At 64.8% G+C, this 115,343-nt stretch carries 96 protein-coding genes, 1 other RNA gene and 1 pseudogene (3 of these 98 cut by a window edge); 62 read left to right on the forward strand and 36 right to left on the reverse strand.

The genetic code is table 11. The features are described 5' to 3' along the window. Positions 1–823: the 3' portion of an archaetidylserine decarboxylase gene (gene asd / locus NLN62_RS29410; protein ID WP_027522375.1), read on the forward strand. The gene continues 41 nt to the left of window position 1, outside the view; 823 of the gene's 864 nt are visible here — the last part of the coding sequence; its start codon lies beyond the left edge, outside the window; the stop codon is at positions 821–823. A 72-nt stretch (positions 824–895) separates the two neighbouring features. Beyond that, the gene (locus NLN62_RS29415) at positions 896–1,459 is read left to right on the forward strand and encodes an NUDIX hydrolase (RefSeq protein WP_027522374.1); all 564 of its coding nucleotides are present in this window, start codon (positions 896–898) and stop codon (positions 1,457–1,459) included. A 45-nt stretch (positions 1,460–1,504) separates the two neighbouring features. On the opposite strand, the gene NLN62_RS29420 is transcribed toward NLN62_RS29415, so the two are convergent. Together NLN62_RS29420 and NLN62_RS29425 are read right to left on the reverse strand one after the other, a co-directional pair. Then, positions 1,505–2,905: a FecR domain-containing protein gene (locus tag NLN62_RS29420; RefSeq protein WP_254111173.1), complete on the reverse strand. Its 1,401-nt coding sequence runs from the start codon at positions 2,903–2,905 to the stop codon at positions 1,505–1,507. Between the two features lie 197 nt (positions 2,906–3,102). After that, positions 3,103–3,891: a DUF2147 domain-containing protein gene (locus NLN62_RS29425; protein ID WP_027522372.1), complete on the reverse strand. Its 789-nt coding sequence runs from the start codon at positions 3,889–3,891 to the stop codon at positions 3,103–3,105. Positions 3,892–4,342: 451 nt separating this feature from the next. Between NLN62_RS29425 and NLN62_RS29430 the strand changes: the two genes are divergently transcribed. Next, positions 4,343–4,678: a hypothetical protein gene (locus tag NLN62_RS29430; protein ID WP_027522371.1), complete on the forward strand. Its 336-nt coding sequence runs from the start codon at positions 4,343–4,345 to the stop codon at positions 4,676–4,678. A gap of 356 nt (positions 4,679–5,034) precedes the next feature. Further along, positions 5,035–6,255, forward strand: a complete 1,221-nt coding sequence (locus NLN62_RS29435) for an extensin family protein (protein WP_027522370.1) — start codon at positions 5,035–5,037, stop codon at positions 6,253–6,255. A 424-nt stretch (positions 6,256–6,679) separates the two neighbouring features. Here the strand turns inward: NLN62_RS29435 and NLN62_RS29440 are convergent, their stop codons facing one another. From NLN62_RS29440 to NLN62_RS29450, 3 genes are all read right to left on the reverse strand, one after another. Further along, positions 6,680–7,873 (reverse strand): LanC-like protein, encoded by a 1,194-nt coding sequence (locus NLN62_RS29440; RefSeq protein WP_027522369.1) that lies wholly within the window; start codon positions 7,871–7,873, stop codon positions 6,680–6,682. After that, a complete protein-coding gene (locus NLN62_RS29445; protein WP_254111174.1) occupies positions 7,870–8,229 on the reverse strand; it encodes a DUF6665 family protein in 360 nt (119 codons plus the stop codon). Before NLN62_RS29445 ends, NLN62_RS29440 begins: the two co-directional genes overlap by 4 nt. 164 nt (positions 8,230–8,393) lie before the next feature. Next, positions 8,394–9,029, reverse strand: a complete 636-nt coding sequence (locus NLN62_RS29450; protein ID WP_027522367.1) for a TetR/AcrR family transcriptional regulator — start codon at positions 9,027–9,029, stop codon at positions 8,394–8,396. A 184-nt stretch (positions 9,030–9,213) separates the two neighbouring features. Here NLN62_RS29450 and NLN62_RS29455 point away from each other — a divergent pair, with 184 nt between their 5' ends. The 5 genes from NLN62_RS29455 (at position 9,214) to NLN62_RS29475 (ending at position 17,074) form a co-directional block, all read left to right on the forward strand. Then, on the forward strand, positions 9,214–10,536 hold the full coding sequence (locus NLN62_RS29455) for an HlyD family secretion protein (protein WP_027522366.1): 1,323 nt from the start codon (positions 9,214–9,216) through the stop codon (positions 10,534–10,536). A gap of 25 nt (positions 10,537–10,561) precedes the next feature. Further along, positions 10,562–12,145, forward strand: coding sequence for a DHA2 family efflux MFS transporter permease subunit (locus tag NLN62_RS29460; protein ID WP_027522365.1), 1,584 nt, complete (start codon positions 10,562–10,564; stop codon positions 12,143–12,145). A gap of 335 nt (positions 12,146–12,480) precedes the next feature. Continuing rightward, positions 12,481–14,280 (forward strand): ABC transporter ATP-binding protein, encoded by a 1,800-nt coding sequence (locus NLN62_RS29465; protein WP_027522364.1) that lies wholly within the window; start codon positions 12,481–12,483, stop codon positions 14,278–14,280. Positions 14,281–14,342: 62 nt separating this feature from the next. Continuing rightward, complete coding sequence (locus tag NLN62_RS29470; RefSeq protein ID WP_027522363.1) at positions 14,343–15,743, forward strand: MATE family efflux transporter; 1,401 nt, start codon at positions 14,343–14,345, stop codon at positions 15,741–15,743. A gap of 71 nt (positions 15,744–15,814) precedes the next feature. Next, a complete protein-coding gene (locus NLN62_RS29475; protein ID WP_254111175.1) occupies positions 15,815–17,074 on the forward strand; it encodes an O-antigen ligase in 1,260 nt (419 codons plus the stop codon). Here the strand turns inward: NLN62_RS29475 and NLN62_RS29480 are convergent. Beyond that, positions 17,071–17,814, reverse strand: a complete 744-nt coding sequence (locus NLN62_RS29480; protein WP_027522361.1) for a sulfite exporter TauE/SafE family protein — start codon at positions 17,812–17,814, stop codon at positions 17,071–17,073. The two genes, NLN62_RS29475 and NLN62_RS29480, sit on opposite strands and share 4 nt — an antisense overlap. 30 nt (positions 17,815–17,844) lie before the next feature. Next, positions 17,845–19,221, reverse strand: a complete 1,377-nt coding sequence (locus NLN62_RS29485; protein ID WP_027522360.1) for a PLP-dependent aminotransferase family protein — start codon at positions 19,219–19,221, stop codon at positions 17,845–17,847. A gap of 78 nt (positions 19,222–19,299) precedes the next feature. On the opposite strand from NLN62_RS29485, the gene NLN62_RS29490 reads away from it, so the two are divergent. Further along, entirely contained in the window at positions 19,300–19,740 is a 441-nt protein-coding gene (locus NLN62_RS29490; protein ID WP_027522359.1) for a DUF983 domain-containing protein, read from the forward strand. A gap of 76 nt (positions 19,741–19,816) precedes the next feature. Beyond that, the gene (locus tag NLN62_RS29495; RefSeq protein ID WP_254111176.1) at positions 19,817–20,533 is read left to right on the forward strand and encodes an alpha/beta fold hydrolase; all 717 of its coding nucleotides are present in this window, start codon (positions 19,817–19,819) and stop codon (positions 20,531–20,533) included. Between the two features lie 102 nt (positions 20,534–20,635). On the opposite strand, the gene rnpB is transcribed toward NLN62_RS29495, so the two are convergent. Then, positions 20,636–21,063: RNase P RNA component class A (gene rnpB, locus NLN62_RS29500), an RNA gene on the reverse strand. A 148-nt stretch (positions 21,064–21,211) separates the two neighbouring features. Here rnpB and NLN62_RS29505 point away from each other — a divergent pair. Genes NLN62_RS29505 through NLN62_RS29515 form a run of 4 tightly spaced genes read left to right on the forward strand, consistent with a single transcriptional unit; the run spans position 21,212 to position 23,273 of the window. Next, on the forward strand, positions 21,212–21,562 hold the full coding sequence (locus tag NLN62_RS29505) for a YciI family protein (protein WP_254111177.1): 351 nt from the start codon (positions 21,212–21,214) through the stop codon (positions 21,560–21,562). Continuing rightward, positions 21,559–21,684 carry a hypothetical protein gene (locus NLN62_RS53030; RefSeq protein WP_256375274.1) on the forward strand — a complete coding sequence of 42 codons (126 nt, stop codon included), beginning with the start codon at positions 21,559–21,561 and terminating at the stop codon, positions 21,682–21,684. Before NLN62_RS29505 ends, NLN62_RS53030 begins: the two co-directional genes overlap by 4 nt. Positions 21,685–21,687: 3 nt before the next feature. After that, on the forward strand, positions 21,688–22,038 hold the full coding sequence (locus NLN62_RS29510; protein WP_027522356.1) for a YciI family protein: 351 nt from the start codon (positions 21,688–21,690) through the stop codon (positions 22,036–22,038). Beyond that, positions 22,035–23,273: an RNA polymerase sigma factor gene (locus tag NLN62_RS29515; protein WP_254111178.1), complete on the forward strand. Its 1,239-nt coding sequence runs from the start codon at positions 22,035–22,037 to the stop codon at positions 23,271–23,273. The genes NLN62_RS29510 and NLN62_RS29515 overlap by 4 nt, the downstream gene beginning before the upstream one ends. A 113-nt stretch (positions 23,274–23,386) precedes the next feature. Here the strand turns inward: NLN62_RS29515 and NLN62_RS29520 are convergent, their stop codons facing one another. Next, positions 23,387–24,169, reverse strand: a complete 783-nt coding sequence (locus tag NLN62_RS29520; RefSeq protein WP_035662020.1) for an N-acetylmuramoyl-L-alanine amidase — start codon at positions 24,167–24,169, stop codon at positions 23,387–23,389. A gap of 516 nt (positions 24,170–24,685) precedes the next feature. On the opposite strand from NLN62_RS29520, the gene rsmH reads away from it, so the two are divergent. The 19 genes from rsmH to ligA all read left to right on the forward strand — a co-directional run bounded on the left by rsmH (position 24,686) and on the right by ligA (position 50,826). Beyond that, positions 24,686–25,675 carry a 16S rRNA (cytosine(1402)-N(4))-methyltransferase RsmH gene (rsmH, locus tag NLN62_RS29525; protein ID WP_027522353.1) on the forward strand — a complete coding sequence of 330 codons (990 nt, stop codon included), beginning with the start codon at positions 24,686–24,688 and terminating at the stop codon, positions 25,673–25,675. 3 nt (positions 25,676–25,678) lie between these two features. Beyond that, complete coding sequence (locus tag NLN62_RS29530) at positions 25,679–26,071, forward strand: hypothetical protein (RefSeq protein ID WP_254111179.1); 393 nt, start codon at positions 25,679–25,681, stop codon at positions 26,069–26,071. After that, positions 26,068–27,831 (forward strand): penicillin-binding protein 2, encoded by a 1,764-nt coding sequence (locus NLN62_RS29535; RefSeq protein WP_254111180.1) that lies wholly within the window; start codon positions 26,068–26,070, stop codon positions 27,829–27,831. Before NLN62_RS29530 ends, NLN62_RS29535 begins: the two co-directional genes overlap by 4 nt. A 68-nt stretch (positions 27,832–27,899) precedes the next feature. After that, positions 27,900–29,372: a UDP-N-acetylmuramoyl-L-alanyl-D-glutamate--2,6-diaminopimelate ligase gene (locus tag NLN62_RS29540; RefSeq protein ID WP_254111181.1), complete on the forward strand. Its 1,473-nt coding sequence runs from the start codon at positions 27,900–27,902 to the stop codon at positions 29,370–29,372. Beyond that, the gene (gene murF, locus NLN62_RS29545; RefSeq protein WP_027522349.1) at positions 29,369–30,748 is read left to right on the forward strand and encodes a UDP-N-acetylmuramoyl-tripeptide--D-alanyl-D-alanine ligase; all 1,380 of its coding nucleotides are present in this window, start codon (positions 29,369–29,371) and stop codon (positions 30,746–30,748) included. Before NLN62_RS29540 ends, murF begins: the two co-directional genes overlap by 4 nt. A gap of 144 nt (positions 30,749–30,892) precedes the next feature. Then, entirely contained in the window at positions 30,893–31,996 is a 1,104-nt protein-coding gene (gene mraY / locus NLN62_RS29550; RefSeq protein WP_027522348.1) for a phospho-N-acetylmuramoyl-pentapeptide-transferase, read from the forward strand. Between the two features lie 7 nt (positions 31,997–32,003). Next, complete coding sequence (gene murD / locus NLN62_RS29555; protein ID WP_027522347.1) at positions 32,004–33,404, forward strand: UDP-N-acetylmuramoyl-L-alanine--D-glutamate ligase; 1,401 nt, start codon at positions 32,004–32,006, stop codon at positions 33,402–33,404. Between the two features lie 196 nt (positions 33,405–33,600). Beyond that, positions 33,601–34,752 (forward strand): putative lipid II flippase FtsW, encoded by a 1,152-nt coding sequence (gene ftsW / locus NLN62_RS29560; RefSeq protein WP_027522346.1) that lies wholly within the window; start codon positions 33,601–33,603, stop codon positions 34,750–34,752. Between the two features lie 183 nt (positions 34,753–34,935). Next, the gene (gene murG / locus NLN62_RS29565; protein WP_027522345.1) at positions 34,936–36,036 is read left to right on the forward strand and encodes an undecaprenyldiphospho-muramoylpentapeptide beta-N-acetylglucosaminyltransferase; all 1,101 of its coding nucleotides are present in this window, start codon (positions 34,936–34,938) and stop codon (positions 36,034–36,036) included. 120 nt (positions 36,037–36,156) lie between these two features. Beyond that, the gene (gene murC / locus NLN62_RS29570; RefSeq protein ID WP_254111182.1) at positions 36,157–37,560 is read left to right on the forward strand and encodes a UDP-N-acetylmuramate--L-alanine ligase; all 1,404 of its coding nucleotides are present in this window, start codon (positions 36,157–36,159) and stop codon (positions 37,558–37,560) included. 193 nt (positions 37,561–37,753) lie between these two features. Beyond that, positions 37,754–38,671, forward strand: a complete 918-nt coding sequence (gene murB, locus NLN62_RS29575; RefSeq protein WP_254111183.1) for a UDP-N-acetylmuramate dehydrogenase — start codon at positions 37,754–37,756, stop codon at positions 38,669–38,671. Between the two features lie 130 nt (positions 38,672–38,801). After that, positions 38,802–39,788, forward strand: a complete 987-nt coding sequence (locus tag NLN62_RS29580) for a D-alanine--D-alanine ligase (RefSeq protein ID WP_027522342.1) — start codon at positions 38,802–38,804, stop codon at positions 39,786–39,788. Positions 39,789–40,134: 346 nt separating this feature from the next. Beyond that, positions 40,135–41,160 carry a cell division protein FtsQ/DivIB gene (locus tag NLN62_RS29585; protein WP_254111184.1) on the forward strand — a complete coding sequence of 342 codons (1,026 nt, stop codon included), beginning with the start codon at positions 40,135–40,137 and terminating at the stop codon, positions 41,158–41,160. Then, on the forward strand, positions 41,157–42,476 hold the full coding sequence (gene ftsA, locus NLN62_RS29590) for a cell division protein FtsA (RefSeq protein ID WP_254111185.1): 1,320 nt from the start codon (positions 41,157–41,159) through the stop codon (positions 42,474–42,476). Before NLN62_RS29585 ends, ftsA begins: the two co-directional genes overlap by 4 nt. A gap of 87 nt (positions 42,477–42,563) precedes the next feature. Then, the gene (gene ftsZ / locus NLN62_RS29595) at positions 42,564–44,351 is read left to right on the forward strand and encodes a cell division protein FtsZ (protein WP_027522339.1); all 1,788 of its coding nucleotides are present in this window, start codon (positions 42,564–42,566) and stop codon (positions 44,349–44,351) included. Positions 44,352–44,710: 359 nt separating this feature from the next. Next, the gene (gene lpxC / locus NLN62_RS29600) at positions 44,711–45,673 is read left to right on the forward strand and encodes a UDP-3-O-acyl-N-acetylglucosamine deacetylase (RefSeq protein WP_027522338.1); all 963 of its coding nucleotides are present in this window, start codon (positions 44,711–44,713) and stop codon (positions 45,671–45,673) included. Between the two features lie 254 nt (positions 45,674–45,927). Beyond that, complete coding sequence (locus tag NLN62_RS29605) at positions 45,928–46,827, forward strand: outer membrane protein assembly factor BamD (RefSeq protein ID WP_027522337.1); 900 nt, start codon at positions 45,928–45,930, stop codon at positions 46,825–46,827. 16 nt (positions 46,828–46,843) lie between these two features. Then, positions 46,844–48,517, forward strand: coding sequence for a DNA repair protein RecN (recN, locus tag NLN62_RS29610; protein WP_027522336.1), 1,674 nt, complete (start codon positions 46,844–46,846; stop codon positions 48,515–48,517). A 161-nt stretch (positions 48,518–48,678) separates the two neighbouring features. Beyond that, the gene (ligA, locus tag NLN62_RS29615) at positions 48,679–50,826 is read left to right on the forward strand and encodes an NAD-dependent DNA ligase LigA (RefSeq protein ID WP_027522335.1); all 2,148 of its coding nucleotides are present in this window, start codon (positions 48,679–48,681) and stop codon (positions 50,824–50,826) included. A 164-nt stretch (positions 50,827–50,990) separates the two neighbouring features. Here the strand turns inward: ligA and NLN62_RS29620 are convergent, their stop codons facing one another. Together NLN62_RS29620 and NLN62_RS29625 are read right to left on the reverse strand one after the other, a co-directional pair. Further along, positions 50,991–52,268 carry a multidrug effflux MFS transporter gene (locus NLN62_RS29620; protein ID WP_027522334.1) on the reverse strand — a complete coding sequence of 426 codons (1,278 nt, stop codon included), beginning with the start codon at positions 52,266–52,268 and terminating at the stop codon, positions 50,991–50,993. A gap of 274 nt (positions 52,269–52,542) precedes the next feature. Next, a complete protein-coding gene (locus NLN62_RS29625) occupies positions 52,543–54,369 on the reverse strand; it encodes an aminopeptidase P family protein (RefSeq protein WP_027522333.1) in 1,827 nt (608 codons plus the stop codon). Positions 54,370–54,555: 186 nt separating this feature from the next. On the opposite strand from NLN62_RS29625, the gene NLN62_RS29630 reads away from it, so the two are divergent. Then, entirely contained in the window at positions 54,556–54,738 is a 183-nt protein-coding gene (locus tag NLN62_RS29630; protein ID WP_254111186.1) for a hypothetical protein, read from the forward strand. Positions 54,739–54,900: 162 nt separating this feature from the next. On the opposite strand, the gene NLN62_RS29635 is transcribed toward NLN62_RS29630, so the two are convergent. Further along, a complete protein-coding gene (locus NLN62_RS29635) occupies positions 54,901–55,788 on the reverse strand; it encodes a 50S ribosomal protein L11 methyltransferase (RefSeq protein ID WP_254111187.1) in 888 nt (295 codons plus the stop codon). 170 nt (positions 55,789–55,958) lie between these two features. Here NLN62_RS29635 and NLN62_RS29640 point away from each other — a divergent pair, with 170 nt between their 5' ends. Together NLN62_RS29640 and NLN62_RS29645 are read left to right on the forward strand one after the other, a co-directional pair. Then, on the forward strand, positions 55,959–56,114 hold the full coding sequence (locus NLN62_RS29640) for a Flp family type IVb pilin (protein ID WP_156944231.1): 156 nt from the start codon (positions 55,959–55,961) through the stop codon (positions 56,112–56,114). 187 nt (positions 56,115–56,301) lie between these two features. After that, the gene (locus NLN62_RS29645; RefSeq protein ID WP_027522329.1) at positions 56,302–56,547 is read left to right on the forward strand and encodes a hypothetical protein; all 246 of its coding nucleotides are present in this window, start codon (positions 56,302–56,304) and stop codon (positions 56,545–56,547) included. A gap of 181 nt (positions 56,548–56,728) precedes the next feature. Here NLN62_RS29645 and NLN62_RS29650 read toward each other — a convergent pair whose 3' ends face one another. After that, complete coding sequence (locus NLN62_RS29650) at positions 56,729–58,339, reverse strand: NAD(P)/FAD-dependent oxidoreductase (protein ID WP_254111188.1); 1,611 nt, start codon at positions 58,337–58,339, stop codon at positions 56,729–56,731. A gap of 164 nt (positions 58,340–58,503) precedes the next feature. Between NLN62_RS29650 and NLN62_RS29655 the strand changes: the two genes are divergently transcribed. Further along, positions 58,504–60,795 carry a spermidine synthase gene (locus tag NLN62_RS29655; protein ID WP_254111189.1) on the forward strand — a complete coding sequence of 764 codons (2,292 nt, stop codon included), beginning with the start codon at positions 58,504–58,506 and terminating at the stop codon, positions 60,793–60,795. Between the two features lie 146 nt (positions 60,796–60,941). Here the strand turns inward: NLN62_RS29655 and NLN62_RS29660 are convergent, their stop codons facing one another. The 4 genes from NLN62_RS29660 to NLN62_RS29675 form a co-directional block, all read right to left on the reverse strand. Continuing rightward, positions 60,942–61,865, reverse strand: a complete 924-nt coding sequence (locus tag NLN62_RS29660) for a glycerophosphodiester phosphodiesterase (protein WP_254111190.1) — start codon at positions 61,863–61,865, stop codon at positions 60,942–60,944. Positions 61,866–61,995: 130 nt separating this feature from the next. Next, on the reverse strand, positions 61,996–63,108 hold the full coding sequence (locus NLN62_RS29665; protein WP_254107580.1) for an IS630 family transposase: 1,113 nt from the start codon (positions 63,106–63,108) through the stop codon (positions 61,996–61,998). 158 nt (positions 63,109–63,266) lie between these two features. Further along, positions 63,267–63,869 (reverse strand): hypothetical protein, encoded by a 603-nt coding sequence (locus tag NLN62_RS29670; RefSeq protein WP_254111191.1) that lies wholly within the window; start codon positions 63,867–63,869, stop codon positions 63,267–63,269. A gap of 185 nt (positions 63,870–64,054) precedes the next feature. Then, the gene (locus NLN62_RS29675; RefSeq protein ID WP_027522324.1) at positions 64,055–64,852 is read right to left on the reverse strand and encodes a L,D-transpeptidase; all 798 of its coding nucleotides are present in this window, start codon (positions 64,850–64,852) and stop codon (positions 64,055–64,057) included. A gap of 292 nt (positions 64,853–65,144) precedes the next feature. Here NLN62_RS29675 and NLN62_RS29680 point away from each other — a divergent pair, with 292 nt between their 5' ends. Continuing rightward, entirely contained in the window at positions 65,145–65,468 is a 324-nt protein-coding gene (locus NLN62_RS29680) for a hypothetical protein (RefSeq protein ID WP_027522323.1), read from the forward strand. A 101-nt stretch (positions 65,469–65,569) separates the two neighbouring features. On the opposite strand, the gene NLN62_RS29685 is transcribed toward NLN62_RS29680, so the two are convergent. Both NLN62_RS29685 and NLN62_RS29690 read right to left on the reverse strand, forming a co-directional pair. Next, positions 65,570–66,331 (reverse strand): ABC transporter permease, encoded by a 762-nt coding sequence (locus NLN62_RS29685; RefSeq protein ID WP_027522322.1) that lies wholly within the window; start codon positions 66,329–66,331, stop codon positions 65,570–65,572. Continuing rightward, complete coding sequence (locus tag NLN62_RS29690; protein WP_254111192.1) at positions 66,328–67,251, reverse strand: ABC transporter ATP-binding protein; 924 nt, start codon at positions 67,249–67,251, stop codon at positions 66,328–66,330. Before NLN62_RS29690 ends, NLN62_RS29685 begins: the two co-directional genes overlap by 4 nt. A gap of 276 nt (positions 67,252–67,527) precedes the next feature. Between NLN62_RS29690 and NLN62_RS29695 the strand changes: the two genes are divergently transcribed. Beyond that, positions 67,528–68,247 (forward strand): hypothetical protein, encoded by a 720-nt coding sequence (locus NLN62_RS29695; RefSeq protein WP_027522320.1) that lies wholly within the window; start codon positions 67,528–67,530, stop codon positions 68,245–68,247. A gap of 38 nt (positions 68,248–68,285) precedes the next feature. Here the strand turns inward: NLN62_RS29695 and NLN62_RS29700 are convergent, their stop codons facing one another. Beyond that, positions 68,286–69,413, reverse strand: coding sequence for a threonine synthase (locus NLN62_RS29700; RefSeq protein ID WP_027522319.1), 1,128 nt, complete (start codon positions 69,411–69,413; stop codon positions 68,286–68,288). Positions 69,414–69,710: 297 nt separating this feature from the next. On the opposite strand from NLN62_RS29700, the gene NLN62_RS29705 reads away from it, so the two are divergent. Further along, entirely contained in the window at positions 69,711–70,661 is a 951-nt protein-coding gene (locus NLN62_RS29705; RefSeq protein ID WP_254111193.1) for a LysM domain-containing protein, read from the forward strand. A gap of 13 nt (positions 70,662–70,674) precedes the next feature. Here the strand turns inward: NLN62_RS29705 and NLN62_RS29710 are convergent, their stop codons facing one another. The 6 genes from NLN62_RS29710 to NLN62_RS29735 form a co-directional block, all read right to left on the reverse strand. Continuing rightward, positions 70,675–71,301 (reverse strand): isoprenylcysteine carboxylmethyltransferase family protein, encoded by a 627-nt coding sequence (locus NLN62_RS29710; RefSeq protein WP_254111194.1) that lies wholly within the window; start codon positions 71,299–71,301, stop codon positions 70,675–70,677. A 30-nt stretch (positions 71,302–71,331) separates the two neighbouring features. Beyond that, positions 71,332–72,363, reverse strand: coding sequence for an NAD-dependent epimerase/dehydratase family protein (locus NLN62_RS29715; RefSeq protein ID WP_027522316.1), 1,032 nt, complete (start codon positions 72,361–72,363; stop codon positions 71,332–71,334). Positions 72,364–72,395: 32 nt separating this feature from the next. Then, complete coding sequence (locus NLN62_RS29720; RefSeq protein WP_027522315.1) at positions 72,396–72,914, reverse strand: Mpo1-like protein; 519 nt, start codon at positions 72,912–72,914, stop codon at positions 72,396–72,398. Between the two features lie 169 nt (positions 72,915–73,083). Continuing rightward, entirely contained in the window at positions 73,084–73,770 is a 687-nt protein-coding gene (locus NLN62_RS29725) for an OmpA family protein (RefSeq protein WP_027522314.1), read from the reverse strand. After that, the gene (locus NLN62_RS29730) at positions 73,770–74,186 is read right to left on the reverse strand and encodes a hypothetical protein (RefSeq protein WP_027522313.1); all 417 of its coding nucleotides are present in this window, start codon (positions 74,184–74,186) and stop codon (positions 73,770–73,772) included. Before NLN62_RS29730 ends, NLN62_RS29725 begins: the two co-directional genes overlap by 1 nt. Positions 74,187–74,277: 91 nt before the next feature. Continuing rightward, positions 74,278–76,851 (reverse strand): ATP-dependent helicase, encoded by a 2,574-nt coding sequence (locus NLN62_RS29735; RefSeq protein ID WP_254111195.1) that lies wholly within the window; start codon positions 76,849–76,851, stop codon positions 74,278–74,280. Positions 76,852–77,105: 254 nt separating this feature from the next. Between NLN62_RS29735 and NLN62_RS29740 the strand changes: the two genes are divergently transcribed. Continuing rightward, complete coding sequence (locus NLN62_RS29740) at positions 77,106–77,279, forward strand: DUF1328 domain-containing protein (RefSeq protein WP_254111196.1); 174 nt, start codon at positions 77,106–77,108, stop codon at positions 77,277–77,279. Positions 77,280–77,408: 129 nt separating this feature from the next. Here NLN62_RS29740 and NLN62_RS29745 read toward each other — a convergent pair whose 3' ends face one another. Continuing rightward, on the reverse strand, positions 77,409–77,924 hold the full coding sequence (locus tag NLN62_RS29745) for a thioesterase family protein (protein WP_027522310.1): 516 nt from the start codon (positions 77,922–77,924) through the stop codon (positions 77,409–77,411). A gap of 97 nt (positions 77,925–78,021) precedes the next feature. Here NLN62_RS29745 and NLN62_RS29750 point away from each other — a divergent pair, with 97 nt between their 5' ends. Next, positions 78,022–79,440 carry an FAD-binding oxidoreductase gene (locus tag NLN62_RS29750; protein WP_027522309.1) on the forward strand — a complete coding sequence of 473 codons (1,419 nt, stop codon included), beginning with the start codon at positions 78,022–78,024 and terminating at the stop codon, positions 79,438–79,440. Positions 79,441–79,509: 69 nt separating this feature from the next. Here the strand turns inward: NLN62_RS29750 and NLN62_RS29755 are convergent, their stop codons facing one another. After that, the gene (locus NLN62_RS29755; RefSeq protein ID WP_254111197.1) at positions 79,510–79,776 is read right to left on the reverse strand and encodes a hypothetical protein; all 267 of its coding nucleotides are present in this window, start codon (positions 79,774–79,776) and stop codon (positions 79,510–79,512) included. A 6-nt stretch (positions 79,777–79,782) separates the two neighbouring features. Here NLN62_RS29755 and NLN62_RS29760 point away from each other — a divergent pair, with 6 nt between their 5' ends. Continuing rightward, positions 79,783–80,892 (forward strand): Spy/CpxP family protein refolding chaperone, encoded by a 1,110-nt coding sequence (locus NLN62_RS29760; protein WP_254111198.1) that lies wholly within the window; start codon positions 79,783–79,785, stop codon positions 80,890–80,892. A 122-nt stretch (positions 80,893–81,014) separates the two neighbouring features. Then, positions 81,015–81,410, forward strand: coding sequence for a hypothetical protein (locus NLN62_RS29765; protein ID WP_027522307.1), 396 nt, complete (start codon positions 81,015–81,017; stop codon positions 81,408–81,410). 5 nt (positions 81,411–81,415) lie between these two features. Here NLN62_RS29765 and NLN62_RS29770 read toward each other — a convergent pair whose 3' ends face one another. The 3 genes from NLN62_RS29770 to NLN62_RS29780 all read right to left on the reverse strand — a co-directional run bounded on the left by NLN62_RS29770 (position 81,416) and on the right by NLN62_RS29780 (position 85,846). Then, complete coding sequence (locus NLN62_RS29770) at positions 81,416–83,083, reverse strand: SulP family inorganic anion transporter (protein ID WP_254111199.1); 1,668 nt, start codon at positions 83,081–83,083, stop codon at positions 81,416–81,418. Positions 83,084–83,338: 255 nt separating this feature from the next. After that, the gene (locus tag NLN62_RS29775) at positions 83,339–84,820 is read right to left on the reverse strand and encodes a caspase family protein (protein ID WP_254111200.1); all 1,482 of its coding nucleotides are present in this window, start codon (positions 84,818–84,820) and stop codon (positions 83,339–83,341) included. Between the two features lie 105 nt (positions 84,821–84,925). Next, on the reverse strand, positions 84,926–85,846 hold the full coding sequence (locus NLN62_RS29780; protein ID WP_027522304.1) for a LysR family transcriptional regulator: 921 nt from the start codon (positions 85,844–85,846) through the stop codon (positions 84,926–84,928). 96 nt (positions 85,847–85,942) lie between these two features. Here NLN62_RS29780 and NLN62_RS29785 point away from each other — a divergent pair, with 96 nt between their 5' ends. From NLN62_RS29785 to NLN62_RS29820, 8 genes are all read left to right on the forward strand, one after another. After that, positions 85,943–86,383: a DoxX family protein gene (locus tag NLN62_RS29785; RefSeq protein ID WP_027522303.1), complete on the forward strand. Its 441-nt coding sequence runs from the start codon at positions 85,943–85,945 to the stop codon at positions 86,381–86,383. 376 nt (positions 86,384–86,759) lie between these two features. Next, positions 86,760–87,791, forward strand: coding sequence for a TRAP transporter substrate-binding protein (locus tag NLN62_RS29790; protein ID WP_027522302.1), 1,032 nt, complete (start codon positions 86,760–86,762; stop codon positions 87,789–87,791). A 7-nt stretch (positions 87,792–87,798) separates the two neighbouring features. Further along, positions 87,799–89,652, forward strand: a complete 1,854-nt coding sequence (locus NLN62_RS29795; protein WP_027522301.1) for a TRAP transporter large permease subunit — start codon at positions 87,799–87,801, stop codon at positions 89,650–89,652. 14 nt (positions 89,653–89,666) lie between these two features. Continuing rightward, positions 89,667–90,644: a hydroxyacid dehydrogenase gene (locus NLN62_RS29800; RefSeq protein ID WP_027522300.1), complete on the forward strand. Its 978-nt coding sequence runs from the start codon at positions 89,667–89,669 to the stop codon at positions 90,642–90,644. Between the two features lie 272 nt (positions 90,645–90,916). Next, positions 90,917–91,204, forward strand: a complete 288-nt coding sequence (locus NLN62_RS29805) for a hypothetical protein (protein ID WP_254111201.1) — start codon at positions 90,917–90,919, stop codon at positions 91,202–91,204. 45 nt (positions 91,205–91,249) lie between these two features. Next, positions 91,250–91,567: a hypothetical protein gene (locus NLN62_RS29810; protein WP_254111202.1), complete on the forward strand. Its 318-nt coding sequence runs from the start codon at positions 91,250–91,252 to the stop codon at positions 91,565–91,567. Between the two features lie 198 nt (positions 91,568–91,765). Next, positions 91,766–92,440 carry a helix-turn-helix domain-containing protein gene (locus tag NLN62_RS29815; RefSeq protein WP_027522298.1) on the forward strand — a complete coding sequence of 225 codons (675 nt, stop codon included), beginning with the start codon at positions 91,766–91,768 and terminating at the stop codon, positions 92,438–92,440. Positions 92,441–92,665: 225 nt separating this feature from the next. Continuing rightward, complete coding sequence (locus NLN62_RS29820; protein ID WP_027522297.1) at positions 92,666–94,102, forward strand: arylsulfatase; 1,437 nt, start codon at positions 92,666–92,668, stop codon at positions 94,100–94,102. Between the two features lie 552 nt (positions 94,103–94,654). Here NLN62_RS29820 and NLN62_RS29825 read toward each other — a convergent pair. After that, complete coding sequence (locus NLN62_RS29825) at positions 94,655–95,815, reverse strand: ABC transporter substrate-binding protein (protein ID WP_027522295.1); 1,161 nt, start codon at positions 95,813–95,815, stop codon at positions 94,655–94,657. 314 nt (positions 95,816–96,129) lie between these two features. On the opposite strand from NLN62_RS29825, the gene NLN62_RS29830 reads away from it, so the two are divergent. The 3 genes from NLN62_RS29830 (at position 96,130) to NLN62_RS29840 (ending at position 102,683) form a co-directional block, all read left to right on the forward strand. Further along, positions 96,130–98,526, forward strand: coding sequence for an EAL domain-containing protein (locus NLN62_RS29830; protein WP_035662016.1), 2,397 nt, complete (start codon positions 96,130–96,132; stop codon positions 98,524–98,526). Positions 98,527–98,644: 118 nt separating this feature from the next. Then, the gene (locus tag NLN62_RS29835) at positions 98,645–99,946 is read left to right on the forward strand and encodes an MFS transporter (protein ID WP_027522293.1); all 1,302 of its coding nucleotides are present in this window, start codon (positions 98,645–98,647) and stop codon (positions 99,944–99,946) included. Between the two features lie 160 nt (positions 99,947–100,106). Then, positions 100,107–102,683 (forward strand): EAL domain-containing protein, encoded by a 2,577-nt coding sequence (locus tag NLN62_RS29840; RefSeq protein ID WP_254111203.1) that lies wholly within the window; start codon positions 100,107–100,109, stop codon positions 102,681–102,683. A 23-nt stretch (positions 102,684–102,706) separates the two neighbouring features. Here the strand turns inward: NLN62_RS29840 and NLN62_RS29845 are convergent, their stop codons facing one another. After that, positions 102,707–104,503 (reverse strand): NAD(P)/FAD-dependent oxidoreductase, encoded by a 1,797-nt coding sequence (locus NLN62_RS29845; RefSeq protein WP_254111204.1) that lies wholly within the window; start codon positions 104,501–104,503, stop codon positions 102,707–102,709. Between the two features lie 301 nt (positions 104,504–104,804). On the opposite strand from NLN62_RS29845, the gene NLN62_RS29850 reads away from it, so the two are divergent. Further along, positions 104,805–105,308 carry a DUF3302 domain-containing protein gene (locus NLN62_RS29850; protein ID WP_371933035.1) on the forward strand — a complete coding sequence of 168 codons (504 nt, stop codon included), beginning with the start codon at positions 104,805–104,807 and terminating at the stop codon, positions 105,306–105,308. Beyond that, entirely contained in the window at positions 105,308–106,453 is a 1,146-nt protein-coding gene (locus tag NLN62_RS29855) for an HlyD family secretion protein (RefSeq protein WP_254111205.1), read from the forward strand. Before NLN62_RS29850 ends, NLN62_RS29855 begins: the two co-directional genes overlap by 1 nt. A 143-nt stretch (positions 106,454–106,596) precedes the next feature. Here NLN62_RS29855 and NLN62_RS29860 read toward each other — a convergent pair whose 3' ends face one another. Next, positions 106,597–107,205, reverse strand: a complete 609-nt coding sequence (locus NLN62_RS29860; protein ID WP_027522286.1) for a TetR/AcrR family transcriptional regulator — start codon at positions 107,203–107,205, stop codon at positions 106,597–106,599. Positions 107,206–107,322: 117 nt separating this feature from the next. Here NLN62_RS29860 and NLN62_RS29865 point away from each other — a divergent pair, with 117 nt between their 5' ends. Together NLN62_RS29865 and NLN62_RS29870 are read left to right on the forward strand one after the other, a co-directional pair. After that, positions 107,323–108,555, forward strand: coding sequence for a cytochrome P450 (locus NLN62_RS29865; protein ID WP_254111206.1), 1,233 nt, complete (start codon positions 107,323–107,325; stop codon positions 108,553–108,555). A 145-nt stretch (positions 108,556–108,700) separates the two neighbouring features. Beyond that, positions 108,701–112,384 carry an AsmA-like C-terminal region-containing protein gene (locus tag NLN62_RS29870; protein ID WP_254111207.1) on the forward strand — a complete coding sequence of 1,228 codons (3,684 nt, stop codon included), beginning with the start codon at positions 108,701–108,703 and terminating at the stop codon, positions 112,382–112,384. 351 nt (positions 112,385–112,735) lie between these two features. On the opposite strand, the gene NLN62_RS29875 is transcribed toward NLN62_RS29870, so the two are convergent. Beyond that, positions 112,736–113,710, reverse strand: coding sequence for an AraC family transcriptional regulator (locus NLN62_RS29875; protein WP_254111208.1), 975 nt, complete (start codon positions 113,708–113,710; stop codon positions 112,736–112,738). A 735-nt stretch (positions 113,711–114,445) separates the two neighbouring features. Continuing rightward, positions 114,446–114,901 (reverse strand): hypothetical protein, encoded by a 456-nt coding sequence (locus NLN62_RS29880; protein ID WP_254111209.1) that lies wholly within the window; start codon positions 114,899–114,901, stop codon positions 114,446–114,448. Positions 114,902–115,014: 113 nt separating this feature from the next. On the opposite strand from NLN62_RS29880, the pseudogene NLN62_RS29885 reads away from it, so the two are divergent. Then, positions 115,015–115,343 (forward strand): annotated as a pseudogene (locus tag NLN62_RS29885) (hypothetical protein); it runs 78 nt beyond the window's last position. Further along, on the forward strand, positions 115,307–115,343 hold the 5' portion of the coding sequence (locus tag NLN62_RS29890) for a DUF4760 domain-containing protein (RefSeq protein WP_254111210.1). It continues 767 nt past the right edge of the window; the window shows 37 of its 804 coding nt (coding positions 1–37); the start codon lies at positions 115,307–115,309; its stop codon lies off the right edge, out of view. Before NLN62_RS29885 ends, NLN62_RS29890 begins: the two are co-directional and overlap by 115 nt.

A 115,343-nucleotide genomic window follows, 5' to 3' on the forward strand; every position in this document is an offset into this window, starting at 1 on the left:
AGACCTCAATTTCCTGCTGACCAACCGCATTCCGCGCGCCGCGCTGACCCGTTTCATGGGCTGGTTCTCCAAGATCGAGAATCCCCTGGTGCGGGACGGCTCGATCGCGCTGTGGAAGCTGTTCTCCGACCTCGATCTGTCGGAAGCGCGCAAGACCCAATTCAAGAGTCTGCACGACTGCTTCACGCGGGAGCTGAAGCCGGGGCTGCGGCCTTACGAACCGGACCCCGCGATCGTCGCCAGTCCCTCCGACGGTATCGTCGGCGCCCACGGCAGGATTGCCGATACCGAGCTGTTCCAGGTCAAGGGCGCGCCCTATTCGCTGCTCGACCTCCTCGGCGATCCCGCTTTGGTCGAGCAGCATCGCAACGGCTCGTTCGTCACGCTGCGGCTGACCTCGAGCATGTACCACCGCTTCCATGCGCCTTACGACGCGCATATCGAGCGCGTCACGCTGATCCATGGCGATGTCTGGAACGTCAACCCGATCGCGCTGAAGCGGGTCGAGCGTCTGTTCTGCAAGAACGAGCGCGCGGTGATCCGCACGCATTTGTCGAGCGGCGAGGCGGTGACGCTGGTGCCGGTGGCGGCTATTCTCGTCGCGAGCATCCGGCTGCACTTCCTCGACATGGTGCTCAATGCGCAGAGCCGCGGCCCGGTCAATTTCCCGTGCGACGTCAAGGTGAAGAAAGGCGAGGAGCTCGGCTGGTTCGAGCACGGCTCGACCATCATCATCCTTGCTCCCGGCGATTTCACGTTCTGCGACGGGATTGCCGAGGGCACGCGCATCCGTGCGGGGCAGGGGCTATTGCGCCGGAAGTAGCCTTCAATCCGCCGTGTCGGCGACCTATGTCGTCCGCGGGGACGATTCGATCGACACGACGGGTATTGAGGGATGGCGCGGGCGCCGGTTCTGGCGGCAGGAGGAATTGTGCTGCGGCGTGACGCGCCGCTGATCGCGGTGGTGCGCCAGCGCAAACGCAACGAATGGGTTTTGCCCAAGGGCAAGCTCGACGATGAGGAGACGCCGAAAGAAGCCGCGCACCGCGAGGTGCTGGAAGAGACCGGCCACGAGGTCGCCATCCACGAATTTCTGGGCACGCTCGCCTATCCATCCGGCGGCCGTTCCAAGATCGTGCATTTCTGGCGCATGGAAGCGGACGGCGGCCCGGTCCGCAAGCTGATGAACGACATCAAGGCGGTCGACTGGTTGCCGCTCGAGGATGCGGTCGCGCGGCTGTCGCGCGAATATGAGCGCGCGTTCCTCATTCATGTCGGCCCGATCGCGCTCGCCGCCGCCGGTCTCGCGCCGGCCGATGCTGAAACTACGCCGCCACTTGCCATGGACGACGTCGATGCCGCGATGCAGACGCTGACGCCCGCGGAGGCGGCGTCAGTCGAGGAGCTGCGCCATGGCTTGCTGCAGAAGGTGAAGGCCTGGCTCCGCGGCGAGGCGTAAGAACGGGGAGAGGGAGTGCACCGCCGCTTGCGGAAACACTCCGACCTACCTCCGCTCTTTATTCTCCTTCGGCGGCGGCGCGGGCTTGCGCGGTGCCGGGCGTTGCAGGCCCGGCAGGCGCTGCTGCAATCCGCCTTGCCGCTGCATGCCGCCTTGCTGCGGCTGGACGGCGTTGGGCACGGGCTGACCCTGCTGGCCGCTGCGTGGTGACTGCGGCGCGGGCGTTGCGCCTTGCTGTGGCGTCGTGCCCGGCTGCGACAACGGAGCCTGTCCGCTGCGCGGCGCTTGTGGATTGGTCACACCGCCCGGCGCCTGTCCGGCGCGCGGTGCGCCCTGCTGCTGGCCTTGCCCGGTGCGCGGCGTGCCCGGCTGACCCGCGCCGCCTTGTCCTTGCCGCTGCGGCTGCTGCGTGCCCTGACGGTTCGGCGCACCCGGTTGCTGCTGCTGACCCGGACGGTTGTTCTGTCCGGGCTGGCCATTGGGCCGCTGCGGCTGTTGGCCCGGCTGACCATTCGGCCGCGGCTGTTGCTGCTGCGGCGCCGCCGGCTGGACCGGCCGCGGAATGCGCGGGGTCGCGCCCGGATTGGCCCTGCGGAATTCGCGCTGCTCGGTGACGATCTGCCGACCGGTGGTCTGGGCCTGGTGCACCTGGCTCACGAAGACGCGGTCGCGCGCGACCTGTTGCGGAGCAATCGTGATCGGCACCGCGGCAAAACGCGCCCCGCCCGTGCCGGGCCGGATCGCAAAGCCGGATGCGCCTTGCGTCAGCGCGCCGAGCCGCGCGCCGCTGGTGCGGTCGTTGACGTCGATGTGGCCGACCCTGCCGTCGGCGTCAGGATAGAGCTTGATGTTGACGTTGTTGGTCGCGGCCGCCGCAGCGCTTCCGTCCGCCGGCACCTCGATGACGCCGGTGGTGCCGCGGATGCCGAGCGTCGCCGTCGGCGTCGTGATCTTCATGTCGCCGGTCTTGGCCACCGCCGCGGCGACGAAGGCGACCGTGCCCTTGCCGACGTCGAAGATCGCGGAATTCTGCTTGCCGCCGTCCTCGTAGACGTAGTTGTCGATCGCGATCTTGGCGCTGGCGGACAGATTGAAAGTGGTGGAATCGTTGAAGGCGATGCTGAGCGAGGAGTTCGAGGCGGTCTGCACGACGTCATTGAGATAGATGTCGTCGCGCGCCTTCAGCGGATAGGAATTCTTGTCGCGGATCACGGTCGCGATCCCCGTCACGGTGGCGACGTTGCCGATCGGCTCTTGGGACGCGGCGGTTTGCGCGTCAGGCGCCGGTGTTGCTGATGTCGGAGAGGGAGACGGTGTCGGCGATGCCTGCGCCGCCGGCTGCGCCTGCGCGAGCTGGGTCGCGTCGGATGCGCATGCGTCCGTCGCGCCGGCCAACGAAACAACCAGCAGCGGAAGCGCGAGCACGCAGCGGCGCCAAGCCAGCATCAAAGCCACAGTGAGGTCCCGGTGAAGACACGAGGCGAGATCCGCCGATTTCAGCCGGAGATGGCTGAATGGCGGATGAACATCTGTCGCACAGGCGCTGCCAACGTTCAAACGCCACGTCCCGGATTTCGGGACGTGGCGCCATTATGAGAACAAGAAGGCTTGCCAGCGGCGTCGAGGGTGACGCGCTCCGCGCGTCAGCTCACGCGCTTCCAGGTCTGGCCGCCGCAGAACATGCCGCCGAAGGCGCAGCCCTGCACGCGGAGCAGGTTCGAGCCCTTCATCGCGATCGTCGAGTCGTAGTTGCGCCCCGAATCGGGATCGTGGATGCGGCCGCTCCACTTGGCGCCATCGGGCTTCATGTTGATCAGGATCTTCTCGTTGGTCTTCTCGGCATAGCCGCAGAGATTGGCGCCGCATTGTTCGACGCGCACATTGCCCTTGTTCTCCTCGGTCGCCCACACGCCGAGCGGCGTGGTCGAAGCGGGGGCGGGCGCAGCCGCAACAGGCGTCGGCGCGAGCGCGACTGGTGCGGCAACCGGTGCCGGCGGTGCAACCGGGGCCGCTTGTGGCGTGACATTGGCGTCGACGGCCGCGGTGGTGGCCGGTGGGGCAACGGTCGGGGACGGCGCGGGCGGCGCGGTCACGATCGGAGCGGCATGGACGGTCGCCTGGACCTGGGGTTGCGGCGCCGGTTGCTGTGCGGCGGGCGCCGGAGCCGGCGGGGCCGTAGTCGTCGTGCTCGACGACGCTGTGTCGTCATCGTCCTTGGAGCCGAATCCGTTGAGGTTGATGTTGTTCAGCCTGATCGGCTTCTTCGACAGGCCGGGCGCCACGATGGTGACGCAGTTCAGCGAGGCGCAGTTTCGCGGGGCCTGGATATGGATGCGCTGCCCTTCGATCTCGAAGGAGATCGCATTGCCGGCATGGGCGATTGCGGTCGAAGCGAGGAAGAGCGCGGTAGCGGCGACAGAAAGCCTTGTCATGGCAGCCTCCCAAATGCAGCGTGGAAACGGTGTGGCCGGATGTCGGTGATCGACTGAGCGTGGTTCGACCTTATGCGGGGCCCGCCGCGGCTTCCGTGACTGATGTCACAGGCGTCGGCGCCGTCGGAGTGAGCTGCTTCACATTCGTTGGGTGCAGCTGACTGACTTTCGTGCCACGCGACCGCTGCACCCTCGCCCCCTGTGGGAGAGGGTGGATTCGATGCGAAGCATCGAAGCCGGGTGAGGGGTCTCTCTCCGCGAACTCATGCGCATCTGTAAGCGCGGATAGAACCCCTCATCCGGCGCTTCGCGCCACCTTCTCCCGCAAGGGGAGAAGGGACAGGAGCGCGCCGCGTCGCGCCTATCAAATTTGTAATCGTCTCTCAGCGAACCCGCGTCTCCCTTGCATGCGACCGATGGATGAACACGGTCTGCAAAGGAGCTTTCAATCATGTCCCGCCTCATCCTCGTCGCCGCGCTGCTCGCCGGTAGCGTCGCCACGGCGCGTGCCGACACCGATATCTATCGCAACGTGTTGAAGCAGTCGCGCGGCCACGACGAATTGCAGGTGGACGGCGCGTTCTGTGACGCGCAGTTCGGCAAGCCGCAGAACGGCACGGTGACGTCACGCGACTACAAGCGCTGTATGCTGTCGCGCGGCTGGCGCTTCAGCCATACGGTTCGCCGGAAGGACGACCGCTATCCGGACCCCGACAATTCCGGCATGATGTGCCGCGATTTCAAGATCGGCGGCGTCACGGGATCGGAGTGCTCGAATTACGACTGAACTCTGCCGCGTCTGGCTCGGCGCACCATGACCCGCGCGCGAGATCGCGCGCGCTCCCGCTACCTGTCGTCGATGTCTGGAAACTAGATCACGCCGAGCACGATGGCTCCGACAAAGGCTATCGCGAGGTACGCGGTCACAACGCTCAGTCTGCCGACGAACGTCATAAAGGAGCTCCCTCTGTTCGCGCGTCTTTGCGCGCAACCAACAAGTTAACGGAGAGTCCGTCGGCGAAAAAGTCAGTCCTGGTGTCGCTTACCCGCCGCGTCCGCCAAAACGGGCCGGCCCGTATGGTTAAAGAAACGTAAAATCAATGCGTTGAAGAGTCCTTAAGTAAATTCACCGAACGTGCGTGCATGACGCGCGGAGTTCGTTTGTATCTCGTCGGCTCCATCGTCCTTGTTTCGCTTGCGGGTTGCGGACGCGGCTTCTTCCAGGCCGAACGCGAACCGTGGCGGGCCGAGGCGGAAGCCGCCTGCCTGAAATCCGGCGCGGTGAAAGAGAGCGCCGAGATCGTCCGCATCGAGCCGATCTCCGGCCCTGGCGCCTGTGGAGCCGAGTTTCCGCTGAAAGTGGCCGCCATCGGCGAAGCGAGCAGCAGCTTTGGCTTTGCCGATGAGGAGCTGCGTCCGCCGGCGAGCATCGGCAACCAGCCGCGCTGGCCGGGAAGTCAGCCGAGCTATCCGCAAGGCCAGAACTATCCGAACCAGGCCTATCCGAACGCCTCGAGCTATCCGCAGCGTCAAAACCAGCCGTCCGGCTATGGCGGAGCCTCAGGCCCGATCTCGCTCAGCGCGCCCGGCGTCGCGCCGCCGGAGGAGGACGAGATTGACCTGCCGCCCGAGGGCACCGATGCGGCGGGAGCGGCGCGCTACATGAACGCACCGAGCTATCCGGCGCGGCCGAATTACCCGTCGCAATCGCAGCCATCTTATTCACAGCGTCCCGAGCAGCAGCCCTTGCCGCGGCTTGGTCCTGCGCAGGGAAGTCCGGTCGGCGCCGTCGGCCCGGTCGCGGTGAAGCCGACCGCGACGCTGGCCTGTCCGATCGTCTCCGAGCTCGACCGCTGGTTCGCCGACACTGTGCAGCCCTCGGCGATGCGCTGGTTCGGCCAGCGCGTGGTCGAGATCAAGCAGATCTCCGCCTATTCCTGCCGCGGCATGAATGGCAATCCGCACGCCCACATCTCAGAGCACGCGTTCGGCAATGCGCTCGACATCGCCGCGTTCACGCTCGCCGATGGCCGCCGCATCTCGGTGAAGGACGGCTGGCGCGGCCTGCCGGAGGAGCAGGGCTTTCTGCGCGACGTGCAGTCCGGCGCGTGCGCGCATTTCACCACCGTGCTCGCGCCGGGCTCCAACGTCTATCACTATGATCACATCCACGTCGATCTGATGCGCCGCGCCAGCCGCCGCCTGATCTGCCAGCCGGCCGCCGTCTCCGGCGACGAGGTCGCCGCCCGCGCGCAGCAGCGTAATCCTTACGCCAACTCCCGCGATCCCTACGTGACCGGCTCGCTCGGTCGCAAAGCCAAGCGCGAGAAGGTCAACGAGGAAGACGAATTCGAGGACGAGTAGGGGGACGCAGGCACGGCGGACGATGGTCGCGAAGCTCGCGCCGCACGATGCGCGCGATCAACCAAGAGCGCACGAGGTGACGCTCAGCGTCCTCAGATTGAAAATGCAGTTCATTTGCTGGGTGTCGGCTACTTCATAGTCTCTTTCGAGCCGACCATTTAAGCTTTCGGCAGAACCGTTCGGGAGGCAACGATGACACCCGATTGGCTTACTGTCCCAGCGACGATCGTCTGCATTTTTGTGCTGACCATTGCCGTCTTGATTGCCGTCGGCGCCTGGTAGTCAGGCAGTTCAAGACTGTTTCAGTGCGCCCGGTAGACAACTATGAACACGCCCGAATGCTATGCGGTGGCGGTCGCTTGCGCCTCGTGCCCGACCAATGTCGTTCTGATGGCTGTCGGGGCCTGGTCAGCCACACCTCGGATCAGAACACGTCGATTGTCGGGAAACGCGGCTCTCCGGTGATGCAGTCCCAAAGGTATATCGCCAGGCCGACGTCGCCGGTCCAAAGCGAATAGCGTCCGCGGCCGACGACGTGCTTGGCGCCGCGATACTGGACGATGGCCGTCATGGCGAATTGGCGCGCACGGTCCAGCCAGACTGGATCGTTTGTGCGGCGATAAAGTTTGAGGAATGCGTAGCCGTTCCCGCCGGTGCCGTGGCATAGATTCGACCCCTTGGTCAGCGGTCCGGCGGTCCAGGTGAATCGGCCGGCATCCAACAGAAGTTCATCAAGGTCAGGTGTCGCGAACGGCGCGTCGGCAAATGTCGTCACCATGCCTGGTGCGCCGTGGCAGTGCTGGCACAAGGTCGGCGGCGTCTCGCGCTTGCTTTTCGCGCCCCAATTGGTTCCGACCTCAGAGCGCCACGCATTCGCTGCGAGGCTTCTCGGCACAAAATCGGCCACCTGCTCCTGCTGCGCGGGCGTCAACCAGTCCCATCCGCGCATCAACGGAATGACGTTGCCGGCGAAGCCGTGTACTGGCCCAAGCCAGCGGTCGTTGGCGCCGTAAAGATCTTGTGTCCAGAGCGGACCTTGTGGCGTCTCCTCCAGATCGGCTAACAGCCGGGCCGCCTGCGCTTCGAAGAGCCCGCGCCATTGCGGCTCCCGTGTCATCTCGGCCATGTGGATCGCGGCCAGCATGGATCCGGGCATGCCCCACATCAGTTCACGGATCGGGAGCTCGATATTTGCTTCTGCGCGCACATGCACGAGATCGGCCAGGCTTGACGTGGGAGCAAGACGCATGGCGAGAAGTCCGGCTCCCATGTCGCCAAAAAGCAGCGAGCCATGCTTGGCATAGCCGGCCGGCGAATTGCTCTCGAACCTGGCGGAAGTCCGCTCCAGGAGCTTCGGCAGCACCGGGCGAAAGTCTTCAGCGACAAGGCTCGCGCCGACACGATGCAAATAGTCGAGCGCCCAGATCACACCTGCCGCGCCATAGTAGAAGCTGGGGTTGCCGTCTCCCACCCAATCATCGCCGGGGTGACCGGGCCAAAACGTCTCGGGATCGAAATCAGCGATGGCATCGGCAACGATGTCATCGATAGCGGTGCGAACAGCCAACTCGCTCCAGGCGTCGTGCACAAGCGCGCGATGGCGACCGAGGGTGATCATGATCTGAGTCTTGCGGCCCGCATCGACGGCGCCGGGACCAGCCCCATGCAGCGCTGCACCTCGCCAGGCACATTGTAATCGCGCATGACGGGGCGGCTGTCGCGCATGCCGCACGCCTCCCGCTGCACCACGAACATCCAGAGCGCGTGGCCCGCCTCCATCACCAGGGCGCGCCGCGCCTGCTGCGTCGATGCCGGCGCGTCCGAGGGCGGATGGGCGGCATCGAATTCGCGCAGCTTCGCGAGCGCTTGTTCCAGCGCCCGTCCCATCCGCACGAACGCAGAGGCCTGCTCCTGGACGATCTCATAGTTGAGAACGTCGACCGGCGTGCGGTGAAGGCGAAGATCAGGAGGCATGGCTTATTTATAGCGTCACGTGGTGCGCATGCGCAACGCGGTGGTTCTGAACAGGTTTCGTCATTGCGAGCGCAGCGAAGCAATCCAGAATCTTTCCGCGGAGATAGTCTGGATTGCTTCGCTGCGCTCGCAATGACGTGGTTAGGTGTACGGCCTTGCCGTTCTCACTTCCCCCGGTACGCCGCCAGAAACATCCGCGTCGCGCTGTCGACCACCTCGGTCATGCGCTCTTCCGATGGGGCCGGCGCGGCCTGGAAGACGAAGGGCAGAAACAGCGAGGCCTTGCACAATTCCATGAACTGGGAGGCGGCGAGGTCGCAATCGTCGATCGCAAGGTCGCCGGATGCCACATGCGCCTTCAGATAGTCGGCGAGCCGGTTGATGGTCTTGTCCAGCACCCGTCCATAGTAGCGGCGGCCGACATCCGGCATGCGCTCGGCGATCGCCATCACGGTGCGGATCGCCGATCCGCCGCCGGGCCGGCACAGCAAATGGATATAGGCCTGGCCGAATTCCTTCAGCGTGGTCTCTGCATCGCGCGCGGGGTCGAAGTTGAAGACGACCTGGCCGTGCTGAAGCGCTTCCTCCTCGAGGATGGCTTCGAACAGCGCGCATTTGTCGGCGAAGTAGACGTAGAGCGTGCCCTTGGAGACGGCGGCCGCGCGCGCGATCTCGCCCATGCTGGCGCCGTCGAAGCCGAGGTCCATGAACACCCTGCGGGCGCCATCGAGAATCTGGCGGCGCTTGGAGCTGTCCTCCTCGGAGACGATAGCGACGGTGTCGCGAATGGCTGCAACCATTGATTCAGGGTTCCCTGAGGTTTTTGGCGCCGGAAACCCAAAGCAAGGATTCCCGCCACTAGGGTCCGGCCGGGGAATAATGTATATTGACCGAACGGTTCGGTCAATGCTATTTGTCGTTCTGCGAAGGCAATGGGGCCGCATCGCGGACCGCCCGATCGCGTGTTTTTGTGGGGAGGCCTTTATGGCCGTATCGAGAGACCAGGCCGCGCGCATCCTTCGCCAGGATTCGCTGGAGCAAGCGCCAGCTCAGGGCGAAGCCGCGAGCGACAATGCGGCACTGGCCGAGCAGTTGCGGACCGTGGCCGAAGAGAGCAAGCGCCGCACGGCCGAAACACCGGAGAAGCCGGCAATCGAGAAGCCCGCCCCGGCTATGCCGGCAACCGGAGCGCCTGCACCGAGCGCCGCCCCGTCGAAATCCGGCAAGCGCAAATTCGTCCTGATGGGCGTCGGCCTTCTGCTTGCGCTCGCGGCCGCGAGCTATGCCGGCTACTACACGCTGGTCGGCCGCTTCTACGTCTCGACCGATGACGCCTATGTGCGCGCCAACAACACCATGCTGGGTGCGCGCGTTGCCGGCCACATCTCCTCGATCCTGCCCGGCGACAACACGCTGGTGCATGCCGGCGACGTCGTCTTCCGCATCGATGACGGTGACTACAAGATCGCAGTCGACGCCGCCGCGACCAAGATCGCGACCCAGCAGGCCACCATCGATCGCATCGGCCGCCAGGTCGCAGCGCTCGACAGCCAGGTCGTGCAGGCGAAGGCGCAGCTCGTTTCCGCCGAAGCCGGCCTCAAGCGCGCCGACCTCGACTATGAGCGCCAGCAGGCGCTGAGCAGCAAGGGCTTTGCCTCGCGCGCGACGTTCGAAACCTCGGAAGCCGGACGCGACCAGGGCGCCGCCGCGGTCAAGGCCGCGCAGGCCGCTTACGACGTCGCAGTCAGCAATGTCGACGTTGCCAAGGCACAGCAGGCCGAAGCGCAGGCGCAGCTTGCGGAGTTGAAGACCGCGCTCGCGAAGGCCGAACGCGACCTCAGCTTCACCTCGGTGCGCGCGCCGGTCGACGGCACCTTCTCCAACCGCCTCGTCAACACCGGTGACTTCGTCGCGGTCGGCCAGCGGCTCGGCAACATCGTGCCGCTCGACGAGGTCTATATCGACGCCAATTTCAAGGAAACCCAGCTCAAGCGCATCCGTCCCGGCCAGCCGGTGACGATCAAGGTCGATGCCTACGGCATGCGCAAATTCAGCGGCGTGGTCGACAGCATCGCTGCGGGCGCGGGCTCGGTGTTCACGCTGCTGCCGCCGGACAACGCCACCGGCAATTTCACCAAGATCGTGCAGCGCGTGCCGGTCCGCGTCCGCGTGCCGAAGTCGGTCGCGCGCCAGAACCTGCTCCGCGCCGGCATGTCGGTCTACGCGACCGTGGACACCAACAAGGGCGCGGTCGACGCCGACAGCGAGGTCGATCTCGACGACCCCACGATGATCCATCCGCAGTAAGCGAAGAGCGCTGCGAGGCCAGACGATGGCAACCGCCACCACCGCTTCTCCCGCCATGATGGCGAACCCCGCTTCGGAGCGCATCGCGCCGAAGCGGCTGTTCGCCTTCATCATCATGGTGTTCGGGATGTTCATGTCGATCCTGGACATCCAGATCGTCTCGGCCTCGCTGTCCGAGATCCAGGCGGGCCTGTCGGCGAGCCAGAGCGAAGTCTCCTGGGTGCAGACCGCCTATCTCATCGCCGAAGTGATCGCGATCCCGCTGTCGGGATTCTTGTCGCGCGCGCTCGGCACGCGGCTGCTGTTTGCGATCTCGGCGGCCGGATTCACGCTCTCGAGCTTGCTGTGCGGCTTCGCCTCCTCGATCGAGGAGATGATCCTCTGGCGCGCGCTTCAGGGGTTCTTGGGCGCCGGCATGATCCCGACGGTGTTCGCCTCCGCCTACACCGTGTTTCCGCGCACGAAATTCCACATCGTCGGACCCATCATCGGTCTCGTCGCGACGTTGGCGCCGACCGTCGGTCCGACCGTCGGCGGCTACATCACTGATCTGATGTCGTGGAACTGGCTGTTCTTCATCAACGTCGTGCCCGGCATCGCCATCACGCTGGGTGTGCTGACGCTGGTCGATTTCGACGAGCCGCATTTCGAGCTGCTCGACCGCTTCGACTGGTGGGGCCTGATCTTCATGGCCGGCTTCCTCGGCTCGCTGGAATATGTGCTCGAGGAAGGCCCGCAATATGAATGGCTCCAGGACACGTCTGTCGCGATCTTCGCCTGGGTCTGCGCCATCTCGGCGATCGCCTTCTTCTGGCGCGTGTTCACCGCGACGGAGCCGATCGTCAATTTGCGCACCTTTTCCAACCGCAATTTCGCGGTCGGCTGCGTGCTCCAGTTCTGCATCGGCATCGGGCTCTATGGCCTGACCTATATCTATCCGCGTTATCTCGCCGAAGTGCGCGGCTACAGCGCACTGATGATCGGCGAGACCATGTTCGTCTCCGGTGCCACCATGTTCCTGGTCGCGCCGCTCGTCGGCCGTCTGATGCTGCGCTTCGACATGCGCTACATGATCGCGTTCGGGCTCATCGTGTTCGCGATCGGCTCCTACCAGATGACCTGGATCACGCGCGACTTCGATTTCTACGAGCTGTTGCTGCCGCAGATCCTGCGCGGCATCGGCATGATGTTCGCGATGGTGCCGACCAACAACATCGCGCTGGGCACGCTGCCGCCGGACCGGGTCAAGAACGCCTCCGGCCTGTTCAACCTGATGCGCAACCTCGGCGGCGCCGTCGGCCTCGCTGTGATCAACACCGTGCTCAACAGCCGCACCGATCTGCACATCACGCGGCTTCAGGAGCGCGTGACCTGGGGCAACGCGACGGCGACCGAGACGCTCAACACCTTCATGCAGAAATTCCAGGGGCTGGGCGATGCCACGCTGATGGCGATGAAGCAGCTCACCCAGATCGTGCACCGCCAGGCCGTTGTGATGGGCTATGGCGATGCCTTCTTCATGCTGACGCTGTTCTATCTCAGCCTGAGCCTGCTGGTGACGCTCCTGAACAAGCCGGCGTCCCTCGCCGGCGGCGGCGACGCGCATTAAATTTGCAACACTCGCGCGACATCTTGCGCGAGCGGTGTTGCAAATCGCAACCGACACATCTATAAAGCGTGCCTCATTGCTCGAACCGGGGAGAGATTTGCATGATTTCGACGCATTCGCAGATCGCACGCCCGCGCTCGATGTCTCACTTTTTCAAGCTCGGTGTGTGCTCGGTCCTCTAGAGACCGTTTTCGCCAGCTTCGACCGGGCCCGATTCCCCGGCCGCCCCATCTCCCAAGCGACAACCTGATCTAGCGACGCCGTTTTCGGCCTTCGTGGCCGTGATGCGTCCATCAACGGAGCCGGACTGCGCCAGAGCGCAGCCGGACAACGCCATGACCGCACTGTCAAAAAAGCCCGCGGCGATACGCGTGGTGCTGCCCTTCGTGTTCCGCCACTGGCTGAAGCAGCCGGGGCGCGCGCTCGCGGTCGCCGGCGGCCTGTTGGGCGCGACGGTAGCCGACCTCCTCATGCCGGTGTTCTCCGGGCGGCTCGTCGACGCCCTGACCCACGGTCCCGACGATCCCGTCGCGCGCCATGCGGCGCTGGTCGCGTTCGGCGCGATCGTGGCGCTCGGCTTCACGTCGATGGTGCTGCGGCTGTCCGGGTTGCAGGTGATCGTGCCGTTCACGCTGAAGCTGATGTCTGACATCGCGCAGGACGCCTTCATGCGCGTGCAGCGCTTCTCGACCGACTGGCATGCCAACTCGTTCGCCGGCTCGACGGTGCGCAAGATCACGCGTGGCATGTGGGCGCTCGATCTCTTGAACGATACCATCCTGCTGGCGCTATTGCCTTCCCTCAGCGTGCTCGTCGGCTCGATGATCCTGCTCGGGGTGCACTGGACCTCGCTCGGTGCGGTGATTGCGCTCGGCGCTTTGGTCTACGTGACGATGACGGCGCTGTTCTCCACGCGCTACATCGCACCGGCCGCGCGCGTCTCCAATGCCTGGGACACCAAGGTCGGCGGCACGCTCGCCGATGCGCTGACCTGCAACGCGGTGGTGAAATCGTTCGGCGCGGAGGCGCGCGAGGATGCGCGGCTCGCCCGTGTCATCAAGCGCTGGCGCGTGCGCGTGCGGCGGACCTGGCTGCGCTACAACTACACGGCGCTGGCGCAGCTCTCGCTGCTGCTATGCCTGCGCGCGTCGGTGATCGGCGGCTCGGTGCTGCTGTGGATGGCGGGGCGCGCCTCACCCGGCGACGTCACCTATGTGCTGACTAGCTACTACATCATCCACGCCTATCTGCGTGACGTCGGGATGCACATCAACAACCTGCAGCGCTCGGTCAACGACATGGAGGAGCTGGTTGCGATCCATGACGAGCCCATCGGCATTGCCGATGCGCCGGATGCGACGCCGATCCTGATCGAGGGTGGCCGCATCGTGTTCGACGACGTGACCTTCCACTATGGCGGCCATCGCGCGCCGCTGTATGACGGTCTGTCGATCGACATCCGCGCAGGCGAGCGGGTCGGTCTCGTCGGCCGCTCCGGCTCCGGCAAGACGACCTTCGTCAAGCTGGTGCAGCGGCTCTACGACGTCTCTGACGGGCGCGTGCTGATCGACGGGCAGGATATTGCGAAAGCGACGCAGCAATCGCTGCGCAGCCAGATCGCGATCGTGCAGCAGGAGCCGATCCTGTTCCACCGCTCGCTCGCCGAGAACATCGCCTACGGCCGGCCCGGCGCCAGCCTGGAGGCGATCGAGCAGGCGGCGCGGCTGGCGAATGCGCACGACTTCATCCTGCGCCTGCCCAAGGGTTACGGCACCCTGGTCGGCGAGCGCGGCGTAAAACTGTCGGGCGGCGAGCGGCAGCGCGTCGCGCTGGCGCGCGCGTTCCTGGCGGATGCGCCGGTGCTGATCCTGGACGAGGCGACGTCGAGCCTCGATTCGGAATCGGAGGCGCTGATCCAGCAGGCGATGGAGCGGCTGATGAAGGGCCGCACCTCGATCGTGATCGCGCATCGCCTGTCGACGGTGCGCAGCATCGATCGCATCCTGGTGTTCGACCGCGGCGAGATCGTCGAGCAGGGCACCCACAAGGCGCTGACGGCGCGGCCAGGCGGACTCTATCGCGGCCTGTTCGAGCGTCAGGTGATCGAGTTCAGTCACGACGTCGCGGCGGAATGAGGAAAGGAGGCGTGGCCGACGGATGGAGAATCCGCAAAGGCCACGCCGCAAATGGAAACGACATGAAAGACCTGACACGCGGCTCCATCGTAAGCCACATCCTGACCATGGCACCCCCGATCGTGGTCGGCATGGTCACGATCATGATCTGCCAGCTCGTCGATCTCTATTTCGTCTCCGGTATGGGCGAGGCCGCCGTCGCGGGCGTGGCCGCGGCCGGCAACGCGGGATTCCTCGTCAATGCGCTGATGCAGGTGCTCGGCGTCGGGACCGGCGCGCTGATAGCCCATGCCGTGGGACGCAAGGATCGGACGGACGCCAATCTGATCTTCAACCAGGCCATCGTCCTGTCGGTGCTGTTTGGGCTCTCGACACTGGCCGCAGGCTCCGCGCTGTCGCGCTCCTACATGCATTCGATTGCCGCGGACGAAGCCACCATCGAGGCGGGCAGCACTTATCTCCTGTGGTTCGTGCCGGCTCTGGCGCTGCAATTTGCCATACAGGTGATGGCGTCCGCGCTGCGGGCGACCGGCATCGTGCGGCCCACCATGCTGGTCCAGGCGCTTGCGGTCGTCGTCAATATCGCGCTGGCACCGGTCTTGATCGCGGGCTGGGGCACCGGTCATCCGCTCGGCGTGGCTGGCGCGGGTCTCGCAAGCTCGATCGGCATTCTGACCGGCGTGCTGATGCTGTATGCGTATTTTCGTAAGGTGGAGCGCTATGTCGCCTTCGACCCCGCGCAATGGCGTCCGCAGCTCCATCATTGGAAGCGGATTCTCAATGTCGGCCTGCCGGCCGGCGGCGAGTTCGCGATGATGTTCGTCTTCATGGCGGTGGTCTACTACGTGCTGCGCGATTTCGGCGCGGCGGCGCAGGCGGGGTTCGGGATCGGTCAGCGGGTGCTGGCCCTCATCCAGATGCCGGCGCTTGCGGTTGCGCTCGCAGCCGGGCCGATCGCCGGCCAGAATTTCGGCGCCGGAAATGGCCCGCGCGTGCGGGAGACCTTCGTCAAGGCGGCGCTGATCGTGACCGTCGTCATGATCGGCTTCATGATCCCGGCGCAATTGAGACCGGACCTCCTGCTCGCCGGATTCTCGAACGATCGGGAGACCATGAGGATCGCCTTCCTGTTCCTGCGGATCATCTCATTCAACATGGTGGCGCAAGGCCTGATCTTCACCTGCTCGAGCATGTTCCAGGGCCTCGGCAATACCAAGCCGGTGCTGTTGAGCTCGGTGACTCGCCTGCTCACCTACTCGCTGCCGGCGATCTGGTTGTCGACGCGGCCGAACTTCCAGATCGAGCAAGTCTGGTATCTCTCGATCGCGGCGACCACGCTGCAGGCCTTCTTGAGCGTGTGGCTGCTGCGCCGAGAGTTCAGGAAGCGCCTCCCGTCTGCGGACGCCGGTCTCGTGCGTGCCGAGGCGGAGGTCGCGGCCGTCGGCACGACCGCGGCCGAATAGGCTCCTCCGGCTTGTCCCGCAACCACGGCTCCGGCAGACTTGCTGACGCCGTGGGAAGGCGAGGGGACGGCATGAGCGAAACGTCGAACGGGCGGGTGGCCTCTTGGCTCGCGGCGATCTGGGCGGCGCGCTACCGGACGCCGGCCCGTTTCGTCGCGCTGATCGCGCTGCTGTTGCCGTGGACGACGACCGGCGTGATCTTCGCGCTCCCGGCCTGGCTGATCGCCTTCGCGTTCATCGACCTCCGGGAATTTCCGCGCTCGCTGCTCCGCCCGATCTGCCTGCTGCCGATCGCGCTGTTCGTCCTCGCCCTTGCCGGCACGCTATGGTCGGATGCGTCCTGGCCGGAGCGTCTGCACGCGGTCGCCCCATCGGCGAAGCTTTTGGTGCTGCCGCTGCTGATCTACCAGTTCGAGCGCTGGCCCCATGGCAACTGGGTCTTCGCGGCGTTCCTCGTCTCCTGCATGCTGTTGCTGCTGACGTCCTTTGCCGTCGCGATCGAGCCCAGCCTGTCGCTCAAGCTCTATCTGTCGCGCGGGCCCTACAAGGTCGAGAGCGGGATCGCGGTACGCAACTATATCGACCAGAGTCAGGAATTCGCGCTCTGCGCCCTCGCGCTGGCATATCCGGTCGCGGCGCAACTTCGCGCCGGTCGAACGCGTGTCGCGGCGTTGCTGGCGCTGCTCGCGATCGGATTCCTCGCCAACATGATGTTCGTGGTGGTCTCGCGCACGGCGCTGGTCACCCTGCCGGTGCTGATTGCGGTGGTTGCGCTGCTGCATCTGCGATTGAAGACGGCGCTCGCTCTGGGAGCAGCGGCGGCGTTGGCCGCGCTGCTGCTCTGGAGCGCCTCGCCACATCTGCGCGCCACGGTCGACAAGTTCAGCGGCGACTATGAGCGCACCGCTGTCGAGAACGAGGTCAGCGGTATGGGCTCACGCCTGGAGTTCTGGCGGAAGTCGCTGCGCTTCGTCGCCGACGCGCCGCTGTTCGGGCACGGCACCGGCGCAACCCGCGGGTTGTTCGAGCACGCCGCGATCGGCGAGAGCGGCGTGCGCGCGCAGATCGTCAGCGATCCCCACAACCAGACCCTCAACGTCGCGGTGCAATGGGGCACACTCGGCGTCATCGTGCTCTACGCGATGTGGCTCGCGCACCTCGCTCTGTTCCGCGGCGCGGGGCTTGCGAGCTGGGTCGGGTTACTGGTCGTCCTGCAAAATATCCTGTCCTCGCTGTTCAACTCGCATCTGTTCGATTTCAGCGAGGGCTGGCTCTATGTGCTGGGCGTCGGCGTCGCCGGCGGCATGGCGCTGTGCAAGGCCCAGCGCTAGTGCGCGCCTACACTGTTCCAGACCAGGCCGACACCCGACAGGAACAACAGGCCGAGCACGACGTCGCCAAAATGCTTGTCGCTGAGCGCGTGATAGACGCGCGCGCCGCACCAGGCGCCGACCAGCGTGCCCGGAAATGCAATCAGCGCGAGCCAGATCACCTGCGTCGCGACCAGGCCTGACGCCGTCTGCAGCACCAGCGCGGCCGCCAGCACCGTGAAATTGAAAAGCTGGAAGATGCCGCGCCGCTCATGCTTGTTCCAGCCGCGGATGTTGGCCCACAGAATCGGCAGCGGTCCCGACAACCCGGCAAGGCCGCCCAGGATTCCGCCGGCGAAGCCGATCGCGCCATCGGCGATCCTGCCGCCGAATTTGAAGGCGAGCGGCCGCTTGTTGAGGTACAGCGCGGTCGGAAAGATCAGCAACAGCACTCCGATGCTGAGCTTGAACACCTTTGGGTCGGCCTGGGCGACCATCATGGTCCCCAGCGGCACGCCGGCAAGTCCGCCGATCAGGAACGGCCAGACCAGCGAGAGGTCAAAGCTCTTCCACATCGAGGGCAGCGTCGAGGCTTGCGCGACCACCGAGCAGATCAGCACCAGCGGCACGGCGAGCGACGGCGGCAGCACGTAGAGCCAGATGCCGAGCGCCATCAGCGCCGTGCCGAAGCCGGCCAGCCCCGAGACGAAGCCGCCGGCCAATGCGCCAAAAAGCAACAGCGCGTAGTTGAGCGTATCCACACCAATGTCCTTGTTGTTATCGGCGGTGTACTAGACGATCTGCCGGGCGTCGACCGGTCTGTGCAGCGCACTGAGGAGAATCTGCAACGCCTGGCCGAGCTCAGCGCGATTGCGCGCCGCGCCAAGCGATAGTCGCGCCGCATGCGGCGGGTGATCGCCGACCACGAAGGCGTCACTGGCGATGACCGCAAGCCCGTTGCGCAGCAGTTGCGCTGATATCTCCGTCCGGCTCCGTCCCTCCGGCAGCCGCAGCCAGAGATGATGCGCGGCAGGTTTGGCCAGGAACTGAAAACCCCTGAGCGCGCGCTGCGCAAGCTGCTGACGGCCGATCGCCTCGTTACGGATCGCGGTGATGATGCGGTCCGCGACTCCGGTCTCGAGCCAATGGGTGATGAGTGCGACCATGAGCGGCGCGGGCATCTGCACGGTCGCCTGAAGATAGCTGCGCATCGTTTGCTGCGCGGCGGCGTCGGGCGTCACCAGATAGGCCACGCGCAGCGCCGGCGCGATGCATTTGGACAGCGTGGTCGCCAGATAAGTCCGCTCCGGAATGAGATTGGCGATCGGCGAGGCCGACCGGTCCAGCAGGCCATAGGCATCGTCCTCGATCAGCGTCGTGTCGGCATCGCGGATGATTTTTGCGATTGCGCTCCGCCGCTCGGCCGAGAGCGTCGCTGTCGTTGGATTGTGCAGCGTCGGAATGAGATACACGGCCTTTGGCTTGTGCTCTAGGCACGCCCTGGCCAGTGCCTCAGGAAGGATGCCGCCTTCATCCATTGCAACACCGACCAGTTTGATGCCGCATCGTGCGGCGACCGCCTTGATGCCGGGGAAGGTTAGAGCTTCCGTCAACACGACATCGCCGGGCGCTACGAGATAGGCCATGAGGTTGAACAGGATTGTCTGCGTGCCGGGAAAGATCACGAGCCGGTCGGTACGGACATGGGGCACGCGCGAGCGCATCCACTTGGCCGCGACATCGAGCTCGTGCGCGCTGCCGCCCGGTGGCTGGTAGTTGAGATAGGCGGTGAGGCCGGATTGCTCGCGGATCGCCTCGAGCCCGGCAAGGATGCGTTCGTCGAGCTGCGCCTCCAGTGGATGCGGCGGCACGTTCATCGACAGATCTATCGTGACCGGATGCGGCAGGTCGACCGTTCGTCGCGCGCTGGTCTCCGAGACGAACGAGCCCTGTCCGACCCGCGCTTCCAAAATTCCGCGCCGCCGCGCCTCGGTATAGGCGCGCGTCACCGTCGTGAGATCGATGCCCAGCGCTTTCGCCAGCGCGCGCTGCGTCGGCAATTGCTGGCCGCGCACCAGCCTTCCTGCGGCGATGTCGGCCTCCATGGCCTCGACGATGCGCTGATAGCGCGGGCCGCTGAGCTCGGCGATTGTAGGGACCCAATCCATGCAAGTCCGGCCGTTTTGTTTGAATGTATGGATGCAAGATATTATTGTATGGATCGTTGGAAAGGAAGAGGTGTGGTCATGGCGACCGGTTCAGTCTCTCTGGCGAAGGCAATGTGGCGGGGTTTTTGCGGCAGGTGCCCGCATTGCGGCGAGGGCCATGCGTTCAAGCGCTTCCTGAAAGTCGCCGACAGCTGCGACGTCTGCGGCGAGGAGCTCTTTCACCACCGCGCCGATGATTTCCCGGCCTATCTTGTGATCGTCCTGGTCGGCCATCTCGTGGTGCCGGCGATCCTCGCGATCGAGACGGCTTATGCACCGCCGGTCTGGCTGCAATTGGCAGTGTGGCTGCCGGTGACGCTGTTTGCTTCGCTCGCTTTGTTGCAGCCGACCAAGGGCGCCATCGTCGGCCTGCAATGGCAGGTCGGCATGCACGGCTTCGAGGAGGCCAAGCGGCGCCGCGAAGCCGGCCAACTCGCGCCGGCGCTGGTCAAGGCTAAACCCGCAGCGCGCGCTGCCTGAAGCGCGTCGCGACGTTTACATCGCGCGGTCGGCCGGTACACTCCATCGCACCAAACAAGAAACGATGGAAACGCCGATGACCGCACGCTCGCCCAAAACCTTCCTGCTCTGTCATGGCGCCTGGTCCGGCGGGTGGGCCTGGAAGAAGATGCATCGGCTTATGGCGCAGGCGGGTCATCGCCTGGTGGCGCCGACCTACACCGGTCTCGGCGAGCGATCGCATCTCGCAAATCCTTCGATCGACCTGGAGACGCATCTGCAGGACATCGTCAACGTCATCAAGTTCGAGGACCTCAGCGACGTCGTGCTGCTCGGCCACAGCTATGGCGGCATGGTCGCGACTGGCGTTGCCGATCGCGCACGCGATCGCATCGCGCAACTGATCTATCTCGACGCCTTCGTGCCGCGCGACGGCCAGTCGCTGTTCGATCTCAACGAGCAGGGGCGCGAGCCGATGCGAAAAGCCGCGGCCGCAGGCGACGGCTACCGCATCCCGCCCAACCCGCCGCCGCCCGATACGCCGCAAGCCGATCTCGACTGGCTCAACGCGCGCCGCGTCAGCATGCCAGTCAAATGCTTCGAGACGAAGCTGAAGCTTGAGCATGGCGAGCCGGCGATGCCGCGCAGCTACATCTACTGCACGCGCATTCCGCCGGGCGACGTGTTCGGGCAATTAGCCAGGCGCACGAAGAGCGAAGCCGGCTGGCGCTATTTCGAGCTCGACGCCAGCCACGCACCGAACGTCACTGCGCCGGAGGCGCTGATGGACGTGTTGGCGAAGATCGTCGAATAGCTCTCGCTGTCATTCCACATTGCGCAATTGCACAATGTGGAATGGCGGTGGCGAAAATGGTGAGGGGTCCGATGCGTCAGCATCGAACCCCTCGCGCTTTAGAACATCAGCCGGCCTGTAAGCCGGGTTCTGTAGGGCACCGCCTGCTTGCGCAGGCGATACGTGACGGCCATTCCTCTGGGGCAATGTTTGCACATTGCCTCGAGCAACCTACCCGGACGGCGGGCCTGACATCGCCCCGCGGCGTTATCGCTTGCGCGAACAGCCCGCTAAAGCCGTCCCTATTCGGTTTTGCTCCCGGTGGGGTTTGCCATGCCGGCTCCGTTGCCGGAACCGCGGTGCGCTCTTACCGCACCTTTTCACCCTTGCCCCACCAAGCCCGAAGGCGAAGCGAGGCGGTTCGTTCTCTGTGGCACTTTCCCTGAGGTCGCCCTCGCCGGACGTTATCCGGCACCGCATGTCAATGGAGCCCGGACTTTCCTCCCCGGCGGCCTTTCGGCACTTGCAGGGGCGGCCGTCCGGCCGACTGACGGTGTACGCAATGGGCATTTATGACGGTTTCGTCAAGGCGATATCGTTCCGCACGACATGGGAAAATAATTTATCCTGAAGATGTCGTTGGCCGTGAGCCCCGTTCGACCGGATGTCGGCAATCCAGCCGAGCAACAGGAGTAAGCGATGCAGTATCTGCTGCTGATCTACCGGAACGAAGCTCAACAGGGCAGGATGGACCCTGCGGACTACCAGAAGCTGTTGGCGGAGTACGGCGCGTATACCCAGTCCATCGTTCAGAGCGGCAATTTCAAGGCCGGCGACGGGCTGCAGCCCACCACGACCGCGACCACCGTTCGCGTTCGCGATGGCAAGATACTGACGACCGATGGTCCTTTCGCGGAGACCCGTGAGCAACTCGGCGGCTACTATCTCGTCGACGCCAAGGATCTCGACGCCGCGATCGCAATGGCCGCGCGGATTCCCGGAGCCAGGGACGGGTCGATCGAAGTCAGACCGGTCATGGTCTACAAGTGATCTCGTTCACCGGCATCGAAGGCGATATCGCTTCGCCCAGCGCGAAAAAAATTGGGAAGATGTCGTTTGATGTCGGCGCCGTTCGACTGGATGTCGGCGATCAAGCCGAGCAACAGGAGTGAGCAATGCAGTATCTGCTGCTGATCTATCGGAACGAAGCTGAACTGACCAAGATGACGCCCGAGGACCGACAGAAGGTATCGGCGGAGTATGGCGCCTATACCCAGTCCATCATCCAGAGCGGAAATTTCAAGGCGGGCGACGGGCTGCAGCCGACCACGACGGCGACAACCGTGCGCGTGCGCGACGGCAAGATCATGACGACCGATGGTCCGTTCGCGGAGACGCGAGAGCAACTCGGTGGCTACTATCTGGTCGAGGCCAAGGATCTCGACGCCGCGATTGCGCTGGCTGCGCGGATTCCCGGAGCCCGGGACGGTTCGATCGAAGTCCGGCCGGTCATGATCTACAAGTGAATTCGTCCACGGACATCGACAAGATTTTTCGCGACGAGGCGGGGCGGGCGCTGGCCACGCTGATCCGCCTCGTCGGCGATTTCGATCTCGCTGAAGATGCACTCCAGGACGCCTTTGCGGTTGCACTGGAGCGGTGGTCGACACTTGAGCTTCCCGACAACCCGCGCGCCTGGCTCGTCAATGTCGGGCGCAACAAGGCGATCGACCGCATTCGTCGTCAGGTCGCGTTTCGCGGCAAGCAGCAGGCTCTCGTGCATGAGCTCGCGCCGAATGCGCAAGCGCCCGACGAGCCGGCGACGATGCTCGACGACGATATGCTGCGGCTGATCTTCACCTGCTGCCATCCGGCGTTCGCGCCGGAGGTGCAAGTCGCGCTGACGCTGCGCACGGTATGCGGGCTCACCACGGCGCAGGTCGCGCGCGCCTTTCTCGTCAGCGAGGAGGCGATGGGGCAGCGTCTCGTCCGCGCCAAGCAGAAGATCAGGCTCGCCGGCATTCCCTATGAGGTGCCGGAGCGCGACGCGCTGGAGCCACGGCTACGCGGCGTGCTTGCCGTCATCTATCTCGTCTTCACCGAAGGCTATGTCGCGACGTCAGGTGCAGATTTGATGCGGCCTGATCTTGCGATCGAGGCGATCCGGCTCGGCCGGCTGCTCGACCGCCTGATGCCAGATCGTGCTGGTATCAAGGGCCTGCTGTCCCTGATGCTGCTGCACGATGCGCGCCGAGCCGGGCGCGAGACGTCGGCCGGCGACATCGTGCTGCTGGAAGAGCAGGACCGTGACCTGTGGGATCGTGCGCAGATCGAGGAAGGGTTGCGTCTGGTCGACGATGCGCTGCGCGTGCCCGGCCGACCGCAGCCCTACGCCGTGCAGGCGGCGATTGCTGCGCTCCATGCGCGGGCGCCGAGCTATGAGGAGACCGACTGGCCGCAGATCGCCGGACTCTACGAAGTGCTGCTGCGGATCAACCCGTCGCCGGTGATCGAGCTCAATCATGCCGCGGCCGTGTCCATGGTCGACGGCCCCGCACGCGCGCTCGATCTCGTCGACGCGATCGCAGCGCGCGGCGGGCTCGACGGCTATGAGCTGTTGCCCGCGGTGCGCGCGGATTTGCTGCGACGGCTCGACCGGAAAGACGAGGCGCGCGAGGCCTATGTTGCGGCGACCGCGGCGACGCAGCTCGAGCCGCTGCGGAGGCTGTACGCGCGAAGGATGAGGGAGCTCAGCAACTAGTATCGTCATTCCGGGGCGATGCGAAGCATCGAACTATGGTGCGCAATTGCGCACCTGAGAATCTCGAGATTCCGGGTTCGCACTTCGTGCGCCCCGGAATGACGGCTCCGTCGTCACTTCGACGCCACGGTCGTGCCTTCGGCCGGCAAGCTCGCGAGCAGTGTCTGCAATGTCGACAGCGTCGAATGATCGGCGACACCATCCAGCCGCGCCGGGCGGAAGTGGCGCTGGAAGGCGGTGACGACCTCCATCGTCGTCGCATCGTACTTGCCGGTGAGCGGGACGCCGTAGCCATATTTGGCGAGCGCCTGCTGAAGGCTCAGCACTTCGTCGCTGATGGTGCCGAGCATCAGGCTTTCGCCGCGCACGATCGGCGCCGGCGTCACCCAGTGGCCGACGCCGGAATTGGCCAGCGAGTGCCACGGGAATTTCTCGCCGGGATCCTTCTTGCGCGCGGGCGCGACGTCGGAGTGGCCGAGCACCCGGTGCGGCGCCACCTTGCGGCGGAGCATGATGCCGCGGCAGAGCGCGATCACGGCAGCGATCTGGCGCAGCGGGAACTCCGGATAGCCCCAATCATGGCCGCGATTGACGATCTCGATGCCGATCGAGCAGGAATTGACATCGTCCTCGCCCGCCCATGACGAGACGCCGGCGTGCCAGGCGCGCTTGCTCTCCGGCACGCATTGTACGATGCGGCCGTCCTCCAGCACGACATAATGAGCCGAGACCTCGGTGCCCGCCGTGCACAGCCGCGCCAGCGCGCCCTCGACATCGGGCATGCCGGTGTAGTGCAGCAGGATCATGTCCGGCAGGCGGCCCTTGTTGCGCTCGCCATAGTTCGGCGAGGGAATGATGTCGGACACGATCGAGGAATCGGGGTCGAACGTCCGCATGCTCGCCGCGGCCTTGGGAACCGGGAGCACGCGTTGACGCTTCGAATCAGATCCTGGTGACGCGGACGAACCGGACGACATTATAAGGCTCAATCGGATGGGAGCGGCGGGCCCTTCAAGCCCTTCACTTTACTATTCCTTTACCCTTGCGGCCGCGCAATCGCCGGCTTCGGTTAACGGGCGCATTTTGTCGGATGTGTGTGGATGACGCATCACAACGGATTTTACCTTTTTGACTTGTAATCGAACCATCAACGCTTTCTTAACGCTAAGGGCCGTTACTGAGAGTGAAGAGCCGCCCCGCGTCCAGAGGTGGCCAACGCGTTTTTTGTTCGAAATCCCATGGCTGCCCGACAAATTCCATGCGGAAAACAGGGTCTGCAGCCTGGGTCCGCCGGGCTGGGCGAGCGCGCCGTACAGGGGTTGAGTCGTGGAACCGCCGCGAAGCGGAACAATTCGAGACGTGATGGACGCGTTAACCATCGTTCTCGCCAGCACCACTCGCGAGCCGGGCGCATGAGTTCGGCTGCCCACATTCCCGTTCTCGGCCGCGAGGCGATCGAGCTTCTCGCGCCGCGCGAGGGCGGCCTCTATGTCGATGCGACCTTCGGTGGCGGCGGCTACAGCCGCGCCATCCTGGATATGCCGGGAACCCGGGTCATCGGCATCGACCGCGATCGCACGGCGATCGCCGGTGGGTTTGATCTGGTCGACCGCTCTGGCGGGCGCCTGACGCTTGTCGAAGACCGCTTCTCGAATCTCGCCGAGGTCTGCGCCGCGCAAGGTTTCGACTTCGTCGACGGCGTCGTCATGGACGTCGGCGTCTCCTCGATGCAGCTCGACCAGGCTGGCCGCGGTTTTTCGTTCCGGCTCGACGGTCCCCTCGACATGCGGATGGGGCAGGCCGGGCCGACGGCTGCGGATGTGGTCGCAAAGGCGTCCGAGAGCGATCTTGCCGACATCATCTACCTCTTCGGCGAGGAGCGGCATTCGCGCAAAGTCGCACGCGCCATCGTCGCGGCGCGTGAGGAAGCGCCGATCACGACAACGCGCGCGCTCGCCGATCTCGTTGGCAGGGTCGTGCGCTCGAAGCCCGGTGATATCCATCCGGCGACGCGGACGTTCCAGGGCCTGCGCATCTTCGTCAATGAAGAGCTCGAAGAGCTTCAGACCGCTCTAGCGGCTGCCGAACGCGTGCTGAGGCCCGGCGGGCGGCTGGTCGTGGTGTCCTTCCATTCGCTGGAAGACCGCATCGTCAAGAATTTCCTCAGCGAACGCGCCAAGACCGGTGGGGGCTCGCGGCATCTGCCCGAGGTCGCACAGGTACCACCGAGCTTCCAGCTTCTGACGCGGCGTCCGGTCGTCGCCGGCGACGAGGAAGTCGCGCACAATCCGCGCGCGCGTTCCGCGAAGCTGCGCGCGGCCGAGCGGACCGGGGCTGCCGCGCATGCCGAGGGCGAGTCATCGTCCTGGCCGAGCCTTTCCGATGTCATGAGGGGTGGCTAGCGCATGCGCCTCATCCACCTCTTCGTCATCGGCGCGCTGATCTTCGCCGCGGCCTATGTCTACCGGATCAAGATGGAATCCACTGCCCGCACCGAGCGGGTGCTGCGGCTGCATGCCGACATCCGCGAGCAGCGCGATGCCATCGCCGCATTGCGCTCCGAATGGGCCAAGCTCGATGCGCCGCTGCGGCTGCAAGGACTTGCCGAGCGGCATCTGCAGCTCAAGCCGGTCAATGGAACGCAATATGACTCGCTGAAGAACCTGCCCGATCGTCCGCCGCGGCTTGTCAAGCCCGGTGAGCCCGATCCGATCGGCGCCATGATCAACACCATCGAAGCTGCGACCGATGCCGACACGGTCACGGGTTCGGTACCGCAGCCGGAGGACAAGCAATGAGCGCTGTCACTCCGGGCAAACCCGCAAAGCCTGCGGAGCGCGCAACCGAGCCTTGGCGTCAGCGGCTGATCCGCAGCCTGCTCTACGGGCGCAACGTCGATCGCGCGGCGAAGGCACGTGCGCGCGTCGGCCTTGCGATCCTGGCGTTTTCGGCCGTCTATGCGCTGATCGGCGGCCGGCTCGTGATGTTCGCCATCGGCGCCGACGTCCATAGCGCCCGCCGCGGCGGCGCTCAGGACGTGGTTGCGACCGCGCGGCCCGACATCGTCGACCGCAACGGCGAGATTCTCGCCACCGACGTCAAGGCGCCGAGCCTGTTCGGCGAGCCGCGCCGCATCATCGACAAGGACGAGGCGATCGAACTCCTGACCGCCACGGTGCCTGACCTCGACGAGGCCGAAGTGCGCGAGCGCCTGTCCTCGCGAAAGGGTTTCGTCTGGCTGAAGCGCGAGATCACGCCGAAGCAGCAGCAGGATATCCACAAGCTCGGCGTTCCCGGCATCGGCTTCCTGCGCGAGAACAAGCGCGTCTATCCGACCGGGAACGAGGTCGCCCACCTCATCGGTCTCGTCAACATCGACAACCAGGGCATCGCCGGCATGGAGAAGTGGCTCGACAGCAACGGGCTCGCCGATCTCCACCGCGCGGGTTTTGCCACCGATCGCCTGCAAAAGCCGATCGAGCTGTCGGTGGACCTGCGCGTCGAGCATGCGCTGCGCGACGAGCTGTTGAAGGCGAAGGAGAAGTTCCACGCCAAGGCGGCCTCGGGCATCATCTCCAATGTCAAAACCGGCGAAATCGTCGCGATGGTCTCGCTCCCGGATTTCGATCCCAACAATCCGAAAGAAGCCCACGACCCCGACCGCATCAACCGTCTGACCACCGGCGTCTACGAAATGGGATCGACGTTCAAGGCGTTCACGCTGGCAATGGCGCTTGATTCCGGCAAGATCAACTTGAACTCGTCGTGGGATGCGCGGGGAAATCTGCACTACGGCAAGTTCACCATCCATGACAGCCACATGCTTGGTCGTTTCATCAACACCAAGGAAGTGTTCACCTACTCGTCCAATATCGGCGCCGCGCGGATCGCGCTCGGCCAGGGCGTCGAGGCGCACAAGGCTTTCCTGGCTAAAATGGGCCAGTTGACGCGGCTGCGCACCGAGTTACCGGAGAGCGCGGCTCCGCTGGTGCCGCGCCGTTGGGGCGAGCTGAACACGGTCACCATCGCGTTCGGTCAGGGCCTGTCCGTGGCGCCCCTGCAGGCGGTGATGGGCATCAACGCCCTGGTGAACGGCGGCTACCTGATTCCTCCGACGTTCCTCAAGCGCAGCGAAGAAGAAGCCGCGGCGATGGCCAAGCGCGTGATCAAGCCCGAGACCTCCGACAAGATGCGCTATCTGATGCGGCTCAACGCCGAGATCGGCACGGCCAAGAAGGCCGATGTTCCCGGCTACTATATCGGCGGCAAGACCGGCACGTCCGAGAAGGTCGTCAACGGCCGCTATGCCAAGAAGCGCGTGCTCAATTCCTTCACCGCGATTATGCCTTCCGACAATCCGAAATATCAGATTCTGGTCATGCTGGACGAGCCGCAGGCGCTGCAGGAGACGTATGGCTTCATCACGTCGGGCTTTAATGCCGTGCCGACGGGGGGCAAGGTCATCGCCCGTATCGCGCCTCTCCTGGGCATCGAGCCCCGTTTTGACCTGCCGCCGTCCGACCGCCTTATTCTTGCAGCATCCAGGACAACCCAGTAAGCCGTACCCGGGCTGCCCTGAGTCGGGTTTCCCCCTTGGATCCGGCTTGGCATTTCGACTGGAAGGCCATGAAACTGCGCGACCTCCTAGGTCAGGATTTTCTGGGCAATGATGCCGCAATCGAGCCCGCTGTCGCGGCGCTCGAGGTGACGGGGCTTGCGCTCGACAGCCGCGTGGTCGAATCAGGTGATCTCTTCTTCGCGCTTGCGGGTAGCAAGACCGACGGCGCGCGCTTCATCGACGCTGCCGTTGCCGCGGGTGCCGTGGCCATTGTCGGCGACCATGCGCCGGCCGGCTGCAAGGTGCCGTTCATCGCGGTCTCCAATCCGCGCCGCGCGCTGGCGCTGGCCGCGGCAAAATTCTTTCCCGCCCAACCCGCAACCATCGCGGCGGTGACCGGCACCAGCGGCAAGACGTCGGTTGCAGCGTTCACGCGGCAGATCTGGGAGCGGCTTGGGCACGTCTCCGCGAGCATCGGGACAATCGGCCTCGTCTCGCCGAAGCGCACCGTCTACGGCTCGCTGACGACCCCCGATCCGCTCGCGCTGCACCGGCAGCTCGATGAGATCGCGCGCGACGGCGTCACGCATCTGGCGTTCGAAGCATCCTCGCACGGGCTCGATCAATACCGCCTCGACGGCGTGCGCATCGCAGCCGGCGGCTTCACCAATCTCTCGCGCGATCACATGGACTACCATCCGACCGTCGCGCACTATCTTGCAGCCAAGCTGCGGTTGTTCCGCGATCTGGTTCTACCGGGCGGCGCGGCCGTGATCTGCGCCGATCATGATTGCTCGACTGAGGCGATCGAGGCCGCGAGGTCGCGCGGCTTGCGCGTGATGGCGGTCGGCCGCAACGGCGACGGGGCAGGCGAGGGCATCCGCCTCGTCGACGCCAAGATCGACGGCTTTTCGCAGCAGCTCGCGATCGAGCATCGCGGCAAGGCGTATTCGATCAGGCTGCCGCTGGTCGGCGCGTTCCAGATCGAGAACGCGCTGGTTGCCGCCGGCCTTGCGATCGGCACCGGGAGCGATGCGGCGAATGTCTTTGCGAGCCTCGAACATCTCGAAGGCGCCAAGGGTCGGCTCGAGCTCGTCGGCGAACGCAACGGCGCGCCGATCTTCGTCGACTACGCACACAAGCCGGATGCACTGGTCAAGGCACTGCAGGCGCTGCGGCCCTATGCCAAGCGCAAGCTGATCGTCGTGTTCGGCGCCGGCGGCGATCGCGATGCCGGCAAGCGACCGATCATGGGCGCGATCGCGGCTGAGAATGCCGATGGCGTCATCATCACCGACGACAATCCGCGCAGCGAAAAGCCGGAAGCCATTCGCGCCGCGATCCTTAGCGCCGCAAAGGGCGCGAAGGAGATCGGTGATCGTGCAGCGGCGATCCGCGCGGCAATCGACGAGCTCGAGCCGGGCGATGCGCTGCTGATTGCCGGCAAGGGTCACGAGACCGGGCAGATCATCGGCAGCGATGTGCTGCCGTTCAGCGATCACGAGGCGGTCGCCGCCGCATTAGCGACGAGGGTTTCATGAGCGCGCCATTGTGGACGGTTGCCGAGGTGGCGCATGCGCTGGGGATCGCAGGATCGTTCCCCGACACGGCGATCGACTTCGTCACCCAGGACAGCCGCCTGGTGAAGCCGGGCTGCCTGTTCGTTGCGCTGAGCGGCACGCCGAGCGGCGGCTTCATCTCGGCCTTCGCCAGCGCGCGCGACGGCTGGGAGTTTGCGGACAAGGCGGAAGCTTCAGGCGCGGTCGCGATGATCGTGCCGCACGAGATCGCGGGCATCCGCATTCCGCAACTCGTCGTCAAGGACACGCTGATCGAAGGCCTCTGGGGCCTCGCGCGTGCCGCCCGTGCGCGCTTCAAGGGGCCCGTGATCGGGCTCACGGGAAGCGCCGGCAAGACCAGCACCAAGGAATATCTCGCGGCCTATCCGAACGCCTATGCGAGCCCGTCCAGCTTCAACAATTTCTGGGGCGTGCCGCTGACGCTGTGCAATGCGAGGCCTGACGCGAGCCTCTGGGTCGTCGAGATGGGCATGAACCAGACCGGCGAAATCGCGCGGCTGAGCGGGTTGACGCAGCCGACGGTGGCGCTGGTCGTCAACGTGCAGCCGGTGCATCTGGAAAAGCTCGGCTCGCTCGAAGCGATCCGGCGCGAGAAGGTCTCGATCGCGCTGGGCCTGCCGAACGATGGCGTGCTGGTGCTGCCGGCCGATATCGCCGCCCCCGAATGGAACGGTAAGGTCATCCGCTTCGGTGACGGCACCGAGTTGTGCGAGCTCAGGCACACGCCGCAGGGTGAAAGCTGGCAGGTGAGTGCGCTGGTCGGCGGCAAGGAGATCGACTTCAGCCTTACGCCCGGCGCACCGCATCGCGTCCACAACGCGCTGGCCGCGCTGGCCTCGATTCACGCGGCCCATCTCGATGCGGCTGCACTCGCTTCAAGGCTCGATGGCGTCGGCATCATGACCGGCCGCGGCGTCGAGCAGACCGTTGGCGGCGTCACCGTGATCGACGACAGCTTCAATGGCAACCCGGCCAGCATGGCCGCGGCCCTGGAAAGCCTCAAGGCGCGCCATATGACCGGCGGCCGCCGCATCGCCGTGATCGGCGACATGCTCGAGCTGGGAACTGACGCGCCGTCCTATCACGTGAATCTTGCAACACATCTCGACGGCATCGACGGCGTCTACTGCGTCGGCTCCTTGATGCATCATCTCTACCAGAAGCTGCCGGCGGCCAAGGGCCTCGGCTGGCATGAGGACCCCGCCACGCTGGCCCCGCGAGATGTTGCGGATCTGCTGAAGGCAGGCGATGTCGTGGTTGTCAAGGGCAGCAAGAAGATGTTCTGGGTCAACAAGTTTGTGCCGGGGCTAGTGGCCGCCTTGCAGGCAAAGGCGTAAACTGGTTAAGCGCCGTGTCTGATCCCACCATCCCCGGCTGTCCGGTTTTTGAGGGTCGCCCGACCACATGATGAAGGCCGGCGAATGCGCCAAAAGCGCTTTCCGGCAAGGCCGCATGCGAAGAGGCGGTATAGGACTGTCTGAATGTTTTACTGGCTGATCGAGCTTTCCAACACATTTCCGAGTTTCGGTGCGTTTCGCACCCTGCTGAACGTTTTCCGCTACATCACGTTCCGCACCGGCGGCGCCGTCGTCACCGGCGCGCTGTTCGTGTTCCTGTTCGGGCCCTGGATCATCGATCATTTGCGCATCCGCCAGGGCAAGGGTCAGCCGATCCGGGAAGATGGCCCGCAATCGCATCTCAGCAAGAAGGGCACGCCCACCATGGGCGGGCTGATGATCCTGTCCGGCCTCACGGTCGGCACGGTGCTGTGGGCCAATCCGCTCAACCCCTATGTCTGGATCGTGCTCGCGGTGACGCTCGGCTTCGGCTTCGTCGGCTTCTATGACGATTACCTGAAAGTGACCAAGCAGACGACGAGCGGGTTCGGTGGCAAGCTTCGCCTGCTGATCGAGGCGATGATCGCGCTGGTCGCCTGCTACGCGCTGGTGCGGCTGAACCGCGATCCCTCCTCCACCGCGCTCGCGATTCCCTTCTTCAAGGACGTCGTGCTGCACTTCGGCTGGTTCTTCGTGATCTTCGGCGCCTTCGTCATCGTCGGCGCTGGCAATGCGGTGAACCTCACCGACGGGCTCGATGGCCTCGCCATCGTGCCCGTGATGATCGCGACCGCGAGCTTTGCCATGATCGCCTATCTTGCCGGTAACGCCGTGTTCGCCGACTACCTCCAGATCAAATATGTGGCGGGCACCGGCGAGCTCGCGGTGCTCTGCGGCGCGCTGTTGGGCGCCGGCCTCGGCTTCCTCTGGTTCAATGCGCCGCCGGCCTCGATCTTCATGGGCGACACCGGCTCGCTGGCGCTCGGCGGCATGCTCGGTGCGATCGCGGTTGCGGTGAAGCACGAGATCGTGCTCGCGGTGATCGGCGGGCTGTTCGTGCTGGAGGCGGTCTCGGTCATCGTGCAGGTCGTCTCGTTCAAGCTGACGGGAAAGCGCATCTTCAAGATGGCGCCGATCCATCACCATTTCGAGCAGCTCGGCTGGACAGAGCCGCAGATCGTGATCCGCTTCTGGATCATCTCGGTGATGCTGGCGCTCGCCGGCCTCTCCACGCTGAAGCTGCGGTGATCGATCGATGATCCCGGTCACGTCCTTCGCCGGCAAGACCGTCGCGGTCTTCGGACTCGGCGGTTCGGGTCTCGCAAGCTGCCATGCGCTGAAAGCCGGCGGCGCCGAGGTGATCGCCGGCGACGACAGTGCCGACAATCTCGCCAAGGCGGCGCAGGAAGGTTTCATCACCGCCGATCTGCGCACCGTGTCATGGGCGAATTTTTCGGCGCTGGTGCTCGCACCCGGCGTGCCGCTCACCCACCCGGCGCCGCACTGGAGCGTGCTGAAAGCGCGCGAGGCCGGCGTCGAGGTGATCGGCGACATCGAGCTGTTCTGCCGCGAGCGGCGGCGCCACGCGCCGAACGCGCCGTTCGTCGCCATCACCGGCACCAACGGCAAGTCGACGACGACTGCGCTGATCGCGCATCTGACCAAGGTTGCCGGCTACGACAGCCAGATGGGCGGCAATATCGGCACCGCGATCCTGTCGCTGGAGCCGCCGCGCATGGGGCGCGTCCATGTCGTCGAGATGTCGTCCTACCAGATCGACCTCACGCCCTCGCTCGATCCCTCCGCCGGCATTCTGCTCAATATCAGCGAGGACCATATCGACCGCCACGGCACCATCCAGCACTACGCCGCGGTGAAGGAGCGCCTGGTCGCCGGCGTGCAAGCAGGCGGCACCTCGATCGTCGGTGTCGACGATGGCTGGTGCCGCGACATCGCCGACCGGCTCGACCGCGCCGGAAAGAACGTGGTGCGCATCTCCGTCAGGAATCCGCTTGCGACCGGCGTCTATGTCGAGCACGGCACGATTGCCCGCGCCTCCGGCGGCGCTCGCAGCGAAGTTGCAAAGCTCGGCGGTATCGGCTCGCTGCGCGGCCTGCACAATGCGCAGAATGCCGCCTGCGCCACCGCCGCCGCGCTCGCGATGGGCATCAGTCTCGATGTCCTGCAGAACGGCCTGCGCAGCTTCCCCGGCCTTGCGCATCGCATGGAGCAGGTCGGTCGGCGCGGCAACGTGCTGTTCGTCAACGACTCCAAGGGCACCAACGCGGATGCGGCCGCGCATGCGCTGTCGTCCTTTGCCGACATCTTCTGGATCGCCGGCGGCAAGCCGAAGATGGGCGGCATCACCAGCCTGACGGGCTTCTTCCCGCGCATCCGAAAGGCCTATCTGATCGGCGAGGCCGCGCAGGAATTTTCGGGCACGCTGGGCACGCAAGTCGCCCACGAGATCAGCGAGACACTCGATGTCGCGGTGGAGCACGCCGCACGCGATGCCGAAGCCTCGGGCCTCGGCGAGGCTGTCGTGTTGCTCTCACCCGCCTGCGCCTCGTTCGACCAGTACCGCAATTTCGAGATCCGCGGCGCCAGGTTCCGCGAGCTGGTGCAGGCGCTGCCGGGCGTGAAGCCGGTGGTGTGATGCCCTTGTGTCCCGGACGCGCGTAGCGCGAGCCGGGACCCAGAAGACACAGTGGGCCCCGGCTCTGCAGCGCACCGCAAGAGCGCTGCGCTGCGTCCGGGGCACGAACTCTTCACAACTTGATTGATCCCATTAACTCCCCGTAAACCAACCTCGGCGACCAATGGGCTGATCTCTGTCCGAAGGCCGGCCGCCCATGCTCTCCCGTGAAGAACGCACCCCCTTTTCCGAATGGTGGTGGACCGTCGACAAGCCGCTGCTCGGTGTCATCCTGGCGCTGATGCTGACAGGGGTGATCCTGTCGCTGGCGGCGAGCCCGCCGGTTGCGACCCGCATCGGGCTTGATCCCTTCCACTTCTTCAGCCGGCACGTGATGTTTTTGGCTCCGTCCTTCATCGTCCTGATCGGCGTGTCGTTTCTGTCGCCGCGCGCGATCCGGCGCAGCGCGCTGATCATCTTCGCGATCAGCATCATCCTGATCGTGGTGACGCTCGCCATCGGTCCCGAGGTGAAGGGCTCGCGGCGCTGGATCACACTGCTCGGCGTCAACATCCAGGCCTCCGAGGCCGCAAAGCCGTCCTTCGTCGTCATCGCCGCCTGGCTATTCGCGGAATCGACCAAGCGGCCGGAGATGCCGGCGACCTCGATGGCGCTGGTGCTGCTGCTGATGCTGGTCTCGCTCCTGGTGATGGAGCCCGATTTCGGCCAGACCATGCTGATCCTGATGGTGTGGGGCGCGCTGTTCTTCATCGCGGGCATGCGCATGATCTGGGTGTTCGGGCTTGCGGGCGCCGCCTCCGCCGGCCTGTTCAGCGCCTATCTTTTTGTTCCCCATGTCGCCGGGCGCATCAAGCGCTTCATGAATCCGGCTTCGGGCGACACCTTCCAGGTCGATACCGCGATGGAGGCCTTCTACAACGGCGGCTGGTTTGGCCTCGGGCCGGGCGAGGGCATCGCCAAGCGTAGCCTGCCGGACAGCCACACCGATTTCGTGTTCGCGGTCGCCGCCGAAGAGTTCGGCATCATCCTGTGCCTTGCGATGCTGGGGCTGTTCGCCTTCATCGTCATCCGCACGCTGTCGCGCGCCTATGCCAATGAGGACATGTTCTCCCGCTTCGCCGCCTCCGGCCTTGCCATCTTGTTCGGCGTGCAGGCCGCGATCAACATGTCGGTCAATCTTCAGCTTATCCCGGCCAAGGGCATGACGCTGCCGTTCATCTCCTATGGCGGCTCCTCGATCGTGACGCTCGCCTATGGCGTCGGCATGATGCTGGCACTGACGCGGCTGCGACCGCGCACCGAGGTGGAGTCGATCGGCCACGCCGAAGCGATGCGCAGCTACGCGTGAGTTGCCCTCGTGTCCTGGACAAGCGAAGCGCAGATCCGGGACCCAGAATGTCGCGAGCATGGGCCCCGGTTCAGCAGCGCACCACGCCGCGAAGAAGCGGCGCGCTGCGCTGCGCCCGGGGCACGAACTCTGTGACGTGGTCTGTCTCGCAATGACGGGAAAGTCCCTGTAAAACCCACGGCCATGGACACCTCCCCCTTGATTCTTCTCGCCGCGGGCGGCACCGGCGGTCATCTGTTCCCGGCCGAGGCGCTCGGCGTCGAGCTGATCCGGCGCGGATTTCGCGTGCGCCTCGTCACGGACGCGCGGGCGCTCCGCTACAGCGGGTTGTTCAGCAAGGACATGATCGACGTCGTGGCGAGCGAGACCGCGCGCGGCCGCAATCCGTTGCAGCTCGCCCATGCCGGCTTCACGCTCGCCGCGGGCACGCTGTCAGCCTTCAACCTGATGCGCCGATCGAGGCCGATCGCGGTCGTCGGCTTCGGCGGTTATCCGACGCTGCCGCCGCTGATCGCGGCCAGGCTCGCCGGCGTGCCCGGCATCATCCACGATGCAAACGCGGTGCTCGGTCGCGCCAACCGGTTCCTAGCGCGCTATGTCCGCGCGATCGCGACGTCCTTGCCGGGCGTGCTCGACCGCGATCCTGCGCTGGCGCCGAAGACCACGACGGTCGGCACACCGATGCGTCCGGCGATCCTTGCGGCCGCCGCGGTGAAGTACACACCGCCTGAGCCGAACGGTCCGCTCCGCCTGCTCGTCGTCGGCGGCAGCCAGGGTGCGCGCATCATGGCCGACATCGTGCCCGGCGCGATCGAGCGGCTTGAGCCTGCGCTCTGGAGCCGGCTGATCCTCACCCAGCAGGTCCGCGAAGAGGACATGACGCGGGTGCGCGCGGTCTACGACAAGCTCAAGATCAATGCCGAGCTCGCGCCGTTCTTCACCGATCTGCCGGCGCGGCTTGCTTCCAATCACCTCATCGTGTCGCGCTCGGGCGCCGGCACGGTCGCCGAGCTCGCCGCGATCGGGCGGCCCTCGATCCTGGTGCCACTGCCCGGCTCGATCGACCAGGACCAGTTCGCCAATGCCGGCGTGCTGGCCCAGGTCAACGGCGGCTTGCGCATTCCGCAGACCGAGTTCACCTCGGATCGGCTGGCTGCCGAGATCTCCGCTTTCGCCGCCGAGCCTGCCCGCCTTGCCGCCATGGCCGAGGCCGCCCGCGGCGCTGGCCGGCTCGATGCCGCCGAGCGGCTGGCCGATCTGGTGGTCAAAGTCGCCGGACTTTGACGCGAAAAAGCCCTTGTCTTCGCCTTCTAAAGCGGGGCATCCAGTACGAGGCGCGGCTGATTTGGGCCGTGAGATCAGCCAGATGCCGCCTTCGCAGGCGGCAAGGTCAGGGAACAGATCATGAGACTGCCGCGCGGGATCGGACCCATCCACTTCGTCGGGATCGGCGGCATCGGCATGAGCGGCATTGCCGAGGTGCTGGTCAATCTCGGCTACACCGTGCAGGGCTCGGACGCCTCCGACAATTACAATCTCGAGCGGCTGCGCAAGAAGGGCGCAAAGGTCTCGGTCGGCCACAAGGCCGAGAATGTCGATGGCGCCGACGTCGTCGTGGTGTCCTCTGCGATCAAGCGCGACAATCCGGAATTGATGGCGGCGCGCGCGCAACGCATTCCCGTGGTGCGCCGCGCCGAGATGCTGGCCGAGCTGATGCGGCTGAAGAGCTGCGTCGCGATCGCCGGCACCCATGGCAAGACCACGACCACGACGATGGTCGCCACGCTGCTCGATGCCGGCGGCCTCGATCCGACCGTGATCAACGGCGGCATCATCAACGCCTATGGCTCGAATGCACGGCTCGGTGCCGGCGACTGGATGGTGGTGGAAGCGGACGAGAGCGACGGCACGTTCCTGAAGCTGCCGACGGATGTCGCGATCGTCACCAATGTCGACCCCGAGCATCTCGATCACTTCAAGACGTTCGATGCCGTGCAGGATGCGTTCCGCCATTTCATCGAGAACCTGCCGTTCTACGGCTTTGCCGTGATGTGCATCGATCATCCGACCGTGCAGAGCCTGGTCGGCAAGATCGAGGATCGCCGCATCATCACCTATGGCGAGAATCCGCAGGCCGATGCGCGGCTCGTCGATCTCACGCCGATGGGTGGCGGATCGAAATTCAAGGTCGCGATTCGCGATCGCAAGAGCGGTGCCGTGCATGAGATTGCGGATCTCACGCTGCCGATGCCGGGACGTCACAACGCCTCGAACGCCACGGCCGCAATCGCGGTGGCGCATGAGCTCGGCGTCTCCGACGAGGCGATCCGCAAGGCGATGGCCACTTTCGGCGGGGTGAAGCGCCGCTTCACCAGGACCGGCGAGTGGAACGGCATCACCGTGATCGACGATTACGGTCACCATCCCGTCGAGATTGCTGCCGTGCTGAAGGCGGCACGCGAATCCACCAATGGCAAGATCCTCGCCGTGGTGCAGCCGCATCGCTTCACCCGCCTGCAATCGCTGTTCGAGGAATTTTGCACCTGCTTCAACGATGCGGACGCGGTTGTTGTCGCCGAGGTCTATCCCGCCGGTGAGGCGCCGATCGAAGGCATCGACCGCGATCATTTCGTCGCCGGCCTGCGCGCCCACGGCCATCGCCAGGTGATCCCGCTACCGGCATCCTCGGATCTCGCCGGCATCGTCAAGGGCATGGCGAAGCCAGGCGATCTGGTCGTGTGCCTGGGCGCCGGCAACATCACGCAATGGGCGTATGCGCTGCCCGGTGAATTGAAGGCGCTGGGGTGACGGCGATGACGATGGTCGGATCAGTTGCCCCACGGCACCCTGCGCTCCCTCTCCCCTTGTGGGAGAGGGTGGGGGAGAGGGGTAGCCACAAACTCCGACGTCGCTTGGGGCTACCCCCCTCCCTGGCCCTCCCCCACAAGGGGGGAGGGAACGGGGACAGTGTGCCTCCCTTGCATGAGGCGCGTGCTCTCGCATGAGCTTCCCCGACATCACCCCCGACCTCAAAGCCGCGATGCCTGACCTGCGCGGGCGTTTGCTGGCGAATCAGTCGCTGGCCGAGCTCACCTGGTTTCGCGTCGGCGGGCCGGCGCAGGTGTTGTTCACGCCGGCGGATGAGGATGATCTCGCTTACTTCCTCGCGCATCTCTCGCACGACATTCCCGTCTATGTCGTCGGCGTCGGCTCCAATCTCATCGTGCGCGATGGCGGCATGTCGGGCGTCGTAATCCGTCTTGCACCGCGTGCCTTTGGCGATGCGAGTGCGAGCGGCGACATCGTCACCGCTGGTGCGGCCGCGCTCGACAAGCGCGTCGCGGAAGTGGCGGCCAGCGCTGATATCGGCGGGCTCGAATTCTTCTTCGGCATTCCCGGCACGATCGGCGGCGCGCTGCGCATGAATGCAGGGGCCAATGGCGGCGAGACCAAGGACGTGCTGATCGAGGCGACCGGCATCGGTCGCGACGGCACGAAGCACACCTTCTCCAACGCCGACATGAAGTTCGTGTACCGCAACAGCGGCGTTGACCCCTCGATCATCTTCACCTCCGCGCGCTTTCGCGGCGTCATCACGGACGCGGACGCGATCCGCGCCCGCATGGCGGAGGTGCAGACCCATCGCGAGACCGCGCAGCCGATTCGCGAGAAGACCGGCGGCTCAACCTTCAAGAATCCGCCCGGCCACTCCGCCTGGAAGCTGATCGACGCCGCCGGCTGCCGCGGCTTGCGCATCGGCGGCGCGCAGGTGTCGGAGATGCACTGCAACTTCCTGATCAATACCGGCGATGCGACCGGTCATGACATCGAGACGCTTGGCGAAACCGTGCGCGAGCGCGTGAAGGAAAATTCGGGAATTGAGCTACACTGGGAAATCAAAAGGATCGGGGTTCCATGATCACCGTCATTCCGGGGCGCGACGAAGTCGCGAGCCCGGAATCCATACTCTCGATCGTGGTTATGGATTCCGGGCCTGCGCCTACCGGCGCATCCCGGAATGACGAAGGTGGAAAGGCAGCTAGCTAATCATGCGCATCACCATTCTCTTCGGCGGCTCCAACAGGGAACGTCTGGTCTCGGTTGCAAGCGCGCAGGCCCTGCACCAGGCGTTGCCTGAAGCCGATCTCTGGTTCTGGGATGTCCAGGACAAGGTGCACGTCGTCCAGTCAAAGCAGCTCGCCGAACACGCCCGTCCCTTTGAGGACGAGTTCAATCCGGGCACGCGCGGAATTCCGCTGGAACAGGCGCTGGACCAGGCGAAGGCGGAGAACCGTGTGCTGGTGCTTGCGCTACATGGCGGCTGCGCCGAGAACGGCGAACTGCAGGTGATGTGCGAATCGCGCGGCGTGCCCTTCACTGGATCGGGCTCGGCATCCTCGCATCTCGCCTTCGACAAGATCGCCGCCAAGCAGTTTGCCGCGCTCGGCGGCGTGACGCCACCGACAGGTATTGCGCTGGAAGACATCGACGACGCCTTTGCCGAATACGGCAGGCTGATCGCAAAGCCGGCGCGCGATGGTTCGAGCTACGGCCTGATCTTCGTCAACGCCAAGCAGGATCTGGTTGCTGTCCGCAACGCTGCGAAGCACGAAGAGTACGTCATCGAGCCCTACATCGCCGGTATCGAGGCGACCTGCGGCGTGCTGGAGCGGCCGGACGGCTCCATGATCTCGCTGCCGCCGATCGAGATCATCCCGGGCGAGGGCAATTTCGACTACGCCGCAAAATATCTGCTCTCATCGACCCAGGAGATCTGCCCCGGCCGCTTCTCGCCGGAGGTCACGGCCGCGCTGATGGACCAGGCGATGCGGGCGCATCGGGCGATGTCCTGCACCGGCTATTCCCGGTCGGACTTCATCGTGTCGGACAAGGGCCTGGTCTATCTCGAGACCAACACGCTGCCCGGCCTCACCAAGTCCTCGCTCTATCCCAAGGCGCTGAAGGCGCAGGGGATCGAGTTCGTCGACTTCCTGCGCGACCTGATCGAGCTCGCCGAACAGCGCGTGCGGAAATAATTAGGGTTGGTTAACGGCCGGCCGGGCGAAACAGCCCGTTTTGGAACCCAAAATCGGTAAAATGCCGGAGATGGCGGCATAAATGCCTCACAAGACGAGGCAAAAAGCTCCGGCCGTTAACGAAGTTTACCTTTTGTTTACCAGGAAGTCCGAAGGTTAACGCTGGCGGCGCATATGGCGATTTGGCTGCCGGCGCGTGGGCTGTCACGGGTGTTCCCGTCTCCGGCCAACGCTTTGAAGGGGAGAGGCTTCTTCTGCTGAAGACCACCCGGCCGGCCGGTCCGAGACGTCATGGGCGCCAGGACCCGCGAGATTTCCGCGGGCTAACTGTTGACGAGCTCGTGCAATGGATGGTGCAGGCAGCCTCACCCGGTCAGTACTTCGATCTCTGAGGCCCCAAGCTGACCTGAAGGCGGCCGCTGTTGGAGCGGTCGTGCTTCTGCGCGAGTGGATCGAGCAGAAGCGCCAGGACAAGCGCGAAGAGAAGCTCCAGGAAAAGCGCGCCCGCGCCAAGGCTCTTCCGGAGCGCGAGCCGACGCCGCGCATCGTCGCGCTGGTCGAGCGCTTCCTGCCGCGCCGGGTCGGGATCAGCCTGACAGTCATCCTGCTCGCCGGCGCCACCGGCCTCGGCATCGTCAAGGGCGGCCATCTCCAGGATTTCATCACCGCGGTCAGCGATGCCCGCAATGCGCTGGCCAATTCCGCCGGCTTCCGAATCACCTCCGTCGTCATCAACGGCCGCAAGCAGCTCAGCCAGGACGAGATCCTCGCCATCGGCGGCGTCAGCGGCCGCTCCTCGCTGCTGTTCCTCGATGCCGACGGCCTGCGCGACAAGCTCAAGGCCAATCCCTGGATCGCGGATGCGACCGTGCTGAAGCTCTATCCGGGTCAGCTCCAGATCGACATCAGCGAGCGCAAGGCGTTCGCGCTGTGGCAGGAAGCCGGCCGGCTCTCCGTGATTGCCGACGACGGCGCCGTGCTCGAGCCCTATGTTTCGCGCCGCTTCCTGACGCTGCCGCTCGTGGTCGGCAAGGGCGCCGCCACCCAGGCGCGCGATTTCCTCGCGCTCCTCGCGCGTTATCCGCAGGTGCAGTCGGCGACCAAGGCGGCGATCTTCATCGGCGAGCGCCGCTGGAATCTGCGGTTGAAGGACGGCCTCGACGTGCGGCTCCCCGAGCAGGACGTCGGCAATGCGCTTGCCGCCCTGTCCAAGCTCGACAAGGAGGAGAAGCTGTTCTCCAGGGACATCGTCGCCGTCGACATGCGTCTGCCCGATCGTCTCGTAGTGCAGCTCTCCGACGACGCCGCAAAGGCGCGCGAAGAGCTGTTCAAGGCAAAGCAGCCGAAGAAGAAGGCCGGTGATTCCGCATGACCGGTCTCGATCGCACCCAGACGCCGAAGACCCGCCCGATGCCGCATAAGCGCGCCGGGCTCGTCGCCTGTCTCGACATCGGCACCAGCAAGATCGCCTGCATGATCGCGCGGCTGAAGCCGTCCGCGCCGAGCGAGGCGCTGCGCGGCCGCACCCATGCGGTTGAATTGACCGGCTACAGCCAGATCCAGGCGCGCGGCATGAAGGCCGGTGCGGTGATCGATCTCGGCGAATGCGAGCAGGGGGTGCGCCAGGCCGTCGGGCTTGCGGAAAAGATGGCCAAGGTGCGGGTCGAATCCGTGCTGCTGTCGGTCTCCGGCGGCAGGCTCGCCGGGCATATGGTCGAGGCTGCCGCCGACATCCGCGGCGGCGCGGTCACGCCGGCCGACGTCAGTCGCGTCACCTCCACCGGCATGCGTCATGCCACCGGCGAGGGCCGCACCGTGCTGCACGCGCTGCCCGTCGGCTACACGCTCGATGGCGTCAAGGGCATCCGTGATGCCCGCGGCATGGTCGCGCGCCAGTTCGGCGTCGACATGAACGTGGTGACCTGCGACGCCACCGTGGCGCGGAACCTGATGCTGGCAGTGGAACGCTGCCACATCAACGTCGAAGCCATGGCGGCGAGCCCCTATGTCGCCGGCCTCTCCGTGCTGACCGACGACGAGGCCGATCTCGGCGCCGCCGTCGTCGAGATGGGTGCGGGCACCACGACCATCGCCGTCTATTCCGGCGGCCGCTTCGTGCATGCGGCAGGCTTTGCAGTCGGCGGCCATCACATCACGATGGACCTGGCGCGCGGACTGTCGGCGACCATCGCCGACGCCGAGCGAATCAAGACGCTCTATGGCACTGTCATCACCGGTGGATCGGACTCGCGCGAGCTGATGTCGGTGCCGACCGCAGGCGACGAGCAGGATCTGCCGCAGATCGTCTCCCGCGCCACCATCGCCAACATCGTCAAGCACCGGGCCGAGGAAATCTTCGAGATGGTCCGTGACAAGCTGAAGGAATCGCCCTTCGCGGCCGAGCCGAATGGTCGCATCGTTCTCAGCGGCGGTGCCTCGCAACTCACCGGGCTCGTCGAGCTCGGCACGCAAATTCTCGGCCGTCCCGTGCGGATCGGCCGACCGCTCGGCTTCGGCCGGCTGCCCAATGAGGCGAAGAACGCCGCCTTCGCGGTGCCCGCCGGGCTCCTGGTCTACCCGCAATATGTTCACCTTGAACATGTCGAACCGCGGCATACGCGGCAGATTAAGACAGGGACCGGCGGTTATTTCGGAAAGGTCGGACGATGGCTTCGCGAGGGCTTCTGATGACAGGTTTCCACATTCCCGGATTTTCACCAACTCCCGCGGCCGCCGGCCGGGGCGAACCCACGCGCACGTGATCGAGAGGCAACCATGACCATCAGCATCAACGTTCCTGATATTCACGAACTGAAGCCGCGGATCACCGTGTTTGGCGTCGGCGGCGCCGGCGGCAACGCCGTCAACAACATGATCACGGCGGGCCTTCAGGGCGTCGACTTCGTGGTCGCCAACACCGACGCGCAGGCGCTGACGATGTCGAAGGCGCAGCGCATCGTGCAGATGGGTACGCAGGTCACGCAAGGCCTCGGTGCCGGCTCGCAGCCGAACGTCGGTGCGGCTGCCGCGGAAGAGGTGATCGACGAACTCCGCGACCATCTCTCGGGCGCCAACATGGTGTTCGTCACCGCCGGCATGGGCGGCGGCACCGGCACGGGAGCCGCTCCTGTCATCGCCAAGACCGCGCGCGACATGGGCATCCTCACCGTCGGCGTGGTGACCAAGCCTTTCCACTTTGAAGGCGGCCGCCGCATGCGCACCGCTGAAGCGGGCATCAACGAGCTGCACAAGGTCGTTGATACGCTCCTGATCATTCCGAACCAGAACCTGTTCCGGGTCGCCAACGAGAAAACCACCTTCGCCGACGCCTTCGCGATGGCTGACCAGGTGCTCTATTCGGGCGTTGCCTGCATTACCGACCTGATGGTGAAGGAAGGCCTGATCAACCTCGACTTCGCCGACGTCCGCGCCGTGATGCGTGAGATGGGCAAGGCGATGATGGGCACGGGCGAAGCCTCCGGCGACAAGCGCGCGCTGACCGCCGCTGAAGCTGCGATCGCCAACCCGCTGATCGACGATTCCTCGATGAAGGGTGCCAAGGGCCTCCTGATCTCGATCACCGGCGGCAAGGACCTCACCCTGTTCGAGGTCGACGAAGCCGCGACCCGCATCCGCGAGGAGGTCGACCAGGACGCCAACATCATCGTCGGCGCCACCTTCGACGAAGCCCTCGACGGCCTGATCCGCGTCTCGGTCGTTGCCACCGGCATCGAGCAGGCGGCGATCGCCCGCAACAGTCAGGCCTCGAGCGCACCGGCCGTCGCCGTTGCCGCCCCGCATGCTCCGGCCGCCGTGGCTGAAACCCGGCTCGCCGATCTCACCGCGCGGCTGCGGGCGGACAATCAGCGGCTCGCCGAGCGTGCCCAGAAGCTGGAAGCGCAGATCCCGCAGGCGGCGGCCGCTCCGGTTGCTGCCGCCCCCATGGCGCCGCGTCCCAATGTCGAGCGCGCTGCGCTGGCTGCGATTGCCGCCGCTGTGGCGCCGGAAGTGCCGCATGCGCCGGCGCCCCAGACCTATGGCGACGTCACCGTGCGCCCGATCGCGCAAAAGCCCTCGCTGTTCCCCGAGCCGGAAGCAGCACCCGTCGCGATGCATGAGCCGATGACGCCGGAAACCTTCATCCCGCCGCAGGCCGAGCGACCGCCGCTGCGAGCGCCGCGGATGCCGCGCCTCGAGGACCTGCCGATGCCGGCGCAGGCGGAGATTCGCCAGGGCCGCGAGACCGAGGACGAGCCGACTCAGAAGACTCGCCTGTCGCTGTTGCAGCGCCTTGCCAATGTCGGCCTCGGCCGTCGCGACGAGGAGAGCGAGCCGCCGGTCGTCGCCCGCACCGCAGCTCCCGCTATGCCGCCGCTGCCTGACCGCAAGCCACAGCGCAGCGTGGCTCAGCAGATCGCAGCTAGCGAGCCGGTATCAGAGTATGCCCGCCGACCCCCGCCGCAAGGCTTGGACGTCCACGGCCGCCCCGCGCCTGTTGCGCCGGCGCCACAGGGAGACGACCATCTTGATATCCCGGCCTTCCTCCGCCGTCAGGCGACGTGAGGATTGTTACAATCAAGACGACGAAAAAGTCCCGGCGAAATGTTCGCCGGGACCTTTGCTTTCGGCCTGCGGGATCTCGGCTGGCAGAGGCAACCGACTGATTTTAAATGATTAATTATGTATTTCGTGATGCAATAAAGTTACCGAGACCGGCTCCAAACGTGGCGCAAATTGGTTCACGCCCCGCCCGAATGCGGCAGAGTTGGGGTAACAATTGGTAAAAAAGCGTGAGTTGGCTTGTTTGGGGCAGTGACTATGGTTTGCGCGTGACTTGGGGATACGGAGATTCGAGCTGGTGCCTCAGACGGCCAGTTCGGTCCAGTATAAGTCGCAGTGGGTCGTAGGGTGGGCAGTTCCTGATGAAATTTAGCCGGCAAACAACGCTCCGCGCGCAGGCCACAGTGGTTGGCGTCGGCGTTCATTCCGGTCTCCCCGTAACGCTGACCTTGGGGCCTGCACCTGTTGATGCAGGCCTGGTTTTTGTCCGCACCGGCCTCGAAGGTTGCGACCGCGAAGTGCAGGCCACTGCCGAGCAGGTCATCGCGACCGATTTTGCGACCGTGCTTGGCGACAGCGACGGTGCGCTGGTGTCGACGGCCGAGCACGTGCTTGCTGCTTTGCGTGGCATGGGCGTGGACAACGCGACCATCGAGATCGACGGTCCGGAAGTACCGATCATGGACGGCAGCGCAGCGGCGTTCGTCGCGGCAATCGACCAGGCCGGTATCGTGAGCCAGCCGGCGCAGCGCCGGTTCATCCAGATTTTGAAGCCGGTCTCGGTTGCGATCGGCGATTCCTTCGGCGAGCTGCGGCCTTACGCCAACGGCTTCCGCGCCGAGATCGAGATCAATTTCGCCAATCCGGTGATCGGCCGGCAGGCCTACACGTTCGAGCTCAGCCCGGAACGTTTCCGCCGCGAGATCGCGCGGGCCCGCACCTTCGGCCTGATGTGCGATCAGGCGCGTCTCTGGAGCGCAGGCTTCGCGCGCGGCGCCTCCTTCGAGAACACCGTCGTGTTCGACGAGGAGCGGCTGCTGAATACCGAAGGCCTGCGCTACGCCGACGAATGCGTGCGCCACAAGGTGCTGGACGTGGTGGGAGATCTGGCGCTGGCTGGCCTGCCGTTGCTGGGCGCCTATCGTTCGGTCCGCGGCGGCCACAAGCTCAACCACGCCGTCCTGACCGCGCTGCTTGCCGATCGGACCGCCTGGCGGGTGGTCGAGGGTGAGGCGGCTCGCCGCACCACGCGTCCCGTTGTCGAGGTCGGCAGCGGTATCGTCGGTGGCCGGATTGCCGCCGCCTACGGGCCGGACGTGTCCTGAACGACCGATTCCGGCCGCTTTGGCCCTTTACGCATTTCCTGGTAACCATGATCGGCTAGCTTCAGTGCACCGTCGCCTTAATCCGGGCGAAATGCCTGCCTATCCGGGACCTTAACGATCGTTTTTGGGTTACACCGGCTTGGGTCGCATGGCAGGGCGCCGAAGCACGGGCAAACTTATACGGCAGATTTCGCGGCCATGGCGGGGTCATGGCGCGGCGGGCAGCGCATCACAGGGCGTCAGGTCTTAAATTCATGTCAGCACAGCGTATGACGCGCGAATCATTCACGGCTTCGCTCGCACCCTCGGCACGGCGGTTGCTGCAGGCTGCCGCGTTCCTCGCGGTCGCGCTGCCGCTCGGTGGCTGCGGCACTGGCGAGCTGTGGGACAAGTTCACCGCCAAGGACGACACCTTCGTCGAGGAGCCGGCCGACAAGCTCTACAATGAGGGCCTGTACCTCATGAACGAGAAGAAGGACATCAAGGCGGCGAACAAGAAGTTCGAGGAAGTCGACCGGCAGCACCCCTATTCCGACCTCGCCCGTAAGTCGCTTCTGATGTCGGCTTATGCGTCCTATCAGGCCGGCGACTATGACAGCTGCATCGGCTCCGCGAGCCGCTACGTCACCCTGCATCCCGGCAGCCCGGACGCGGCGTACGCGCAGTATCTGATCGCGGCCTCCCATTACGACCAGATCCCTGACATCAGCCGCGACCAGACCCGCACCGAGAAGGCGATCGCCTCGCTCGAAGAGGTGGTGCGCAAATATCCGAACTCCGAATATGCGACCAGCGCCAAGTCCAAGATCGAGGGCGCACGCGACCAGCTCGCCGGCAAGGAAATGGCCGTCGGCCGCTATTACGCGCAGAAGCGCGACTTCACGGCCGCGATCAACCGCTACAAGACCGTGGTCACGCAGTACCAGACCACGCGCCACGTCGAGGAGGCGCTCTACCGCCTGACCGAGGCCTATATCGCGATCGGCATCGTCGGTGAGGCGCAGACCGCGGCCGCCGTGCTCGGGCACAATTTTCCTGACAGCCGCTGGTACAAGGACGCCTATAATCTTGTAAAATCCGGCGGTCTCGAGCCGAGCGAGAATCAGGGGTCCTGGATCAGCAGGACCTTCAAGAAGATGGGCCTCGGCGGCTAGGAAATTTTGGGGTTCCATGCTGGCGCGTCTGTCGATCCGTGACATCGTCCTGATCGAACGGCTCGATATCGAATTCGCAACCGGCCTTGCGGTTTTGACCGGCGAGACGGGCGCGGGAAAATCCATCCTGCTCGATGCCTTTGCGCTGGCGCTCGGCGGCCGCGGCGATGCCGGCCTCGTGCGCCACGGCGCGGAGCAGGGGCAGGTCACGGCCGTGTTCGACGTGCCGAAGGCCCATCCCGCGACGAAGATCCTCGCTGAGAACGGGCTGGAAGATACCGGTGAGATGATCCTGCGCCGCGTGCAGCTCGCCGACGGCCGCACCCGCGCCTTCATCAACGACCAGTCGATCAGCGTGCAGACCCTCAAGGCGGTCGGCGCTGCGCTGGTCGAGATCCACGGCCAGCACGACGAGCGCGCGCTGGTCGATGCATCCACGCACCGCCGCCTGCTCGATGCCTTTGCCGGCCTCGAAAAGGATGTCACAGCCGTCGAAGCGCTGTGGGATGCGCGCCGCACCGCCAACACCGCGCTGGAGGAGCATCGCACGGGCATGGAGCGCGCCGCGCGTGAGGCGGATTATCTGCGCCATGCCTCGGACGAATTGAAGCAACTCGCGCCGAAGGACGGCGAGGAGACTTCGCTGGCCTCCCGCCGCACCACCATGATGCAGGGTGAGAAGATCGCCTCCGACCTGCGCGAGGCGCAGGAAATCGTCGGCGGACACAATTCGCCGGTCGCGGCTCTTTCGGCGGCGGTGCGAAGGCTGGAGCGCCGCGGCGTCAATTCGCCGGCGCTGGTCGAGCCCGCGGTGAAGGCGATCGACGCCGCGATCAATTCGTTGGAGGAGGCCGACCAGCATCTCCAGGCCGCACTCGCCGCAACCGATTTCGACCCCTTGGAGCTCGAACGCATCGAGGAACGGCTGTTCGCGCTGCGCGCCGCCTCGCGCAAATATTCGACGCCGGTCGATGGCCTGGCAGCGCTTGCCGCGAAATACGCGGCCGATGTCAGGTTGATCGATGCCGGCGCCGAACAGTTGAAGAAGCTCGAGCAGGCCGCAATCGAGGCCGACGCGCGCTACGCCGGCGCCGCAAAGAAGCTGTCAGTTGCGCGGCAGAAATCGGCGGAAAAGCTCAACAAGGCCGTCAACGCCGAACTCGCCCCGCTCAAGCTCGAACGCGCGAAATTCATGACCCAGGTGGAGACCGATGAGCGCGCGCCGGGACCGCAGGGTTTCGATCGCGTCGAGTTCTGGGTGCAGACCAATCCGGGCACCAAGCCGGGGCCGATGATGAAGGTCGCCTCCGGCGGCGAGCTGTCGCGCTTCCTCCTCGCGCTGAAGGTCGTGCTGTCCGATCGCGGCTCGGCGCCGACCCTGGTGTTCGACGAAATCGACACCGGCGTCGGCGGTGCGGTGGCTGACGCCATTGGCGCGCGGCTCGCGCGGCTTGCCGGCCAGGTGCAGGTGATGGCCGTAACCCACGCCCCGCAGGTCGCCGCCCGCGCCGACCAGCATCTCCTGATTTCCAAGGACGCCCTCGACAAGGGCAAGCGCGTCGCCACCCGCGTCAATGCGCTCGCCGCCGACCACCGCCGCGAGGAGATCGCGCGGATGCTGGCGGGCGCGGAGATCACCGCGGAAGCGAGGGCGGCCGCGGAACGGCTGCTAAGGGCGGCGACGGCTTAATTTTCGTGTCCCGGACGCGCGTAGCGCGAGCCGGGACCCAGAGCGCTGCCACATGGGCCCCGGCTCTGCAGCGCATCGCTGAAGAAGCGCTGCGCTGGGTCCGGGGCACGAAACCGTGACCCGCCTTTACCCTCGCGCCGCGTCTGTCGTATTCAAGCACCATGGCAAGAGCAGCAAAATCCAAACCGCTTCCCGACGTCGCCGATCTCACCAAGGCGCAGGCCAAGGTCGAGCACGTGCGGCTTGCCCTCGAACTCGAGGGGCACGACAAGCGCTATTACCAGGACGACGCGCCGACCGTTACCGACGCCGAATATGACTCGCTGCGCCAGCGCTTCAATGCGATCGAGAAGCGCTTCCCGGAATTCGTCAGCGCGGAGTCGCCGTCGCAGAAGATCGGCGCGGCGCCGTCCGGACGCTTCAGGAAGGTCCGGCACGCGGTGCCGATGCTGTCGCTCGACAATGCCTTTGCGGAAGAGGACGTGCGCGATTTCGTCGGCCGCATCGCGCGCTTCCTGAAGCTTGCCGATGACAGGATCGATTTCTCCGCCGAGCCCAAGATCGATGGGCTCTCGATGTCGCTGCGCTATGAGGGCGGCGAGCTCGTCACAGCTGCGACGCGCGGCGACGGCGCGGAAGGCGAGGACGTCACTGCCAACATCCGTACGCTCGAGGACGTGCCGAAGAAGCTCAAAGGCCGCAACGTCCCCGACATCTGCGAGGTGCGCGGCGAGGTCTACATGACCAAGAAGGCATTCCTGGCGCTCAACGAACGGCAGAAAGCGGCGGGTGACACCATCTTCGCCAATCCGCGCAACTCGGCCGCGGGCTCGCTGCGGCAGAAGGACCCCGGCATCACCGCCTCGCGCCCGCTCGGGTTCTTCGCCTATGCGTGGGGGCAGATGAGCGCGATGCCGGAGGGCACGCAGAGCGGCATGATCCACTGGTTCGAGCGCTGCGGTTTCAAGACCAATCCGCTGACGAAGCTTTGTCACTCCGTCGAGGAGCTGCTCGCGTTTCATCATTCAATCGAAGAGCAGCGTGCCGAGCTCGACTACGACATCGACGGCGTCGTCTACAAGGTCGACCGCATCGACTGGCAGGAACGGCTCGGCTTCGTGTCGCGCACGCCGCGCTGGGGCATTGCGCACAAGTTTCCGGCCGAGCGCGCCATGACCGTGCTGCGCGACATCGAGATTCAGGTCGGCCGCACCGGCTCGTTCACGCCGGTCGGCAAGCTCGAACCGATCGGCGTCGGCGGCGTGATCGTGCAGAACGTCACGCTTCACAACGAGGACTACATCAAGGGCATTGGCAACAAGGGCGAGGTGCTGCGGGAGGGTCGTGACATAAGGATCGGCGACACCGTCGTGATTCAGCGCGCCGGCGACGTCATTCCGCAGGTCGTCGACGTCGTCATCGACAAGCGGCCCAGAAACGCGAAGGAATTCCACCTCCCGAAGAAGTGCCCGTGCCCGCTGCACACTGACGTGGTGCGCGAGGAGACGGCGACGGGCGAGGAGGGGTCGCGCGCCCGCTGCACCGGCGAGTTCGCCTGTCCCTATCAGAAGATCGAGCATCTGAAGCTGTTCGTGTCGCGGCGCGCGTTCGACATCGATGGCCTCGGCGAGAAGCAGCTTCAATACTTCTTCGACGAAGGTTTTGTGAAGGAGCCCGCCGACATCTTCACGCTACAGAAGCGCAACGCGAAGCTGAAGCTGGAGGAGATCGAGGGTTACGGCGAGACCTCGGTGCGCAACCTGTTCGGCGCGATCGAGAGCCGGCGCAACATCGCCCTGGAGCGCTTCATCTATGCGCTCGGCATGCGTCATGTCGGCGAGACCACGGCCCTGGCGCTAGCGCGCGGTTATGGTTCCTGGGACGCCTTCCACGACGCCTGTCTCAAGGCCGCCAAGGGCGACGAGGAGGCGATTGCCGACATGGATGCGCTCGACCAGATCGGTGACACCGTGATCAAGAGCATCGCCGACTATTTTGGCGAGAGCCACAACCGCGGTATCGTCGAGCGGCTGACAGGCGAGGTCGATATCATCGACGCCGAGAAGCCGAAGAGCAATTCGGCCGTTGCCGGCAAGACGGTGGTGTTCACGGGCTCGCTGGAGAAGATGACGCGAGATGAGGCCAAGGCGACCGCGGAGCGGTTGGGTGCGAAGGTGTCGGGATCGGTGTCGAAGAAGACTGACCTCGTCGTTGCCGGCCCCGGCGCGGGATCAAAGCTCGCTGAAGCCAACAAGCACGGCGTCAAGGTGCTGACCGAAGACGAGTGGCTGAAGCTGATCGGGGAGTGAGGCGGTACGTTCGCCCCTTGCTCCGCCGTCATCGCCCGCGAAGGCGGGCGATCCAGTACGCCGCGGCTTCTCTGTTTACGACCGCTGTCTCTGGAATACTGGATCCCCCGCTTTCGCGGGGGATGACGCTGAGATTGTTGCAACGACCATCGCTAGCGCGACAGCTACATCATCCCGCTCTCTTCCTCTTCCGCCTGCTCGATCAGCTCTTCGCTCACCACGACCTCGCGCCGCGGTACGACGAAGATCATGGTGGAGGCGCACAGCAGCGAGATCGCTGTTATGGCCGAGGTCAGTGGCAGCGTCGTCGCGGAGTGGCCGCCGAGATAGGCGCCGAACTGCGATACCAGCGAGCCGATGCCCTGCTGCAGGAAGCCCATCGCGCCTGACGCAGTGCCGGCGGCTTCGGGACGGACGCTGATGGCGCCGGCGGCCGAGTTCGCCATCACGAAGGCATTGCCGACCATCACGATCATCTGCGTGCCGAACAGCCAGCTTGGTGCCTCATTCCAGCCCGTGAGGCTCCAGACAAGGTTCAGGACGCTGCCGCTGAGTTGCAGCGCGAGCCCGAACCAGATCAGCTTCTCCAGCGAATGCCGCGGCGCAAAGCGCACGCAGAGGAGATTGCCAACCAGATACGCAAACGCCGTGGTCGCGAACCACGCGCCATATTCGGCGCTGCTGCGGCCCATCTGCGTGACCACGATGTAGGGACCGCCGCCGGCGAAGGTGAAGATGATCTGCGAAGCCAGCACCTGGCACAGCACATAGCCCACGAAGGCGCGATTGCGGATGAGGCTGCCGACGTCGCCGCGAAAGCCGCTGCCGGCGGCGCGGGCGCGGCGCGTCTCGGGCAGCGCCAGCGCGATGCCGACAGCGACTATAAGCGCGCCTCCAGTGATGGCGTAGAAGATCGCGCGCCAGCCAAACGCGGTCTCGATCAGGCCGCCGGTCAGGGGCGAGAGCATTTGCGCGATCATCATGACGGCGATGACGAGGCTGATCATCGCGCCGACGCGCTCGCGCTCGTAGAGGTCGCGGATGATGGCGCGGCTCACCACCATGCCGGTGGCGCCGCCCAGCGCCTGGAAGAAGCGTGCGGCGATCAGTTGCGGCAGGTTGTCCGCGAAGATGCAGGCAATGCTCGCACCGACCATCAGCGCCAGCCCTGCGAGCAGCACCGGCCGCCGGCCGAACCGGTCCGACAGTGGTCCCATGATGATCTGCGAGCAGGCGATGCCGACCATGTAGAGCGACACCGTCATCTGCGCGACGGAGATGTCGCGACCGAACGTCGTCGCCAGCACCGGCAGTGCCGGAACCAGCATGTAGAGCGAGATTGGCGCGACGCCGGTCATGGCGACGAGCAACATCAGCATCACGCGCGAGGTCGCGAGGTTCTGTTGCGCCGAGAGCGTCGGCTTGCCCATCATGCCATGCATGGATCGACACTAGCCGCATCGCGGGACCAGCGAATACGGATGTTTCGGCATGCGGCCATGCGCGATGCTGGCACCGCAAATTTACTGTCACCAGACACAGCGCGGCCGCCACAAAGCAGGTGTCATCGCCCGGCTCGACCGGGCGATCCAGTACGCCGCGGCTTCTCCGTATACGACTGCTGTCTCTGGAATACTGGATTCCCCGCCTTCGCGGGGAATGACGGCGGAGGTCGGGGCGAGAGCGTTGCGCTGAACGCGAGAATGCTATGCAGCGCTACGTCAGCTCCGCCGTCGCCTCATCGAGCCACGCCTTGGTGGCCTCATCGAGCGCCAGCCGCACTTCGGCCCTGACGCGGGCGTGGTAGGCGTTGAGCCAGTCGCGCTCATCCGTGCTGAGCATTGCCACATCGATCAGGCGGCGGTCGATCGGCGCGAGCGTCAGCGTCTCGAAGGCGTTCATCGGCTTCTCGGCGCCCGCGATGTCGGCGGCAACCACGAGCTCGAGATTCTCGATGCGGATGCCAAAACCGTCGGTCTTGTAGTAGCCGGGCTCGTTGGAGAGAATCATTCCGCGCTTGAGCGGCGTGGTGCCGAGCTTCGAAATCCGCGCAGGCCCCTCATGCACGGAGAGATAGCTGCCGACGCCGTGGCCGGTGCCGTGCTCGAAATCGACACCGGCGGCCCACAGATATTGCCGTGCCAGAGTGTCGAGCTGCGCGCCGGTGGTGCCGTCGGGAAACACCGCGCGCGCGATCGCGATATGGCCGCGCAGTACGCGCGTGAAGCGGTCGCGCATCTCCGCGGTGGGCTCGCCGACGGCCATTGTGCGCGTGACGTCGGTGGTGCCGTCCTCGTACTGCGCGCCGGAATCGATCAAGAGCAGATCGCCGCGCGCGATCCGCCGGTTGCTTTTGCGGGTGACGCGGTAATGCACGATGGCGCCGTTCGGGCCCGTGCCGGAAATGGTCGGGAACGATACGTCCTTCAGTGCGCCGGTGTCACGGCGGAACGTCTCCAGCGCCTCCACCGCGTCGATCTCGGTCAGCTTGCCCGAGGGTGCCTCGCGATCGACCCATGCGAGGAAGCGGGCCAGCGCCACCGCGTCACGCCGGTGCGCGGTCTTCGTCCCTGCGATCTCGGTGGCATTCTTGACTGCCTTCAGCAGCGTCACCGGATCGGCGCCGCGCAGCGGCTTGCCACCGCTGCTCGTGATCAGCCGGCTGAGCGCATCGGCGGCCGTCGCATTGTCCAGCGCGATCGCCGCGCCGCTCTTGGCGAGCGCCATCAGCGTCGGCGTCAACGCATCCGGCTCGCGCACGTCGGCGGATCGCTCGAGATGGTCGCGCGTCAGGTTGGAGAGCTTTCGGTGGTCGATGAACACGGTTGGCCGGCCGTCCTTCGGCACCAAGGCGTAGGACAGCGGCAAGGGCGTGTGCGCGACGTCGCCGCCACGGATGTTGAAGCTCCAGGCCACCGCATGGCTGTCGGACAGTACCAGCGCATCGGCGCCGAGCTTGCCGATCTCGCTACGGATCTGCGCGGCCTTCTCCGCCTCCGCGATCCCCGCATGTTGCAGGGCGTGAATCACGACCGGCGCGATTGGCGCGGGCGGCCGGTCGTGCCACACGGCATCGACCGGGTTCGAGTCGACCGCCACCAGCTCGGCGCCGGCCTTGGCGCAGGCGGCGGACAGGCGTTCGGCTGCCGCAAAGGTGTGCAGCCACGGGTCAAAGCCTAGGCGGTCGCCCGCCTTCAGATGCACGGAGAGCCAGGTTTCCGGTGGCGGTTCGATCAGCGACTCGACGGCCCAGGCCTTTGTGTCGACCTGCTTGGCCGCTTGCAGCGTATAGCGGCCGTCGACGAACACCGCGGCCTCCTGCGGCAGCACGACCGCCAGTCCCGCCGAGCCCGTGAAGCCGGTGAGCCAGGCCAGCCGCTCCTCCGACGGCGCCACATATTCATTCTGCTGCTGGTCGGCGCGCGGAATGACGAAGCCGGTCAGCTTGCGGCGGGCGAGTTCTTCGCGAAGTGCCGCAAGGCGCGCGCTCAATGCGACGCCGGCTTCCGGCTCCTCGAATGTCTGGAAATGAGCTTCGAACATGCTGTGACTATCTTAGGGTGATGGGGATTGCTCCGCAATGTGGACGCAATCGTTGTGCATTGGCATAGACCGTGCTTGCGAAGTTCCATTCGCGTCGAGTGGAGCAAAGGATGCGGCTTTTGCGCTTCGTCCGGGTAACAGGGCAAAACGAGCAAGTGGTTCATCTCAACGGCGAGGGGACACACGATGCCTGCGTTCACGTTTGAAAAGATCTCGCCTCCGGTCCGCCGTGGACCGTCCTCCCCCGAGCCAGAGAAGCCACGCGGCGTCCTCTACCAGATGATCGACCGCTTCGCCGAGCGCCGCGCCAGGCGGATCTTGCGTGAGGAGCGCGCGCCCGTCCGCCGCGACGACAAGGTGGCGGAGTAGCTAGGGCAGCATCGACGACTGCGTAGGGGGGCAAAGCGACTTGTCCGCCGTAGCTCGAAGAGCGAAGGCGGAAGCGTGCCCACCACTTTCATCGCCAGGTGTGGATCGATGGTGGGCACGGCGCGCGAAGAGCGCGCCTTTACGCACCCTTGTAACAGCACCTCACCCGACCCGTCGCAGCAACAGGCTGCTCCAGCCCTCGATCCGCAAGTGTCGTATGGGCACGAGGCCGCGCGCGCGGTAGGCGGCGATCACGGCAGGGGCCTGGGGCGTCAGGAGGCCCGATAGGATGACGTGCGCCCTCGGCGCAAGGTGCCGCTTCATGGGACCTGCCAACTGCCGCAGGGGGTTGGCGAGGATGTTGGCCAGCACCAGGTCGAACGGTCCCCACGCGCCAAAATCGGGCGCGGCAAAGCCGGTGGCGCGGATCGCATGCACGTGGTGACCGGTCTCGTTCAGGCCAGCGTTCTCGCGGGCCACGCGCACCGAGGGCAGATCGATGTCGCTCGCCAGCACCGCGCGATGCAGCGCCTTGGCCGCCGCGATCGCCAGCACGCCGGTCCCGGTACCGAGGTCGAGCACGCGCTTCGGCCTAGAACCTTTCAAGATATGGTCAAGCGACAGTAAACAGCCGCGCGTCGTGCCGTGATGGCCGGTGCCGAAAGCCAGCGCCGCCTCGATCTCGATGGCGAGCTTGTTCGGCGGCACACGGTCGCGGTCATGGCTGCCGTGGACGACGAAGCGTCCGGCCGGAACGGGCACGAGGTCTTCTAGGCTCGCCTTGACCCAATCCCTGGCCTCGACGCTGTCGAACACCAGCGTGTCCGCGATCCGGCTACCTGCCGTTTCAGCGATGATTCCCCTCAGGAAATCCTGATCCGGCGCATCCGCGAAGTGCAGCGTGACGTCCCAGCGCCCATCGGGCTGCTCGAATGCCGCGACCGCCGCGTCGCCATCGAAAAAGATCTCGGTCAGGACATCGACAACGCGCTTGGCGGCGGCCTCGTCGCCGATCGCAAAGCTCGCGCGGTGGGTGGGTGAGGGGGGCATTTGCTTCAAATATACTCGCTCAATTCGGTCCAATTTGATGAGTTATCGCCTCGCATCATTCTCAAAACTTGTGCTTCCCGCGTTTATTCAACTTTAGGTTCCGCTCCGTAGATTACCGGATGTTGGGTGCAGCCAACGCAACTGGAAATTGGAGGCAAATCTTGAAGCGCATGGTTCAAAAGTTCTGGTCCGATGAGTCCGGCGCCACCGCGATCGAATACGGTCTGATCGCAGCCGGCATCGCCCTGGCGATCATTACCGTGGTCAACAGCCTGGGCACCAGCCTGAATGACAAGTTCGGTTCAGTTAGCAGCAACTTGAAGTAATTTCCGCCTCCCTTTTCCGAGCGGGGGCTATTGCATTGAAGACCACGACCGACGCCCGCGGGGGGAACGCCCCTTGCGGGCGAAGTCGTTTTTGGCGCGGCGGCGGTGCCCGGTAGTGTCTCTTTTTAAATCTGGCGGCCGATTTTTCTGATCCCATCGCGGGGGCTGTACAAGAAAGTGCAAGTCAATGACTAAACTGTTTCTCCTCCACCACGTCCATGAGTTCGACGACGGCCACGAAGAGATAAAGCTCATCGGGGTTTACAGCACCCGAACCAACGCCGAGGCAGCGCTGGCAGCCGTCCGCAATCAGCCGGGCTTTCGTGACGTTCCGGAGGGATTTACGATTGACGAATGCCTATTGGACCCAATGCGACCAGGATGGTCAGAGGGCTACGTGACGGCATTCCCAGACGGCACATTTTCAAACTGAGACCGATCCGGTGCTCACAGGCTTTCAGCCGTTAACCCAAGGACGATCCACCGGCTGGTCCACAGGGATATCCCGGCGTTGTCCCCAGGATATCCCCGGCATGGTCCCCAGGATTTCCCACGATCCTCGCGCTACCTGTCCCTGCGCGTCGGACAGGCCTGTGCACAGGCTATCCACACACCTATCCACGGCCAGCGAACAACGAGCGATGATCCTTCAGGATCGCCCGCGCCGCATTGTGGCCGGGGGCGCCGGTGACGCCGCCGCCGGGATGGGCGCCGGAGCCGCAGTGATAAAGGCCCTTCAGCGGCCCGCGATAGTCGGCGTGTCCCAGCATCGGGCGGGCCGAGAACAGCTGGTTCAGCGTCAGCGCGCCGTGGAAAATATCGCCGCCCAAGAGGCCGAATTGTCGCTCGAGATCGAGCGGGGACAGGATCTGGCGGCCGAGCACGAGGCCTGCAAAGCCCGGTGCATATTCGTCCACCGTCGCGATCATGAGGTCGGCGACCTCCTCGCGGTGGTCGTCCCACGATTTGCCATCGGGCAGCTCCGGCGCGACGTGTTGGCAGAACAGGCTCGCGACGTGTTTTCCTTCGGGCGCGAGCGAATCGTCGAGCGTCGAGGGGATCAGCATCTCCACCACGGGTGAGCTGCTCCAGCCCTGCGCGCGCGCGTCGAGATAGGCGCGGTCCATGTAGCCAAGGCTCGGCGCGATGATGATGCCGGAGGTCAGATGATCGCCGTCGCCAGGGAGCGCCGTGAAAGACGGCAGGCGGTCGAGCGCGACATTCATGCGGAAGGTGCCGGAGCCGTTCTTCCAGTGCCGGATGCGGGCGAGGAAGTCGGCAGGGACGGCGTCCGCCGCGACGAGGCGCGTGTAGAGCAGTTTTGGGTTGACGTTCGAGACAACGTATTTTGCGCGGATGCTCTCGCCGCTTTCGAGCACGACGCCGACAGCGCGATCGCGCTCGACGATCACCTCGCGCACGCCGGCGTCCGTTTGAATCGCAACGCCTTGGTCGCGCGCGGCGCGCGCCATGGCCTGCGTGATCGCGCCCATGCCGCCGATGGCATGGCCCCAGACGCCCTTTTTGCCGTTCACCTCGCCAAAGGCGTGGTGCAGCATCACGTAGGCCGAGCCCGCCGCATAGGGGCTCGCGTAATTGCCGACGATGGCGTCGAAGCCGAACAGCGCCTTGACGAGATCGTGCTCGAAGCGCTCGTCCACCATCTCGCCGGCCGAGCGCGTGAACAGGTCGAGCAGGCTGCGGCTCTGCTCCAGCGTGAGCTTGCGCAGGATGTTGGCGCTTTGCAGCGCGTTGACACTCTCGCGGATCGCGCCCGCGCCAAAGCTCTCCACGAGGTTCGGCGGCGCGCGCAGCACGAACTGGCGCAGCACGTCGGCGATGGCCTCGAGCTCGCGCGAAAAGCCGTCGAGCGCCTCGGCATCATGCGCGCTGAGCCGGGCCACGTGCTCCTTTGTTCGTCCCTCGCCGGTGAGGAGATAACTGCCATCGGGCGCGGGCAAAAAGTTCTGCGCGCGGCGCTCGACGACGCGTAGGCCGTGCTCGGCCAGCTTCAAGTCGCGGATGACCTGCGGATTGAGCAGGCTCACAGTATAGGCGGCGACCGAATTCTTGAAACCGGGGTGGAACTCCTCGGTCACCGCGGCCCCGCCGACCACCTTGCGCCGCTCGACCACCTTCACCCGCAGCCCCGCCATTGCGAGATAGGCCGCGCAGGTGAGGCCGTTATGGCCAGCGCCGATGATGACGACGTCGGTTTCGGTCATGAAAGGTTCAACATTCTCGACTGTTGCCGCAGAGGCGGTCCCGGAAATGACGTCTGTATATCAGGCATTCCCTGTCGCGACAGTCCCACCATTTATTGCCCGTTCATGCGCCTTGTGCTCCATTGCGCGCGTCCGGCGGCCGCCGGGGTTTTGCCGGAGCTTTCATGGATTCGATCGTGCCTCCCGCCGTCACCGAGCAGCCGTCCGCCTCGCGCAACCGGCTGGTGCTGACGGTCTACACCGCCGCGATCTTCGTCAGCGCGCTGCTGCTGTTCTCGGTGCAGCCGCTGTTCACGAAAATGGTGCTGCCGCGGCTCGGCGGCTCGCCGGCAGTGTGGTCGGTGGCGATGGTTTTCTTCCAGTCGTTGCTGCTCGCGGGCTACGCCTATGCGCATTTCCTGATGCAGATCAGGAACCGCGCGATTCCGGTCGCCATCCATCTCGTGCTGCTGGTCGTGGCCTTGCTGACGCTGCCGCTCGGGATCGCGCATTCGTTCGGTGAGCCGCCGACCTCGGGCTATGCGTTCTGGCTGCTCGGCCTGTTTGCGGTGTCGATCGGGCTGCCGTTCTTCGCGCTCGCGGCCAACAATCCGCTGCTGCAGGCCTGGTTCGTCCGCACCGGCCACCCGGATGGCCCCGATCCCTATTTCCTCTACTCCGCCTCCAACATCGGCAGCTTCCTCGCGCTGTTGTCCTATCCGGTGCTGCTGGAGCCGGTGTTCACGCTGCGCACGCAGAACATGCTCTGGACCGCCGGCTATGGATTATTGATCCTGCTGATCGCCGGCTGTGGCGTGCTGCTGCTGCGCTCGCCGGCTCTCGCTGCGGCCGACGCGCGGACCGAGGACACGAGCTCGCCGGCGCCGAGCTGGCTCGTTCGCGCACGCTGGATCTTCCTTGCCGCGGTACCCTCCGGCCTTCTGATCGCGGTGACCGCGCACATCTCGACCGACGTTGCCGCCGCGCCGCTGCTCTGGGTGGTGCCGCTGTCGCTTTACCTCTTGACCTGGGTGCTGGTGTTCCAGTCGCGGCCGCTGTTGCCGCACAAATGGATGCTGATGCTCCAGCCACTCGCCATTGCCGGCACCGTGATCCTGCTGGCTTTCGGCGGCGAGCAGAACCTCCTGCTGACGCTGGGCGGCCACCAGCTCTGCTTCTTTGTCATCGCGATGGCCTGCCATGGCGAATTGGCGCGCACGCGGCCGGCCGCGAAATATCTCACCGGCTTCTATGTCGCGCTGTCGTTCGGCGGCATGGTCGGCGGCCTGTTCGCAGGCCTCGTCGCGCCTTTCACTTTCTCCTGGATCGCCGAATATCCGATCCTGATCGCACTTGCCGCGCTATGCCGGCCATCGGCGGGCGAGCGGCTTGCCCCGGTCATGAAGTGGTACTGGCTCGTGCTCGCCGCGCTCGCGATCGCGCTGGTGGCGCCGTCCTATTCAACCGGCCAAATCCCAGAGCAGGTCACGACCTGGTTCGAGGATCACCGCGTCTGGATCGCCGGTGGCGTCGGCCTGCTCGCAGCGCTTCTGGCGCTCGCGCTCAATGCCAACCGCTGGAAGATCTTTGCAACGATCGTGCTCGCGCTGGCGCTGACCCGCGTCTATCCGGCGGACGAGGGTCGTGTCGTCACCATTCGCAGCTTCTTCGGCGTGCACAAGATCGTGGTGACGCCTGGCGGCTACTTCCACGTGCTGATGCACGGCACCACGATCCACGGCGCCGAGCGCTTCCTCAACAATGACGGCACGCCGGTCGAGGGGCGGCCCGAGCCGATCACCTACTACCACAAGGACGGCGGCATCGGTCAGGCCATCACCGCCATACGCGAGCGCAAGGGCGCGCCGCTCAAGGTTGCCGCCATCGGCGTCGGCTCCGGCACGCTCGTCTGCGCCGCCGAACCCGGTGAAAGCTGGAAGTTCTTCGAGATCGACCAGACCATGGTCGATACAGCAAGCGATCCCAAATATTTCCGCTACATCTCGAGCTGCGCGCCGGGCCTGAAGCCAGTGATCGGCGATGCGCGCCTGACCTTCGCCAAGGAGCCCGACGGTCTCTACGACCTCATCATCGTCGACGCCTACTCCTCGGACGCGATCCCGATCCACCTTGCGACCGAAGAAGCGATGAAGATCTACAAGGACAAGCTCGCCCCGCATGGCGCGGTCGTGATGCACGTCTCCAACCGCCATCTCGACCTCGAGCCGGTCGTAGTCGGCATTGCCGATGCCAACGATCTCAAGAGCTGGGTCTACAACGAGGATTCCGGGCGCGACGCCGACTACATCTTCTCGACCGACGTCGTGGTCTCTGCGCGCGAGGAAGCCGATGTCGGCAAGCTCGCCTCCTCCAAGCAATGGGAGGAGATCGAGGCCGACGACAAGGTGCGGGTGTGGACCGACGACTACTCCAACATCATCGGCGCGCTGTATCGGCGCCTGCGGGATGGGGAGTAACGCTGTTGGGAGAGTAGAACATCTCGTGTCCCGGACGCGGCGCGGCATGAAATGACGCGACGCAGAGCCGGGACCCATATAGGCCCCGGCTCTGCAGCGCACCGCTACGCGCTGCGCCGCGTCCGGGACACGAGATCATCTGCGATTCACGGACTGACCGGCGTGCCCGCGGGCAGCGCGATGCCTTTATCGCCGGCGACCTGCCGCAACAGGTCGGGGCGATCGGAGATGATGCCGTCGACGCCGATCTCCATCATCCGCGCCATGTCGTCCGCCTTGTTGACGGTCCAGACCACGACGCGCAGGCCGAGCTCGTGGGCTTCCGTGACCAGCGCGGCGTTCACGTCGCCGAAATAGGGTGACCAGACCGCGCCGCCGGCCGCCTTGATCGTGCGCGGCAGCGAGCCGCCGTGATCGGCCGGATTGAAGCCGGCTGTCCAGTTGGTCGCCGCGTCGAGCGCGATGGTCGGCGCTTTGCCCTGCTGCAGCGTCAGGTAGACCGTCGGAATTTGCGGCGCCTGCTTTTGGACCAGAAGCAGCGTCCGCCAGTCGAAGGACTGGATCATGACGCGGCCCGAAAACCCCGCAGCGTCGATGACGCCGAGGAGCCGCGCGGCGAAAGCTTGCGGATCGAGCGACTCGCCCGGATGGTTCGGATCGATCTTGGTCTCGATGTTGAAGCGCACGCGCGTGTTGCCGGATTTTTCGACCAGCGCGAACAACTCCTTCAGCGTGGGAATGCGCGTTCCCGGTACCGCGCGCTGCTCGGGAAACTGCTTGGCATAAGCGCTGTCGGGGCGGATCTGGCCGACGTCATACGTCCTGACCTCGTCGAGACGCAGTTTGACGAACGGCGTGCCGGGCGCGGCGGCATAGCCGCCCGCGGCGTCGCGCGCGAGATCCGGATTGAGGCCGCGCTCATGCGACACGACGACCTCACCGTCTGCGGTGATGCCGACGTCGAGCTCCAGCGTGTCGACGCCCATCGACAGCGCGTTGGCAAAGGCGGGCAGGGTGTTTTCCGGCAGCAGCGCGCGCCCGCCGCGATGCGCTTCGAGATCGAAGGCCATGACCTCTCCGGCAATGAGACAACAGAAAGCTGACAGGATCGCGACAACAGGGGATGGAATGGCAGGGCTCATGGCGTGGTTCGCGTTTGCTGGCCATTCTAGGTCAGCGTTTTCGTGGTTCGAATCATATTCAGGTGGCCTCGGCGAGCTTGTAGGACCAGGTGTGGACGACAGGATACCGATTGACGTCGTCGATGCCGGCCATGATGCGCTCCTTGAGTTCGTGTTTTGAGGTCACCCGGATATGGCGCAGGACGGAACGAGCGAATTTGGAGAAGAAGCCTTCAATGAGGTTGAGCCAGGAGCCGTGCTTGGGCGTGAACGTAAACTCGAAGCGGCCTGCCGCTCGTGTATCGAGCCAGGCTCTGGTTTCTTTCGAGATGTGTGCGGAGTGATTGTCGAGAATCAACTTGATCGCGGTACCGGCCGGATAGGCAGCATCGATAAGTTTGAGGAATTCGATGAACTCGCGGCTGCGGTGGCGGTCTTTGACGAGAGCGTGGACCTTCCCTGTCAGCAGATCAATTCCAGCCAACAAGCTGAGCGTGCCATGACGTCTATACTCAAAATCGCGCGCAAAGGCCGGATAGACGCCTGGCACGGGCGGCAAATCCGGAGCCGTCGTCGCGATCGCCTGGATTCCAGGCTTCTCATCGTAGGAGATGATTGCTACCCGCTTGCCCGATTTCTTCGACCTGGCGGCGCCCTTCTTCAGGACCTGGACCTCGCGATAGACACACAAGACCTCCGCCATTTTCTGCTCGAACTCGGCATCGCGACGTTCCAGATAGTAGCGTACCTTGTGCGGCTTAATTTCCTCTTGGCCGAGAATCTTGCACACCGTGCCCTGGACCAGGTTGGCAAGGCATTGGTGTCCCGCCGACGGGCCATGTTCACGCGCATGGCGTGCCAGCAGCCGCGTCGTCCACAGCTCATGCGCGTAGCCGTGCTCCTTGGCTTTGTCGCACGCCAAAGACACCAGCCAGGCCTTGGCCTCCGCCGTGATCACCGGCTCCTTGCCCGGTCGCGGTCGGTCGTCGAGTGCGGCCAGCGCACCATTGGCTACCGCCCGCTCGATGCAGCGCTGAACCGTCTGATGATGCACACCAAGTCTTCGTCCCACGGCAAAGAACGACGGGTTCTCGCGATAGGCCAGCAGCATTGCTGCCCGCGACACCCGGCTCGCCGACTCGGTTCGAGACCGCGAAAGAGCCGTCAACGTTTCAACTTCCTTCTCAGTCATCGCCAACTCGACTGCTTGCCGCCATGTTGCCATGATACCAACCCTCGTTCGGACAATCCCAAAACGAGGAATCCACGAACACACTTCCAGTTCCGTGCCGGTTTCATGGAATCGGTCGTCTAGCTCTATCCGTGTGCCTCCGGTCATTTCAAGGGCGATCATGCCCCCTGGGCTTGCGCGTTCGTCGCATTGGCGTCGCGCAGGCGCGCGCGGACGAACGCAAAGGCGGCGTCGTAGGCGGCGGCGTCGCCAAAGCTTCGGTCCGGGATCGCCACTGCCGAGCGGGGCGTGATCCACATCAGAAGAAGGCTCCTCTCGCGGGTGCACTGACGGATCCGGGTCCATTCGTATCTGTACTGGGCCCCCGTGGCCGTCACGGTAAGCCCGGTCAGGTCGAGTTCGAGCGTGCTGAATTCCCTGGGGGTCGCCATCGATTCGAAATATCGTCTTCTGAAGATGCGGTGCGCGACGGAGCTCCCGATGATGGCGGCGAGCATGCCAAGTGTGAAGGCGTAAAGGCTGTAAGATCCGATCATCTCGATCGCTTCGGTGTCGAGCTGACGGCCAGCAGCCTGCCGTCGGAATAGCAATGCGACGGGGATTGCGCCGAACCCGGCTGCAGCCCAAGCTGTGACTCCCAACCAGCTCCTGTTGCGCCGCCCTATGACCGCCGCGTGGCGGGCGTAGTCGTCGGCGGTCATGTTGAATTTCAGTGTGATACGATCGGGGGCAGGGTCGCTCATCGCCAGATTGCCGTTCATCTCCGCAGGCTTCTTGCGGTAGCCACCGTATGACGCCGGCAACTCCTCTCGGGTTCACGGCATGAGGCACTAATTCTGATGGTAGTTGCCGCGCGAGCCGGTTGCCTGCGCCTTCGTCGACGCAGGGTGCAAGGCGATTGAACGCGGCACTGCCGCGTTCAGATAGCGCCGGCGATCCTCAGCCGTCAGTTCTGGTAATTGTAGTAGGTGCGCGGCTGATAGTACTGGCGGGGCTGCTGCTGATAATAGCCCTGCTGGCCGTAGCTCGGATCGTAAGTCTGGTACTGCCGCTGCTGCTGATAGACCTGCGGCTGATAGACCTGTGCGTCATAGACCTGGCGCGAGCTGCGCGGCGCCGGATAGCGCGCGCCGGTGTCGGTGCCGTCGGCCGGATAGATGTAGCCGTCGTCCTGCGGCATCGCGCGGCGGCCGGGCTGCATCTGCGGTGTCAGGTCGACGGGCTCGCCGGCCGCGCTGTACTGGTCACCGTATGGCTGCGCCGCGCGCGCCACCGCGCTGGTGCCGCGGCCGCGCGGATTGCGCATCAAGGCCACCTGCGCCGAACCGGTCAGCGTCACCGTGGTGTTGAGCACGCCCTGCTCCTGGACCAGAGCGTAGAGCGTCGAGGCGTTCTCGCGCGACAGCCGCACGCAGCCATGGGACGCCGGCGTGCCGAGCCGGCCGACCGAGTCGGTGCCGTGGATCGCATGCCCGATCTTGGTGAAGAAGATCGAATGAGGCATCGGCGCGTCGTCGAACTCCTTGGAGTAGTGATCCTCTTCCATGCGGAAGGCACGGAAGCTGCCGTTCGGCGTCTCGCGGGAGGGGATGCCGGTCGAAACCGGCCAGCGATAGCGCGCGACGCCGTCGACCGCGACGGTCATCCGCTGATTGTCCTTGTCGATGGTGATGTCGACCTTGGCTTGCGCGGTGCCCGCGCTGAAAAGCATCAATGAGACGATTGTAACAAATAAAGTACGCATTTTACTTCCGGCCTCCGGCCTGTTCGCGCAAGTGCCGCGGCTGTCCGTCCCCCGGCGTGTACTATGCCCGCAATCAGGTTTCGGTTCCAGTGGCCCGTCTTGGCCATCGTTAACTTGGCGCCGGGCGTAAGCAAGGCTGCTTCATCACGAATCCGCGCGTGCGGTGCTGACATTTTCGCGAGCGCGACGCGTCGCCAATTCGTCACGGCTGCGCAACCATTTGGCCGCAGCAGCGTTTCAGACTGCCTGCCTTCACCGGCCAACTCGCCGGTCCATCCGCTGGGATATTGAGATGAACAAAGCTCGCTTAACCGCGGCCGCGTTGCCGGCCAGTGTGCCTTTCCGCCTGCTTTTTGCCGCGAGCCTCCTGCTTGCGCTCGTGGCGCTGCCGCGGCCCGGACACACTCAGGGCATCGTGCGCGGCGCCCAGGAAGGTGCCTATGAAGGCAACCGCGTCGCCGGGCCCGTCGGCGGCGTGGTCGGAGGCGCGGTCGGGGCCGGTGTTGGCGGCGCCGTGGGCGCGGTCGAGGGCGTGTTCGGCATTCCTCATCACGGCTGGCGCCATCGCTGCCGCGGCTACTATGACGGGTACCACCACTTCCATTGTTACAGGTGACGGCTCAGGTCGTCATTCCGGAGCGCGCGAGCCCGGAATCCGGAGGTTGTGGTTCGAGATTCCGGGTTCGTGCTTCGCACGCCCCGAAATGACGGCAAGGGTCAATTCTTCAGCCGATAGCCGGTTCGGAAAATCCAGCCGATCATGACGAGGCAGATCACCAGGAAGGCGGCAGTCATGCCGATGCTCAAGACGACGCTGACATCGGCGATCTCGTAAAAACTCCAGCGGAAGCCGGAGATCAGATAGACCACCGGGTTGAGCAGCGCGACCGTGCGCCAGCCCGACGGCAGCATGTTCACGGAATAGAAGCTGCCGCCGAGGAAGGTGAGAGGCGTTACCACCAGCATCGGAATCATCTGAAGCTTCTCGAAGCCGTCGGCCCAGATGCCGATGATGAAGCCGAACAGGCTGAAGGTCACCGCGGTCAGTACCAGGAAGGTCAGCATCCAGATCGGATGATGGATGTGCAGCGGCACAAACAGCCCGGCGGTGGCGAGAATGATCAGGCCGAGGATGATCGACTTGGTCGCGGCCGCCCCGACATAGCCGAGCACGATCTCGAAATAGGAAATCGGCGCGGACAGGATTTCGTAGATCGTGCCGACGAATTTCGGGAAGTAGATGCCGAAGGAGGCGTTGGTGATGCTCTGGGTCAAGACCGACAGCATCACGAGACCCGGCACGATGAACGTGCCGTAGCTCACGCCCTCGACATGGTCGATGCGCGATCCGATCGCGGCGCCGAACACCACGAAGTACAGCGAGGTCGAGACCACCGGCGAGACGATGCTTTGCAGCAGCGTGCGCCAGGTGCGCGCCATTTCGAACAGATAGATGGCACGAACGGCGTGCAAATTCATGACGTCCTCACGAGGTCGACGAAGATGTCCTCGAGCGACGATTGCGTCGTGTCGAGGTCGGAGAAGCGGACGCCGGCGCTGCGGAGGTCGCCGAGCAGGCTGGTGATGCCGGTGCGCTCGCCCTTGGTGTCGTAGTCGTAGACCAGCGTCGCGCCATTGTCGCAGAGGTCGAGCTTGTAGTGGGCAAGGCTCTCCGGCAGCGTATCGAGCTTGCTCGCAAGGTGCAGCGTCAGCCGCTTCTTGCCGAGCTTCTGCATCAAGGTGGCCTTGTCCTCGACCAGCACGATCTCGCCCTTGTTGATGACGCCGATGCGGTCGGCCATCTCCTCGGCTTCCTCGATGTAGTGGGTCGTGAGGATGATGGTGACGCCGGATTGCTGAAGGCCGCGCACCACCTCCCACATGCCCTTGCGCAATTCGACGTCGACGCCGGCGGTGGGCTCGTCCAGGAACAGGATCTGCGGCTCGTGCGACAACGCCTTGGCTATCATCACGCGGCGCTTCATGCCGCCGGAGAGCGTGATGATCTTGTTGTCCTTCTTGTCCCAGAGCGAGAGGTCCTTCAGCACCTTCTCGATATGGGCGGGGTTCTTCGGCTTGCCGAACAGGCCGCGGGAAAAGCTCACCGTTGCCCACACACTCTCGAAGGCGTCGGTGTGCAGCTCCTGCGGCACCAGCCCGATCAGCGAGCGCGCCTTGCGCCAGGAGGTGACGATGTTCTCGCCGCCGACCATGACCTTGCCTTCGCTCGGATTGGCGATGCCGCAGATGATCGAGATCAGCGTGGTCTTGCCGGCGCCGTTGGGGCCGAGCAGCGCAAATATCTCGCCGCGCTTGATGTCGAGATTGACGTTTTTCAGCGCCTTGAAGCCGGACCCATAGGTCTTCGACAGGTTGGCGACGGAGATGATGGAGGACATGATGGCCGGAGGGCTGGGGAGGGGAGGCTGGAACCCGCCCCTGGAGGGCAGGTCAGCGGAGCCCTGAAATAGGAACGCCGTTGCCCGGTCGCAATTCCCTGGAGAAAAATGGTCTCAAAACAGCCCCTTCAGTGGCCGGTTTCGGGCAACTGTTGCGCAACAGTCACGGGCCGCTGCTAAGATTGTCGGTCACGCGGCTCTTTGTTGCGTCTGCGAGCGGGCCATGGCTACGATTCCGGCAAATTGCGAAGCGTATTGTTCCCGGGGAAAAGATCGATGAGACCGAACGGCCGTTACGCAGCCGGCGCCAGCCAGTTGTCCACCATCCGTGTGTGGGCGACGTGCCTGCTCCTTCTGTCAGCTGTTGCCATGAGCCCGACCAGCGCCAAGGCCGCGCCGAGCCAGGCGGCTGCGACCACGCATGTTTATCTGCTGCGCGGCGTGCTCAACATCTTCTCGCTCGGGCTCGACACCATCGGCTCGCGGCTTGAGGCGCAGGGCATCCCGGTGACGGTTGCGAACTTCGTCTCCTGGTCCTCGCTCGCGGATGAGGCGGCGGCCGCCTACAAGGCCGGCCGGCTGAAGACCATCGTCCTGGTCGGGCATTCCTCGGGTGCGACCGCGCTGCCCGACATGATCGCCAAGCTCAATCACCTCGGCGTGCCCGTGAAGCTCGCGATCGGCCTCGACTCCGTGTTCAAGACCAAGCTCTCGACCGGCGCCGAGCGCTACATCAACCTCTATATCGGCGACGGCCCCGGCGAGCCGGTGCGCGCGGCGGATGGCTTGCGCGGCAAGCTCGACAATGTCGACGTGCGCGGCTCCGGCGCCGGCCACATCACGATCGACAAGAACGAGTTGATCCAGCGCCGCGTGATCGCCGAGATCGATGCCGTGGTGATGCGCTCGCGCGCGCCCGCGGCCCCGCAGGCCGAGCCGCGTGCGGCGAGGCCGGTCGCCCGCTCGGCCGCGGCAACGGCGCCAGCTCGGAACTAGGCGAGCCCCGCGGGACGTCTCGTCCCGCTGCCTCGGCGTTAGCTGAGGATCTCGGTGATGAGCGACGCCGCCTTGATCCCCGTTCCCGTGATGACGACGACGGTGCGCTCATTCGGGCGAATGGCGCCGCGCCGGGCAAGCTCGTCGAGTGCAGCGGCGGCGCTTGCCGATGTCGGCTCGGGAAACAGGCCCGTGGCCGCGAGCTTCTTCAGCCCCGCGACGATGCCCTCTTCGGCGACGGCCACCGTGCCGCCGCCCGTTTCCTTCAGTGCGGCCACCATCTGACGCAGTCGCAGCGGGCTCTTGATCGCGGTGCCCTCGGCGATGGTCTTGCGGACTTCGCGCGAGACCGGCGTATCGACGCCTGCCGTGAAGCTCGCATCGAGTGGCGAGCAGTTCAGCGGCTGCGAGGCGAACAGTTTTGGCATCCGCGCAATCTGCCCCGCCGCAAGCAGCTCCTTGAAGCCGAGATAGCAGCCGAGCAGGCTGCTGCCGGCACCGACGGGAACGACGACGTTGTCGGGGGCCGAATAGCCGAAATCCTCCCACATCTCGTAAGCGAGGGATTTCGTGCCTTCGAGGAAGAAGGGCTGCCAGTTGTGGCTCGAATAGAAGATGTTGCCGGACTGGCGGATCGCTTCCGCCTCCGACTCCTCGCGCGGCCCTTCCACCAGCTGGATGTCCGCTCCATAAGCGCGCACCTGCGCGATCTTCATCGGAGAGGTGGACGCGGGTGCCAGGATCTTGATCTTCATTCCGCCGGCCGCGCCATAGGCGGCAACCGATGCGCCGCCATTGCCCGAACTGTCCTCGAGGACGGCGTTGACGCCGAGCTGGCGGATGAAGGACAACATCACCGTGGTCCCGCGATCCTTGAAGCTGGCCGTCGGGTTGAACCATTCGAGCTTGAAGTATGGCCTCAACTTGCCCCACTCCTTCTGGACGAGGGGCGTGCAGCCTTCGCCCATGGAGATGGGGCTCGCGATCTCGACCGGCAGCGCCGCGCGATAACGCCACAGCGAGCGCACGCTGCGATCGACCTCGTCGCGTGAGATGCCGCGCAGCGGCGTTACCATCAGCGGCTTGCGGTCGTCGGAGCACCAGCGCGGCTGGTCCAGCGGATAGAGCGTGCCGCTGAGCGGTTCGATGTAGGATGGCGTCTTCATGGGGCGATCTCGGATACGAGCATTTTGAGGCCGATCGCGCCGCCTGATGATCAGACGAGAGACGCGAACAGACTGACCGCTCGATTGAACGATTCTAGGTGCCGAAACGGAATATCGATGTCAATTCCGGCGTTCCGGAGTTGGCGAAATGTGGTTCTCGATAGTGAGCGGCAGACTTTCGCGTTGGCGTTGGAGCGCGATTGGGCAAGCTTTGCGCCCCAAATTCTGCCAAATCAGTGGTCAGTAAGGCCGGAATAGGGAAGGCGCCCGCCTTCCCGCGGTGGGGTTGCAAGACGAATGGTTGTTTTGAGGCGAGTGGTCCTGCTGGCGGCCGGCGTGCTGCTCGCCGTCTCGACGGCCGTGGCGGTGGCTTCACCGGCAAAGCTGAAGAAAGCCGTCGCGATCGTGGCGCCGTCCCTGCCGCAACCGCCCCCGCTGCCCGCTGAGGCCGAGCCCGGGCCGCCGCCGCGCATCTATCTCTTCCGCGGCGCGCTCGGGCCGATCTTCTCGACCGGCATGGATCGGCTCGCGGAGCGGTTGACTGAAGCTGGCTTCAAGGCCGACGTCTACGAATTCACGATCTGCCGGCTGGTCGCCCAGCGCGCGATCTCCGCCTACCGCGAACAGCCTGCGCCGATCGTGCTGATGGGGCATTCCATGGGTGGGCTGTGCTCGATCATCTTCGCCGAGATGCTTGCCGAGGAGAAGATTCCGGTCAGCCTCGTGATCACCATCGATCCTGCGCATGCGACCGGAAACGTGCCGCTCAATGTCGAGCGCTTCATCAACATCTATCTGTCCGACAGCGTGCTCGGCGGCGGCGACGTGATCGCGGAGCCCGGCTATCGCGGCCATTATGCAAGCTTCGATCTGAAGCAGAACAAGCGCGTCACCCACATCAACATCGAGAAGTCTGAAGACATCCACCGCCAGATCGTCGACATGGTCGCGCAATTGCCGCGCGTGCCGGCGCAGGCGCAGGGCGACCCCGTGCCGCTGCGCTATCTCGTTCCCGGCGACACGCTGGTGGAACTGTGGGACTCGGGCGTGAAGCTGCCCATGCGCGCCGGCGATACGCTCGAGCGGATCGCCACGCAATATCACGTGCCGGTGTGGTCGCTCGCGCAGGCCAACGGGTTGTCTGAAGGCACGCCGCTTGCCGCCGCTCAGGACGTCATCATCCCGCGCCACCTGCTGCCGGCCATGCCGGCGCAGGCCGCCGAGGCGAAGCCGCGACCGGCGCGCTGACGGCGCGCGGAAATCACCGCGGCGACAGGAACGGAATGATCATCGGGACGCGGCGGCAATAGGCGCCGTAGGCGTCTTCGCCGAGTTCCTTCGACAGGAAGACTTCCTCCATCCGGCCCTTCTGCCACATGCCGAGCGAGATCAGGATGGCGCCGAGGATCGCCGTCACCGTGCCGACCGCGATGCCGGTCGCGAGCATGCCGGCGATCAGGCCGGTGTAGATCGGATGACGAACGATGCCATACGGGCCGGTGTCGATGACGCGGTGGTCTTCCTTGTGGGTGATGGTGTTCGACCAGAACTTGCCGAGATGAAGGCGTCCCCACCAGGTGAAGGAGATGCCGGCGAGCACGACGAGTGCTGCGATGTAGACGCCGACCTCGCCGAACACCCATAGTGGTTTCTCGTTCAGCACTTCCGCGGTCCACGGCGTGAACAGGATGCCGCCGATCAGGATCGGCAGGCGATAGCGTTGCGAGTCCAGCGTCATCACCTGCTTCTTGGTGCGGCCCTGCCAGAACGAGGCCCCGACCCAGCTCGCAAGCCAGGCGAGCCAGATCAGCGCCAGGAGTTTGGTCGGCCAGGTCGTGGTCCAGCCACCCCAGGCGAAAGAGAGAAGCTTGCTGAAATCAAAGGACATGCGGAAAGGTTCTTGCTTTTGGGCTTGGGCTCAGCTCGCGCGCGAGCTGAGCGCGTGACGCTCGATGCCGGCCTGCGTTTGCAGGCCGCCGCGTGCGAGCAGATGGGTGATGGTTTCGCGCAGCAACGGCTCGATCGGGCGCGGCGAATAGCCGAGCTCGGTACGCGCCTTGTCGATCGAGAGGTCGCTGGCGGCAAGCGCGATGCGCACGCCCTCGCCGGTGCCGTTGGGCGGCCGGTGCGTGACGTGGTCGGAGATGTATTCGAGCATGATCGCCGAAAGTTCGGCGAGCCTGCCGGGCACCGCGATGGGGTACTGCTTGCGGCCGCTGATCACCGACATCATGCGCAGGATCTGTCCGAGCCGGACGCAGTCGCCGCCGAGAATATAGCGCTGCCCGATGCGGCCGCGCTCCATCGCGAGCACGAGGCCCATGGCGACGTCGCGCACATCGACCAGGTTGACGAGGAAGTTGATGTGCGGCTGCACCTTCTTTTGCAGGAAGTACCACAGCATCGCGGTCGGCGGCGTGAGGTTGTGATCGACCGGCCCGATCGGCATGGTCGGCGTGCCGATGACGAGCGGGAAGCCCGCCGCCGCGGCCTTTGCCGCGCAATGTTCGGCGAGCGACTTCGACCGCGTATAGGCGCCCGGCATCGCATCGGCCGGCTGCAGCGCCTCCTCGGCGGGAACGCCGCCGAGCTGCGAGTAGGGGAACAGGATCGATTCCGTCGAGCAGTGCAGGAAGCGCGACACGCCGCGCAGTTGCGCGGCCGTCAGCACGACCTCGGTGCCGCGGCAATTGACCTCGTGGAAATCCCGCTTGTCGGCGACCCACATGCCGGGCAGGCCGGCGAGGTGATAGACCTGATCGACGCCCGCGAGCGCGCGATCGACCGCGTCGCCGTCGAGCACCGAGCCCGCGACGTAGTCGACGTCAGCACACGGCGCGGCCGGCGGCCGCACATCGAGAACGCGCACCCGCTGCCCCCTGGCGCGGAGCGCTTCTACAAGATGATGTCCGATGAAGCCGCTGCCACCGGTAACCAGTACGAGAGCCATGAAGAAGGTTGCTGCTGTTCCGCTCTGGAATCTTATCGGGTTGAAAGGGAATTGGTCGGAACAGGCGCGAGAATCGCGGCAAGGTCACGACGAAAACCCAGCGCAATGAATAATTTTGCCATTACAAACATCGGTCCAAGCAAAAGATGAGACGGAAAGGTGAACAGCGAGGCCTCGCGCCCCTCAAAAACCTTGTGGCCGATCGCCTGTGCGGCAAAGCCGAGCGCGACCAGGGTGGCGAAGATCGCCCACATCATTACGGTGCTGACTTGCGCCGCAATGGTCGTCGCGATTGAAAACAGCACGATCGACACGGCCAGAATGCCGGTCCCGAGCGCCACATCGAGCAGCAGCCAATAGATGAGGACCGGCAACGCCAGGATCACCGCAAGGCTGAATTCGAATCCGAACAGCGGGACCGCCACCAGCGTCAGCGGCATCACCGCACCCGTGAACAGCAAGAGGATACCGATCACATGCATCGCCGTGTTCCGGGGATCGCGATGGTACTCGACATAAACGGCAAGTTGGCGTTGAAAAAAGCCACCCATCTTGGTCTCACTGAGAATGCAGGTCGGAGGAAGCGACCAGCCTATAGCATCTGCTTGTCCCCTGCACAAACCGTGCAGTTGTCGCGCAGAGCAGCCATTCGAGGCGGCCTGCGCGTGAAAAAACAGTCAGGGGTTCAAGGGGTTCCGGGCACGGCCCAGATGCGATCGATTAGCGTTTTTTGGCCGGCTTCTTGGCCGGTGCCGCAGGTTTGGCCGCGGCGGGCTGGCTGGCTTGTTCCTCGGGGAGTTTTGCAAGCGTCAGGATCTGCAACTGTCCGTTTGCGGTCGAGGTCGGGCGTGCGCGGTCGAGGAATTGCTCCTCGCCAAGGCCGATCGACTGGATTCGCTTGGCGGAGATCTTGAACGTGTTGACCAGCACGTCGCGAATCGCATCCGCGCGGCGCTGGCTCAGGATCGCATTGGCTTCCCGCGTCTTCGAATTGGATTCGACATGGCCGACGATCAGGAAGGTGTAAGGCAGCAGCGAGGCGTGAACCAGCGCATCCGCGATGCGGCCGACCGTCTGGTAGGACGAAGGCTGGATGATCGGCGTGTCGGCGTCGAACTGGATCAGCGTAGTGAAAGCCGGCAGGCTCGCAAGGTCAGGCGCGATCAGTGGGCGATTCACCGGGCCCGGATCGTTCTTGATCCGCGCCTTCGCCCGCTCCATCACCTGCTGCTTCAGCGCCGCGAGGTCGACATCAGGCGCTGATTCGAAATGGTTGAGCTTGCCGACGATGTCGTCGCGGGTCGGCGGCGCCGTCTGCGCGCCCACGGGGCCTGCCGCGAGCGCCAGACCAAGTGCAAGTCCGAGCGCGAGGCCGATCGATTGCAAAGTGAGCCCGGCCGCGCGCATCAGCGATACCCCGCGTCGTCCACCGCCTTCAGGCAGTTGTTGCTGATGCCCTTGGGCGTCGAGATCAGGCAGGGGATCGACTTGCTGGTCTCCTTGGTCGAGCCGCCGCAGACCTTGACGATCTCGCGCTGGCAGGCGTTCGCCACGGTCACGCGCGCGGCGACCCGCTTCTGGATCGCGTCGAAGGCCGCGAGATAGTCGGTCTGGCACTGCGGTGACAGCACGTCGCGGTTGCGCGACAGGCATTCCTTCAGCCGCGTCGAATCCGGGTTCACGCCGCGGCAATTGGCCACGATCTCCGCGCCGCAGCTCTTGGCCAGCATGCCGATCGCATCGCCAAAGCTCATCGTCTCGGCTGCCGCCAGCGACGGCATGCCAAATGCAAGTACGGCGAATGTGATGAAGCCCCGGGCCATGGCCGCATCTGATACGGGGAAGTTCGCCATGGTCAAGGGGCGTGGAGCAAGGAAAGCCGGCGGCGTAACGCCGCCGCAACAGGGCGCGGGCTCACGCCCGCTGCACGAAACTGTCCACGACCTTCTTCTCGCCGGCCTTGTCGAAGGCGATGGTCAGCTTGTTGCCGTCGATCTTGGCGACACGGCCGTAGCCGAATTTCTGGTGGAAGACGCGGTCGCCAATCGAGAATTCGGACGTCGTGCCGGTCGATTTGGCCACCAGCTCGCCTTCGATCGTCATCGGGCCGCGACGGCGCGACGAAAAACTGCCGCCGAAATCGGGCGCGGTGGAAAACGGCGAGGGCTCCTCCTCGAAGCCGCCGCGTCCGCCGCCGTTGCGGCCACCCTGGCCACGGTTGCGATTCGCCTGGGCGCGCTGCCAGCCCGGCGTCGAATAGCTGGAGCCGAAGGCTTCCATGTCGTCGAAGCGCGAGGCGCCGTAGCCGCCGGTGCCGCCCCAGGCGGAGCCGCCCTTGGATTCCGTGATCTCGACATTGGCCGCCGGCAATTCGTCGAGGAAGCGCGAGGGGATCGTGGTCGACCAGGTGCCGTGAATCCGGCGGTTGGTCGCAAAATAGAGTTTTGCGCGGCGGCGGGCGCGGGTCAGGCCGACATGGCCGAGCCGGCGCTCTTCCTCAAGGCCGGCGCGGCCCTGTTCGTCCAGCGTGCGCTGGCTCGGGAACAGGCCTTCCTCCCAGCCCGGCAGGAATACGTTGTCGAACTCGAGCCCCTTGGCCGAATGCAGCGTCATCAGCGACACCGCATCTTCCTCGGCACCGCCGTCGCGATCCATCACCAGCGAGATGTGCTCGAGGAACCCTTGCAGGTTCTCGAACTCCTCCATCGAACGCACGAGCTCCTTGAGGTTTTCGAGTCGGCCCGCGGCGTCCGCCGAGCGGTCCTTCTGCCACATCTCGGTATAGCCGCTCTCGTCGAGCACGATCTGGGCCAGATCGGTATGCGAGGTCACCTCGCGCTGGGCGCGCCAGCGGTCGAATTGCGTGACGAGGTCGCGCAAGGAGCCGCGCGCCTTCGGCTTCAATTCGTCGGTCTCGACCACGGCGCGCGCCGCCTCGAACAGCGGAATGCGGCGCTTGCGGGCATGATCGTGCAGCATCTGCACGGTGGCATCGCCAAGCCCGCGCTTGGGCGTGTTGACGATGCGCTCGAAGGCGAGATCGTCGGCGGGCGAGTTGATGACGCGCAAATAGGCGAGCGCATCGCGGATTTCGGCGCGCTCATAGAAGCGCGGGCCGCCGATCACGCGATAGGGAAGGCCGAGCGTGACGAAACGATCTTCGAACTCGCGCATCTGGTAGGATGCGCGGACCAGGATCGCGATCTCGTTGAGCCGCTCGCCCTGGCGCTGGAGTTGCTCGATCTCCTCGCCTATGCCGCGGGCTTCCTCTTCCGAATCCCAGGCGCCGGTGACCGTGACCTTCTCGCCGTCCTCGTCCTCGGTGCGCAGCGTCTTGCCGAGCCGGCCTTCATTATGCGCGATCAGATGCGAGGCGGCGGCGAGGATGTGGCCGGTCGAGCGGTAGTTGCGCTCCAGCCGGATGACCTTGGCGCCGGGAAAATCGTGCTCGAAGCGCAGGATGTTGTCGACCTCCGCGCCACGCCAGCCATAGATCGACTGGTCGTCGTCGCCGACGCAGCAGATGTTCTTGGTCTTCTCCCTCTCCCCGTCCTTCACGGGGAGAGGGCTGGGGTGAGGGGCTGCCTCCAAGAGCTCGGTGCTTGGAGAGTCCCCCTCACCCGGATCGCTGCGCGATCCGACCTCTCCCCGCAAGCGGGGAGAGGTGAAAGAAGAGGGCGCCTGCGACAACAGCCGCAGCCACAGATACTGCGCGACGTTGGTGTCCTGATATTCGTCGACCAGGATGTATTTGAAGCGCTGCTGGTACTGCCGCAGGATATCCGGGTGCTCGCGGAAGATGCGGATGTTCTCCAGCAGCAGATCGCCGAAATCGGCGGCGTTCAGGATCTTCAGCCGCTCCTGGTAGCTCGCATAGAGCTTGCCGCCCTTGCCGTTGGCGAACATCGCGGCTTCACCTGACGGCACCTGCGTTGGGCCGAGCCCGCGGTTCTTCCAGCCGTCGATCAGACCGGCCAGCATGCGCGCCGGCCAGCGCTTGTCGTCGATGTTTTCGGCTTGCAGGAGCTGCTTCAACAGCCGCACCTGATCGTCGACATCGAGCACGGTGAAATTCGACTTGAGCTGCGCGAGCTCGGCGTGCGTCCGCAGAATCCGGCCGCCGATCGAGTGGAAGGTGCCGAGCCACGGCATGCCCTCGACCGCCTGCCCAAGCATCTGGCCGAGCCGCTGCTTCATCTCGCGCGCGGCCTTGTTTGTGAAGGTCACCGACAGGATCTCGCCGGGGCGCGCGCGGCCCTGGCTCAGGATATGGGCGATGCGTGTGGTGAGCACGCGCGTCTTGCCGGTGCCGGCGCCGGCGAGCACCAGTACGGGGCCGTCCAGCGTCTCCACGGCGTCGCGCTGCTCGGGATTGAGGCCGGCCAGATACTTCGGGCCCACGGAGGCGCGGGCGCGCGCGGCAATGCCGCCGGCCGCGGGCTGATGGTCGGGGACGCTGTGAGAGGTAATTTTGCTCGGCTCGGTCATGCGAATCAGTGGCCCCACGATGGCACCGCGGGGTGGCGGAAGGGAGCCTTCATAACAGGGATTAACCCCTATATGGGGCGGCGGCGAGGGGTTTTCCACGTACGCCGAAGGCCGATTTGTTCCTGCCCTCTCAGCGAATTTCCGCCCCGCTCAGCCAGGAACCATCGTTTCGAGCTCGAGATTGTCTGTGCAAACGAGGCGTGGCGCGAGGCCGCGCCGATCGTCCGCAGACAATCGAGACGGAGGTTTTGACCATGCTTGGCTGGGTTGCGACGTTTCTGGTTATCGCACTGATCGCCGGTATCCTGGGCTTCGGTGGCATCGCCGGCGCTTCGATCGAAATCGCCAAGGTCATCTTCTTCATCGCGGTCGTATTGTTCCTGATCTCGGCCGTGGTCGGATTGGCCCGCGGCCGCACCAGGGTTTAGCGTGACAAGCCCCTCATGGTGAGGAGCGCGAAGCGCGTCTCGAACCATGAGGCCCCACCGTGGCTTGCATCCTTCGTGACGCCAGCTTCGGGGGCTCCTCAGGACGAGGTGTTACAGCGGTCTAAGTCGCTAGCGCTTCGAGGGCATCGCGACGTTCCTCCCGATGCCCTCGGGTCGCGGCGCCGCGCTGTGGTCCTTGACCACGGACGCGATGTTCTCGCGAATGTCGGCCGGGAAGGGCGCCACTTTCCGCAAGGCCATGTCCATGTGCAGCGACATGTTTTCGGAGGTTGCCGACAGCCAGCCCTCGGTTGCGTGACGAAGCTCCTCGAAAGTGTGCAGCCGCTTGTCGTCGGCTTCCAGCAGCCACACCGAGATCTGCACGGGATCGCCGAGATGGATCTCGCGCAGATAGCGCACATGGCACTCGGCGGTGAAGGTCGAGCCGTGGCGCTCCTTCATATAGGTCGGCCCGATCCCGAGCTTCAGCCAGAGTTGGTCGATCGCCCGATCGAACATCACGTTGTAATAGGCCATGTTCAGATGGCCGTTATAGTCGATCCATTGCGGCTCGATCTGCATGATCGAAGAACGGAACGGCTGGGACGTGAGCGTGGCATCTCCCGGGGCAGCACTCTGCATCATCTTCCTTCCCGCCGTGTTCCTTTCCGACATGCGTCGGGTCCCTTGACTTGACCCGCCATATGTCCTTTGCCACGGTCCTCTGTCGGGAGGAATGTCCGTGGGTATGACCATCACCAATAATCCGCCGCGGCCTGAGCCGAAAGCCCTCGCGAGTGCGCTCGAAGCGCTCACCGCGCGCTTCGGCAATCGCTTGATCACCTCGCAGGCCGTGCGCGAGCAGCACGGCCACACCACGACCTGGCTCGCCAACCAGCCGCCGGATGGCGTGGTGATGGCGCAGGAGACCAAAGACATCCAGGACGTGGTGCGGATCTGCGCTGGGAGCGGCGTGCCCGTGATCGCGTTCGGCACCGGCACCTCGCTCGAGGGCCAGGTCAATGCACCCGCGGGCGGCATCTGCATCGACCTGCGCGACATGAACAAGGTGCTCGCGGTGCATGCCGAGGACCTCGACTGCGTGATCGAGCCCGGCGTGACGCGCAAGGCGCTGAACGAGCATCTGCGCGACCAGGGCCTGTTCTTCCCGATCGATCCCGGCGCCGATGCCTCGCTCGGCGGTATGGCATCGACGCGCGCCTCGGGCACGAACGCGGTACGCTACGGCACCATCCGCGAGAGCGTGCTTGCGCTGAAGGTCGTGCGCGGCGACGGTGAGATCATCACGACCGGCACGCGCGCGAAGAAGTCGTCGGCCGGTTACGATCTGACGCATCTCTTCATCGGCGCCGAAGGCACGCTCGGCATCATCTCGGAGCTCACCATCCGCCTGCGCGGCATCCCCGAGATGATCGCGGCCGGCGCCGTCTCCTTCGAGACAGTGCATGGCGCCTGCCAGGCAGTGATCCTCGCGATTCAGACCGGCATTCCCGTTGCGCGCATCGAGCTCCTCAACGCTGCTCAGGTGAAGGCCTGCAATGCCTATTCGAAGCTGACTCTGCCGGAGACGCCGCTGCTGCTGCTCGAATTCCACGGCAGCGAGATCGAGGTGGCCGAGCAGTCGAAAGCCTTCGCCGAGATCGCCAAAGACTGCGGCGGCGGCGATTTCTCCTGGACCACCAAGCCCGAGGATCGCACCAAGCTGTGGCAGGCGCGGCACGATGCCTATTGGTCGGTCAAGGCGCTGCGGCCCGGCGCCGGCGTGGTCGCAACCGACGTCTGCGTGCCGATCTCGCGCCTTGCGGATTGCGTCACCGAGACCGAGGAGGATTTGAAGCGTCTCAACCTGCTGTCGCCGATCGTCGGCCATGTCGGTGACGGCAATTTCCACTGTTCGCTGCTCTGCGACGTCGACAATGCCGACGAGATGGCGCGCGGCGAGGAGTTCATGCATCGCCTGGTCGAGCGCGCGCAGGCGATGGGCGGCACCTGCACTGGCGAGCACGGTATCGGCCAGGGCAAGCAGAAATATCTCCAGGCCGAGCTCGGCCCTGAAGCGCTCGATGCGATGCGGGCGCTGAAGAAGGCGCTCGACCCGCAAAACATCTTCAATCCCGGCAAGATCGTGCCGGCGGGCTAGCGCCGCCGGCCTCGGCGCGGGAACTTTCGGCAAGTGCGCCGGTTCCAATTCCCGACACGTTCCGATGCCTCAATGGCGCGGTACTCTCGGGAGGATGCGATGTTGCGACCGGTCATTGGAATTGCCGCGATGGTGCTTGCCTGCATGCTGGCGGGTGCGGCTCTGGCCAAGGGCGGCGGCGGTGGCCATGGTGGTGGTCATGGTGGTGGTCATGGCGGTGGTCATGGTGGCGGGCACGGTGGTGGACGTCACGGCGGTGGGCATGGCGGTGGCCATCATGGTGGTGGCCATTTTGGCGGTCACGGCTTCGGTCATGTGCACGGCGGCGGACATCATGGCGGAATGCGCTTCGCAACCGGTGCCCGACATGGCGGTCGGAACTTCGGTCAGATCCGCAATGCGGCTGTGCGCCCTGCGGGCTTCCGCAATGCGCTGAACGTCCACTCCAGTGCCTTCCGCAATGGCCGGCTGATCAGCAATCCGGCGGCGCGGGCCCAGATTGCGGCCGCGGCCGCACTCGCCGGCTGGCACGGCGCAAGCAGCGGGTGGTGGCAGCATCCCGGCGGCTTCTATGGCTGGGTGGGACCGCTGTTCTGGCCGTTCGCCTATAACGACCTCTACGATTATACGATCTGGGGCGATGGTCTCGGCTTCTGGGGTTATGGCTACCCGGATATCTATGCCGGCATCTTCGGCCCCTACGGCTATGACGGCCTTGCAACCTATCTGCCGCAACGCTCGTATGGACGACGGCGGGCGCGCGGCGTTGGGCTCGATCAGCTCTGCGGCAGCGACCGCCGCGAGATCGTCGGTCTGCCGATCGACCAGATCGCGGATGCGGTGCAGCCGACGGACGCGCAAGGCGCCGATCTCGATGCTCTCGGCAATGCCTCGATCCAGGCGGCCGAGTTGATCCGCGCGTCCTGTCCAACGCAGGTCGCGGCGACGGCGCCCGGCCGGCTCGCGGCCATGCAGCAGCGCGTCGAGGCGATGGCGAAGGCCGTCGGGCTGGTGCAACCGGCGCTCGACAGATTCTACGGCTCGCTCACCGACGAGCAGAAGGCGCGCTTCAATGCGCTGGCCGAGGAGCAGCGCCGCGCGCCTGCGTCCAGCAATGCCAATGCATCGCTGGTGCAGAATTGCGGTACGCCTGTTGGGCTCGATTGGCCGGGCGCCGAAATCGAAGCACGGCTTCATCCCGACGACACCCAGCGCGCCGCGCTGCAAGTGCTCCAGGATACCAGCGCCAAGGTCAGCGCGTCGCTCAAGGCGGCCTGCCAGCCCAGTGACGTGATGACGCCGCCGGCGCGCATGGCTGCGATCCGCAAGCGGCTCGACGTCATGCTCGACGGCGTCAAGTCGGTGCGCGACGCGCTCGAGGATTTCTATGCCACGCTCAATGACGAGCAGAAGGCGCAATTCGAGGCGATCGGTCCGCGCCGGACGTCCTGAGCGCGTCGCAAGCCAAAGGCTTGACGGGAAAAACTGCCTCGCCGAGCGCGACGGGGTTCTTTATGCTGCGCAGAGCTGAAGCTCGACAATGCGGTGGCTGGAAGACCACGGGTGGCGGGGCGATGAAGTGGTTCGCAAGGCGAAAGCCGTCCGACGTCTGGGATGAGCCGATCCAGTGGCCGATCGGCGACATCGAGGCCGCCGATCGCATCCGCAACATCTGCCAGTCCGCATCCGCGAGCGCAGAACTGGTTGGCGGTTCTGCCGACCACGGCCGAAAATCGCTGGAGAAACAGCGCAAGCTCGAAAGCGAGCGCTATGAGCGCGCGGCGCGCGCTGCGATGGAAATCGCGATGAAGATCTCGGACGATCTGATGCGCGACGACGCCGTCCGCCGCATCGTCGATCTCTGCATGAAGGCGGGCGACATCAAGACGGCGCAGATCCTCTATCGCGCGATCCAGGCGAGCTGGGTTCGGGAGGCCACGCAAAAGGATTACCCCGCGCTCGGCCAGTGAGGCCCTTATTTGGCGAGCGTGACGACGGCCTCGTGTACGCTGTGAAAGACGTGGTTTCTCGGCAGGACGTCAAACAGCGCAAAGCGTTCGAACGCGTTCTGCGCCCGCACCGATTCCAGCCGCGCCACGGCGACGGTGACGTCCTGTTCACGGCATGCCCTGAAGACGTCCAGCAGGACCTGGGCCGCGGTGAAGTCGATCTCGACCATGCCGCTCGCTTCCAGCACCATCAGCTTCGGCGTCGCGGTCTTCAGCAGATTGGCGACGTCGTTGCGGAATCCGGGCGCGTTGAGGAACGACAGCGGCGCCTGCAATCCGATCACGGCGACGCCTGGAAGACGCTCGCCCGCGATGTGCGGATGTGCCGGCCACCAGATCGTGGTGCCGGGCACGCGATCGAACTCGACGAGTTTGGCGCGCGTCGTGCTCCAGATTCCGTGCAGGAGCGACAGCACGATGCCGAGGAAGGCGCCCTGCTGGATCGGCAGCACGATGATCAGCGCGGCAGTAGCAAGGATTAGCAGGAACTCGCTGAAGGACTGGCGATAGATCGTGGCGATCTGCTTCACGCGGATGATCCGCAGCGCCACGAACAGCAGGATGCCGCCGAGCGCCGCGTCGGGCACGTGTTTCAACAGCCCGGTGCCGAAGGCGAGCAGCGCCAGCACGATCACGGCTGCGGCGAGCCCCGACAGTTGCGACTGCCCGCCGGTCTCGACCACGATGCCCGTGCGCGGCGGGCTGGCGTTCACCGGAAACGCGCCGAATACGCCCGCAAGCAGGCTGCCGGCGCCGGCGCCGAGAAAATCGCGGTCGACGTCGGCGGGCTTGTCGGGATCGGAGGGAAACGATCGCGTCGTTGCCGCGGTCTGAACCATCACGACGACGGTGATCACGAAGGCCAGCGGAACGAGGCGCACCCACGCCTCGGGTGCAAGCTCCGGCAAGGTCGGCATCGGCAGCGTGCCGGGGACAGTGCCGACCACCTTCACGCCCTTGGCTTCGAGCCCGGCCCCGATCACCGCCAGCGTCGCCCCGACAAGTCCGATCAGCGCGCCCGGAATCTTGGCGCTGATCATCTCGGCGATGAAGACGACGGCGAGCACGCCGAAGCCGATAAAGATCGTGGAGGGATTGGACCGGCCGAGTTCGCGCGCCAGCGTGCCGATGCGATCGAGCGTCGGTCCGCTTGGCGCCTCCACGCCGAGCACGCCCGGCAGTTGCGAGACGATGATGTGGACGGAGATGCCGGCGAGGAATCCGACCATCACCGGCACCGACAGAAGGTTGGCGACGCCGCCAAGGCGGAAGATGCCGCTCGCGACCAGCATCGCGCCGACCATCAGCGCGAGCGCGATCGCAAGCGATTGATATTCCGGCGAGCCGGTCGCGGCGGCCGCCGCAAGGCCGCCGGCGAAGATCGGCGTGATCGTGGAATCGGCGCCGCAGGACAGGAAGCGGTTGCTGCCGAGCAGCGCGAAGCCGAGCGAGCCCGCCATGAAGGCGAAGAAGCCGATCTGCGGCGCGAACCCGCCGAGCCGCGATGTCGCCATCTGCTCGGGGATGGCGATCGCCGCCAGCGTCAGGCCCGCCATCAGGTCTGCCGGCAACGAATAGGACGCAAGCGACCGGAACAGCGGCCATGCATGTTTGGTGTGTGCGTCTTGCGGCATCGAGGTCCTCGGAAAGTCCGTGTTGCTCGATCAGACTATAGCATTTCCGGAACGGGGAGCGGCCGATGGCGTGGCTTCGCGGCCATCAACAGAAAAGTCGGGGTGATAGTTGGTGCTCGGCGGCTTCTCAGTCGTCATTGCGAGGAGCTCTTGCGACGAAGCAATCCCGAACTTTCCACAGAGGCAGCCTGGATTGCTTCGCTTCGCTCGCAATGACGGAGGGCGCACCTGTCCTCCGCATCGTGCGAGGTGGGCTCAGTATCTGCCGCGATTGTATTCGCCGCCGCTGCGGCCGCCGCCCATACCCATGCCCATGCCAATTCCGACACCAATGCCGATGCCTTGCATGACGGCGCCGGGCGGCGGCCCGCGATCAGGGGGCGGGGCGCGCTCGTAGACCGCTTCGTCGGGCGGCGGCCGGCGCGGTTTTGGCGGCGTGTCGACGACCTTCCTCTTTGGCGGCGTGTCGTCGACGCGCTTCTTGATGATCGGCGCGACCGTCGGATTGATCGGCGTCGCTGGTGTGGACGGCGTCGAGCACGGGCAGGTCGGTGCCATCGCGACGGCGACCGGTACTGCGGCGGCCGCAGCCGTCGGCCCGTAGTTGCGGTTCTGCACGCGGAGCAGCAGCCTGCGCGCGGTTGCCGCAAGGTCGCTGCTGCCCCAGTTCGTGAGATAGGTCTCGTATGAGGCGCGGGTGTTGATCGCGACCGCTAGCTCCCAGGCCAGCATCTGGCGCCGACGCTCCAGGATCGTGCGCAGGCGCGGCGTTGCGGGGGCCTGCGCGAACAGCTCGACATAGGCCTGATACGCGGGCACGGAGTCGTCCGCGATCACGAGATCATAGGCGACCTTGGGCTCCTTGCCGCGCAGCTCCTGGCGCCAGTCCTCGACGGTGCGGCTCGCGCTGGCCAGCGCCGGCGAACCCGCGCCGGGAACGGAAAGCTGCTGCCCGCTGCTGTCGCCGAAGAATTTGAAGTCGGCCGTCAGCGACGAGCTTTCCCACGGGATCTGCCGGCCGTCCGTCGACTGGGCGACGGCGACGCGGATGCGTTTGAAGACTTCCTCGATCGGCAGGTTCGGCTGCTTGGCGATCGTCAGCGCCGCCGTGGTGTAGGGACTGTCGATGCCGGCGCCGTCCTCGGCTTCCGCGCCGGGCGAGGTCGAGTAGGAAATGAAGGAGCCTGGCGCGCCGGCCTTGGTGTCGACGATCGCAAGCCCGTGGCCGGCGCCACTGAGCGCCGGGAACGGATTGTTGCGGCAGGCATCGAGCATGAAGATGCGCGCGCGCGTCGGCAGTGCGCCGAGCGTGTTGAGCAGGTCGTTCAGCCGCACGCCCTGCAAGGGAATGTCCGCCTCGCGCTTCGGATCGAGATCGACCGGCACCAGATAGTTCTCGCCGTCGATCTGCAAGCCGTGGCCGGCATAGAACACCAATGCGACGGTGTCGGCGCCGCTCGCGCTGACCTTGCCGGCGAAATCGCTGATCGCCTGACGCATCTCGTTCTGCGCCAGGTTGGGTGCGGTGGTGACGTTGAAGCCGGCATTGCCGAGCAGCTCCGTCATGCCCTTGGCATCGTTGGCGGCGTTGGGCAGTTCGGGCACTGTGCGATAGGCGGACTGGCCGATCACGAGCGCGAGCCGTGTTTCGGCGGAGGCGTCCGTCGGTGCGATGAGCTGCGAAAGAACGAGAAGGCTGGATGCAAGAAGCAAATTGCAAAGGGCTGGACGGCGCATGGTGTCACCTCCATCGGCGATGCGCGCGAGGGTGACAGCTCTTCTAGCCGCGCGCCGTGACGGCGTCTGTGCGCTAGCTCACTTTGGGATGTGCGGCAAAATGGGTCAGAACAGGCCACGATCCCAGGGCGGCTCCGGCGAAAAGCGCGCCGCCAGGAAATCGATGAAGGCGCGGACCTTCGCCGGCGGCCGCCGATCCGGCAGATAGACCGCATGCACCGCCGACGACCGGACCTCCGGCTGGTCGAGCGGAAGCGCCACCAGGGTCCCGGCGCGCAGATCATCGGCGACGATGAAGGTCGGCTGCCGCGCGATGCCAAGGCCAGCGAGGCTCGCGGCACGCAGCGCATCACCATTGTTGGCGCGGAGGTTGCCGTTGACCTGGACGCGGATCTCGCCGTCCGCGCCGAACAGCCATTCCGCGGCGCTCGCCTGCTGCGACAGCGTGTAGCCGAGGCAGTTGTGGGCGGCGAGGTCGGCGACCTTGCGCGGAGTGCCGTATTTGGCGAGATAGGCCGGCGCAGCGCAGACTACTAGGCGGTTCGGTGCCAGCCGCCGCGCCACCATGCTGGAGTCGCGCAAGCGTCCGATGCGGATCGCAAGGTCCCAGCCTTCCTCGGCCAGGTCGACCAGCCGGTCGTTGAGGCCGAGCTCGGTCGTGACCTTCGGATAGCGCTCGGCAAAATCGCCGAGCAGCGGCGCGATCTGTCGTGTGCCGAACACCACCGGCACGTTGACGCGGAGCAGCCCGCGTGGCTCGACCCGTTCGGCGGCGGCCGCGGCGTCGGCGGTCTCCATGTCGGCGAGGATTCGCTCGGAGGATTCGAGATAGCTGCGCCCGGCCTCGGTGATGGACAGCCGGCGCGTGGTGCGATGGAACAGCTTGATGCCGAGGCGGCTTTCAAGCGACGCAACGTGCTTGGTGACCATGGTCTGCGACAGGCCCATTGCGCGCGCGGCGCCAGACAGGCTGCCGACCGCCGCCACCTTGGCGAAGACTTCCAGGCTGGTCAGGCGGTCGAGCAATGATCTCACTCTATGGGTGTGAACTATTCTTCCAGAATAGCAGATTATCACCGAATTGAGAATAGATCATAAGGTGGGCCATCAAAGGAGACCGCTATGATCGATTCCCGTACCGCGCCCTATGCGGCGCTGGTGTTGCGCGTGACGCTGGGTGCGCTGTTTCTCGCCCATGCCAGCTTGAAGTTGTTCGTCTTTACCCCGGCCGGGACTGCAAAGTTCTTCGGCAGCCTCGGCTTTCCGCCCGAGCTAGCCTATCTCGTGATGACGGTTGAGGTGCTGAGCGGCGTCGCCCTGATCCTCGGCGTGTGGACCCGCTACGCTGCGCTCGCCGGCATTCCGATCTTGCTCGGCGCCATCTTCACCGTGCACGGCGGCGCCGGCTTCTTCTTCACCAATCCAAAGGGCGGCTGGGAATTCCCCGCCTTCTGGGCCATCGCACTGCTTGCGCAGGCGCTGCTCGGCGACGGCGCCTATGCGCTTCGCCCCTCGCGCCAGAGCGATGCGATCGGCCAGTTGAGCGGCGCGCATTCGCGCTGAGATCGTTCGCGAGGACTGATTGAGAGACAAGGCTGCGGGAGCACTTCCCGCAGCCTTTTCTCGTTCCGTTGCGCCAACGGCGAGAGCCGAGAGCAATCAATATGACTTCTGCATCGATCCATACCTGAATTGGATCGATCGGTCTTGGGCTGGCCGAGCGCCGCACCATCCATCGCGCATCGCGCCGGCCTGCTGGAAACAGCTGCAAAGATAGGCCAATCGCGCGTCTTGTCGCCAAAACATCCGCGCCTGCCGCCCTCCGGGTCGCCACGTGCCGCTACCCTTGCCTGTCTCGTCGCTTTGGCCCTACAGTCGATCAAACGGCTGCGGCAACGACTGCGGCACAAAATAAAAAAGACTTGGGGAGAAGAGCACAATGACGTCAGTGCCAGTGAGCCGTCGCGCGTTCATCAAATCCTCGACGGCGATAACCGCCGGCCTCGTATTCTCGCCCGCCATCATCGGCCGCGCGGAAGCCGCGACATTGAAGCTGAAATGCTCCTCATCGCTGCCGAACGATCCCAAATATGCCAACGGCCGCGTCTACTACGACAATCTGGTCAAGCAGCTGAAGGCCAACGGGCTCGGTGAGCAGGTCGAGGTCGCTTTCTTCCCCGACAACCAGCTGGGCCAGGAAATCGACGTCATCAATTCGGTGAAGCTCGGCGTCATCGACCTGATGGTGTCGGGCTCGTCGATCTCGGCCAATCTGGTGCCGCTCGTCGGCACCTTCGACCTCGGCTATCTCTTTGCGAGCTTCCCGCAGCAGACCAAGGCGTTCGATGCCGGCGCCGCCAAGCCGATCGAGGATGCGCTGCTCAAGGGCGCAAACATCCGCATCATCGCCTGGGCCTATAATTTCGGCTCGCGCAGCGTGCTGGCGAAGAAGCCGGTGAAAACGCCCGAGGACCTCGCGGGCCTCAAGATCAGGACGCTGCCAAATCCCGTCATCACGGAATGCCTACGGTTGATGGGCGCAGCGGCGACGCCGCTGGCGTTCGGCGAAATCTACACTGCGCTGCAGGCCGGCGTGCTCGACGGGCTCGAGCACGACCCGCCGACCATCCTGGCCAGCAAGTTCTTCGAGACGGCAAAGTTCTATGCGCTGACGCAGCACAACTTCTCGCCGCTCGCGATCTACTTCAGCGACATGACCTACAACCGCATGGATCCGAAGCTGCGCGACGGCTTTCTCGATGCTGCGAAGAAGGCTGCGGCCGACACGCGTGCGCACGGCCTTGCGGTTGAGAAGGAGGCGCTGGCGGCTCTGACCGAGAAGGGCGTGACGGTTGCCGAATGCGACCGCGAGGCGTTCAGGAAGCGCGTCATGCCGCAGAGCGATAACTTCATCAAGGCGCGCCCTGAATCCAAGCCCGTCATCGACATGATCCGCGCGACCCAGGCCTGAGATGACGATGACCGCCGCCGCGTCCCTCTCAGGCGGCCGCCGCGGGAGCATCACCCTTTTGCTGCGCCTGAGCGACGCAATCGCGGCCATCCTGCTGGCCGCCGACCTCGTGGTGGTCTGCGTTTCGGTGCTGCTGCGCTTCCTCTTCAACGCGCCGGTCGAATGGTCCGACGACGTCGCGCGCGGTCTGATGGTCGGATCGGCCTTTTTTGGTGCGGCGAGCGCGCTTGCGCGCGGCGAGAATGTCGGCGTGTCCTTCTTCCGCGACATGCTGACTCCACGGCTGCGGGCGCTGGTCGATGCCGCGAGCGCGCTGCTGATCGTGCTGATCTCGGCCTACGTCGCCTACAACGCGATCAAGCTGGGGACCCTGACCACGGGCCAGACCACAGGATCCGGGCTGCCGCTGGAGCTGACGTTCTACCCGATGGGCGTCGGCGCGCTGTTCATGACGGTGTTCGCGATCGATCAGCTCTGCGCAAGGCCGCTTTCCGACATCGCCAGGGGCCTCGTTGCGATCATCGTGGTCACCGGTCTCTATCTCGCCTGGGACGCGCTGCTGCCCGCGTCGGTGCCGTCATCAGGCACGCTGATGCTGATCGGCTTCTTCGTCACGCTGTTCGGCGGACTGCCGATCGGCTTTGCACTGGCGCTGGCGGCGTTGATCTTCATCTGGGTGGAGGGCGCGCTGCCCGGCGTCATCTTCGCCCAGCAGATGGCGCGCGGCATCGACAATTTCGTGCTGCTCGCGATCCCGTTCTTCATCCTGGTCGGCTACCTCATGGAAGCCAACGGCATGTCGGTGCGCCTGATCGAGCTGTTGCAGCGCGCGGTCGGCCGCATGCGCGGCGGCCTCAACGTCGTGATGGTCACCTCGATGGTGCTGTTCTCCGGCATCTCCGGCTCGAAGATGGCCGATGTTGCCGCCGTCGGCTCGGTGCTGATCCCGGCGGCGCGCCGCTCCCGGCAGAATCCGGGCAGCGCCGTGGCATTGCTCGCGGCCTCCGCCGTGATGGCAGAAACCATTCCGCCCTGCATCAACCTGATCATTCTCGGCTTCGTCGCGAACCTCTCGATCGGCGGGTTGTTCATGGCGGGCCTGCTGCCGGCGGCCCTGATGGCGCTGGTGCTGATCGCCGTGTCCATCATCTTCGGCAAGCCGCCGACGGCGACCGAGGAGACGGAGCCGCAAGTCCCGGTGTCCGGCCTGTGGAGCGGTGCGATCGCATCCTTCGGCCTGATCTTCATGATCTTTGCGGGCTTCAAAACCGGCTTTGCCACCGCGACCGAGATCTCCGCCTTCGCGGCAGCCTATGCCATCCTGGTCGGAAGCCTCGTGTTCAGGGAGCTCACGTTGAAAGCCGCCGCCCACAGCTTCGTGCAGGCGGCGACGCGCGCCGGGCTCGTGCTGTTCATCGTCGCGGCCGCGCAGTCGCTGGCGTTCACGCTGACCCTGCAGCAGGTGCCGCACGCGGTCGGCGACTTCATGCTGGGCCTGTCCAAGACCTCCGGCGTCTGGCTATTCATGCTGCTCGCGATCCTCGTGCTGATCGTGATGGGCTCGGTGCTGGAGGGCGCGGCCGCGCTGATCATCTTCGGGCCGCTGCTCCTGCCCGTCGCGGTGCAGCTCGGCATCGATCCCCTGCATTTCGGCGTGGTGCTGGTGATCGCGATGGGCATCGGCCTGTTCGCACCGCCGCTCGGGCTTGGGCTTTACGGAGCCTGCCTGATCGGCAATGTGCCGATCGAGCGGACGGTGAAGCCGATCATGGGGTATCTCGGGCTGTTGATGCTCTGCCTGCTCGTGATTGCCTTCGTGCCGTCGATCTCGACCGCGTTGCCGCGCGCATTCGGCTACTAGAGGGAGTTCTTGCCGTGAAGGTTCTGTTGGCCCACACGCCGGAGATGCGCAGGAATTATTACGGCGAGCGCAGCCTGAGAGGCTTGCAAGCGCTGGCCGAGGTGATGCTGCATGAGGGCGACCAGCCGCTCGATGCCGCCGGCCTCGTCCGCGCCGCGGCCGAAGCCGACATCATCGTCGCCGACCGCATGACCGAAGGCCGCGGCGAGATCTTTGGGCAACTGCCGCGCCTCTCCGCCTTCGTCCGCTGCGCCGTCGATATCCGCAACGTCAGTGTCGAGGCCGCCTCGGAAGTTGGCGTGCTGGTGACGCGCGCCGGCCCCGGCTTCGTCCAGGCGGTGGCCGAGCTCGCGCTTGGCTTCATGGTCGACCTGTCGCGCGGCGTGTCGCGAACCACGGCGGATTACCGGGCGGGCCGCAAGCCGGTGGCGCGGATGGGGCGCCAGCTCGCCGGCAGCAGCCTCGGCATCATCGGCTTTGGCAGTATCGGACGCTATCTTGCCGAGGTCGCAAAGGTGCTGCGCATGGAGGTGCTGGTCGCCGATCCCTTCGTGACGATCGAAGATGCCGCAATCAGGCACGTCCCGCTCGACGAACTCCTGGCGGCATCCGACTATGTCGTCTGTCTCGCCATCGCCAATGAGCAGACGGAGAATCTGATCGGCACGGAGGCGCTGGCGCGCATGCAAAGGCACGCCGTCTTCATCAACCTCTCGCGCGGCAATCTCGTCGATGAGGCGGCGCTTGCAGCGGCGCTACGCGAGAGCCGCATCGCTGGTGCCGCGATGGATGTCGGCCGCGCGCCGGACCAGATGCCGACGCCGGAGCTGGCGCATCTTCCCAACGTCATCGCCACGCCGCATGTCGGCGGCCTGACGCCGCAGGCGATCGAATATCAGTCGCTGGAAACCGTGCGCCAGGTCGAGGCGATCATCAAGGGCGAGGTCCCGCCGGGCGCCGTCAATGCCGAACGCTGGACGCGCCGTCCGTGAAGAGCGCTTGAACCGGGGCATGTGTTCATAAAGGCCCGGACGTCAGCTCTCTGGCGGTGAGGCGGAAATCCTTCGATCAGTCATGGCGTTAACGCTCCTGCGCCGGATTAGGCGCGACCTGCGCCGTGATCATTCCTGCAATTGAACCAACACCAAATCCGGCCACACCAAGACCAGGTAGCGCTCATGACCGCACCTAGCCTGTAACCCTGCCGATTGACGCGCAACACGGCCTGGTCATCAAACCGGTTACTTGGTGAACGGATTTTTGAATGCAGTTCTTTCTTTATGAAATCGTCGCTCGTATCGTCGCAATCTATCTTTGCGTCGATTGCTTCCGCAAAGTGCGGTCTGGCCTTGTCGAGAGAAAGATCACGGCTTGCCCGCATAGTACTGGTATTCTGGACATTATTGTAGACAGTCTTGCAGGCTTGTCGAAGCGGGTTGTTCATAGAGATACCGCTCCGGTCCAGTACTGGCTGGAAATGGGCCTGCAGACATTCGGCCTGCTTGGATGCGCCGGCGTTGCAATGTTCGGCTGGTTTCACCCAAACACCTGAGCATCCGCGGATGACCCTGAGCCGAACAGCGCAATAGCCACCGCCATGTCGGCGGTCTGCGGGAAACCGGACGCCACACGATCGTTAGGCCGACCGCTCCTGTTGACCCGGAGCGGACGCGCCCGGCTTTCACCGAACGCGCTCCATGCCTCCAACTTCGATCGACCACACGTTGATTTAGCTCAATGGGCCATTTCAGCCCTGTTCGACGGTTGCAACATGAAATCGACCGATGGTCCACGTCCGGATGAAAAGGAGCTGCCGTTGAAACCGATGCGAACCGAGGAGGCCCTGCGGATCATCGAGGAGTACGCAAACGAATTGCGGGCAATCATCAAGAAGCTTCGCGATCGCCTCAACTAATTGCCCACTCGCCGGGGAGGTCCCCAACTCGCGCTACTAAACGATTGGGCCTCAGTTGTCGCATTGTCCCTTGGTACAATGATCCAACGGACGGGCATGGAATACGCTTGCCGGATTTACGATTCAACCATTGCGGGAGGTGCGCCACTACTCTGTTGGGATGTTCTGCGAAAAGTTCGATTGATTTGGGAGGTGGATTTGTTTGTTCGCATCACCACGGAGTCTCGTTCTAACACACTCAGCGATCTTGGCCTGACGAGCAGTTCAAACCCGATCGTGAGCCTAAATGAGTTCACTTACAAAAAGGGAAGCGAGATCTACGGTGAAAAGGAGCCTGCCGAGTACGTCTATCAGGTTAGAAGTGGAGCAGTGCGAACTTACAAGATGCTTCCTGATGGTCGGCGTCAAATCGGTGCCTTTCACTTGGCGGGCGATATTTTCGGACTGGTGAACGGCGATGCCCATCGATTTACTGCAGAGGCAATTGTCGAAACCACTCTGCGCCTCATAAAGCGGAAAAGCCTCGAGACGGCGGCCGATAGCGACGCGGTCGTGACCTGTAACCTGCTTAGTGTGACTACCACCAACCTTCAGCACGCGGAAAATCATATGCTTCTTCTGGGGCGCAAAGACGCCTTGGAAAGAGTTGCCGCGTTTTTGGGTGAAATGGATAAGCGGCTCAGTGCTGCTGGCGTCGTGACACTCCCGATGACCCGCCGAGATATTGCCGACTACCTTGGCTTGACGCTCGAAACTGTATCTCGCTCAATATCTCGACTACACCGTGCAGAAGTCCTCAGCTTTGTTGGTAGTCAGCGCGAGATCACGATCCTCAACCGAAAAAAGCTGCTTGCTTTGGATCTGCAAGGATAGTTCGTCAACTTCCGCTTGTGGCCCATCAGCGAAGCGCCGGCACGCCGCGTAGAGGTCCGGACAGCAGGGTATAGCGGACTAGATTTGCTCACGTTGAGTTCTTCATTTTGACCCGGAACGGACCTCAGCGCCCACTTTGCATATCAACCCTTTTGCTAGGTCCAACCGCCATAGTTTCAGGTGATCTAATTTTTGCCGGGGACCTCCGGCGCTGGGGATGACAATATGAAGAGAACACTGTTCGCGGTGGCTTCCGTGCTCGTGGGTCTAGCGACTTGCTTCGGCGCCGCAGCGCCAACTGCTGCGCAGCAGTCGCAGGCCAATATCATCTATATCCTGGCCGACGATCTGGGTTGGGCCGATGTCGGATTTCACGGCTCCGACATCCTGACACCAAATATTGATGAGCTCGCAAAGACCGGGGCACGGCTCGAACAATTCTACGTGCAGCCCATGTGTACGCCTACGCGAGCGGCTTTGATGACTGGTCGCTATCCCTTACGCTACGGACTGCAAACCTTGGTCATTCCCGCATCTTCGTCCTATGGCCTGCCGACTGATGAATGGCTCCTCCCTCAAGCGCTGAAGGAGGCCGGTTACACAACTGCGATTGTGGGCAAATGGCATCTCGGTCATGCCAAACGCGAGTTTTGGCCAAAGCAACGCGGTTTCGACTATCAGTATGGCGCGCAACTTGGCGAGATCGACTACTTCACGCACTCCGTCCACGGCAAGCTTGATTGGTATCGGGACAACAAGCCAGTCAATGAGAAGGGCTATGTGACGAGCCTGTTGGGCGATGACGCGGTTCGCTTCATCGACGCACAGAACACCAGGAAGCCTTTTTTTATGTATCTCGCCTTCACTGCACCCCATACGCCCTATCAGGCTCCGCAGGAGTATATCGAGAGGTACAAGCAAATCAGTGACCCTAACCGCCGCATCTATGCTGCGATGATCACGGCCATGGATGACCAGATTGGCCGGGTCGTGAAGGCGCTGGAAAAGAAGGGTTTGCGGCAAAACACGATAATCGTTTTCCACGGCGACAATGGCGGCAATCAATCGGCCCATCTGGCGGGCGAGACCGAGGTGAAGGGACCGCTGCCTGCGAGTAACGGGCCTTATCGTGGCGGAAAGGGAGACTTGTACGAGGGAGGCACGCGGGTGTCGTCTCTCATCAACTGGCCGGGCAGGATCAAGCCGGGCACCATCGTCGACCAGATGATGCACGTGGTGGATTACTACCCGACGCTGGCCAAACTTGGCGGCGCGAGCCTCGGCAAGAGCAAGCCGCTTGATGGCTTCGACATGTGGCCGACCATCAGCGATGGCAAAGCATCGCCGCGCGACGAGGTGGTGTACAACGTTGAAATGTTTCGCGGTGCAGTTCGCAAGGGGGATTGGAAACTGGTCTGGCGAACGACGTTGCCATCGAAAATTGAGCTCTTTAACTTGGCGCAAGACCCCTACGAAAAGAGCAACCTTGCAGGGCAAAATCCTGAAAAGGTCGCTGAATTACAGAAGCGAATTGATGGCTTGGCAGCAGAGATGTCGAAATCGCAACTGCTCACCGAAGTCTTTAAGGGCGTTACCAAGGAACTGACCGGTAGGCCCCCGGCATTGCCCGACGAGGATGCGTTCTACGAGCAGGTGGATTGATCTCCAACCGTGTTCTCGGGGTCGCTCGCCCTTCAAGAGGTGATCGAGCAATGTCGGCAGATGGTTGTTCATAGAGATACCGCTCTTGTCCGGTACCGACTGGAAATGGGCCTGAAGACAGTCGGCCTGCTTGGATGCTCCGTCGTTGCGATATTCGGCTGGTTTCAGCTCAAACACCTGAGCATCCGCCGATGGCCCTGAGCCGAACAGCTCAAGAGCCACCGCCATGTCGGCTTTCTGCGGGAAAACGGTCGCCACACGATCGTCAGGCCGACCGCTGCTGGTTAAACGCGTGAGGGGACAATAACGCGGCGGTACCGCTACGGATCTTCTTTCACATCAAATATTGTGCGAATTCAAAAATAGCGCTCTCGCCGTGCCTTGCAGTTCTTGCGACCGCTGCTCAGGCGGCAGCTCGGCTTGGGTCGGCTAGAATCCCGGCGGAGGAGGGCGAGGCTGTAGCTCGAGGTCTGACCCGAAAGCGGCGCCAAGTGCCGCAAGGCTGCTGATGGCCCAGCTGGGGCCCATGGTGCGGGTTCATAAGTAGGCGCCCTAGTCGATCGGCCTGAACGTCCCGTCCTTCTGGATCATCGTCAGAAACACCTTTGGCGGTGTGTCGATCATGTGCACGCCGACGGTGATGGTGTTGCCGCTGATGTCGAAGCGGCCGACGTCGTTGATGACCCGTAGCAGCTCGGCGCGCGTCGGGTTCGGCCCCGTCTTCTCCAGTGCGGCGGCCGCAAGGCGCCCGGAGATATAGCCTTCCAGCGACACGAAGTCCGGCGTGAGCGTCGGTTCGAACGCCTTCTGCGCCGCCTGGTAGTCGGCAACGAGCTTTTGCGATGTGTCCCAGGGAAACGGCACGACCTGCGAGACGATGACGCCTTCGCCCTCGGGCCCGAGCTCCTTTGCGAGCGCATTGGCGCCGACGAAGGAGATGTTGACGAAGGTCGGATTGAGACCGCTGCGGTGCACGAGCTTGATGAACTCCGCGCACGGGCCGTAGGTCCCGACCATGACGATGGCTTCGGGCTCGGCGCGCCTGAGCATCCGCCAGGCCGACGCGACGGCCTTGGTGTTGCGCTCAAAGGTGCCTTCGGCGGCAAGCTCGAGGCCGCGCTTGGCGAGCGCGCGTTTCACGCCCAGGAGACCGTCGCGGCCGAAGGCGTCGTCCTGGTAGAAGATCCCGATGCGGCTGAACTTGCGATCCTCGGTGAGATGCTTGATCCAGGCCTCGGCCTCCGCGCCGTAGGAGGCGCGGATGTTGACGACGTTGCTGAGCTCCAGATCGCGCAGGAATTCCGCGCCGCTGAACGGACCGATGAAGGGAATGTTCCTGAGGCTGGTGATCGGGATGGTCGCCATCGCGGTCGGCGTGCCCACCGCGCCGATCAGTGCGAACACCTTGTCCTCGTCGATCAGCCGCAGCGTCTGCGCCACCGATCGGTCGGGATCATAGCCGTCGTCGCGGCTGATCAGTTGCAGCTTGCGGCCATGAACGCCGCCCTTGGCGTTGATCTCGTTGAAGGCGGCAACGATGCCTTGCCGCATGCGTAAGCCAAGCGCGGAGGAGGGCCCCTCGAGCGCCGCAGCCTGGCCGAACAGGATCGCGTCGGTGCCGACGCCAGCCTCCTCGCTTCGGGCCGCCGGCGCAACGAATGCAGCCAGCACGACGGCCAAAATGATGCGTGTCGCGGAACGGACTCGTGTCATGGCGTGATAGGGGATTTGCGGGAATTACGGAAGAACGATAGTGCCACGGCCTCGCTAACCGCAAGGCTGATCGCGCTCCGTATTACTCCGGTGAATCCGTGCAGATTGTTTCCATGATGCAGCGACTTGCGGGGGAAACGTTAACTAAGCTCCGCAGTTGCGGCCGGCGCCGCAGTGAAATTGTGCACTTCTTAACCGAGCCCCATGTCCGATCGTCGTTCTGATGGCTCAACCAGAAGTTCGATCCGTCACGCCAGAGGGACGGCTTAAGAGAGATGGGCGATCGCGATCAGAATGATCAGGATCGGAAGCGCATGATCGCGCGATGGCGTCCTGCGCCGTTGTTCGGGCTCTATCGCCCTGCGCTGGTCGCCGCAATCCTCGGCCTGTCGTTCTCGGTGGTGGGCGCGGCTGCGGTCGCGCGCTGGGAGGACCGCGTCAACAAGGTCGAGTTCGAGAGCGCGGCGGAAACCGAAGCCATCGTCATGCAGAACGGCATGAACGAATATATCAGCCGGCTCGTGGCGCTGCGTACCCTGTTCGAATCGGCCAACGAGGACGTCACCCGCAGCGAGTTCGAGACGTTCGCGGGACGGCTGTTCGAGCATCACCCCGGCATGCTCCGCGTCGCATGGTTGCCGCGGATCAACCGCAAGGAGCGTGCCGAATACGAAGCCGCCGCAGTCGCGGACGGTGTGTCCGGCTATCGCATCAAATCGCTTCAGGGCGAGGGCGACGGTTTCACAACCGCGCCGCAGGGCGACGAGTATTTCCCGGTCTTCTATTCCACGCAGCCGAAGACCTCGCCGGTCTACGGCATGGACTACGCGACCATTCCGGATCGCTATGCCGCGATCGAGCGCGCGCGCGACAATGACCGGATCGCGGCGCTACGCACGCGACTCTACGAGCCGCGGGAAGGCGGCCAGTTGCCGAACGTCCTCGTCGTCGTCCCCGTCTACGCCAAGGGCACCTCGCGCGACACGGTTGCCGATCGCCGCCGCAACCAGGCGGGCGTCATCGTCGCCGTGTTCGATCTGCCGCTGCTGCTGCGTGCCATCCGAACCACGACGGCGGCAAGTCCCGCGATCAGCGTCAACGTCTATCCGCCCTTCACGGGGCAGATCGTCAGCCTGGAGCAGTCGCTGCCGGATTTCGCGTCCTCGGCGACCGCGCCGCAATCGATGAGCGACGTGTCGAAGGGCGTGCACTGGTCGGGTGGCTTGCGTATCGGCGACACCGATTGGCAGGTGCGTGCCGTGCCGACCGCCGGTGGTCCGCTGGAAACCGCTTATGACCGCGCGCTCACGGTGCTGGTCGTCGGCATGCTTCTGACGCTGTCGCTGGCGAGCTACCTCGTGCTCGCGAGCCGCAACTCGCGGCGGCTGTCGCTCGCCAACCGCCGGGTGCTCGAGCTGGCCCAGACCGACATCCTGACGGGGCTGCCGAACCGCGCCTTCTTCCTCGCGCGGCTGGACGAGATCAACCGCCAGATGCGCGAGGACGGGCTGACCTTCTCGATCCTGATGCTCGATCTCGACCGCTTCAAGAACGTCAACGACTCGCTCGGCCACGGCGCCGGCGACCTCTTGCTGCGCCAGGTCGCGCAGCGCCTGAAATCCGCGCTGCGCCAGAACGACGTGCTGGCGCGGCTCGGCGGCGACGAGTTCGCGATCATCCAGGAAGGCTGCGACGATCAGCGGGTGTGCTCGACCGAGCTCGCGGGCCGGATCGCCAAGCTCGTCACCGAGCCGTTCTTCCTGCCCGGCCACCGCGTCGAGATCGGCACCAGCATCGGCATTGCGATCGCGCCGGAGCACGGCAGCAACCAGGAACAGCTTCTGAAGAAGGCGGACCTCGCGCTCTATCGCTCGAAAGGTGCGGGACGCAACTGCTTCACCATCTATGACGAGGCGATGTCGGCCGACCTCGAGGCGCGCAACATGCTCGAGGGTGACTTGCGCGACGCCATCGCGCGCTGTCAGTTCGAGCTGCACTACCAGCCCTTCGTCGACGTCGCCAGCGGCGAGCGCCGCGGCTTCGAGGCACTGGTGCGCTGGCGTCATCCGACGCGCGGGCTGATCCCGCCGGACCAGTTCATTCCGCTCGCGGAGGAGACCGGCTTGATCGTGGCGCTCGGCGAATGGGTGCTGCGGCGCGCCTGCGAGGACGCGGCGTCGTGGCCTTCGGACGCGCGGGTCGCCGTCAACCTGTCACCGGTGCAGTTCAAGGAAGCCGAGCTGTTCGACGTGATCTGCGCGGCGCTGGAAGATTCCGGCCTGCCGCCGGAGCGCCTCGAGATCGAGATCACCGAGTCCGTCCTTTTGGAGCGCGGCATCGAGAACCACGCCTTCATGGAGCGGCTCAAGAGCATCGGCATCGAGCTCGCGCTCGACGATTTCGGCACCGGCTATTCGTCGCTGAGCTACCTGACGGCGTTTCCGTTCGACAAGATCAAGATCGACAAGTCCTTCATCAGCAATCTCAGCTATCGGCCGCGCAGCTCGGCCATCATCTCTTCGATCGTGACGCTGGCGCGCGGCCTCGACATGTCGGTGACCGCCGAGGGCGTCGAGACCAGTGAACAGTTCGAGCGGCTGAAGGGGCTCGGCGTGAATTTCGCGCAAGGCTATCTGCTCGGACGGCCGCAGCCGATCGAACGGATCGCGCCGGAGGCGCCGGTCTCCCGCTCGCAGCTCGACGCGGCCTGAGACGCATCGCCGCGCAAAGGTCCGTCGCATGCAAACGTGGCCCGGGCATGCGCGAAAAGCGCTTGACCCGGACATCCCCGGATGATCGGAAAGATCGTCCAGGGATGAAACCAACACAATGCGGCTTCCGTTCTTCTATGGCTGGGTCGTGGTCGCGGTGACGTTCGTCACCATGGCCATCGGGGTCAACGCGCGCACCGCGTTTTCATTGTTCTTTCCTCCCATAATCTCCGAGTTCGGGTGGGATCGCGGCATCACCGCGGGCGCCTTCTCGTTTGGCTTCGTGGTCTCGGGCGTGGTCAGCCCGCTGATCGGCCGGCTGATGGATCGCGCAGGTCCGCGCGCGGTGATGGAGGTCGGCGTCGCGCTGATGGCGGGCGGCCTCCTGCTGGCGCCGCTGACGAGCCAGCCCTGGCATCTCTATGTCACCATCGGCGTCATGGTCGGCGCCGGCAGCGTCTGCCTCGGCTATTCCGGCCAGTCGCTGTTCCTGCCGAACTGGTTCATCCGCAAGCGTGGCTTCGCCATCGGTATCGCCTTTGCCGGCGTCGGCATCGGCTCGGTGACGCTGCTGCCCTGGGTGCAGCACATGATCGAGCAGAGCGGCTGGCGCACCGCCTGCACTGCGATGGGACTCTTGCTGCTGATCGCGCTGGCGCCGATCAACCTGCTGCTGCGCAAGCGGCCGGAGGATCTCGGTTTGCGGCCGGACGGCGATGCCGCGCCGTCGGCAAGCGCGGCAAAGCCCGTCTCCAACATCGTCGATCCCGTCTGGGCCGGCACCGACTGGACCCTGAAGCTTGCGCTGCGGACGGCGCGGTTCTGGTGGATCGCGCTCGGCTATTTCTGCGGTCTGTACATCTGGTACGCGGTGCAGGTGCACCAGACCAAGTTCCTGCTCGACATCGGCTTCAGCCCGAGCGTCGCAGTGTGGGCGCTCGGCGCCGTCAGCCTGCTCGGCATTCCCGGCCAGATCCTGCTCGGCCATGTCTCGGACCGGATCGGCCGGGAATGGGTCTGGGCGATGAGCTGCACAGGCTTTGCGATCTGCTTTGCTGCGCTGATCGCGCTGAAATTCGAAGCCTCACTCTGGCTCGTCTACCTGATGGTGTTTACGCAAGGGGCTCTCGGCTACGGGCTGACTTCGATCATGGGCGCGGTGGTGTTCGAGATCTTCGGGGGAAGGAATCAGGGCAGCATCTTCGGCATGATCATGCTGGCCGCGCTGGCGGGCGGCGCGGCCGGGCCCTGGGTGACGGGCTTCCTCTATGATCTTGCCGGCGACTACACGCTTGCCTTTGTCATCGCGATGGTCGCGAGCGGACTGTCGGCGTTGTCGATCTGGCAGGCCGCACCTCGCAAGGTGAGGGCGGTCGCAGGCCGGCTGCACAAGCTTCAGCCGGGAACCGGCGCCGCATAGGTCCGCTTCCCTTCGCAATTCCTCGGCTCTTCTTCGCGGAATCTTAAGCATGTCTCGTCTTGGCGAGCCCATGCCAGGTTGAGCCAACCTCTTGGACACCATCGGACCGCTAGGCTTGCCGTCCTTGTCGCATCTGGTTGCGACGCGCCCGGGTCCAACGATGTCCGCCAACGATTGCCCTGCGATCGGAACTCCGGAAGTCCTGCTGGCTGCGCTGGAGCTGGCCGTGGACGGCGTTGTCATCGTCGATGCCGACCGCCGGATCACGCATTTCAACGCAGCCGCAGAGCGACTCTGGAAGCTCCCGCGCACGGACGCGCTCGGACGCGATGCCCGCATTCTCGCGCTCAAATGCCTGGGCGAGCCGATCGCGGCGGGGTTTCGCGACGAGATCAGCCTCGTGCGGTGCGACGGCACGCGGATCAGGGCTGCGATATCGCTTTCGTCCATCGGCACAACCCATTACGCGGTCTTCGTTCGCGACGTCACCGAGGAGGCCGAACGCCGCGTGCGGATCGGACTGCTCAACGCCGTGTCCGACCAGACCAATCGGGCGGTGATCATCACCGATACCGAACTGAAGATCCGCTACACCAACGCGGCCTTCGCCACCGTGTTCGGCTATGCCTCCGGTGAGACCGAGGGGCGGCCCGTGAGCGAGCTCGTGGCCGGCCGCCATACCAACCGCAGGGCGCTTGCAAGGCTCGGCAAACGGCTGATGGCGGGTGGCCGCGGCGGCGAAGCCGAGGTGATGCTCTACAGCAAGGATGGCGAGGAGATCTGGGTTGCTGCCAGGATCGACGCCTTCCGCGATCGCAAGGGCCGGGTCAAGCATATCTTCGCCCTGCTCGAGGACATCACCGAAACCAAGCAGCTGCGATCGCTCCAGCAATTGATCACATGCGCGCTCGCCGACGAGGTGCCGATCACCGAGATCGCCGACCGGCTGTGCCGGCGCGTCGAGGAGATCGCGCCCGATGTCGTCTGCTCGCTGCTTCACGTCGATGCCGCCGGCTTCGTGCATCCGCTCGGCGGTCCCAGCCTTCCCGATGACTATTCACGCGCGCTGGACGGCGTCGCGATCGGACCCGATGTCGGTTCCTGCGGCACGGCCGCCTACTACGGCAAGCCGGTCCTGGCTGTTGATATCGACAGGGATCCGCGCTGGCAGCCCTACAAGGCGATGCCACTGTCGGTCGGCCTGCGCGCCTGCTGGTCGACCCCGGTCAAGGCCAAGGACGGAAGGGTCATCGCCACCTTCGCTTTCTACTACAGGGAGCCGCGCGCACCGAGCCGCTGGCACCGGCGCATCGTCGATGCCTGCGTCAATCTCGGCGCGCTCGCGATCGAGCGCAAGGAAGCGCGCGCGGAGATCGCGCGGCTCGCCTATCACGACATCCTCACCGGCCTGCCGAACCGCGTGCAGCTGCGCCACTTGATCACGGCCGCCATCGACGACTGTCGTCCGGGCAGCCACGTCGCGCTGTCGTTTCTCGATCTCGATCATTTCAAGGACGTCAACGACACGCTCGGCCACGCCGCGGGCGACGAGCTGCTGGTCGAGCTGGCGCATCGCCTGCGCGCGCAGATCGAGCCCAGCGACATGCTCGGCCGGCTCGGCGGCGACGAATTCGTCATCCTGTTGCCGAACCGCGACGCCGAGGGTGCCGCGCGCATCGCGCGCCGGATCACCGAGGCATTGGCCGAGCCGCTGCGGCTCGGCGCGCGGCAGATGCAGATGTCCGCCAGCATCGGCATCAGCCTCTATCCCGATCACGCCACCGATATCGACACGCTGATGCAGCAGGCCGATGCGGCGATGTACAAGGCCAAGCAGGCGGGACGCTCCACCCATCGCTTCTTCAGCGCCGACATGAATGGGCTCGCCGAGCAGCGGCTCGTTCTCACTGCCGCGCTGCGGCGCGCCATCGCGGAGGACAAGCTCAGCCTGCGCTACCAGCCGCAGATCCGCACCATTGACGGCGCCATCCATGGCGTCGAGGCGCTGGCGCGCTGGCATGACGCCGACCTCGGCGAGGTCTTACCGGCCAAATTCATTCCGCTTGCCGAGGAATGCGGCTTGATCGAGCAGATCGGCCTGTGGTCGATCCGCGAGGCGTGCCGCCAGATGGCGGGCTGGCGCTGCGCCGGGCTCGACATCCCCAGCGTGTCGGTCAACCTCTCGCCGATCAATTTCCGCAACGTCGTGCTGGCAAAGCATGTCGGAAACGTCCTCGCCGCGCACGAGCTGCCGCCGGACGCCTTGATGCTCGAGATCACCGAGGGCGCGTTCATGCAGGAGCGGGCGGTTGCGCTCGAGACCATGAAGGCGATCCGCGAACTCGGCGTTGGGCTTTCGCTGGACGATTTCGGCACCGGCTATTCCAGCCTGAGCCGGCTGGCGCATCTGCCGATCCGAGAGCTGAAGATCGACCGCAGTTTTATGCGCGACATCGAAGCTGATGCTGGTGCGCTCGCCATCGCCACCGCCGTCGTCCGCGTCGGTCAGGGCCTCGGCATGACCGTGGTTGCCGAAGGCGTCGAGACCAAGGCGCAGCGCAAGGTGCTCGCCGAGCTCGGCTGCGACGTCGTGCAGGGTTTTCTCTACGCACCGGCGCTGACGCCTGTCGCGTTCGAACGCTGGCTGCTCGATCACAGCGCCGAGCAGGCGAGGGCGATGCACGACCATCTCGATCGCGCGCAGGGCGATGCCAGGCCGGTCAAGCGCACGGCCTGACGCCCATTGTGCACTCGGCAACCTCAGGCCTTGTGGTGGACAGTCTGCAGGCCATAGACCGGCGTCGGGATGCTCTCGTAGCGCGCCTTCAACTGCAGGGAAAGGAATTGCGAGTAATGTCGCGACTGATGCAGATTGCCGCCGTGGAACCATAGGCCTTCCTGCTGCGTCGGCTTCCACATGTTGCGTTGTTCACCTTCCCATGGGCCGGGGTCCTTTGTCGTATCCGAGCCGAGGCCCCAGACCTTGCCGACTTTGTCAGCCATTTCCCGACTCACGAGATCGGCGACAAAGCCATTCATCGAGGTGTAGCCGGTGGCATAGACGATCACGTCCGCAGGCAATTCCTTGCCGTTGTCGAGCCTGACGCCGTTGGGCGTGATTTCCTCGACCTGTCCAGCGAACAGTTTGATTTTGCCGTCAATGATGAGCTGCGAGGCGCCGACGTCGATGTAATAGCCCGAGCCGCGGCGCAGATACTTCATGAATAGTCCGGAATCGTCGTCACCGAAGTCGAGCCTGAAGCCGGCCTTCTCCAGCCCGGCATAGAAGGCGGCATCGTCCTGGCGGATCTTGTCGTAGACCGGTTTCTGAAACTGATTCAAGATCCGATAGGGCAGTGAAGCGAAGATCAGATCGGCCTTCGCCGTGGTCGTTCCGGCGCGGACGGCGCGTTCGGAATAGAGATCGCCGAGCGTCTCCATCAGCGAGTCCGAGCGCACAATGTGGGTTGTCGAACGCTGCACCATCGTTACGTCGATGCCGGCCTCGTACAGCGCAGCGCAGATATCATGAGCCGAATTGTTCGAGCCGATCACCACCACCTTCTTGCCTTTGTAGCCGTCGGAGCCGGGATGACGTGAGGAATGGTGTTGCTCGCCCTTGAAGGTTTCCATGCCTTTGATTTTCGGCATGTTCGGCTTGGCTGACATGCCGGTCGCGAACACAAGCTGCTTGGGCCGCAGCGTGATCTCCTTGCCGTCGCGTTCGACGACGACGGTCCATTCCTTCTTGGTGTCGTCCCAGCTGGCGCGTTTGGCCGTGGTGTTCGTCCAGTAGTTCAGCTCCATGACCTTGGTGTACATTTCCAGCCAATCGCCGATCTTGTCCTTGGGCGAGAACACAGGCCAGTTCTTGGGGAAATCGATATAAGGCAGATGGTCGTACCAGACGGGATCGTGCAGGCAGAGCGACTTGTAGCGGTTGCGCCAGGAATCGCCGGCGCGTGCGTTTTTCTCGGCGATGATCGTCGGCACACCGAGCTGGCGCAGCCGCGCCCCGAGCGCAATGCCGCCTTGTCCGCCGCCGATGATAAGCACGTAGGGCTGGGTCTTGAAGCCGAGTTGCTCGACTTCCTCGTCGCGCAGTTCCTTCCAGGTCTTGGTGCCGGGATTGAAGCCGTGCCTGGCGCCGAGTGGCCGGCTGAAGCCAGCCCTTTCCTCATGGCCCTTGAGTTCGGCCATCGTCGTTAGAAGCGTCCAGATCTGGCCGTTCTGCAGTCGGATGAGTCCATATCCGCGCGCGAGCTCGGTCTCGAACGAGATCCAGGACTCGGTCACGCCGCCTGCCTCGGTTGGCGTTTCACCCTCGGCAATCTTCCAGTTGCGCGGCTTCGCATGCGCGAGGCAATGCGCGAGCATGTCGCGGACCTGATCGCGGCCTTCCATGGTCTTGATGTTCCAGGTGAAGGCGACAAGGTCGCGCCAGTAGCATTCCGGAGCGAACATTCCCACGGCGGCGTCGAGATCGCCCGCCGCAAGCGCGGCTTCAAACTTGTCGAGGAAAACCTGAACGCGCGCGGCAAGCGTTGTGTCGAGCATCACTTCCTCCCGGATGTCGTTTGCAATTTTTCTGCGCAGGCAGCGTCACCTTAGCCCAACTATCGCGGGAATCCAGACTGGTGCGGCGAGGTTCCCGGGTCGGCTTCGGCGCCTCCCTGCGGTGCGAAACGGAGGGATAGCTGCCCGGCAGGGATTCTAAAATTGACAGCCGACTTCACCGCAGAGACCGTTCAGCGCCATGGCAATGGAAGACTTGACTTGATCTAGATCAATTGGGCTCTCGCGGCGAGCGCGAGGTATTGCCGGAGCTTTGCAATTCTGGATCCGGATGGGGATCGCCATGGAAGACCCATTCCTGAATTACTTCGCGCTTGGTCTGCTGTTTTTCGTGGTGATCGTGCTGGTCTACGGCATCATTGCGATCCACGACATTCCGGCCCGAATTGCAAAAGCGCGCCATCATCCGCACGAGGACGCAATCCATGCCGCCGGATGGATCAGCCTGTTCATGCTGCACCTGCTGTGGCCGTTCCTTTGGATCTGGGCGATGATGTATCAGCCTGAACGTGGCTGGGGCTTCGGTCACAAGCAGGGCGAGCCGACCTCGCCCAAGGAGGCCGTGGCTGAACTGGAGGAGCTCAAGCATCGATTGGCAGCGATCGAGGCCAAGGTCGGTATCGAAGATCGAGCAGCTCATGTTCAAGAAGGCAGGGTCGGCGCAGAGCCGCCGCAGGAAGCAGTCTCGGCCGTCGATAAGGTGAACGTTCCCGCGACAGAAGCCAGTGCCGCGAGCCGAAATACGATAGCGGAGGCGCTCTCCAAGGTCGGGACGGGAGGCCGCTGATGGAAATCCTGCTCACGATGACTTACGTGGCGCTCTGCTATGCCACCTTCAAGCTTTTCAGAATCCCGGTCAATCAATGGACACTTGCGACAGCGGCGCTCGGCGGCATTTTTGGGCTTTCGCTGTTGTTCATCACGATGGCCTACAACCACCCGTTCTCCACGAATGCACGCATTTACTTCACCGTGACGCCGATATTGCCCGGCGTCCGCGGACGCGTGGTCGAGGTGCCAGTCGAAGACCGCACCAACCAACATCTCGAGGCCGGCGAAGTTCTGTTCAAGATCGATCCCAAGCCATACGAGTACACCGTCGCCGAAAAAAAGGCGGGACTGGCCGATGCCGAGGCCAATGTTGCCCAGCTCAAGGCGTCGGTTGATCAAGCCGCGGCGGCGACCGGAAAGGCTAAGGCGCAACTGGAACTGGCCCAAGAGAACTACGATCGTCAGGCGACGCTGTTCCAGAAACAAGTCGTCGCGCAGGCGACGCTCGATACCGCAACGCGCAATCTCGACGCGGCAAAACAGACAGTGGCCGAAGCTAATGCTGCGGAAGATCGTGCCCGGCAGGCGTATGGCGCGACTGTTAATGGCGAACATACGGCGATCGTGCGTCTTCGCAACGAACTTGCTGATGCTCAATTCGATCTGGACCAGACCACTGTTCGCGCACCCACCAGTGGCTTTGTCACCGAGCTCGCGCTGCGGCCGGGCGTGTATGTGGTCCCGGCGCCCTTCCGTCCAGCCATGATTTTCGTCAACGACAGCCAAAGGGACCGGAAATTTGCAGCCGCGTTCCAGCAAAACGCCCTGCAGCGGGTTCGCGCCGGCGATGAGGCCGAAGTTCTGTTCAAGGGCATACCGGGCCGCGTATTCAAGGCCAAGGTCCAAGTGGTGATCGATGCGATCGCAGGTGGCCAGCTTCAAACCACGGGGACGCTAGTAAATGTCGGGGGAGCGCTGCCCGGAGACCGTGCTCTGGCCGTCCTCGAGATCGTCGATGACATCTCGGGTTATCAAATTCCGCTCGGGGCGGCCGGCGAAGCCGCCATCTACACCGAGCACTTTCACGAACTTTCATTGCTGCGGAAGATTCTTCTGCGGATGCGAAGCTGGCAGAACTACATCTTCTTTGAGTCCCTCTAGGAAACTCTTAGTTCGGAGATCCCGCCCGGTGCAGGTGCCGAGGTCCGAGATTCGCCCTTGGCAGCCGTTGGGGAAACTCCGCTATTCCGCCGCGGTCAGGGCCACAGCGGAACTTCCGCGCGCCGATTTGGGGCCAGGCATTCCTAGCCTGAGACAAGCCCCATCGCGCGGCGGAGATCGCTGATTGCGCGGAAAAAACTGTCGGCCGGCGTGGTCTCCGGATCGATCAGCCGGTGCAGGCGAAAACCGTCATCCAGCGCCAAGACCACGGCGGCGGCCCAGGACGGATCTTTCACCTTGTTCGCGCGGTCGACTTGTGCCCCCTGAATGATGTCGGCGACCAGCTTGCGCCGCGCACGCAGGCGTTTTGCGAGCTCCGGCCGGCGCTTCTCTGCGCGCGCGACGTAGAGGATCATCTCCATGTGCAGCAGCGGCGAGCGGCCGAGCGGATCGCGGCGGTTGCGCTCCATGGCCTTCAGCGCCGCGATGAAATCGTCGAGGTCGGTATGCTCAGCGAGCAGGTCGAGATTGCGCCGGATCGACTGCTCGACATGGTCCTCGAGCATGGCGATGATCAGCTCGTCCTTGCTGGTGAAGTTCGAATAAAACGCGCCGCGCGTGAAACCGGCGGCGGCTGCGATCGCCTCGATACTGGCGCCGCCGATGCCCTGGTCCTCGAACACGCGCGCGGCCGCCTCGAACAGCTGGTCGCGGGTGTCGTCGCGGGTCGGCCTGGTCCTCACTCTTGACATCGCTGCATTTTAGTTCAGGATGCAACTCAATACAATAACGTATCGAATTTCAGAGGATGGTCACGCCGCCTATTTCGGCTCCGGCGTGTTCGATGTCGTGAACGATTTGAGGTCACCATGAACGAGCATGCGCAGGCGGCGGCAAGCGATCAGCTGTTCAATCCACTGGCCCCCGATTTCATCAGGGATCCTTATCCCCACTATGAGCGGTTGCGCACGATCGATCCGATGCATGTGACCCCGTTCGGTTCCTTCGTGGCGAGCCGGCATGCCGAGGTGAGCCTCGTGATGCGCGACAAGCGCTTCGGCAAGGATTTCGTCGAGCGCAGCAAGCGCCGCTACGGTCCGAAGATCATGGAGGAGCCGGTCTTCCGCAGCATGAGCCACTGGATGCTGCAGGCCGATCCGCCCGACCACACCCGCCTGCGCGGTCTGGTCGTGAAAGCTTTCACCGCGCGCCGGGTCGAGGACATGCGGCCGCGGATCCAGGAGATCGTCGACCAGACGCTCGACGATGTGACCGATCGCGGGCAGATGGACCTGATCGAGGATTTTGCCTTCCGCCTGCCGGTTACGATCATCTGCGACATGCTTGGCATCCCCGAAGATCATCGCGAGGCCTTTTACAAGGGCTCGCGCGATGGCGGGCGGATTCTGGATCCCGTGCCCCTCTCTCCGGAGGAGATCCGCCAGGGCAACGCCGGCAACCTGATGGCGCAGATGTACTTCCAGCAGCTCTTCGAGCTGCGCCGCCGCAATCCGGGCGAGGACCTCACCACCCAGCTCGTGCAGGCCGAGGAAGACGGCCACAAGCTGACCAATGAGGAACTGACCGCCAACATCATCCTGCTGTTCGGCGCCGGCCACGAGACCACCGTCAATCTCATCGGCAACGGCTTGTTGGCCCTGCACCGCAATCCGGACCAACTCGCACTGCTCAAGGCGCGGCCGGAGCTGATCATCAACGCGATCGAGGAGTTCTTGCGCTACGATTCCTCGGTGCAGATGACCGGGCGCGTCACGCTGGAGGATATCGACGATCTCGGCGGCAAGCGGATCCCCAAGGGCGAGACGGTGCTGTGCCTCCTGGGCTCGGCCAACCGCGATCCGGCCGTCTATCCTGACAGCCCCGACCGCCTCGACATCGTCAGGGAGAACGTCAAGCCGCTGTCGTTCGGCGGCGGCATCCATTTCTGCCTGGGCGCCCAATTGGCGCGCATCGAGGCCGAAATCGCCATCAACACCCTGCTCAGGCGGCTGCCGGACTTGCGGATCGACGACGTCGAGAACCCCGAATGGCGGCCGACCTTCGTCCTGCGCGGCCTGAAGCGGCTGCCGGCGAGCTGGTAGCATTAACCTCCGTGCGCAACAGTCGCTGTGACATCGCCACACTTGCCCCTATATAAGGGGCTGTTCCGGCGCGGCTTAGGCTTCGATTTGGCTTAGACGTAGGCTTGGGTTTGGCCCGGGTGCCGGTTTGGCCGAGGGGAGACCCGTGCAGACGACGCTGCTCGGATTGGCGATTGCCTTCATTATTGCGCTGCTGGCCGCGCTGATCGGGCCTTACTTCATCGACTGGAACCAGTTCCGGCCCCAGTTCGAGGCGGAGGCGAGCCGAATCATCGGTGTCCCGGTGCGGGTTGCCGGCCAGCTCGATGCGCGGCTACTGCCGGCGCCGACGCTGCGGCTGCGCTCGGTCACCTTCGGCGGCAACAACGACCTCGGTAAGCTCCGCGCCGACAAGCTCGACGTCGAGTTCAGCCTCTCTTCGCTGATGCGCGGCGAATGGCGTGCCACCGAGCTCACGGTCAACGGCGTGGCGGCCGATCTCGGCCTCGATGCCAAGGGCCGGGTCGACCTGCCGTCGACGGCAAGCGGCAGCTTCAATCTCGCCTCGCTCGCGATCGAGCGGCTGAACCTCACCGGCCGCATCGCGCTTCATGATGCCGCCAGCCGCTCGACGCTGGAGCTCAGCGACATCGCGTTCGCCGGCGACGTCCGCTCGCTTGCGGGCTCGGTGCGGGGCGACGGCAATGTCACCGTCTCGGGCACGCGCTATCCGTTCCGCATCTCCTCCGGCCCGAGCCCCGACGGCACCGCCACCCGTCTCCACATCAATATCGATCCCGGCGAGCGCGCGATCCTGGCCGATCTCGAAGGCGTGCTCGCCTTTGACGGCCGGCTGCCGAAATTCGACGGCGCGCTCACGCTGGCCGTACCTCCACCCAAGGAGACGTCAAAGGACAAGCCGGCAGCCCCCGCACCGACGCCGTGGAAGCTGACGACGAAGCTCAAGGCCGATCCGTCGCTTGCGAAGTTCGACCAGATCGAGGCGAGTTTTGGTCCCGAGGACACCGCGCTCAAGGTCGCCGGCGTCGGCGACCTCAAATTCGGCGCCGCGCCCCTGCTGCGCGCGAATTTGGCGGCGCGGCAACTCGATGCCGACAAGCTCGCGGCCAAGGACAATACCGAGCCGCTGCGCATCCTGCCGGCGCTGCGCGCCGGGCTCGCCGCCATTCCGCAGGCGCCGATCCCGGCGCAGATCTCGTTCAGCTCCGAGCAGATCATGCTCGGCGGCCGGCCGCTGCAAAACATCGCCGCGGAGTTGCAGACCGACGGCAGGTCCTGGACCTTTCAGCGGCTCGATCTGCGCGCGCCGGGCATGACCCAGGTCGCGCTCAACGGCGCCAGCCCCGGCGTCGACAGCTTTAGCGGCCGGCTCAGCATCGAATCTTCCGACCCGGATACGCTGGTGGCCTGGCTTCAGGGCCGCAGCGAGATCAATCGCCGCAGCACCAAGCCGTTGCGCCTGAGCGGTGACGTGACGGTCGCCGCCAACCACCTTGCGATCGACAAGCTGAAGGCAGAGATCGAGGGCGGCGCGGTCGAGGGCCACATCGCCTTCGTGCAGACCGCTGCCAACAAGGGTTCGCGGTTTGACGCCGAGCTGAAGGCCGACCGGCTCGACCTCGATGCGGCCGCAAGCTTCGTGCGCGGCCTCGCCGGGCCGCAAGGCGAATGGCCGGACGAGGCAAGACTGTCGCTCGACGTCGGCCGCGCGATCTCGGCCGGGCAGGAGCTGCGGCCGTTTACCGCCAAATTCGGTTACAGCCCGACCACGCTGTCGCTGGAGCAGCTGCAATTCGGCCAAGCAAGCGGAGTGACGACGGACGCGAACGGAAGCTTCGATCGTGCGCATGCGACCGGCAGGCTGACGCTGAAGTCGGCGGCCAATTCCCTGTCTCAACTCACGGCCCTGATCAACCCGATCGCGCCGGCGCTCGGTGCACGCTTCGATCGCGTCGACGCGCTGCCAGGGCCAGCGCGCCTGAAGCTCGATGTGAGCCTGGACAAGAACGCCGAGCATGCCGATCGCACCAATGCGCGCGCCGCGCTCGATCTCGATGCGCCGCAGTTGAAGGGAACGGCGACGCTGTCGGCGCAGACATTGGCGGCGGCGATCAACGGCCTCGATCTCGACAAGCTGCGCAACAGCGACTTCACGCTGGAGTCAAAACTCTCCGCGCCGCAGGCAAGCTCGCTGTTGACGCTGTTCGGCCTCGACCGTGTGGTCGCGGCAGGCGAGGGGGCTTCGCAGGCAGAAAGCAAGGTGAGCGGCACCTGGGGCCGGCCGCTTCAGCTCAACGCGAAGGTCGCGGGCGGCGGACTTGATGCCGACGCCCAGGGCAGCTTCGAATTGTCCTCGCCCGATCCGAAAGCGAGCGTGAATTTGCGCGTGCGCAACGCGAACCTCGCGCCGCTGCTCGGGATCGGTGCGGGCGAGAAGTCAGTGCAAACCGTCAACCTGTCCTCGCGCCTGACCTTGTCCGGCAACAGGCTGACCTTCGATGATCTCGACAGCACGGCTGCGGGCTCGCACCTGCGCGGGCGTCTTGCGGTGACGCTGGACCCGGAGAAGAGCATCGATGGCGAGGTCGGGCTCGATACGCTCGATCTCGTCCCGGCGCTGGCGGTGACCATTGGCGCGGTCGGGCGCGATGCCGACCAGCCGCTCGCGCCAGGGCTTGTCAACGGCTGGCGCGGCCGCATCACCTTCCAGGCCCTGCGCGGCGGATTGCCCGGCGGCATCGAGATGCGGCCCATCAGCGGCACGATCCGCAATGACGGCCAGTCGCTGGCACTGGATTCGCTGAAGGGCGGCATCGGTGGCGGCGAGATGACCGCAAGCATCGATGCACGCGACAGTCCCAACGGCCTGTCGCTGAACGCGCGTATCCAGCTCGCCAACGTCGATGCGAAGGTGCTGCGTTATCGCAATCTCGCCGTCCCCAAGGGCCGCGCCTCGGTGCAAATGGCGCTGTCCGCCCAGGGCCGCAGCATTGCGGCGCTGACCGGTGCGCTCGCCGGCAACGGTACCGTGACGCTCGAGTCGGCCGAGCTTACCGGGCTCGATCCGCTCGCCTTCGAGCTCGCGATCCGGGCCAGCGATGGCGGCCAGGTCGCTGACGACGCAAGGCTCAGGCAGCTCGTCGAGGCGGCGCTGTCGGCAGGCCCTCTGGCGATCGGCTCGGCGCAGATCCCGTTCACGATCCGCGACGGCCGCCTGCGTGTCGGCGCGACCACGCTGGAAGCAAAGAACGCCCGCGCCATCGTCTCGGGCGGCTATGACATTCCCGCCGATCAGGCCGACATCCGCGCCAGCCTGACGCCGATCATGACCGGCCTTTCCGGCGCGCCTCCGGAAATCCAGCTCTTTGCGGCGGGCCCGCCGGACAAGCTCAAACGCACCGTCGATCTCACGCCGCTGTCCTCGTGGCTGGCGGTGCGGACGATCGATCGCGAGACGCGGCGGCTCGATGCGATCGAGCGCGGCGAGCCGCCGCCGGCGACCGCGGTACTACCGCGTCTGGTGTCACCTGACGCCGCGCCCGAGCTGTCGCCGCCGGTCGACGTGCCGCTGCCCGGCCGCGATCCTCGCCGCGCCCAGCCCAAAGCCAAGGTCGAGCCCAAGGCCCCGCCAACGCCGCGGCCGCCGCTGGCTGCACCGGCTGCACCGAGCCCCTCGGTCTCAAATCCTTCGATTTCAAGCCCGCCGATCGCGAGCCAGCAGGTGGCGCCGCTTCCGCCGCCGATCGAGGTCAGGCCGGCGCCCGGTCCTCCACCGCCAAGGCCCAAGCCGAAACCGCCGCTGGTCCTGGTGCCGCAGTCCAATCCGTAAAGACGGTGCCTTCCTTCTCCCCTTGTGGGAACCGGAGAGGAGAAAATAACCTAATGATTATAATGGATTGGGCTAGGAGTGTCCTCCGTTGTGTCCCAATCCGCCGGCCCTCTGGGAAGGCCGCTAGTGCGTCCGAACCCGGGCCGGTGTCCCTGCTAGCATAGGCCGCCGGGAAACGCTTGTGCGGGCCGCGCTGCGGCCTTTCCGTCGCTGCTGTGGCCCGGCCGGTCTTCCTCTAGCCTCCGCCACCGGCGCGCTGTGCGGCCTTCCTGCGGCCTTGCGCCCGACGCCTTGCGCCGCCGCTACCGGTGCGCGCTGCCTGCCATCCCGCGAGGTCGAGCTGTCTGCGTATCAGCGGCCGTCGCCCGCGCATTGTGAGGGTTCGTAGGAACACTTCTGCCGCAGGATCGATGCGGCGCGCACGCCAGATGGCGTCTCGCCGAAGCGCCGGCGGAACGAGTGATTGAAATGAGAAAGGTCACCAAAGCCGACTGCAAATGCGATATCGATGATGGCCAAATGCAGATGGTGCGGGTCAGTCAGCATCGCGAAGGCACGCTCAAGCCGGCACCCTGCAAGGTGCTCGGTGAACGACTTTCCGGTCGCTTCGAGCAATTTCTGCACGTATCGCCGCGACATCCCGAGCGCTCCAGCGACATTGTTCAGATCGAAATTGGGATCGCTGAAGCGTTGCGCGACCTCCGCCAGGATCGCCTGCAGCTTGGCTGCCTTCACACCACGCTCCGTAACGATGTTTGCAGCTTCGGCGGTCGGGCCGAGCGTCGCGGCCACGAGATCGAGGAGATGTGCGCCGACTGTGGAGGCCAGTTCTGATGACAGAGGTCTCTTGAAGGATGCGAGCGACCGCAGGTAGCAGTCGAGCAGTCTAAGCGCCGGTCCGGGACGCACAGGCCGACCTGATAGATCTTCCGGCTGCGCAACCAAAGACTTAAGGGCGGCAGCCTGTACGGTCACAAATTTGACGCTGGCGCCACGCGGCCCAACTACTCGCAGCGGCCTTCCTCGGTCAACCAAACAAGCGGAGCCGGCATCATAGACATGTTCTGGGCCGCCATTTGCAAATTGGACCGGTCCAGCCTCGACGATGTTCAGAGCGAATTGGTCACGGCAATCCTTGAGGTGGTGTTTGCAACGGATAAACTCGACCGGCGTGGTGATAATGCGACACGCGCCAACCGTGCCGAGCGGCAAGTAGGTGACGTCGATACGCGGGCGACCGCCGCTGTGATCTATCACGTCCAAGGCGAGGTTCAGCCGCGCAAAATCTTCACGGAACGTGGAGAACCGTGTGCGCTCCGGCAGCATCTCAGTCGACCATCGCACAAGGGGAGATGACGTTGGCATGCTGGCCTCCCGTTTCGGTGCCAAACCACGCAAGAACGACTGAGCCGCCCGAACGAAATCAGTAAATTCCTCTAATGCCAAGACGTCTCAGGAGACAATATCGGACCGCAGCTTCGCTGCAGGTGTGAGGTGGATTACAAATGGAGGTAGCGACCTCAAGAAAATGACGAGGAATTTCCCGTCAGGCTTTCGATACTGACACGGTTCGCATTGAGGTTGCTATGATGCGCGAAAACGCCGGAGGTGGGCTGTCCCTCCGCAATGGGCTCCGGGTCCTTTGGGGCCCAAGGAAAACGCGGGGGACGCGCGACCGCGCCCTTTGAAGATATTTGCCATTCCGCAAATCGAGTTTTATTCCTGTACCATCTCGCACACAAAAGGCGGTGCGCGATGTGGCTCATGTCGAACGCGCAAGCGCTGATCGGTCGTCATCATTGGTCGCGCTGGCAGCTTGGTGGATGGCGCTATAGCCAATGATCGAGGGAGGCGGCATGACAGATCGGGAACTCACAGGCCTATGCAGCGCTGCCAGCGAGCGCGCATCTATGCCGGTCGCGCGACCGCGCGCGTCATGCAACGCCGGGTGCCGTCGCCGCCGACGATGCCGTGGCAGGACGACGGGCGGTGAGCGGCGGGGCAGACAAATGAAAGCCCGGCCAGTGATGTGCTGGCCGGGCTTCGTGTTTGCTGGGAAGTCTACTGTAAGCTGACCGTGCCACTTCGGATCACGACCCGCGCCGCCTCGCCGTAATGGTCAACCACCATGATGTTGACCGGCGTCTTGAAGGCGCGATCCTCGAAGTGCTGCGCCAGCGTGTCCGGTTCGCGTCCCTCGTTGATCCGCGTCGCCAGCACACTACCGTTTGAGCTGACGGCACAGACAATCAAGGGCAGCTTCATCCCGTTATCGACGCACTGCCTGAGCGCCTCCACTAATAACTCCTGTAGTTCTTCCATCTTGGTCTCCATCGGTTTGAGGGAGACCTTGCGCTCTCGGCCCTGACCACGCTCGCCTTGAGCCAAGCAAGGTCGAAACCGTTGCCTTGCGATGCGTTGCCGCGCCAAGCAGCGCCGAAGCGCTGTGAAGCCGTCTGGGGTCAGGTCGGCGGCCTCAATGATCGCACTTTGCCCGCCGCCATTTGGCGAAGTCAAGCGCGACTGTCCGGTTGACGGTCAGTCGCGCTTGCACTGCTGCTTGAGCGCCCAGAGCCGGTAGGCTTCGCCCTCGTAGGGATCATCGCCTGTCGGCGGCGGCACGCGCGATCATGGGCACCAAATCTCGCGAGAGCATCTACGGCGCGTCCGTCCGAGCGGCGGCTGAGCAGGCGGCTGAGGCTCGCAAGAAGGCCGACCGCCTTGCCGTCGAGGCGTGGAACGCGCGCATGCTCGGATTTCAGGGACCGGCGCAGCCATCGCCGACACTGGGGGACGCGCTCAACGCCGGATACGGCTATCTCGAGGTCCGGCGCCTCGGCTGCGACACCAACCAGCCTGTAGCGCTTGACATCGTGCGGCGTCCGGAGTGCAGCCTGTTCATGAGCTGGAGCGATACATGCGATGCAAGGACTGCTCGCAGGTGCGCGGCTATCCGTAC

Origin of the sequence: Bradyrhizobium sp. CCGUVB23 (genome assembly GCF_024199885.1) — a bacterium.
Lineage (GTDB): Bacteria > Pseudomonadota > Alphaproteobacteria > Rhizobiales > Xanthobacteraceae > Bradyrhizobium.

Excerpts from the sequence above, each read along its gene's own strand:
- NLN62_RS29680 (WP_027522323.1), top strand. The coding sequence starts at position 65,145 with ATGAACAAAGCTCGCTTAACCGCGGCCGCGTTGCCGGCCAGTGTGCCT.
- NLN62_RS29685 (WP_027522322.1), bottom strand. The coding sequence starts at position 66,331 with ATGAATTTGCACGCCGTTCGTGCCATCTATCTGTTCGAAATGGCGCGC.
- murC (WP_254111182.1), top strand. The coding sequence starts at position 36,157 with ATGAGACTGCCGCGCGGGATCGGACCCATCCACTTCGTCGGGATCGGC.
- NLN62_RS29440 (WP_027522369.1), bottom strand. The coding sequence starts at position 7,873 with ATGATCACCCTCGGTCGCCATCGCGCGCTTGTGCACGACGCCTGGAGC.
- NLN62_RS29630 (WP_254111186.1), top strand. The coding sequence starts at position 54,556 with ATGCCTGCGTTCACGTTTGAAAAGATCTCGCCTCCGGTCCGCCGTGGA.
- NLN62_RS29520 (WP_035662020.1), bottom strand. The coding sequence starts at position 24,169 with ATGCGGACGTTCGACCCCGATTCCTCGATCGTGTCCGACATCATTCCC.
- NLN62_RS29450 (WP_027522367.1), bottom strand. The coding sequence starts at position 9,029 with ATGGTTGCAGCCATTCGCGACACCGTCGCTATCGTCTCCGAGGAGGAC.
- NLN62_RS29755 (WP_254111197.1), bottom strand. The coding sequence starts at position 79,776 with ATGATGTCCGCCGCCGTGCACATGACCGAAGCCGTGACCGCCAAAATG.
- NLN62_RS29790 (WP_027522302.1), top strand. The coding sequence starts at position 86,760 with ATGACGTCAGTGCCAGTGAGCCGTCGCGCGTTCATCAAATCCTCGACG.
- NLN62_RS29765 (WP_027522307.1), top strand. The coding sequence starts at position 81,015 with ATGAAGTGGTTCGCAAGGCGAAAGCCGTCCGACGTCTGGGATGAGCCG.
- NLN62_RS29635 (WP_254111187.1), bottom strand. The coding sequence starts at position 55,788 with ATGCCCCCCTCACCCACCCACCGCGCGAGCTTTGCGATCGGCGACGAG.
- NLN62_RS29850 (WP_371933035.1), top strand. The coding sequence starts at position 104,805 with ATGGAAGACCCATTCCTGAATTACTTCGCGCTTGGTCTGCTGTTTTTC.
- lpxC (WP_027522338.1), top strand. The coding sequence starts at position 44,711 with ATGAAATTTAGCCGGCAAACAACGCTCCGCGCGCAGGCCACAGTGGTT.
- NLN62_RS29425 (WP_027522372.1), bottom strand. The coding sequence starts at position 3,891 with ATGACAAGGCTTTCTGTCGCCGCTACCGCGCTCTTCCTCGCTTCGACC.
- NLN62_RS29650 (WP_254111188.1), bottom strand. The coding sequence starts at position 58,339 with ATGACCGAAACCGACGTCGTCATCATCGGCGCTGGCCATAACGGCCTC.
- NLN62_RS29475 (WP_254111175.1), top strand. The coding sequence starts at position 15,815 with ATGAGCGAAACGTCGAACGGGCGGGTGGCCTCTTGGCTCGCGGCGATC.
- NLN62_RS29720 (WP_027522315.1), bottom strand. The coding sequence starts at position 72,914 with ATGGGTGGCTTTTTTCAACGCCAACTTGCCGTTTATGTCGAGTACCAT.
- NLN62_RS29660 (WP_254111190.1), bottom strand. The coding sequence starts at position 61,865 with ATGGCCTTCGATCTCGAAGCGCATCGCGGCGGGCGCGCGCTGCTGCCG.
- NLN62_RS29460 (WP_027522365.1), top strand. The coding sequence starts at position 10,562 with ATGGCAACCGCCACCACCGCTTCTCCCGCCATGATGGCGAACCCCGCT.
- NLN62_RS29455 (WP_027522366.1), top strand. The coding sequence starts at position 9,214 with ATGGCCGTATCGAGAGACCAGGCCGCGCGCATCCTTCGCCAGGATTCG.
- NLN62_RS29820 (WP_027522297.1), top strand. The coding sequence starts at position 92,666 with ATGAAGAGAACACTGTTCGCGGTGGCTTCCGTGCTCGTGGGTCTAGCG.
- NLN62_RS29700 (WP_027522319.1), bottom strand. The coding sequence starts at position 69,413 with ATGAAGACGCCATCCTACATCGAACCGCTCAGCGGCACGCTCTATCCG.
- NLN62_RS29865 (WP_254111206.1), top strand. The coding sequence starts at position 107,323 with ATGAACGAGCATGCGCAGGCGGCGGCAAGCGATCAGCTGTTCAATCCA.
- ftsZ (WP_027522339.1), top strand. The coding sequence starts at position 42,564 with ATGACCATCAGCATCAACGTTCCTGATATTCACGAACTGAAGCCGCGG.
- NLN62_RS29690 (WP_254111192.1), bottom strand. The coding sequence starts at position 67,251 with ATGTCCTCCATCATCTCCGTCGCCAACCTGTCGAAGACCTATGGGTCC.
- NLN62_RS29665 (WP_254107580.1), bottom strand. The coding sequence starts at position 63,108 with ATGACTGAGAAGGAAGTTGAAACGTTGACGGCTCTTTCGCGGTCTCGA.
- murD (WP_027522347.1), top strand. The coding sequence starts at position 32,004 with ATGATCCCGGTCACGTCCTTCGCCGGCAAGACCGTCGCGGTCTTCGGA.
- ftsA (WP_254111185.1), top strand. The coding sequence starts at position 41,157 with ATGACCGGTCTCGATCGCACCCAGACGCCGAAGACCCGCCCGATGCCG.
- NLN62_RS29445 (WP_254111174.1), bottom strand. The coding sequence starts at position 8,229 with ATGCCTCCTGATCTTCGCCTTCACCGCACGCCGGTCGACGTTCTCAAC.
- NLN62_RS29855 (WP_254111205.1), top strand. The coding sequence starts at position 105,308 with ATGGAAATCCTGCTCACGATGACTTACGTGGCGCTCTGCTATGCCACC.
- NLN62_RS29435 (WP_027522370.1), top strand. The coding sequence starts at position 5,035 with ATGACGCGCGGAGTTCGTTTGTATCTCGTCGGCTCCATCGTCCTTGTT.
- NLN62_RS29465 (WP_027522364.1), top strand. The coding sequence starts at position 12,481 with ATGACCGCACTGTCAAAAAAGCCCGCGGCGATACGCGTGGTGCTGCCC.
- NLN62_RS29620 (WP_027522334.1), bottom strand. The coding sequence starts at position 52,268 with ATGCATGGCATGATGGGCAAGCCGACGCTCTCGGCGCAACAGAACCTC.
- NLN62_RS29430 (WP_027522371.1), top strand. The coding sequence starts at position 4,343 with ATGTCCCGCCTCATCCTCGTCGCCGCGCTGCTCGCCGGTAGCGTCGCC.
- NLN62_RS29420 (WP_254111173.1), bottom strand. The coding sequence starts at position 2,905 with ATGCTGGCTTGGCGCCGCTGCGTGCTCGCGCTTCCGCTGCTGGTTGTT.
- NLN62_RS29735 (WP_254111195.1), bottom strand. The coding sequence starts at position 76,851 with ATGACCGAGCCGAGCAAAATTACCTCTCACAGCGTCCCCGACCATCAG.
- NLN62_RS29760 (WP_254111198.1), top strand. The coding sequence starts at position 79,783 with ATGCGCTTCGCAACCGGTGCCCGACATGGCGGTCGGAACTTCGGTCAG.
- NLN62_RS29485 (WP_027522360.1), bottom strand. The coding sequence starts at position 19,221 with ATGGATTGGGTCCCTACAATCGCCGAGCTCAGCGGCCCGCGCTATCAG.
- NLN62_RS29840 (WP_254111203.1), top strand. The coding sequence starts at position 100,107 with ATGTCCGCCAACGATTGCCCTGCGATCGGAACTCCGGAAGTCCTGCTG.
- murG (WP_027522345.1), top strand. The coding sequence starts at position 34,936 with ATGGACACCTCCCCCTTGATTCTTCTCGCCGCGGGCGGCACCGGCGGT.
- NLN62_RS29505 (WP_254111177.1), top strand. The coding sequence starts at position 21,212 with ATGCAGTATCTGCTGCTGATCTACCGGAACGAAGCTCAACAGGGCAGG.
- recN (WP_027522336.1), top strand. The coding sequence starts at position 46,844 with ATGCTGGCGCGTCTGTCGATCCGTGACATCGTCCTGATCGAACGGCTC.
- NLN62_RS29490 (WP_027522359.1), top strand. The coding sequence starts at position 19,300 with ATGGCGACCGGTTCAGTCTCTCTGGCGAAGGCAATGTGGCGGGGTTTT.
- NLN62_RS29625 (WP_027522333.1), bottom strand. The coding sequence starts at position 54,369 with ATGTTCGAAGCTCATTTCCAGACATTCGAGGAGCCGGAAGCCGGCGTC.
- NLN62_RS29640 (WP_156944231.1), top strand. The coding sequence starts at position 55,959 with ATGGTTCAAAAGTTCTGGTCCGATGAGTCCGGCGCCACCGCGATCGAA.
- NLN62_RS29580 (WP_027522342.1), top strand. The coding sequence starts at position 38,802 with ATGCGCATCACCATTCTCTTCGGCGGCTCCAACAGGGAACGTCTGGTC.
- NLN62_RS29585 (WP_254111184.1), top strand. The coding sequence starts at position 40,135 with ATGGATGGTGCAGGCAGCCTCACCCGGTCAGTACTTCGATCTCTGAGG.
- NLN62_RS29495 (WP_254111176.1), top strand. The coding sequence starts at position 19,817 with ATGACCGCACGCTCGCCCAAAACCTTCCTGCTCTGTCATGGCGCCTGG.
- NLN62_RS29645 (WP_027522329.1), top strand. The coding sequence starts at position 56,302 with ATGACTAAACTGTTTCTCCTCCACCACGTCCATGAGTTCGACGACGGC.
- NLN62_RS29785 (WP_027522303.1), top strand. The coding sequence starts at position 85,943 with ATGATCGATTCCCGTACCGCGCCCTATGCGGCGCTGGTGTTGCGCGTG.
- NLN62_RS29655 (WP_254111189.1), top strand. The coding sequence starts at position 58,504 with ATGGATTCGATCGTGCCTCCCGCCGTCACCGAGCAGCCGTCCGCCTCG.
- NLN62_RS29860 (WP_027522286.1), bottom strand. The coding sequence starts at position 107,205 with ATGTCAAGAGTGAGGACCAGGCCGACCCGCGACGACACCCGCGACCAG.
- NLN62_RS29705 (WP_254111193.1), top strand. The coding sequence starts at position 69,711 with ATGGTTGTTTTGAGGCGAGTGGTCCTGCTGGCGGCCGGCGTGCTGCTC.
- NLN62_RS29740 (WP_254111196.1), top strand. The coding sequence starts at position 77,106 with ATGCTTGGCTGGGTTGCGACGTTTCTGGTTATCGCACTGATCGCCGGT.
- NLN62_RS29830 (WP_035662016.1), top strand. The coding sequence starts at position 96,130 with ATGATCGCGCGATGGCGTCCTGCGCCGTTGTTCGGGCTCTATCGCCCT.
- NLN62_RS29805 (WP_254111201.1), top strand. The coding sequence starts at position 90,917 with ATGCAGTTCTTTCTTTATGAAATCGTCGCTCGTATCGTCGCAATCTAT.
- NLN62_RS29835 (WP_027522293.1), top strand. The coding sequence starts at position 98,645 with ATGCGGCTTCCGTTCTTCTATGGCTGGGTCGTGGTCGCGGTGACGTTC.
- NLN62_RS29845 (WP_254111204.1), bottom strand. The coding sequence starts at position 104,503 with ATGCTCGACACAACGCTTGCCGCGCGCGTTCAGGTTTTCCTCGACAAG.
- NLN62_RS29470 (WP_027522363.1), top strand. The coding sequence starts at position 14,343 with ATGAAAGACCTGACACGCGGCTCCATCGTAAGCCACATCCTGACCATG.
- murF (WP_027522349.1), top strand. The coding sequence starts at position 29,369 with ATGAGCGCGCCATTGTGGACGGTTGCCGAGGTGGCGCATGCGCTGGGG.
- NLN62_RS29745 (WP_027522310.1), bottom strand. The coding sequence starts at position 77,924 with ATGATGCAGAGTGCTGCCCCGGGAGATGCCACGCTCACGTCCCAGCCG.
- NLN62_RS29770 (WP_254111199.1), bottom strand. The coding sequence starts at position 83,083 with ATGCCGCAAGACGCACACACCAAACATGCATGGCCGCTGTTCCGGTCG.
- NLN62_RS29810 (WP_254111202.1), top strand. The coding sequence starts at position 91,250 with ATGTCGGCGGTCTGCGGGAAACCGGACGCCACACGATCGTTAGGCCGA.
- NLN62_RS29710 (WP_254111194.1), bottom strand. The coding sequence starts at position 71,301 with ATGTCCTTTGATTTCAGCAAGCTTCTCTCTTTCGCCTGGGGTGGCTGG.
- NLN62_RS29535 (WP_254111180.1), top strand. The coding sequence starts at position 26,068 with ATGAGCGCTGTCACTCCGGGCAAACCCGCAAAGCCTGCGGAGCGCGCA.
- NLN62_RS29540 (WP_254111181.1), top strand. The coding sequence starts at position 27,900 with ATGAAACTGCGCGACCTCCTAGGTCAGGATTTTCTGGGCAATGATGCC.
- ftsW (WP_027522346.1), top strand. The coding sequence starts at position 33,601 with ATGCTCTCCCGTGAAGAACGCACCCCCTTTTCCGAATGGTGGTGGACC.
- rsmH (WP_027522353.1), top strand. The coding sequence starts at position 24,686 with ATGAGTTCGGCTGCCCACATTCCCGTTCTCGGCCGCGAGGCGATCGAG.
- NLN62_RS29530 (WP_254111179.1), top strand. The coding sequence starts at position 25,679 with ATGCGCCTCATCCACCTCTTCGTCATCGGCGCGCTGATCTTCGCCGCG.
- ligA (WP_027522335.1), top strand. The coding sequence starts at position 48,679 with ATGGCAAGAGCAGCAAAATCCAAACCGCTTCCCGACGTCGCCGATCTC.
- NLN62_RS29725 (WP_027522314.1), bottom strand. The coding sequence starts at position 73,770 with ATGCGCGCGGCCGGGCTCACTTTGCAATCGATCGGCCTCGCGCTCGGA.
- mraY (WP_027522348.1), top strand. The coding sequence starts at position 30,893 with ATGTTTTACTGGCTGATCGAGCTTTCCAACACATTTCCGAGTTTCGGT.
- NLN62_RS29605 (WP_027522337.1), top strand. The coding sequence starts at position 45,928 with ATGTCAGCACAGCGTATGACGCGCGAATCATTCACGGCTTCGCTCGCA.
- NLN62_RS29415 (WP_027522374.1), top strand. The coding sequence starts at position 896 with ATGGCGCGGGCGCCGGTTCTGGCGGCAGGAGGAATTGTGCTGCGGCGT.
- NLN62_RS29795 (WP_027522301.1), top strand. The coding sequence starts at position 87,799 with ATGACCGCCGCCGCGTCCCTCTCAGGCGGCCGCCGCGGGAGCATCACC.
- NLN62_RS29875 (WP_254111208.1), bottom strand. The coding sequence starts at position 113,710 with ATGCTGCCGGAGCGCACACGGTTCTCCACGTTCCGTGAAGATTTTGCG.
- murB (WP_254111183.1), top strand. The coding sequence starts at position 37,754 with ATGAGCTTCCCCGACATCACCCCCGACCTCAAAGCCGCGATGCCTGAC.
- NLN62_RS29695 (WP_027522320.1), top strand. The coding sequence starts at position 67,528 with ATGAGACCGAACGGCCGTTACGCAGCCGGCGCCAGCCAGTTGTCCACC.
- NLN62_RS29675 (WP_027522324.1), bottom strand. The coding sequence starts at position 64,852 with ATGCGTACTTTATTTGTTACAATCGTCTCATTGATGCTTTTCAGCGCG.
- NLN62_RS29825 (WP_027522295.1), bottom strand. The coding sequence starts at position 95,815 with ATGACACGAGTCCGTTCCGCGACACGCATCATTTTGGCCGTCGTGCTG.
- NLN62_RS29670 (WP_254111191.1), bottom strand. The coding sequence starts at position 63,869 with ATGAACGGCAATCTGGCGATGAGCGACCCTGCCCCCGATCGTATCACA.
- NLN62_RS29510 (WP_027522356.1), top strand. The coding sequence starts at position 21,688 with ATGCAGTATCTGCTGCTGATCTATCGGAACGAAGCTGAACTGACCAAG.
- NLN62_RS29715 (WP_027522316.1), bottom strand. The coding sequence starts at position 72,363 with ATGGCTCTCGTACTGGTTACCGGTGGCAGCGGCTTCATCGGACATCAT.
- NLN62_RS29775 (WP_254111200.1), bottom strand. The coding sequence starts at position 84,820 with ATGCGCCGTCCAGCCCTTTGCAATTTGCTTCTTGCATCCAGCCTTCTC.
- NLN62_RS29730 (WP_027522313.1), bottom strand. The coding sequence starts at position 74,186 with ATGGCCCGGGGCTTCATCACATTCGCCGTACTTGCATTTGGCATGCCG.